Annotated in this window: 104 protein-coding genes, 3 tRNA genes, 1 pseudogene and 1 riboswitch (2 of these 109 cut by a window edge); of the genes and pseudogenes, 46 read left to right on the top strand and 62 right to left on the bottom strand. The window is 57.1% G+C overall.

Annotated features, from left to right (window positions below; genetic code table 11):
- From JMN36_RS05990 to JMN36_RS05980, 3 genes are all read left to right on the top strand, one after another.
- Positions 1-131: the 3' portion of a DUF6542 domain-containing protein gene (locus JMN36_RS05990; RefSeq protein ID WP_204088226.1), read on the top strand. 775 nt of this gene lie to the left of the window's left edge; 131 of the gene's 906 nt are visible here — the last part of the coding sequence; its start codon lies beyond the left edge, outside the window; it ends in the stop codon at positions 129-131.
- A 116-nt stretch (positions 132-247) separates the two neighbouring features.
- Complete coding sequence (gene xseA, locus JMN36_RS05985) at positions 248-1,522, top strand: exodeoxyribonuclease VII large subunit (RefSeq protein ID WP_204088225.1); 1,275 nt, start codon at positions 248-250, stop codon at positions 1,520-1,522.
- 71 nt (positions 1,523-1,593) lie between these two features.
- Positions 1,594-1,929, top strand: coding sequence for an exodeoxyribonuclease VII small subunit (locus tag JMN36_RS05980; RefSeq protein ID WP_204088224.1), 336 nt, complete (start codon positions 1,594-1,596; stop codon positions 1,927-1,929).
- On the opposite strand, the gene JMN36_RS05975 is transcribed toward JMN36_RS05980, so the two are convergent.
- Positions 1,857-2,474 (bottom strand): DUF4245 domain-containing protein, encoded by a 618-nt coding sequence (locus JMN36_RS05975; protein ID WP_204088223.1) that lies wholly within the window; start codon positions 2,472-2,474, stop codon positions 1,857-1,859. The two genes, JMN36_RS05980 and JMN36_RS05975, sit on opposite strands and share 73 nt — an antisense overlap.
- 293 nt (positions 2,475-2,767) lie before the next feature.
- Here JMN36_RS05975 and glpX point away from each other — a divergent pair, with 293 nt between their 5' ends.
- The 4 genes from glpX to JMN36_RS05955 all read left to right on the top strand — a co-directional run bounded on the left by glpX (position 2,768) and on the right by JMN36_RS05955 (position 8,218).
- The gene (glpX, locus tag JMN36_RS05970) at positions 2,768-3,772 is read left to right on the top strand and encodes a class II fructose-bisphosphatase (protein WP_012731237.1); all 1,005 of its coding nucleotides are present in this window, start codon (positions 2,768-2,770) and stop codon (positions 3,770-3,772) included.
- Positions 3,773-4,012: 240 nt separating this feature from the next.
- Complete coding sequence (locus JMN36_RS05965; protein WP_221924018.1) at positions 4,013-5,416, top strand: class II fumarate hydratase; 1,404 nt, start codon at positions 4,013-4,015, stop codon at positions 5,414-5,416.
- Between the two features lie 205 nt (positions 5,417-5,621).
- Positions 5,622-6,518 carry a TetR/AcrR family transcriptional regulator gene (locus JMN36_RS05960; RefSeq protein WP_236881623.1) on the top strand — a complete coding sequence of 299 codons (897 nt, stop codon included), beginning with the start codon at positions 5,622-5,624 and terminating at the stop codon, positions 6,516-6,518.
- 14 nt (positions 6,519-6,532) lie between these two features.
- On the top strand, positions 6,533-8,218 hold the full coding sequence (locus JMN36_RS05955; protein ID WP_204088221.1) for an MDR family MFS transporter: 1,686 nt from the start codon (positions 6,533-6,535) through the stop codon (positions 8,216-8,218).
- Positions 8,219-8,613: 395 nt separating this feature from the next.
- Here the strand turns inward: JMN36_RS05955 and JMN36_RS05950 are convergent, their stop codons facing one another.
- Positions 8,614-9,120, bottom strand: a complete 507-nt coding sequence (locus tag JMN36_RS05950; RefSeq protein WP_221924017.1) for a GNAT family N-acetyltransferase — start codon at positions 9,118-9,120, stop codon at positions 8,614-8,616.
- A 53-nt stretch (positions 9,121-9,173) separates the two neighbouring features.
- Positions 9,174-9,791, bottom strand: coding sequence for a LysR family transcriptional regulator substrate-binding protein (locus JMN36_RS05945; protein WP_221924016.1), 618 nt, complete (start codon positions 9,789-9,791; stop codon positions 9,174-9,176).
- A gap of 178 nt (positions 9,792-9,969) precedes the next feature.
- Here JMN36_RS05945 and JMN36_RS05940 point away from each other — a divergent pair, with 178 nt between their 5' ends.
- Positions 9,970-10,314 carry a DUF5997 family protein gene (locus JMN36_RS05940; RefSeq protein WP_236883021.1) on the top strand — a complete coding sequence of 115 codons (345 nt, stop codon included), beginning with the start codon at positions 9,970-9,972 and terminating at the stop codon, positions 10,312-10,314.
- 19 nt (positions 10,315-10,333) lie between these two features.
- Here the strand turns inward: JMN36_RS05940 and JMN36_RS05935 are convergent, their stop codons facing one another.
- The 4 genes from JMN36_RS05935 to glyA all read right to left on the bottom strand — a co-directional run bounded on the left by JMN36_RS05935 (position 10,334) and on the right by glyA (position 14,982).
- The gene (locus JMN36_RS05935; RefSeq protein ID WP_204088217.1) at positions 10,334-11,161 is read right to left on the bottom strand and encodes an enoyl-CoA hydratase/isomerase family protein; all 828 of its coding nucleotides are present in this window, start codon (positions 11,159-11,161) and stop codon (positions 10,334-10,336) included.
- A 65-nt stretch (positions 11,162-11,226) separates the two neighbouring features.
- Positions 11,227-12,402 carry an acyl-CoA dehydrogenase family protein gene (locus JMN36_RS05930; RefSeq protein WP_204088216.1) on the bottom strand — a complete coding sequence of 392 codons (1,176 nt, stop codon included), beginning with the start codon at positions 12,400-12,402 and terminating at the stop codon, positions 11,227-11,229.
- Between the two features lie 604 nt (positions 12,403-13,006).
- Complete coding sequence (locus JMN36_RS05925) at positions 13,007-13,633, bottom strand: isochorismatase family protein (RefSeq protein WP_204088215.1); 627 nt, start codon at positions 13,631-13,633, stop codon at positions 13,007-13,009.
- 2 nt (positions 13,634-13,635) lie between these two features.
- Positions 13,636-14,982, bottom strand: coding sequence for a serine hydroxymethyltransferase (glyA, locus tag JMN36_RS05920; RefSeq protein ID WP_204088214.1), 1,347 nt, complete (start codon positions 14,980-14,982; stop codon positions 13,636-13,638).
- 117 nt (positions 14,983-15,099) lie between these two features.
- Here glyA and coaA point away from each other — a divergent pair, with 117 nt between their 5' ends.
- Entirely contained in the window at positions 15,100-16,026 is a 927-nt protein-coding gene (gene coaA / locus JMN36_RS05915) for a type I pantothenate kinase (RefSeq protein ID WP_204088213.1), read from the top strand.
- 13 nt (positions 16,027-16,039) lie between these two features.
- Here the strand turns inward: coaA and uppS are convergent, their stop codons facing one another.
- From uppS to mca, 4 genes are all read right to left on the bottom strand, one after another.
- On the bottom strand, positions 16,040-16,897 hold the full coding sequence (gene uppS / locus JMN36_RS05910) for a polyprenyl diphosphate synthase (protein ID WP_204088652.1): 858 nt from the start codon (positions 16,895-16,897) through the stop codon (positions 16,040-16,042).
- A 132-nt stretch (positions 16,898-17,029) separates the two neighbouring features.
- Positions 17,030-18,142, bottom strand: coding sequence for a 3-deoxy-7-phosphoheptulonate synthase (locus JMN36_RS05905; protein ID WP_204088212.1), 1,113 nt, complete (start codon positions 18,140-18,142; stop codon positions 17,030-17,032).
- Positions 18,143-18,170: 28 nt separating this feature from the next.
- Positions 18,171-18,605, bottom strand: a complete 435-nt coding sequence (locus JMN36_RS05900; protein WP_204088211.1) for a hypothetical protein — start codon at positions 18,603-18,605, stop codon at positions 18,171-18,173.
- Positions 18,606-18,820: 215 nt separating this feature from the next.
- The gene (gene mca, locus JMN36_RS05895) at positions 18,821-19,759 is read right to left on the bottom strand and encodes a mycothiol conjugate amidase Mca (RefSeq protein WP_204088210.1); all 939 of its coding nucleotides are present in this window, start codon (positions 19,757-19,759) and stop codon (positions 18,821-18,823) included.
- 354 nt (positions 19,760-20,113) lie between these two features.
- Between mca and JMN36_RS05890 the strand changes: the two genes are divergently transcribed.
- Positions 20,114-20,569: a DUF4307 domain-containing protein gene (locus JMN36_RS05890; RefSeq protein ID WP_204088209.1), complete on the top strand. Its 456-nt coding sequence runs from the start codon at positions 20,114-20,116 to the stop codon at positions 20,567-20,569.
- 121 nt (positions 20,570-20,690) lie between these two features.
- Positions 20,691-21,197 carry a transcription elongation factor GreA gene (gene greA / locus JMN36_RS05885; RefSeq protein WP_012731220.1) on the top strand — a complete coding sequence of 169 codons (507 nt, stop codon included), beginning with the start codon at positions 20,691-20,693 and terminating at the stop codon, positions 21,195-21,197.
- A 217-nt stretch (positions 21,198-21,414) separates the two neighbouring features.
- Here greA and JMN36_RS05880 read toward each other — a convergent pair whose 3' ends face one another.
- Entirely contained in the window at positions 21,415-22,296 is an 882-nt protein-coding gene (locus JMN36_RS05880; protein ID WP_221924014.1) for a Bax inhibitor-1/YccA family protein, read from the bottom strand.
- 431 nt (positions 22,297-22,727) lie between these two features.
- Here JMN36_RS05880 and JMN36_RS05875 point away from each other — a divergent pair, with 431 nt between their 5' ends.
- The 3 genes from JMN36_RS05875 to JMN36_RS05865 all read left to right on the top strand — a co-directional run bounded on the left by JMN36_RS05875 (position 22,728) and on the right by JMN36_RS05865 (position 25,748).
- Complete coding sequence (locus JMN36_RS05875) at positions 22,728-23,375, top strand: hypothetical protein (protein WP_221924013.1); 648 nt, start codon at positions 22,728-22,730, stop codon at positions 23,373-23,375.
- 189 nt (positions 23,376-23,564) lie between these two features.
- Complete coding sequence (locus tag JMN36_RS05870) at positions 23,565-23,957, top strand: hypothetical protein (RefSeq protein WP_052722353.1); 393 nt, start codon at positions 23,565-23,567, stop codon at positions 23,955-23,957.
- A 1,308-nt stretch (positions 23,958-25,265) separates the two neighbouring features.
- On the top strand, positions 25,266-25,748 hold the full coding sequence (locus tag JMN36_RS05865; RefSeq protein WP_221924012.1) for a hypothetical protein: 483 nt from the start codon (positions 25,266-25,268) through the stop codon (positions 25,746-25,748).
- 372 nt (positions 25,749-26,120) lie between these two features.
- Here JMN36_RS05865 and JMN36_RS05860 read toward each other — a convergent pair whose 3' ends face one another.
- The 10 genes and pseudogenes from JMN36_RS05860 to JMN36_RS05820 all read right to left on the bottom strand — a co-directional run bounded on the left by JMN36_RS05860 (position 26,121) and on the right by JMN36_RS05820 (position 37,733).
- On the bottom strand, positions 26,121-26,279 hold the full coding sequence (locus JMN36_RS05860) for a PLDc N-terminal domain-containing protein (RefSeq protein WP_301731837.1): 159 nt from the start codon (positions 26,277-26,279) through the stop codon (positions 26,121-26,123).
- Positions 26,280-26,690: 411 nt separating this feature from the next.
- Positions 26,691-26,764, bottom strand: a tRNA-Leu gene (locus JMN36_RS05855).
- Positions 26,765-26,854: 90 nt separating this feature from the next.
- Positions 26,855-27,820, bottom strand: a complete 966-nt coding sequence (locus tag JMN36_RS10735) for a Ppx/GppA phosphatase family protein (protein ID WP_236881659.1) — start codon at positions 27,818-27,820, stop codon at positions 26,855-26,857.
- 210 nt (positions 27,821-28,030) lie between these two features.
- Positions 28,031-28,393, bottom strand: a pseudogene (locus JMN36_RS10730) (DUF501 domain-containing protein); the annotation flags it as partial.
- Positions 28,394-28,504: 111 nt separating this feature from the next.
- The gene (locus JMN36_RS05845) at positions 28,505-29,308 is read right to left on the bottom strand and encodes an FtsB family cell division protein (RefSeq protein ID WP_221924010.1); all 804 of its coding nucleotides are present in this window, start codon (positions 29,306-29,308) and stop codon (positions 28,505-28,507) included.
- Between the two features lie 11 nt (positions 29,309-29,319).
- Positions 29,320-30,603, bottom strand: coding sequence for a phosphopyruvate hydratase (gene eno, locus JMN36_RS05840; protein ID WP_012731209.1), 1,284 nt, complete (start codon positions 30,601-30,603; stop codon positions 29,320-29,322).
- Between the two features lie 365 nt (positions 30,604-30,968).
- Positions 30,969-31,739 (bottom strand): lytic transglycosylase domain-containing protein, encoded by a 771-nt coding sequence (locus JMN36_RS05835; RefSeq protein WP_221924009.1) that lies wholly within the window; start codon positions 31,737-31,739, stop codon positions 30,969-30,971.
- Between the two features lie 39 nt (positions 31,740-31,778).
- Positions 31,779-32,876 carry a MazG nucleotide pyrophosphohydrolase domain-containing protein gene (locus JMN36_RS05830; protein WP_236881622.1) on the bottom strand — a complete coding sequence of 366 codons (1,098 nt, stop codon included), beginning with the start codon at positions 32,874-32,876 and terminating at the stop codon, positions 31,779-31,781.
- Between the two features lie 9 nt (positions 32,877-32,885).
- Positions 32,886-36,791, bottom strand: a complete 3,906-nt coding sequence (gene mfd, locus JMN36_RS05825) for a transcription-repair coupling factor (RefSeq protein ID WP_412728564.1) — start codon at positions 36,789-36,791, stop codon at positions 32,886-32,888.
- A 96-nt stretch (positions 36,792-36,887) separates the two neighbouring features.
- Positions 36,888-37,733, bottom strand: coding sequence for a TetR/AcrR family transcriptional regulator (locus tag JMN36_RS05820; protein WP_204088201.1), 846 nt, complete (start codon positions 37,731-37,733; stop codon positions 36,888-36,890).
- 246 nt (positions 37,734-37,979) lie between these two features.
- On the opposite strand from JMN36_RS05820, the gene JMN36_RS05815 reads away from it, so the two are divergent.
- The 5 genes from JMN36_RS05815 to pth all read left to right on the top strand — a co-directional run bounded on the left by JMN36_RS05815 (position 37,980) and on the right by pth (position 42,438).
- Positions 37,980-38,054: transfer RNA gene (locus tag JMN36_RS05815), tRNA-Gln, on the top strand.
- Positions 38,055-38,095: 41 nt separating this feature from the next.
- The gene (glmU, locus tag JMN36_RS05810; RefSeq protein WP_204088200.1) at positions 38,096-39,622 is read left to right on the top strand and encodes a bifunctional UDP-N-acetylglucosamine diphosphorylase/glucosamine-1-phosphate N-acetyltransferase GlmU; all 1,527 of its coding nucleotides are present in this window, start codon (positions 38,096-38,098) and stop codon (positions 39,620-39,622) included.
- Positions 39,623-39,742: 120 nt separating this feature from the next.
- Positions 39,743-40,711, top strand: coding sequence for a ribose-phosphate diphosphokinase (locus JMN36_RS05805; protein WP_082089932.1), 969 nt, complete (start codon positions 39,743-39,745; stop codon positions 40,709-40,711).
- Positions 40,712-41,091: 380 nt separating this feature from the next.
- Entirely contained in the window at positions 41,092-41,748 is a 657-nt protein-coding gene (locus JMN36_RS05800) for a 50S ribosomal protein L25/general stress protein Ctc (protein ID WP_204088198.1), read from the top strand.
- Between the two features lie 21 nt (positions 41,749-41,769).
- The gene (gene pth, locus JMN36_RS05795; RefSeq protein ID WP_221924008.1) at positions 41,770-42,438 is read left to right on the top strand and encodes an aminoacyl-tRNA hydrolase; all 669 of its coding nucleotides are present in this window, start codon (positions 41,770-41,772) and stop codon (positions 42,436-42,438) included.
- Positions 42,439-42,450: 12 nt separating this feature from the next.
- Here pth and JMN36_RS10725 read toward each other — a convergent pair whose 3' ends face one another.
- Entirely contained in the window at positions 42,451-42,867 is a 417-nt protein-coding gene (locus JMN36_RS10725; RefSeq protein ID WP_236883006.1) for a hypothetical protein, read from the bottom strand.
- A gap of 425 nt (positions 42,868-43,292) precedes the next feature.
- Here JMN36_RS10725 and JMN36_RS05785 point away from each other — a divergent pair, with 425 nt between their 5' ends.
- Positions 43,293-44,966 (top strand): NAD-dependent malic enzyme, encoded by a 1,674-nt coding sequence (locus tag JMN36_RS05785; RefSeq protein ID WP_204088196.1) that lies wholly within the window; start codon positions 43,293-43,295, stop codon positions 44,964-44,966.
- A gap of 66 nt (positions 44,967-45,032) precedes the next feature.
- Here the strand turns inward: JMN36_RS05785 and JMN36_RS05780 are convergent, their stop codons facing one another.
- Complete coding sequence (locus JMN36_RS05780) at positions 45,033-46,202, bottom strand: NAD(P)H-dependent flavin oxidoreductase (RefSeq protein ID WP_221924007.1); 1,170 nt, start codon at positions 46,200-46,202, stop codon at positions 45,033-45,035.
- A 212-nt stretch (positions 46,203-46,414) separates the two neighbouring features.
- On the opposite strand from JMN36_RS05780, the gene JMN36_RS05775 reads away from it, so the two are divergent.
- Positions 46,415-48,064, top strand: coding sequence for a peptide chain release factor 3 (locus tag JMN36_RS05775; protein ID WP_221924006.1), 1,650 nt, complete (start codon positions 46,415-46,417; stop codon positions 48,062-48,064).
- 39 nt (positions 48,065-48,103) lie between these two features.
- On the opposite strand, the gene pip is transcribed toward JMN36_RS05775, so the two are convergent.
- Positions 48,104-49,174, bottom strand: a complete 1,071-nt coding sequence (gene pip, locus JMN36_RS05770) for a prolyl aminopeptidase (protein WP_204088193.1) — start codon at positions 49,172-49,174, stop codon at positions 48,104-48,106.
- 277 nt (positions 49,175-49,451) lie between these two features.
- On the opposite strand from pip, the gene JMN36_RS05765 reads away from it, so the two are divergent.
- From JMN36_RS05765 to JMN36_RS05755, 3 genes are all read left to right on the top strand, one after another.
- Entirely contained in the window at positions 49,452-51,896 is a 2,445-nt protein-coding gene (locus JMN36_RS05765) for an MMPL family transporter (RefSeq protein ID WP_204088192.1), read from the top strand.
- On the top strand, positions 51,896-52,540 hold the full coding sequence (locus JMN36_RS05760) for a TetR/AcrR family transcriptional regulator (protein WP_204088191.1): 645 nt from the start codon (positions 51,896-51,898) through the stop codon (positions 52,538-52,540). The genes JMN36_RS05765 and JMN36_RS05760 overlap by 1 nt, the downstream gene beginning before the upstream one ends.
- Before the next feature lie 123 nt (positions 52,541-52,663).
- A riboswitch (FMN riboswitch) is annotated at positions 52,664-52,835 on the top strand.
- A 46-nt stretch (positions 52,836-52,881) separates the two neighbouring features.
- Positions 52,882-53,616: a nicotinamide mononucleotide transporter family protein gene (locus JMN36_RS05755; protein WP_204088190.1), complete on the top strand. Its 735-nt coding sequence runs from the start codon at positions 52,882-52,884 to the stop codon at positions 53,614-53,616.
- Positions 53,617-53,664: 48 nt separating this feature from the next.
- Here the strand turns inward: JMN36_RS05755 and JMN36_RS05750 are convergent, their stop codons facing one another.
- The 10 genes from JMN36_RS05750 to JMN36_RS05705 form a co-directional block, all read right to left on the bottom strand.
- A complete protein-coding gene (locus JMN36_RS05750) occupies positions 53,665-54,834 on the bottom strand; it encodes an enoyl-CoA hydratase/isomerase family protein (RefSeq protein WP_204088189.1) in 1,170 nt (389 codons plus the stop codon).
- A gap of 128 nt (positions 54,835-54,962) precedes the next feature.
- A complete protein-coding gene (gene ppk2 / locus JMN36_RS05745) occupies positions 54,963-55,883 on the bottom strand; it encodes a polyphosphate kinase 2 (protein WP_204088188.1) in 921 nt (306 codons plus the stop codon).
- Positions 55,884-55,946: 63 nt separating this feature from the next.
- Positions 55,947-57,410: an L-serine ammonia-lyase gene (locus JMN36_RS05740; protein ID WP_221924005.1), complete on the bottom strand. Its 1,464-nt coding sequence runs from the start codon at positions 57,408-57,410 to the stop codon at positions 55,947-55,949.
- Positions 57,411-57,473: 63 nt separating this feature from the next.
- Positions 57,474-57,809 carry a putative quinol monooxygenase gene (locus JMN36_RS05735; RefSeq protein ID WP_221924004.1) on the bottom strand — a complete coding sequence of 112 codons (336 nt, stop codon included), beginning with the start codon at positions 57,807-57,809 and terminating at the stop codon, positions 57,474-57,476.
- Positions 57,810-57,914: 105 nt separating this feature from the next.
- On the bottom strand, positions 57,915-59,960 hold the full coding sequence (locus JMN36_RS05730) for an alpha/beta hydrolase (protein WP_204088185.1): 2,046 nt from the start codon (positions 59,958-59,960) through the stop codon (positions 57,915-57,917).
- A 72-nt stretch (positions 59,961-60,032) separates the two neighbouring features.
- Entirely contained in the window at positions 60,033-61,853 is a 1,821-nt protein-coding gene (locus JMN36_RS05725; RefSeq protein WP_204088184.1) for an ABC-F family ATP-binding cassette domain-containing protein, read from the bottom strand.
- 81 nt (positions 61,854-61,934) lie between these two features.
- On the bottom strand, positions 61,935-63,260 hold the full coding sequence (locus JMN36_RS05720) for a GHMP family kinase ATP-binding protein (protein WP_221924003.1): 1,326 nt from the start codon (positions 63,258-63,260) through the stop codon (positions 61,935-61,937).
- 30 nt (positions 63,261-63,290) lie between these two features.
- Positions 63,291-64,220, bottom strand: a complete 930-nt coding sequence (gene rsmA / locus JMN36_RS05715) for a 16S rRNA (adenine(1518)-N(6)/adenine(1519)-N(6))-dimethyltransferase RsmA (RefSeq protein ID WP_204088182.1) — start codon at positions 64,218-64,220, stop codon at positions 63,291-63,293.
- A 9-nt stretch (positions 64,221-64,229) separates the two neighbouring features.
- Positions 64,230-65,396, bottom strand: a complete 1,167-nt coding sequence (locus JMN36_RS10905; RefSeq protein WP_204088181.1) for a resuscitation-promoting factor — start codon at positions 65,394-65,396, stop codon at positions 64,230-64,232.
- A 249-nt stretch (positions 65,397-65,645) separates the two neighbouring features.
- Positions 65,646-66,497 (bottom strand): TatD family hydrolase, encoded by an 852-nt coding sequence (locus JMN36_RS05705; protein ID WP_204088180.1) that lies wholly within the window; start codon positions 66,495-66,497, stop codon positions 65,646-65,648.
- Positions 66,498-66,686: 189 nt separating this feature from the next.
- Here JMN36_RS05705 and JMN36_RS05700 point away from each other — a divergent pair, with 189 nt between their 5' ends.
- From JMN36_RS05700 to JMN36_RS05690, 3 genes are read left to right on the top strand one after another with little or no spacing between them, the layout of a single operon-like run.
- Positions 66,687-68,117, top strand: coding sequence for a C1 family peptidase (locus JMN36_RS05700; protein WP_204088179.1), 1,431 nt, complete (start codon positions 66,687-66,689; stop codon positions 68,115-68,117).
- Positions 68,118-68,174: 57 nt separating this feature from the next.
- A complete protein-coding gene (locus JMN36_RS05695) occupies positions 68,175-69,635 on the top strand; it encodes a C1 family peptidase (RefSeq protein WP_236881620.1) in 1,461 nt (486 codons plus the stop codon).
- 23 nt (positions 69,636-69,658) lie between these two features.
- Positions 69,659-70,258: a class I SAM-dependent DNA methyltransferase gene (locus JMN36_RS05690; protein WP_204582139.1), complete on the top strand. Its 600-nt coding sequence runs from the start codon at positions 69,659-69,661 to the stop codon at positions 70,256-70,258.
- Positions 70,259-70,282: 24 nt separating this feature from the next.
- Here the strand turns inward: JMN36_RS05690 and JMN36_RS05685 are convergent, their stop codons facing one another.
- Both JMN36_RS05685 and metG read right to left on the bottom strand, forming a co-directional pair.
- Positions 70,283-71,305, bottom strand: coding sequence for a quinone oxidoreductase family protein (locus JMN36_RS05685; protein ID WP_241865202.1), 1,023 nt, complete (start codon positions 71,303-71,305; stop codon positions 70,283-70,285).
- Positions 71,306-71,377: 72 nt separating this feature from the next.
- The gene (gene metG / locus JMN36_RS05680; RefSeq protein ID WP_204582140.1) at positions 71,378-73,216 is read right to left on the bottom strand and encodes a methionine--tRNA ligase; all 1,839 of its coding nucleotides are present in this window, start codon (positions 73,214-73,216) and stop codon (positions 71,378-71,380) included.
- Positions 73,217-73,357: 141 nt separating this feature from the next.
- Between metG and JMN36_RS05675 the strand changes: the two genes are divergently transcribed.
- Both JMN36_RS05675 and JMN36_RS05670 read left to right on the top strand, forming a co-directional pair.
- A complete protein-coding gene (locus JMN36_RS05675; RefSeq protein ID WP_221924002.1) occupies positions 73,358-74,641 on the top strand; it encodes an aminodeoxychorismate synthase component I in 1,284 nt (427 codons plus the stop codon).
- A gap of 132 nt (positions 74,642-74,773) precedes the next feature.
- The gene (locus JMN36_RS05670) at positions 74,774-75,193 is read left to right on the top strand and encodes an RrF2 family transcriptional regulator (RefSeq protein WP_221924001.1); all 420 of its coding nucleotides are present in this window, start codon (positions 74,774-74,776) and stop codon (positions 75,191-75,193) included.
- Between the two features lie 69 nt (positions 75,194-75,262).
- On the opposite strand, the gene JMN36_RS05665 is transcribed toward JMN36_RS05670, so the two are convergent.
- Together JMN36_RS05665 and rsmI are read right to left on the bottom strand one after the other, a co-directional pair.
- The gene (locus JMN36_RS05665) at positions 75,263-77,032 is read right to left on the bottom strand and encodes a BCCT family transporter (RefSeq protein ID WP_221924000.1); all 1,770 of its coding nucleotides are present in this window, start codon (positions 77,030-77,032) and stop codon (positions 75,263-75,265) included.
- Positions 77,033-77,124: 92 nt separating this feature from the next.
- Complete coding sequence (rsmI, locus tag JMN36_RS05660) at positions 77,125-77,994, bottom strand: 16S rRNA (cytidine(1402)-2'-O)-methyltransferase (RefSeq protein WP_221923999.1); 870 nt, start codon at positions 77,992-77,994, stop codon at positions 77,125-77,127.
- Between the two features lie 37 nt (positions 77,995-78,031).
- Here rsmI and JMN36_RS05655 point away from each other — a divergent pair, with 37 nt between their 5' ends.
- Positions 78,032-79,732 (top strand): dolichyl-phosphate-mannose--protein mannosyltransferase, encoded by a 1,701-nt coding sequence (locus tag JMN36_RS05655; RefSeq protein WP_236883005.1) that lies wholly within the window; start codon positions 78,032-78,034, stop codon positions 79,730-79,732.
- A gap of 80 nt (positions 79,733-79,812) precedes the next feature.
- On the opposite strand, the gene JMN36_RS05650 is transcribed toward JMN36_RS05655, so the two are convergent.
- The 3 genes from JMN36_RS05650 to JMN36_RS05640 all read right to left on the bottom strand — a co-directional run bounded on the left by JMN36_RS05650 (position 79,813) and on the right by JMN36_RS05640 (position 81,697).
- Positions 79,813-80,622, bottom strand: coding sequence for a zf-HC2 domain-containing protein (locus tag JMN36_RS05650; RefSeq protein WP_204088175.1), 810 nt, complete (start codon positions 80,620-80,622; stop codon positions 79,813-79,815).
- 86 nt (positions 80,623-80,708) lie between these two features.
- Positions 80,709-81,119, bottom strand: coding sequence for a DoxX family protein (locus tag JMN36_RS05645; RefSeq protein WP_204088174.1), 411 nt, complete (start codon positions 81,117-81,119; stop codon positions 80,709-80,711).
- 77 nt (positions 81,120-81,196) lie between these two features.
- Complete coding sequence (locus JMN36_RS05640; protein WP_204088173.1) at positions 81,197-81,697, bottom strand: DoxX family protein; 501 nt, start codon at positions 81,695-81,697, stop codon at positions 81,197-81,199.
- 113 nt (positions 81,698-81,810) lie between these two features.
- On the opposite strand from JMN36_RS05640, the gene JMN36_RS05635 reads away from it, so the two are divergent.
- Positions 81,811-82,917 (top strand): lipoate-protein ligase small subunit, encoded by a 1,107-nt coding sequence (locus JMN36_RS05635; RefSeq protein ID WP_204088172.1) that lies wholly within the window; start codon positions 81,811-81,813, stop codon positions 82,915-82,917.
- A gap of 29 nt (positions 82,918-82,946) precedes the next feature.
- Here JMN36_RS05635 and JMN36_RS05630 read toward each other — a convergent pair whose 3' ends face one another.
- The gene (locus JMN36_RS05630; protein WP_204088171.1) at positions 82,947-84,338 is read right to left on the bottom strand and encodes an FtsX-like permease family protein; all 1,392 of its coding nucleotides are present in this window, start codon (positions 84,336-84,338) and stop codon (positions 82,947-82,949) included.
- A complete protein-coding gene (locus JMN36_RS05625) occupies positions 84,339-85,067 on the bottom strand; it encodes an ABC transporter ATP-binding protein (RefSeq protein WP_204088170.1) in 729 nt (242 codons plus the stop codon). It lies immediately after the preceding gene.
- Positions 85,068-85,207: 140 nt separating this feature from the next.
- On the opposite strand from JMN36_RS05625, the gene JMN36_RS05620 reads away from it, so the two are divergent.
- The 5 genes from JMN36_RS05620 (at position 85,208) to JMN36_RS05600 (ending at position 90,934) form a co-directional block, all read left to right on the top strand.
- Positions 85,208-86,011 carry a sensor histidine kinase gene (locus JMN36_RS05620; RefSeq protein WP_236881615.1) on the top strand — a complete coding sequence of 268 codons (804 nt, stop codon included), beginning with the start codon at positions 85,208-85,210 and terminating at the stop codon, positions 86,009-86,011.
- Positions 86,008-86,682 carry a LuxR C-terminal-related transcriptional regulator gene (locus JMN36_RS05615; protein WP_204088168.1) on the top strand — a complete coding sequence of 225 codons (675 nt, stop codon included), beginning with the start codon at positions 86,008-86,010 and terminating at the stop codon, positions 86,680-86,682. Before JMN36_RS05620 ends, JMN36_RS05615 begins: the two co-directional genes overlap by 4 nt.
- Positions 86,683-86,830: 148 nt before the next feature.
- Positions 86,831-87,895 carry a Fe2+-enterobactin ABC transporter substrate-binding protein gene (gene fepB / locus JMN36_RS05610; RefSeq protein ID WP_204088167.1) on the top strand — a complete coding sequence of 355 codons (1,065 nt, stop codon included), beginning with the start codon at positions 86,831-86,833 and terminating at the stop codon, positions 87,893-87,895.
- A 70-nt stretch (positions 87,896-87,965) separates the two neighbouring features.
- Positions 87,966-89,213, top strand: a complete 1,248-nt coding sequence (locus JMN36_RS05605; RefSeq protein WP_221923998.1) for an alpha/beta hydrolase-fold protein — start codon at positions 87,966-87,968, stop codon at positions 89,211-89,213.
- Positions 89,214-89,512: 299 nt separating this feature from the next.
- A complete protein-coding gene (locus JMN36_RS05600) occupies positions 89,513-90,934 on the top strand; it encodes an MFS transporter (protein WP_204088165.1) in 1,422 nt (473 codons plus the stop codon).
- 119 nt (positions 90,935-91,053) lie between these two features.
- On the opposite strand, the gene JMN36_RS05595 is transcribed toward JMN36_RS05600, so the two are convergent.
- A complete protein-coding gene (locus tag JMN36_RS05595) occupies positions 91,054-91,581 on the bottom strand; it encodes a DUF805 domain-containing protein (RefSeq protein WP_204088164.1) in 528 nt (175 codons plus the stop codon).
- 346 nt (positions 91,582-91,927) lie between these two features.
- Between JMN36_RS05595 and JMN36_RS05590 the strand changes: the two genes are divergently transcribed.
- Together JMN36_RS05590 and JMN36_RS05585 are read left to right on the top strand one after the other, a co-directional pair.
- On the top strand, positions 91,928-92,467 hold the full coding sequence (locus JMN36_RS05590; protein WP_204088163.1) for a DJ-1/PfpI/YhbO family deglycase/protease: 540 nt from the start codon (positions 91,928-91,930) through the stop codon (positions 92,465-92,467).
- A gap of 95 nt (positions 92,468-92,562) precedes the next feature.
- Positions 92,563-92,635: transfer RNA gene (locus JMN36_RS05585), tRNA-Ala, on the top strand.
- A 124-nt stretch (positions 92,636-92,759) separates the two neighbouring features.
- Here the strand turns inward: JMN36_RS05585 and JMN36_RS05580 are convergent.
- The 5 genes from JMN36_RS05580 to JMN36_RS05560 form a co-directional block, all read right to left on the bottom strand.
- Positions 92,760-93,767, bottom strand: a complete 1,008-nt coding sequence (locus tag JMN36_RS05580) for an NAD-dependent epimerase/dehydratase family protein (protein WP_221923997.1) — start codon at positions 93,765-93,767, stop codon at positions 92,760-92,762.
- Positions 93,768-93,855: 88 nt separating this feature from the next.
- A complete protein-coding gene (locus JMN36_RS05575) occupies positions 93,856-95,508 on the bottom strand; it encodes a gephyrin-like molybdotransferase receptor GlpR (RefSeq protein WP_204088161.1) in 1,653 nt (550 codons plus the stop codon).
- Positions 95,509-95,690: 182 nt separating this feature from the next.
- Complete coding sequence (locus JMN36_RS05570) at positions 95,691-96,416, bottom strand: GNAT family N-acetyltransferase (protein ID WP_204088160.1); 726 nt, start codon at positions 96,414-96,416, stop codon at positions 95,691-95,693.
- A 15-nt stretch (positions 96,417-96,431) separates the two neighbouring features.
- Positions 96,432-97,766 (bottom strand): molybdotransferase-like divisome protein Glp, encoded by a 1,335-nt coding sequence (gene glp, locus JMN36_RS05565; protein ID WP_221923996.1) that lies wholly within the window; start codon positions 97,764-97,766, stop codon positions 96,432-96,434.
- A gap of 86 nt (positions 97,767-97,852) precedes the next feature.
- Entirely contained in the window at positions 97,853-98,776 is a 924-nt protein-coding gene (locus JMN36_RS05560) for a UTP--glucose-1-phosphate uridylyltransferase (protein WP_204088158.1), read from the bottom strand.
- A gap of 256 nt (positions 98,777-99,032) precedes the next feature.
- Between JMN36_RS05560 and JMN36_RS05555 the strand changes: the two genes are divergently transcribed.
- Positions 99,033-99,728: a 5-formyltetrahydrofolate cyclo-ligase gene (locus JMN36_RS05555; RefSeq protein ID WP_204088157.1), complete on the top strand. Its 696-nt coding sequence runs from the start codon at positions 99,033-99,035 to the stop codon at positions 99,726-99,728.
- A 346-nt stretch (positions 99,729-100,074) separates the two neighbouring features.
- On the top strand, positions 100,075-100,638 hold the full coding sequence (gene mscL / locus JMN36_RS05550; protein WP_204088156.1) for a large conductance mechanosensitive channel protein MscL: 564 nt from the start codon (positions 100,075-100,077) through the stop codon (positions 100,636-100,638).
- A 35-nt stretch (positions 100,639-100,673) separates the two neighbouring features.
- Here the strand turns inward: mscL and JMN36_RS05545 are convergent, their stop codons facing one another.
- The 5 genes from JMN36_RS05545 to JMN36_RS05525 all read right to left on the bottom strand — a co-directional run bounded on the left by JMN36_RS05545 (position 100,674) and on the right by JMN36_RS05525 (position 104,035).
- The gene (locus tag JMN36_RS05545; protein ID WP_204088155.1) at positions 100,674-101,018 is read right to left on the bottom strand and encodes a hypothetical protein; all 345 of its coding nucleotides are present in this window, start codon (positions 101,016-101,018) and stop codon (positions 100,674-100,676) included.
- A gap of 9 nt (positions 101,019-101,027) precedes the next feature.
- Positions 101,028-101,654 carry a MogA/MoaB family molybdenum cofactor biosynthesis protein gene (locus tag JMN36_RS05540; RefSeq protein ID WP_046205265.1) on the bottom strand — a complete coding sequence of 209 codons (627 nt, stop codon included), beginning with the start codon at positions 101,652-101,654 and terminating at the stop codon, positions 101,028-101,030.
- A 312-nt stretch (positions 101,655-101,966) separates the two neighbouring features.
- A complete protein-coding gene (locus JMN36_RS05535) occupies positions 101,967-103,379 on the bottom strand; it encodes a S1C family serine protease (RefSeq protein WP_221923995.1) in 1,413 nt (470 codons plus the stop codon).
- 135 nt (positions 103,380-103,514) lie between these two features.
- A complete protein-coding gene (gene rpmF / locus JMN36_RS05530; RefSeq protein ID WP_012731147.1) occupies positions 103,515-103,682 on the bottom strand; it encodes a 50S ribosomal protein L32 in 168 nt (55 codons plus the stop codon).
- A gap of 89 nt (positions 103,683-103,771) precedes the next feature.
- Complete coding sequence (locus JMN36_RS05525) at positions 103,772-104,035, bottom strand: type B 50S ribosomal protein L31 (protein WP_012731146.1); 264 nt, start codon at positions 104,033-104,035, stop codon at positions 103,772-103,774.
- Positions 104,036-104,610: 575 nt separating this feature from the next.
- Here JMN36_RS05525 and rpmB point away from each other — a divergent pair.
- From rpmB to JMN36_RS10990, 5 genes are all read left to right on the top strand, one after another.
- Positions 104,611-104,847, top strand: coding sequence for a 50S ribosomal protein L28 (rpmB, locus tag JMN36_RS05520; RefSeq protein ID WP_012731145.1), 237 nt, complete (start codon positions 104,611-104,613; stop codon positions 104,845-104,847).
- The gene (gene rpmG / locus JMN36_RS05515) at positions 104,847-105,011 is read left to right on the top strand and encodes a 50S ribosomal protein L33 (RefSeq protein ID WP_005279910.1); all 165 of its coding nucleotides are present in this window, start codon (positions 104,847-104,849) and stop codon (positions 105,009-105,011) included. The genes rpmB and rpmG overlap by 1 nt, the downstream gene beginning before the upstream one ends.
- 2 nt (positions 105,012-105,013) lie before the next feature.
- A complete protein-coding gene (gene rpsN, locus JMN36_RS05510; protein ID WP_221923994.1) occupies positions 105,014-105,319 on the top strand; it encodes a 30S ribosomal protein S14 in 306 nt (101 codons plus the stop codon).
- 11 nt (positions 105,320-105,330) lie between these two features.
- Positions 105,331-105,579 carry a 30S ribosomal protein S18 gene (gene rpsR, locus JMN36_RS05505; RefSeq protein ID WP_012731143.1) on the top strand — a complete coding sequence of 83 codons (249 nt, stop codon included), beginning with the start codon at positions 105,331-105,333 and terminating at the stop codon, positions 105,577-105,579.
- Between the two features lie 207 nt (positions 105,580-105,786).
- Complete coding sequence (locus JMN36_RS10990) at positions 105,787-106,749, top strand: AEC family transporter (RefSeq protein ID WP_204088153.1); 963 nt, start codon at positions 105,787-105,789, stop codon at positions 106,747-106,749.
- Between the two features lie 114 nt (positions 106,750-106,863).
- Here the strand turns inward: JMN36_RS10990 and JMN36_RS05495 are convergent, their stop codons facing one another.
- From JMN36_RS05495 to JMN36_RS05485, 3 genes are all read right to left on the bottom strand, one after another.
- The gene (locus tag JMN36_RS05495) at positions 106,864-107,784 is read right to left on the bottom strand and encodes an HpcH/HpaI aldolase/citrate lyase family protein (RefSeq protein ID WP_204088152.1); all 921 of its coding nucleotides are present in this window, start codon (positions 107,782-107,784) and stop codon (positions 106,864-106,866) included.
- 290 nt (positions 107,785-108,074) lie between these two features.
- On the bottom strand, positions 108,075-109,421 hold the full coding sequence (locus tag JMN36_RS05490) for a DUF6114 domain-containing protein (RefSeq protein ID WP_204088151.1): 1,347 nt from the start codon (positions 109,419-109,421) through the stop codon (positions 108,075-108,077).
- A 112-nt stretch (positions 109,422-109,533) separates the two neighbouring features.
- Positions 109,534-110,106: a DUF6230 family protein gene (locus JMN36_RS05485; RefSeq protein WP_204088150.1), complete on the bottom strand. Its 573-nt coding sequence runs from the start codon at positions 110,104-110,106 to the stop codon at positions 109,534-109,536.
- 658 nt (positions 110,107-110,764) lie between these two features.
- Here JMN36_RS05485 and JMN36_RS05480 point away from each other — a divergent pair.
- Positions 110,765-111,289: an RDD family protein gene (locus JMN36_RS05480; RefSeq protein WP_204088149.1), complete on the top strand. Its 525-nt coding sequence runs from the start codon at positions 110,765-110,767 to the stop codon at positions 111,287-111,289.
- Between the two features lie 57 nt (positions 111,290-111,346).
- Here the strand turns inward: JMN36_RS05480 and JMN36_RS05475 are convergent, their stop codons facing one another.
- The 4 genes from JMN36_RS05475 to JMN36_RS10890 all read right to left on the bottom strand — a co-directional run.
- Positions 111,347-112,561: an acetyl-CoA C-acetyltransferase gene (locus JMN36_RS05475; RefSeq protein WP_204088148.1), complete on the bottom strand. Its 1,215-nt coding sequence runs from the start codon at positions 112,559-112,561 to the stop codon at positions 111,347-111,349.
- Between the two features lie 183 nt (positions 112,562-112,744).
- On the bottom strand, positions 112,745-114,403 hold the full coding sequence (purH, locus tag JMN36_RS05470; RefSeq protein ID WP_204088147.1) for a bifunctional phosphoribosylaminoimidazolecarboxamide formyltransferase/IMP cyclohydrolase: 1,659 nt from the start codon (positions 114,401-114,403) through the stop codon (positions 112,745-112,747).
- Positions 114,400-115,089: a phosphoribosylglycinamide formyltransferase gene (gene purN / locus JMN36_RS05465; protein ID WP_204088146.1), complete on the bottom strand. Its 690-nt coding sequence runs from the start codon at positions 115,087-115,089 to the stop codon at positions 114,400-114,402. Before purN ends, purH begins: the two co-directional genes overlap by 4 nt.
- On the bottom strand, positions 115,076-115,343 hold the 3' portion of the coding sequence (locus JMN36_RS10890; RefSeq protein ID WP_221923993.1) for a cell division protein PerM. Its footprint extends 1,982 nt past the window's final position; only the last 268 of its 2,250 coding nucleotides appear in the window; its start codon lies off the right edge, out of view; it ends in the stop codon at positions 115,076-115,078. Before JMN36_RS10890 ends, purN begins: the two co-directional genes overlap by 14 nt.

The raw sequence follows: 115,343 nt of genomic DNA, 5'->3' as shown, positions 1-115,343 counted from the left end.
GCGATCGGTACCGGGATCAGTCTCCCACGTATCCGTCGAAGAAATTCACGCCGCGGACTTACCGTCCCGACGACGGCGCGTCCTCCCTGCCGCCGCGGACGACCCGGCCACGGCATTCACGTCGGGACTAAGGACGCCACATCAAGGCCAACAGCGCCCACGTCGAAGCCACAGAGAAAACCAGTGGCAATCAGCACTTTCGCATGAGCTGCCGGTTATGTCCTAGATAGCCATTAAAGTGGGGCATATGACTGCGAAACAGGATCCGACCACGTCGGGGTCACGCACCGCTCGAGGCGGACTTACCTCCCCCGAAGCCCCGTGGCCCGTCCGCATCCTTAACCGCAAAATCGGAGACTGGATTTCTAAGCTCGGTTCAGTGTGGGTCGAGGGTCAGCTCACTCAGATGAAGCAGACCCGGTACTGGACGTTCCTTACCCTCCGTGACGTCGAAGCGGAGATGTCGATTGAGCTGATCGCCAAGAATCACGTCATTACGTCTCTTCCCACACCGCTGTCGCATGGTGACCGGGTCATTGTTCTGGGGAAACCGAATTATTCCGTCAGCCGTGGCCAGCTGAAGCTATCCATTACCGACATCCGCCCAGTTGGGATTGGTGAACTACTCGCTCGCATCGAGCAACTCCGTAAACTCCTTGCTGCTGAAGGATTACTCGCACCGGAGCGGAAAAAACCACTCCCCGTTCTCCCCCAACGCATCGGACTCATTACCGGCCGAGGCTCCGCTGCAGAACGCGACGTGATCTCTATCGCGCAAGAGCGATGGCCTGCGGTGAAAATTCGGACACTCAATCCACCAGTCCAGGGCGCCAGCGCTGTCCCTGAAGTCAAAGAGGCGCTCACCATCCTTGATCGTGATCCCACCGTCGACGTTATCATCGTGGCGCGCGGCGGCGGTTCCGTCGAAGATCTTCTTCCATTTTCCGACGAAAGCCTCGTTCGCCATGTCAGCACGCTGAGAACACCAATCGTCAGCGCTATTGGGCACGAGACGGATAACCCTGTTCTCGACGACGTAGCCGACCTGCGGGCGGCGACTCCCACGGATGCGGCAAAACGAGTCGTGATCGATATGGCTACTGAGCTCGAGGGAATCCGTGATTGTCGACAGCGCGGGCAGCAAGCGCTCTTCCGGTGGTTGGACTACGAGCGCGATCGTCTGAATGATCTGCGCCAACGGCCCGTGATGGCCGACCCGATGACGCTGATAAACCGCCACGCAGAGGACGTGGCACGTGATGCGTCGTCCATTAGGCGAAATATCACGCTCTTGCTGGAGCGCGCGAACTCCGAGATCGCTCATCTGCGCGGGCAAGTCTCAGCATTGGGCCCGTCGGCAACACTTGCACGAGGATATTCCATCGTCCAAGTACAGCGTCCCGGTGAAGAGTCCGAAGTGGCGACCTCGATTGACCAAACCCCACCGGGGTCTCAGCTGCGAATCCGGCTCAACGACGGATCAATCGTTGCGGCCACGATGTCGACCTCCCCGGCTCAATGAGCCAACTCCACACATCACGATTATCCACACACCACGCTTAACCACACGTAACGCTTTCGAAGGAGCTATCTATGACACAGCCCGACCGCAACGATTCCGACTCATTCACCATCGGGTCCGGCGAATCCAACCCCCGCTTTAAACCCGTCGAAGAATTATCCTACGAAGAAGCACGTCAGGAACTCATTGAAGTCGTACGCATCCTCGAACTTGGCCAAATGAGCCTTGATGAGTCGCTCCTGTACTGGGAGCGGGGCGAGGCACTGGCCCGGACCTGCGAAGACTACCTCGAGGGAGCCCGCCACCGCGTGGAGAAAGCCTTAGAGGATAGTGATTACGCCGAGGGTGAAGACGACACCTCGGACGGGGCCGATTCTCCCGCAGACGGTTCTGGCTTTGCTTCCTGAATAGCCTTCGCCATCGTCGAAAATTCATCGGTGCTGCCGGTGCCCGATACAGCCCATCGCACGTCTTTCTTATCCACGACCCATGCCGTGCGGACGTCATCGTCGGAACCCTCAAACACATGCCACGTTGTTCCGTCGATGTCTTTCGTTCCTTTTTCTTCCCGGGCTTTACCATCGAGCCCCTGGGCTACGTCGTCGACGGATGCGCTCGTTTGAACAAACCGGATCCAGTCTTTGCCGTGGACCCACCCGACTGAGGAGCCAGAATGGCCGTTGAGGTTGATCCGAAGGGCTGAATTAGGAATCCACCCCTCGGGCGACGCAGGTATGCGAACGGGATAATCGGCGGATTGCGCCTCGCTCTGTAAGAACGTGGTGTAGTCAACGCGGGTGACCTTGCCTTCTTTGGGGTTGCCCGGCTGGTAATGGCACAGGCCTGTCCCTCCGATGACGACGAACATCACGATGAGCATGACTCCGAGCGAGATAATCATGTCACGGCCGTCTTGGAAAATCCTTGGCTTCTCCACCTTTTTCGTGCGCACGCGAACGATTATGGCTGTTCATCATGGGGGATCACAAAACCACCGGTCGATGTCGGCCACCAACCACCCACGACGACCACTCAGTATTAGTTTCATTCTTGGCCACACTGCCCGCATAGCCGTGGTCACACCAATCAACAGGAAGAACCTGTGGTCACCTCCGAAAAAGTACAAGATTCACCACATTTTGCCCCTATTTGGGAGTGAGATTAATCGGCTATTGGGCGCATAAGTGAAACAATGAAGATGATCAACCCCATCACTGAAGCCAAAACAGGAGGCATGTGCCACCCATGAGTGACCACAAACAAACACCACCGGACCGTAACCTTGCTATGGAACTGGTCCGCGTGACGGAAGCCGCCGCCCTTGCCTCGGGCAGGTGGGTCGGCCGCGGAAAGAAAAATGAAGGCGACGGAGCCGCTGTCGACGCCATGCGCCAGATGATCAACACCGTGGCAATGCGCGGTGTGGTCGTTATCGGCGAAGGTGAGAAAGATGAAGCCCCGATGCTCTTCAACGGTGAAGAGGTCGGAACAGGCGAAGGCCCCGATATCGACATCGCTGTCGACCCTGTTGATGGGACCACATTGATGGCTGAGGGCCGTCAGAACGCTATCTCGGTGCTCGCCGCAGCAGAGCGTGGAACCATGTACGACCCATCCGCCGTGTTTTACATGAAGAAAATCGCGGTCGGCGCGGAGGCCCGCGGCGTTGTTGACGTCAACGCCCCGGTCAAGGACAACATTCGCGCAGTGGCGCACGCCAAGGGCAAGAGGGCGTCTGACATTACCGTCGTCGTTTTGGATCGTCCCCGCCACGAGCACCTCATTCAGGAAATTCGCGACGCCGGAGCCAAGGTTCGTTTAATCCACGACGGTGACGTCGCCGGTGCTGTGGCAGCCGCCCAAGATCAGACCCAGAACAGCATCGACATCATGATGGGCGTCGGCGGAACCCCAGAAGGCATCATCACTGCGTGTGCCATGCGATGCATGGGCGGAGAGATTCAGGGCGTGCTGACCCCGCGTAATGATGAAGAGAAGCAGAAGGCTCTCGATGCTGGCCACGAACTGGGCAAGGTTCTTACGACCGAGGACCTCGTTCATTCACAGAACTGCTTCTTCGTTGCGACAGGTGTAACCAACGGCGATATGCTCCGTGGCGTCACGTATTCACCGCGCGGTGCGATCACGCGGTCGCTGGTCATGCGGTCGAAGTCCGGCACTGTCCGCATGATTGAGTCGCATCACCAGTTGACGAAGCTGGAAGAGTACGCTGTCGTCGATTACAGCTAGGACCCGTTTTCGGGTCGGTGTGATGCCCGGGGATATCTGTTGTTCTCCGGGCATTCACGCGTACACACAAACCACGCGCTTGCCGCATGCCTCGCTGATCTATGACCTACACCACTAGGTTGTATTTTTGGCAACATCAGTCACACATCAAGGCTCCCGATGGGCCATACTTGAGGTGGCACGAATTCTGCCACTTTGCACATATCCTCATAGCACATATGAAGGTGGGACTTACATAACATGAGCGATCAGGAATACCGCATCGAACACGACACCATGGGTGAAGTCAAGGTTCCGGCCACAGCACTGTGGCGCGCGCAAACCCAACGTGCGGTTCAGAATTTCCCAGTGTCGGGGCGTGGCCTCGAACACGCACAAATCCGCGCCATGGGCCTGCTCAAGGCAGCATGTGCGCAAGTCAATCTTGACCGTGGCCTACTTTCAGAGGACAAAGGCAAAGCCATCATCGCAGCGGCCACCGAAATTGCCGACGGCAAACACGACAAAGAATTTCCTATCGACGTCTTCCAGACCGGCTCCGGTACGTCGTCGAATATGAACACCAACGAGGTTATCGCCTCTATCTGTAAGAACAACGGCGTTGAGGTTCACCCTAACGACGATGTCAACATGGGCCAGTCTTCGAACGACACCTTCCCCACCGCGACGCACGTTGCCACCACGGAGGCTGCCGTTAAGGATCTCATCCCTTCATTGACGACGCTGCACAAGTCGCTGTCCGCCAAGGCGACCGAGTGGGAAGAGGTTGTGAAGTCCGGACGCACCCACCTGATGGACGCGGTACCGGTGACCTTGGGGCAGGAGTTCTCGGGCTACGCTCGGCAAATCGAGGCTGGTATCGAGCGCGTGAAGGCCACCCTGCCGCGCGTCGGTGAACTCCCCATCGGTGGTACGGCCGTCGGAACCGGGCTGAACACCACCGAAGATTTCGGCGACAAAGTCACCGCTGAGCTGGTGAAACTGACCGGTGTCGAGGAACTGCGTCCATGTGTTAACCACTTTGAGGCTCAGGCGAACCGCGATGGGCTCGTCGAGATGTCGGGTGCACTAAGGAGCATTGCTGTCTCCCTCAACAAGATCGCCAACGATATCCGGTGGATGGGCTCCGGCCCGCTGACCGGCCTGGGCGAGATTCACCTGCCTGACCTCCAGCCGGGCTCGTCGATTATGCCGGGCAAGGTCAACCCGGTCATGTGTGAGACCGCTACTCAGGTTGCGTGCCAGGTCATTGGTAACGACGCCGCGATTGCTGCCGGTGGCATGCAAGGCGCGTTCGAGCTGAATGTGTTCATCCCGATGATGGCGCGCAATGTTCTGGAGTCAATCCGCCTGCTGTCGAACACCGCGGTGATCTTCGCCGAAAAGATGGTGGACGGAATTGAGCCCAATGCTGAGCGCATGCGGACACTGGCTGAGTCGTCGCCGTCGATCGTTACTCCGCTCAACAGCGCGATCGGTTACGAGGCTGCCGCGAAGGTTGCCAAGACTGCGCTGAAGGAGGGCAAGACTATTCGCCAAACCGTTATTGACCTCGGGTTTGTCGACGGTGAGAAGCTCACGGAGGAAGAGCTGGATAAGCGCCTCGACGTGCTTGCGATGGCAAACACGGATCGCGATAAGTAAGCGAATGCATCGCTAGTCGCCTGCGTCGTCTAGTCGCCTACAAACACTGGGCCGCCCCTTGAGGGTGGCCCTTTTTTATGGCCTCCAGCGGTCCCACCATGACCCAAGTCACACTTGAAGGGCTTTTGATTTCTTTCACACAATGCAGACTTATACCGACCGCAACTTTGCACTCGGTGCATAATTGGGTCTAAGGTTGGCTCTCGTGGAAAGCAATCGTAACTACCTCGACACCGAGGGAATTCATGCGCCACGGGGTCTTCGGGAACGCAAGCGCTTAGAAACCCTGTGCGCTATCGAAGATCACGCCACCCGGCTTGTCCTCGACAAAGGCTATGACAACGTCACCATCGAGGACATCGTCGACGCCGCCAACATTTCGAAACGTACGTTCTTCAACTATGTCGACTCCAAGGAAACCGCCGTCCTCGGCCACCCTGTTGTCGACCTCCCTGAGGAAGAACGAAAAGAATTCCTTGCTGCCGACCCGCAACATGTGACCGTGGCCTTGGTGGACCTCATCCTCCAGACCAGTTTCGCGTCGCGCGGCCGCAGTGACGAGTTCTCAACGCTGCTGCTGAGCCGTCGGAAGCAAATCTTCCGCAACAACCCTAATATTGCAGCTCCGCAATTTGGACTGACTATCCAACGCTTCCACAACATCGTGGAACTGGTCGACGAATTCTTCACCCTCCACCCGGAGCGTCGATCGCTTCCACAAACTGCTTTTCCGGGCACAGAAAGCACAAGTGGCGTCTCTGAGGAAGCCGTCACCCTGGCAATGCTGTGCCAAGACGCCGTGCGGATCGGAACGCTCCGGTGGACCAGGCAACCCGATGGCACCAATGGGCATCGTCGCCTCCGCGATTGCTGCTTGGGCGCTTTCACCCTGTTCTACGACGTTTTAGGGGCTCCTCCCCCGGAATGTTTGGCCAGCACGCCACCGAAGGCGGCGTCGGAAAGAAAAAGCAGTGACGACATCAATCTGGACATCACTGACGACCGCTCAACCAACGTCGACAAACAAACCAACAGCAAACAGAACGTCGACAAGAAAAATAAAAACAACAACAACGACGACGAACGTAACGATGAGAAATGAGAGGATGATGCACAGTGAGTAAACACAATGGCACACACAGCGACGCCACCAGCGACAACGCTGTGAACACGTCCGGGCAGCACCTGTCCAGCCGTGTGATTACGCCGGAATCAGTGAAGGACATTCATTCGCCGGCAGATCAGACGTCACCAACCACTGAGGGAACATCCTCCGCGCCGAAGAATAAGAGCAACATCCCTGCGGTCATGGTGGCCATCATGTCCGCGATGCTGCTGGCAAGTCTGGACCAGATGCTGTTCTCGACGGCCCTTCCCACGATCGTCGGCGACCTTGGTGGCGTCGAGCACATGTCGTGGGTCATTACGTCCTACCTGCTGTGCCAGACGATTATGATGCCGATCTACGGCAAACTCGGTGATCAAATCGGCCGCAAACCGATCTTCGTCGGCGCGATCGCTATCTTCCTCATCGGGTCGATCATCGGTGGCCTCTCGCAGTCGATGGCACAGCTGATCATTGGCCGCGGTATCCAAGGCCTCGGCGGCGGCGGACTCATGATCCTCTCGCAGGCAATCATGGCCGATGTTGTTCCCCCTCGTGAACGCGGTAAGTACGCGGGCTGGATGGGCTCGGTTTTCGGTGTGTCCTCCGTGCTCGGCCCCGTGCTTGGTGGTTGGTTCACGGATGGCCCCGGATGGCGATGGGCTTTCTGGATTAACCTGCCGGTCGGCCTTCTCGCGGTTGCTATCGCTCTGTTCGCTCTCAAGCTACCCAAGCGCGGAAATGGGCTGAAGCTCGATTACTTCGGCATTATCTTCATGGCGACGTCCGCATCATGCCTGATCCTCTTCACGTCGTGGGGCGGAAACCAGTACTCCTGGAGCTCACCCACGATCATCGGCTTGGAGATCGGAACCGTCGTTGCGGCCGCAATCTTCGTCTTTATCGAATTGCGCGCTAAAGACCCGCTGATCCCGATGTCGCTGTTCAAGAACCGCAACTTCAACCTGGTCACCCTGGGCGGTCTGTGCGTCGGAATCGTGATGTTCGGCGTTATGAGCTACATGCCCACCTACTTCCAGATGGTCCACAACATGAACCCGACCACCTCTGGTTTCATGATGATCTCTATGATGGTCGGATTGATGGGAACGTCCATCGGACTGGGCAATGTTGTCACCCGAACCGGCAAATACCGGATCTATCCCCCGATCGGCATGCTCATCGTGGTTGCCTCCTGTGTGCTTCTGCACCGGATCACCGTTGATACATCGCTGTGGTACCTCGGATTGTGCCTCTTCATCATGGGCGTTGGCCTGGGCATGACCATGCAGATCCTGATCCTGGTGGTGCAGAACTCATTCCCGATCCAAAAGGTCGGCGTTGCCACAGGAAGCAACAACTTCTTCCGCCAGATCGGTTCGTCGCTCGGTTCTGCTCTGGTCGGCGGGATTTTCACCAACCGCATTAGCGAACTGGTCGCGGACCGTATGCCAGCTGCCATGACGCAACTTCCGCCGGAGGTGCAGCAGAAGTTCGCGCAACAGTCGAGCGGGCTCGACGCCGATAGCCTCACGCCTGAGCTCGTTGGCTCGCTGCCTGGTCCGCTCAAGGACATGTTCATGGGAGCTTACAACGACGCATTGACTCCGGTGTTCATCGTTGTGATCCCGTTCGCTGTTCTCGCGTTCATCTTGTTCGCTCTCGTCCGCGAAGAGAAACTGCGGAACTCGGTGTAAATACAGCGCTGCTGAAGAACGGCACCATCGCGCGTCGGCACAACCCGTATTGTGTCGGCGCGATTTTGGGTTATACGACAAAAATGTGTCCACATGCCGGAAAACTGCGGGGGAATATGCGGGGTGCCGTCGAAAACTGCGGGGTGATATGGCCAAAAAAATGGCCGAAAATGGACCATATACCCCCGCACTTTTATTCGAAACGGATATATGGTTGCCGGGCATATATTTTCATTTGTGCCTAGATCACAGGCCAGAAATCACCGGGCTCGGACACACCGCCTTCTGTCGTATTACCCGCGATTTTTTAGCCGACGGTATTATGCCGGCCCGGGTCGGTGTGCCGGCCCCAGGTTGTTGCGCCGGCCGGCCTTATGGTGCCCGCCCGGGTTGTTCTACAGCAGCTTTTCATAAATAGCGCACTGGCGGTATTGGTCCGACCACGGACCGTAATCCATCCAACCGTGCCGCTGGAGTGTGCCCACTTTCCTGAACCCCGCCTTCGCATGCAGCGCTTGGGACGCGGAGTTGTCCTCAAAAATCCATCCAGTGATGGTCCACGCGCCCCACTCCCTCGCCTTTGTGGCAGAGTGCTCCAGAAGCGCGGTACCCACTCCACGTCCCGACGCCGCCGGATCAATATAAATCGAGTCCTCCAAGAACCCGGTCAGGGACGGCCGACGATAAAACGGCATGAGGGCAACCCACCCGAGAATCTTCCCCTCATCTTCCGCGACGAAGCACAGCTCAGGGATCTTCTTGTCGACGAATTCGTCCCACGTGACCGGCGAGGCTTCATATGCACCGTTGCCCGTATCCAGCCCGGCCTGGTGGATACGTGCCACGTCTGGATAATCGTCGCGCGTCATAGGGCGGATAGTTCCTGTGAACGATGCTCTCATAACGCTCTATTGTTCCATCCCGTACAGACGTCCCGTGCACACGTCCCAGGGCCCTATCGCGACGACCGTGCCGTGCGCCCCCGCACAATCCCGACAAGATTCTGTATGTCGCGGTTGTCACGGGATTGCAACCACACCATGGCCAGCTGCGTCGGACGCCCATCGCTTAAGGCAACGTCTTTCACTCCGCGCTTGTTGATGACCCGCAACAACGGCCGGGGTGCGATAACAACACCGACGTTGGCGGCAACAACCTCAAGCGCGGCACGGACGTCGGGAATATCGACCCGGAAGTCAGGCGGCTGCGGTGCCCACATGATCTTCTCGTCCTCTAGATCATGTAAACTGACCTGCGGAAACAGAGCTATGGGGTTGTCCTTGGGGACTGCGACGCCGGACTGTTCCTCGTACAGCTCAATGAGGTGGATCGATTGACCACTCGCTTCAGCATCCTTAACGACGCCTTCCCGTCCGCGACTATCCATGCGGACGAAAGCCACATCAGCCTTCCCGTGCAGGACATAAGGAAGCGGATCGTCAGCGGCGGCCGACGCAATGCGCACACGACGATTCGCACCACGCGACGCACCACCGTGGCGTTCATCAAACCTGCGGAACCATTTGTCGGGAAGAAGGCCCGGAACGAAGACGACCTTGAGATATTCGGTCATGAACAGATCGTAACGTACGACGTCCTCGCCCGGCGCGGTACGCGACTCGAATCGAAGAGGGCCAACTCAGCACTGAGAGCGTCGGGATAAGAACTGATTATGCATTACTCTGGTGCGCATGAACGATACTCATTCGCATAGTGATCACGCGTCCGGGGCGCAGCCGTCAAGCACTCGTATGAAGCCTATGACGGCGTCGAAAAAGCTGAATATTTTTCTTCCTGCCGCGCCTGAGGAGTTCCAGAAGACGGCACTTACTCATGATGAATTCGTCGGCTTACAGAACAACCCGCCTCAGTGGTTGAAAGATTTGCGGGTGAATGGGCCTCATCCTCGGGCGGAAGTCGCGCGGAAGCTCGGCGTCACTGCAGCAGCATTGAAGCGCAATGACATGGATAAGCCGCTCACGACTGCCGAAATTAACGATCTTCTTAACGACCGCCCGGAGTGGCTAGAGGAAGAGCGGAAGTCATTGGCAGAGGAACGCGAGCGTCGTCACGCTGCCAACGAAAACCATAAGTAATGCGTGTAGGGTGACGCTACTAGCGCCCTTTGAACTGGGGTTTTCTCTTTTCGACGAATGATCGCACTGCCTCTTGATGGTCCTCGGTGAAGGCTAGGCGCGCTTGGGCATCCGCTTCCCTGGCGGCCGCAGCCATCACGGCCTGCTCGTCTCTCACCAGGCTCTTGATTTCGCAGAACGACTTCGTTGGGCCATTCGCCAACGCTAGAGCGAACTTGGTCGCGGCCTCGTCGGCGCGGTCGTCGTCGGTGACCTCGGTGACAAGCCCCAGATCATACGCGCGCTCGGCTGTGAGTTGCTGGTCGCGGCACAACAGGTCGAGAGCCTTGGCAGGCCCGACGATGGATGTGAGGGTGTGGGAGAGCCCGCAATCGGAGGCCAATCCGACACCGGCGAAGGAACCGGTAAAGGATGCTCTCCGCGAGGCAATGCGGAAGTCGCAATTCAAAGCTAAGGACCACCCCGCGCCGGCCGCTGGTCCAGAAATAGCCGCGACAACAGGGGCTTTGATGGCAAGCAAGGCCTCAACCATGGGGTTGTATTCGTCGACAACCTTGCCCATACCCTGCCCGGTGGACAAGTCCTGGAGATGCTCTTTGAGGTCTTGCCCGACGCAAAAAGACTTCCCCTCGGCGGTGATAAGCACGGCGCGGACGCTCGGGTCAGTGGCCGCGTCGAACTCTTCGCGGAGCCGCGTACGAAGTACCTTGTTGATGGCGTTATATCCTTCTGTCCGCCGGAGCGTGATCACACGCACAACGCCAGAGGCAGCCTCAGCTGCACTGGTTGGTTGTCCTGTCTCAACATCCAGGGTCTCGACGCCCACCACGTCTTGTTCGTCCGACATAACAGCCTTTCTGGTTGCCGTGGGGCATGCGGAGCCCGCTCACCGCACCGTGGTTTGGTCGTTCCTTACTTTCCAGCGCCCTTGGCAAGGCGACGGGCAATGATTTCCTTCATGATTTCGTTCGGGCCACCGTAGATGGGCTGCACACGCGTATCCAGGTAGTGCGTGGCAATCGGGTATTCCATCATGAAGCCATAGCCACCATGCATTTGCAGCGCGTTGTTCACCACTTCTACCTGCAGATCCGTGGTCCACCACTTAGCCATCGCCGCTGTTGTTTCATCCAGTTCGCCCTTGACTTTTGCCTCGATACAGGCGTCGACGAAGGACTGAGCAGCTTGGATCTTGGTAGCCATCTCGGCCAACATCCACCCGTAGGCCTGGTGGTCAACCAGTCGTTTGCCGAACGTCTTACGGTCCTGGCTGTGCTGGTAAACGAGGTCGAAAGCGCGGCGCGAGGTCGCTACAGAGCCAACAGCGATAGATAGCCGCTCTTGCGCCAAGTTGTGCCTCAGGTAACCGAAACCGGCGCCCTCTTCACCGAGGAGGTTCTCGGCGGGAACGGTGACGTTTTCAAACGACAACTCCGCGGTGTCCTGCGCCTTAAGGCCGACTTTCTTCAGCGGCCCCGTCTTGGTGTACCCCTCCATACCGTCCTCGACGATGAGGAGGGAAACACCGGTGCGGCCCTTTTCAGGGTCAGTAACGGCCACGATAATCGTGAAGTCTGCTTGGACGCCATTGGAGATGAATGTCTTGGCACCATTCACGACGTAGTTGCCGTCGGCGTCTTTCTTAGCGAGCGTCCGGATTCCCGCCAGGTCAGCGCCGGCCCCCGGCTCCGTCATAGCAATAGCGGCGATCTTCTCACCAGCACAAAGCGGACGTAGGAAGCGCTCTTTCTGCTCGTCATTGGCGAATCGCTCGAGGTACGGAACGACCAAGTCATTGATCGTCTGCACAGAGACAATGACCGAACCGCAATCGGACTGGGCCAGCTCTTCCGACAGGATGGCGTTAAATCGCCAGTCGTCCATGCCTCCACCGCCGAATTTTTCGTCGGCAGTAATTCCTAAAAGTCCCAGTTCACCGGCTTTTTTGTACATGTCGCGGTCGCAATAGCCCTGTTCATGCCACTGATCAACATGAGGGGTGATTTCCTTGGCGACGAAATCGCGGGCGGTTTCACGAAACATCTTGTGCTCGTCATCGAAAATCGTGCGAGGTAAGAAGTTCTTCATGGGATATGCGCTCCTTATCTATCCTTTTTGTGATTAGCAGCAGTTTTCGAGGTCTGACAGTGACCGCGACGTGAACACTACTTTAGGTGGTAGGTCATGATTTACATGCGATCGTAACCCATGTCACAGATTTACGAGGGCTATTTCTCAATCACGACATGGCGAGATAAGAAGGCCGGGGGTAAAAATTACCCCCGGATTAAATTGGCCAAAACCCCACTGACCAGGCGATTTCAATTATTGATACAAATAAGTTGCTTAAATCATTGACGGATTGCTTTAGGTAAGGCTAAATTGAAGGTCGTACCGCAGCGGGATGTTCGAGAACGCTCTACCACCCGGGGACATCAGGGGTTCCCTAGGTAGGCGGAGCATCTCAGAGTGGTGCACAGTGATGAAAATCGATACTGGTTGTGCTGGTTCGATCGGCAAGGGTCATTCCTCTTCTCCCCTTCCTGATCTGCCTTCCCTCAGCGCTCGTCACCTCCTCCAGGCGCCGAGGACACCAGCACTGTCGTCGCCAATATCGACCTCCGGAATAGAAACGGCACTGTGATGGCCTCGTCAACCATCACAGTGCCGTTTCACTTATCAGAATCAGAAGCTAGCGCACCGACGCACCTGCATGCTTCATATCTTCCACAGCCTTCGCGCTGGAATCAGGGGCGACACCTGCACACAACTCTGGCAGAAGAGTGACAGTGAATCCCTCCGCAATTCCATCGAGCACCGTCGCCTTCACGCAGAAATCTGTCGCGATCCCGCAGACGTCGATCGATTCGATCCCCTGCTTGCGCAACCAGGGTCCCAGTCTCTCTGGCTGCCCGCCACCCGAGGCCTCGTCGGTCCCTTCGAGATAACCCTCAAAACCGCTATAGGCAGCTTCGTACTCGCCCTTCAGGAACCAGTAGTCGACAGAGGAGACATCAAGGTTGGGGTGCGACTCAGCCCCCGGGGTTCCAACCTTGCAGTGGACCGGCCACGTCTCGACGAAATCGGGCTCCACACCGGGTGGCGCAAAGTGCGAACCGGGATCGATATGCCAGTCCTTAGTCCCCACAATGAAGTCATACTTGGCGGCCACGTCTGGGCGCTGGACATAATCGGAGATTCCCGCGGCCACGGTGTCGCCGCCCTCGCAGGCCAATGCACCACCAGGGCAGAAATCATTCTGAACGTCGACAATGACTAAGCATCGGTGGGTGCGTGAGGAACTATTCGTATCGCGCATGATTACATCAGTGTCCAATCTTCCAGGCCGTCATAAAGGGGGAACTTCGCCGCTAGGGCCTCAACCCGCTGACGTAGGTGATCTCGGACCTCGTCGGACTTCCCTTGATGGCCGCTGATCAGCGTCTCCGCGATAATGTCGGCAACTTCCCCAAATGCTTCTCGATCAAATCCGCGGGTCGCCAGGGCCGACGTCCCGATCCTCAGTCCAGAGGTGACCATGGGCGGACGCGGATCAAAGGGCACCGCATTGCGGTTCACCGTGATCCCCACATCATGGAGGGCATCCTCAGCTTCCTGGCCATTTAACGACGAATGACGCAGGTCAACGAGGACGAGGTGAACGTCGGTACCGCCGGTGAGGACGTCGACACCCGCCTCACCTGCATCGTCTTGAGTCAGGCGGTTAGCCAGAATACGGGCTCCGGCGATGGTTCGTCGCTGACGATCCCGGAATTCCTCTGACCCCGCGATTTTCATCGCGACAGCTTTCCCAGCAATCGCGTGCATCAAGGGCCCACCCTGCTGGCCTGGAAAAACAGCCGAGTTGATCTTCTTGAAGAGGTCGAGATCATTCGTCAGGATCATTCCCGACCGAGGACCACCCAAGGTCTTGTGAATCGTCGTAGAGACGACATCCGCGTACGGAACCGGCGACGGGTGCAGACCAGCAGCCACCAACCCCGCGAAGTGGGCCATATCCACCCACAATGTGGCGCCCACCTCATCGGCGATCTCCCGGAACGCGGCGAAATCCTCATAACGTGGGTAAGCGGACCACCCCGCAATAATGACGGAGGGCTTTTCCTCCAGAGCCTGCTGGCGAACCTTCTCCATGTCGATGGTCATGGTGGTGGGGTCCACTTCATAAGCGACCGCGTTATACAGCTTTCCGGAGAAGTTGAGCTTCATTCCGTGGGTCAAGTGTCCCCCGTGTGCCAGGGAAAGGCCCAGGATCGTGTCGCCCGGTTTCGCGATGGCCATCAGCACGGCCGCATTCGCCTGAGCACCGGAATGGGGCTGCACATTGGCGTACTTCGCGCCAAACACCTTCTTAGCCCGGTCTCTCGCGAGGTCCTCAATGATGTCCACATTTTCGCAGCCACCGTAGTACCTACGCCCCGGGTACCCCTCCGCATATTTGTTCGTCAGCACCGAACCTTGGGCTTGAAGGACCGCTCGGGGAACGAAATTCTCACTCGCAATCATCTCGAGCGTGTTCCGTTGGCGGCTCAATTCGCCGGCAATGGCGTCGGCAACCTCGGGGTCGAGCTGGGATAAAGGCTGGTTAAGTAGCTGATCAGGGGTGTTAGCGGTTGACGGGGTCGTGCGTGATGAAGAATTACTCATGAAGGCCCTTCCTCGCTGGGGATGGCGTGTGTGCAGAACTACCCCATAGCTTAATGGGAGTATCGATTATGTACCCCACTTATGAGATAGGTCATTCGGCGGGGCACAATGGAAGACATGTCACGTGCGACTGAATCCAGCCCCTATCTGGAATTCAACAGACACCAATGGAAACGCTTGCGCATGTCTCAACCTCAGGTGCTGACCGAGGCCGAGGTAAAAGAGCTCCGCGGTGTGGGTGAGAACATTGCGCTGGATGAAGTGACCGAGGTTTATTTGCCGTTATCGCGTCTCATCCATCTTCAGGTGGAGGCTCATCAACGGTTGGGGCAAGCGACGGCGACGTTCTTGGGGGAAGATGTTCCCCATATCCCTTTCATCATTGGTATTGCAGGGTCGGTCGCCGTCGGTAAATCGACGACCGCTCGTTTGTTACAGAGGTTGCTTCAGCGGTGGGATTCTCATCCTAAGGTTGATCTGGTCACGACGGATGGCTTTCTTTACCCCACTGCCGAGTTAACGCGACGAGGCATTTTGGATCGAAAGGGTTATCCCGAAAGTTTTAATCGGCGCGCATTATTGCGGTTTATTACCGACGTGAAAGCGGGCTCTCGTAACGTTCGCGTACCGGTGTATTCCCACGAGTTGTATGACATTGTTCCCGATACGTTTATTACTGTTGACCGGCCGGATATTTTAATTATTGAAGGCCTAAACGTTCTTCAAACAGGCCCGACGTTGATGGTGTCTGATTTCTTTGAATTCAGCGTCTATGTCGATGCCCATCCTCGTGACATTGAGCAATGGTATGTGGATCGCTTTTTGCAATTGCGACATATCTCATTTTCTGATCCCGACGCGCACTTCCACCATTTTGCCGAACTTGACGACGACACCGCCATCCGGGAAGCCCGTGAAATCTGGCAGCGAGTGAATTTGCCGAACTTGACGGAGAATGTCTTGCCGACGCGACCTCGTGCGTCTTTGGTGCTCATGAAGGGCGAAGATCACTCTGTGCAGCGCGTTCGCATGCGGAAAGTGTGATGATTGACGCGTGTTACCGGCCGAACCGGCGGTTCCGTCGCGAAAAGTCGCGTAATGCGCGGAGAAAATCGACCCGTCGAAAAGCTGGCCAATACGTGTCAGTAAACCAAATCTCCGAATAGGCCGATTGCCACAAAAGAAAACCTGACAACCGCTGTTCCCCAGAGGTACGGATGACAAGATCCGGATCAGGCTGGCCAGAAGTGTACAAGTGATCAGAGATTCCTTGTACCGTGATTGCTTCCGCTATGTCGTCAAGAGAGAACCGCTGGTCATCCCCCAGTTCGCTGGCCTTACATGAGGACGCCGAATCAACCTGATGGGCGCTTTCGTCGTCCTTCGCCGAGGATTCCCGAGATGCCTCATGCTTCTCTTTAACCCGGTCTTCCAGCAAGGACCTCACGGCGTCAACTATTTCTTGCCGCCCACCGTAACCAACAGCCATGTTGACGCACACTCCGGTATGGTCAGCGGTCGCTTTTTCATTCGCCGCAAGACGGTCGGTGAGAGCGTCGGGAAGGATATCGCGGTGACCCACCACACGAAGCCGCGCGTTCAACTTCGATTTAGCCAGTTCATCGGACACATCACCAATGATTCTGCACAAAAGCTCCAGCTCAGCCTTATCGCGGTGGAGATTCTCTGTGCTCAGCAAATAAATGGTGACAAGTTCAATCCCGCGTTCACCGGACCACTGGACAAGCTCACTGATTTTCTTCGCACCGACGCGGTGCCCGTGGCTCACGTCGATAAACCCAGCTTCCCGTGCCCACCGGCGGTTACCGTCGCACATGACGGCAATGTGGCGGGGTACGGGCTTCCCCTCAAGTGTCCTCACCAAGCTGGCCTCGTACAACGGGTAGGTCGCCATGAGGGCAACGCGTTTACATGCGGCACGAGCACGCTTCCCAGCTTGGCGCACTGATGACACCAGCCGATTTTCGGGCACGCGACCATCATCGCAGCGAGTGTTGGGCGGAATAGTCACGCTCATATGGTACGCCTATGCGCCGTGTCCCCTCGTGTGAACGGCACGGGCGAGTTCGTCGAGCGCGCTCACCGTGGCATCCCACCCCATGCAGGCGTCGGTTATCGATTGACCATATGTCAATGTCTCTTTGCCGTGCCGACGGATCATGTCCTCATCATGGGGCTGTTTACCTGGAACCAGGAAGGATTCCATCATCACACCGTTGATTCCCGGCTCACCCTCAGCGATCCGTTCAGCAATATCAGCGACGACGGCACGCTGGCGGATATGGTCTTTGCCAGAATTCCCGTGTGACGCGTCGATGGTCACCGCTGGGTGCAGACCGGCTGCCGTGAGCCGCTCAATGGCGGTGAGGACGCTCTCTGTTCCGTAATTCGGCCCGGATTCGCCGCCGCGGAGAATCACATGGCCGTCCGTATTTCCGGGAGAGCTCATCACTCCGACGTGGCCGTCGTCATCCGCCCCGACGAAACGATGGACCGCCGACGCTGCACGAATCGCATCAATGGCCTGCTGAATACTGCCATCAGTGGCGTTTTTGAATCCGATGGGCATGGGCAGCGATGACGCTAACTGCCGATGTACTTGGCTCTCGACGGTCCGCGCCCCGATGGCACCCCAGGAGACCGCGTCGTGGATGTAACTCGTTGCGAGCGGTTCCACAAACTCGGTGGCCGTCGGCAAGCCTAAAGAAAGAACGTCGCGGAATACTTCTCGCTCTAGAGCCAAACCCCGGGCGATATCCCCGCTTCCGTCGAGGTCGGGGTCGTTGACAAGCCCTTTCCATCCCACCGTTGTGCGAGGCTTTTCGCCATACACCCTCATAACGATGAAGAGGCGATCGGAATAACGCCGAGCCGGTTCAGCGAGCCGAGTGGCGTAGTCATATGCTGCATCACGGTCGTGAATAGAACACGGGCCGACGATAACGAGTAAGCGATGGTCCCGCCCATGAATGATGTTCGTGATAGTTCGCCGGCTCGACTCGACTAACCGACGGGCATCCGCGTCCAGCTCAATCTCGTGTCGGATTTCCCGAGGCGACGGTAAAGGGCGAACAGGTGAGACGTCGGTGGTCGCAGCATGATGCGATGCGACAGGCGAGGTTCCAGAAATAGGGCGCATAAGAAAAGTAAACGATCGTAGCTAGATTCTATTTATCCGTTGTGCCATCTGCTTTTTTCGACCGTGATTGTGTCGGCCGTGATTTATGCTTCAATCGAACTTCCGGAAAACGGGAATTCGCATTGACGTCTTGTATGCCCTTTTCAGCCATGCGACGATCGATTTCTTCGGCGTCAAAGACGTCGATGCCCTCTTTTTCAGCAAATGCGCGGCGACGGTTTAAATTTTTAATTCGCTTCGTCGCTGAACGGCCAAGAATAATAACGACGACTAAAAGCGCAATGAGTATAAGAAGACCCACCGGTGACGCTTTACCGAATTCAGGCCCCAGCGGACCGCCCTTCTCCTGCTGGGCGAGGATCCCTCCCGTAGTAACCGCCAGGTGAGTAGACATCGTAGAGAGTTTCGCCCCGCCGAGAGACACCAACTCTGCTGCTACGTCATATCCCATGATCACTGCCACTACTCCTGCTCCTTTTTCATGACCGTCCGACTAATTACGCGACGCTTCTGCCACAAACCGAAAGACGCGGTGGGTAAACGACACAGCGGATTAGCCTCGGGAATAGTGTACGTCGTTGCGCCCCACCTGTGACATCACCGTCGAAAAGCGATGTCATCGACGGTGGGCGCGCTATCGCGAGGCGGGCAAGCTATAGGGCACGCTACAACGACGGGCTAGTCGTCGTCACCCTGGGAATACTCTTGACGAGCAGCTTCGGACACCATCCCGGGAACATTCTCCGGCTGGTGATCAGGATCGATGCCAGCAAACAGATCGTTTTCCGGAAGCGACGTGTCAACGCGGCTGGCAGCCAACTCGAATTCCTCGGTCGGCCACACTCTTCTCTGGTCCTCGGGCGAAACCGCGAACCACCGGCTGTGCGGATCGATTTGCGTGGCATGAGCGCGGAGAGCGTCATCACGCTTGTGGAAGAAATCTGCCACATTCACCTGCGTGGTTACCCGCTCCATCAAATCCGGCCACTCATCGGCCTTGTCGACGCGGTCCTGGTACGGGCTAGGCAGTCCGCGATTAATAAAGTCGTTGTGAAGGGCGAGGAACCGGCTCTTCACGAATCCGTGGGTGTAGTACATTTTCGACACAACCCACGGCTCGCCTTTTTCTGGGTGGAAGCCCGGGTCCCCGGCGCGCAACCATGCGCGGACAGAGACCGCGTGGGTCTTGATGTGGTCGGGATGCGGGTATCCACCGTTCTCGTCGTACGTGATCATGACGTGCGGGCGGAATTCGCGAATGACCTCAACGACGTCTGCGGTGGCTTCCTCTGTATTAGCTAATGCGAATGAGCCCTCCGGCAGCGGTGGCAACGGGTCCCCTTCGGGTAGGCCGGAGTCGACATAACCTAACCAGCGCTGCTTAATTCCCAGAATTTCGGCAGCTTTGGCCATTTCTTTCTTACGCAATTCAATCATGTTCTCGCGGACCTCGGGGCGGTCCATGGCAGGGTTAAGGATCGAGCCACGCTCCCCACCCGTGCAGGTCAAGACCATAACTTCATTGCCTTCGTTGGCGTACCGGGCTAACGTCGCTGCGCCTTTACTAGATTCATCATCCGGGTGCGCGTGAATTGCTAAGAGTCGAAATCCGGTCATGACATATCCTCCGAGTTTGTTAATAAATTAATCGGCCATGATGAGCCGCTGGCGTACGAGCTTAACGCGCTCACACTATCGGGTATAACCAAGATATTTGGTACCAGCAAGAAATCCACATAAGGGTTGCAAACAACGTTGATATCCAAAGTTGATAACACGAAATGGTTGTCACCAGGACGGTGCGATCGCCCGCAACTACCCCATGGCCAAGCCGCAACAGCCATTTCTGTGACATATCACTTTTTACGTGGAATGTCCCCGGTTTTCAACTAGGTCCGGTTCCTGAGCGTCGCCAGGTTTCACATCCCCTGCGGCTCTATCATCGGTAACTCCTGTCGTACTATAGGAGACATGACCGACCAGGATTCCCAGTCGCCCACAAGCCAGACCATCGAAGAACAACGTTATGGCTCATCACGGTCGGCATCGATCTCCGGCAAAGTCATCATTATCGGCGTTGTCCTCGTGCTGGTCATCAGCGGTTTATACATGTGGAATCAGTGGCGCAACGAATCCTCTTCCGACGTCTCTATTTCGTCGGCAGGTTTTGACCGCCCCAACGATTCGCTCCTGAATTTTACTGTCGACGTCACACGTGACGACGCCTCCCGCGCAGCGTATTGCATCGTGACCGCGCTGGATTACGACAAAAACGAGGTCGGGCGTCGGGAATTTGTGATCCCGTCCGGTGGCGAGAAGACCGAGCGCTTCAAGGTGGCTATCCCCACGCGTGCTCGAGCGGTCGCCGGGAAAGAATATGGGTGCTCGACGGAGATTCCGGGCTATCTCGACAACTCGGATACATAAGCCGCCGTTGCTGGCTTTGAATCCACCATCTCAGTGGTACCATGCACTGCGTTATACGAATCGAAGCATTTTATCTTCATGGAATCTTCATAAACCGCAACGATTGAGAGGCTGAATAAACATGGCTGAGGATACAAACACCCGTTGGCTAACCCAAGAAGCCTACGACCGTCTAAAGAAGGAACTCGACGATCTTAAAGCTAACCGCCCCGTCATCGCTGCCGAGATCAACGAGCGCCGCGAAGAGGGAGACCTGAAAGAGAACGGCGGTTACCACGCAGCCCGCGAGCAGCAGGGCCAAGAGGAAGCCCGCATCGCTTACCTCGAAGAGCTACTCGATTCCGCAACGATCGGCGAAGCGCCCTCCCAGAGCGGTGTTGCCCTCGTCGGTTCCGTTGTCCACGTGTACTACGATGGCGACGAAGATGACACCGAAACCTTCCTCATCGGTACCCGCGGTGTTCACTCATCCAACACCGACCTGGAAACCTACTCCACCGATGCTCCGCTCGGCGCGGCTATCGTCGGAGCTAAAGAGGGAGAGACCCGCGAATACCAGACTCCCAATGGTTCGACGGTATCGGTCACGATCGTTAAGGCAGAGCCGTACGACGAGTCGAAGAAGTAATTCTTTACCGCGTCTTTAACAGCGACGCGAAAAGCCCTCCGTGAATGGTTACGGAGGGCTTTCTTATTGCTAGGGCAGCGTACGGATTCTCGACGTGTCTGCTTTCTCGAGATGCCTGGCGTCTCAATATCGCGATATCAAAAATGCCGGCCAACAAACGATGCTGGCCGGCTACTTCCTCACCACGGAGAACCGCGATGGCGTCAATGATCTTGCGCTAGTTCCTGTTCGCGTACGACAGCAGACGGAGGATTTCGGTGTAGAGCCAGACCAGCGTCACGGCCAACCCGAGAGCAACTCCCCACGCCATCTTCGACGGTGCACCTGCACGAACCAGTTGATCTGCGGTGTCAAAGTCCTGCAGGAAGCTCAGCGCAGCCAAGCCGATGCACAGAAGCGAGAAACCAATGGCTAGCGGGCCACCGTCGGTAAGAGGATTGTGACCGGTGAAGACCGCGAGAAGCATGTTGCCTAGTGCCAGAACGAGCACGCCGACGAGCGCGCCCAACATGATGCGGTTGAACTTCGGGGTGACGCGGATGGCGCCGGTCCGGTAAACGATCAGCATCCCGATAAACACGCCGATGGTGCCCAAAACTGCTTGACCGATGATGGTGCCGGCATTTGCGCCACTGACCATGACGTTCGCGAAAACGCTGGTCAGCCCACCAACGAAGAGGCCTTCGAAAGCGGCATAAAGAAGGGTAACGACGGGGGAGCCGAACTTTTTACCGAACGTCGACACCATGACCATGATGAGTCCGCCGATCGCGCCAACCATGGTCAGCAGGCTGGAGACCTGGGGGTTCGACAGGGACAGCATGTAGTTAATGACGGCGCCGACGATAATGACCCCGAGCGTAATGCTGGTCTTGACGATAACGTCGTCAATGGTCATTCCGCGCTCTGCAGTTGTGCCCTGGGCCTGCTGCTGCATGGTCTGTTGACCGAACTGCTGGGCACCAGCCATCGATGCACCCCGCTGGCCGAACTGCTGGGCGTCTTGGCCTTGGCCGAATACGTACTCGCCCTGACCGGAACGGGCTTCACGCTTCCGTTCCTCCGTCAGGGAGCTGAAGTATGGATTTGAACTACGCACGGGGGGTAAATCCTTTCATCGTGCACTTAACTCATTAAGCGTCATCGTGGTGACCACTATAGGTGATCACCATGTTTGCGTTAACTGTCTTCGTCACTACGCGGTATCTCAGAGCCGGGCTGAACTCAACTGATGAGGCTCGGCTGGCACCTGCGTTGTCGAAGACAGATACAACGGCTCGTCGTTAAGAGTAACGGACAAAGTAGAAGGTTTGTTCCCGCCCCCTCCACATGACAGGAAGTCTCGACCCGCTTAAACGAAGAAATCGATGTGACACCCATAACGGATCACAGCGAGAAAACGATGTATCGTACAGTGCTTTAGCCGTCGCACATCCGCTTACACAGCAAGCGATAACAAACGGTGGCATTTACAATACATCCGACGACAATTACGAAACCACACCAACAATTTAAGGAAACGAAAACACTATGCGCTTTTCCCGCTCCACCGTCGCACTCAGTTCCGCTGTCGTTGCCACGACGCTAGCTCTGACTGGCTGCTCTCACGACAACTCATCGTCGTCAACATCAACATCGCTCGTGACGTCGTCAGTGACGACGTCACCGTCGTCGTCCTCACCTTCTCCGTCACCATCCTCTGAGTCTCCCTCCTCTGAAGAGCCGAAGAGCACGGACAATCCCGACGATAAAGACAAGGCTGCCAAAGAGAACGATCGCAAAGACGACAACAAAGACAAGAAGGACAATAAAGACGGGGATAAGGATAAGGACAAAGAGAACAAGAAGCAGGCAGATAACAAGCCGAACAACAACAAACCGGCCGACAACAAGCCAAAAGACAATCCCGCCCCACCTACTGCACCAGTCCCGGCGCCTAATAACGACGGTGGCAACCAGCAAACTGAGGCGCAAAACCAGCAGCCTAGCAAAGAAGAAACACAGCCCAGCGAGACTTACCAGTTGCAACCGTGGGAAAACTTCACCGTAAAGCACCCGGTCGTGGAAAACTCACCGTGTGGTCCGGAACTTGATCGCGGTGCCACCGGACAAACAGAGCAAGGAAAGCCACTGCGGTGCTCAGACAGCACGAACCCCAAGTGGGTTCCCTGGCGATAACACCATCCGGGAGAACTGACCGGTAAAACGTCTGTAAAAACGTGAATCAGCCGGTATAAATTATCGCTCAGGGGGTGGTGTCCGACATGGGGTTAATATATGATATACATGTCGCCATCGAAATCGTTGAACCTGTATCAGCCGGGAAAACGTGCGGTGGCGTGCCCATCTCTCTGAAAGGACACCGTAATGAAGAATACAAAAGCTATCCTCGGAAGTCTGGCGCTCGCAGGTGCACTCACCGTCGGAGCCCCGGCTGCACAGGCGGCAGAAGCTCCCTCAACCCCCGCCGCAACTGCAACGGCCCAGGATGAATCCGCAGCCTCCGCCACGGATCAGCAAAAGGAATCCGCGACGGATGGCTCTGACAAGGATAGCGCTGAGCACAAGGCTTACGTTGCCAAGTGCACGCTCAGCACACTCGGTGGAGCGCTTACCGGCATCTTGACCGGCGCTACTGCTGGCACCATCTTCGGCCCCGGCGTCGGCAACATTGTTGGAGCAGTGATCGGTGGCCTCGGTGGAGGCATCACCGGTGGTCTAACAGGCTGCCTGCCCGCTGAGAACAGCGCAGCCAAGTAATATCTAGGTCCCGGCCAAATAAGACCGATTCCATACCGCCCCGATGTGGGCGGTTTTTTATTTTTGAAGACGTTTTCTTATCTTCGTTTTTGTGGCGTTAGAAAGGTACACACTTCTGGAGACAGGGATAAACAGCATTCCAACTACGATCCATTTGGTTAGCGGGTATCCATCTTTAATACACCCATCACCCAGGGAATGATGTATCAACTCTTTTTGCCAATACTCAGCCTTTGTGACTGGCGATTTCTGTTAGGAGCGGGGTTCGTCGCGATTCAACATTGCCGGTCCGAAGGTAGCTTCAGCCCCGCCGAAAATCGATACGCGCCACCTTGCATTACCGTCCGAAAATATGAGCCCGAGTTCGTTTGCCAACGGCCTATTAGCCACCGCAAGACACGCCGGGCCATGAACGGGGGGAAGAATTGCCGGACAGCCATACCCCCATTCGGCGGCCGAAATATTCCCTATACCCCAGTACTGTCGCCTCGAACACGAGCTAGCCTGCGCATTCACATCTAAAACAGTACAAGTGAAGCGCTGATACGACGGAAAAGACGTAAAGCTGACATTTTCCCAGCTAACGCCGTGACTTTCCCGGGCGAATATAGAGTTGCCAGGCTGATCCACTGCCCCCAACCCCTGGCATATAGCTGAAGAACTCGGTGAGTTTATCAACCTAATTCAGGTGTGGACAACGCAAAAAGGAACACCTAATCATGCACAAACAACGTCAAGGCATCGCCCTCGCCTTGCTGCTCACAGTGCTACCGCTTTCGGCTTGTACCGACAACGCCGGAAACGGCACAAAGTCATCTTCCGTAGCGACAGCGATATTAACCAGCACGACATCCTCCTCGTCCAGCAGCGCACCATCCCAACCAACACAACCCGAAACTACTGCTGCTAATCCGTCGGCTGAACCAACAGAGCAACCTGCCGTCGCACAAACTCAACCTCAATCTGATGGCGTCATTGGCTACACCGGGGCACCAGGGTTTGATCACCCACATCTTCTCAACAAGACAATTAGCAGCTGCGGAAATCCCCAACTACACGAAACCGGAACCACATTTTTCACCGACGGGACCTCAGGGTTGACGCAGCACTGTGCCACCCAAATGACATCTCGATCAAATCAATACCAGGTAACCCAACAAAGAATGGAAACCCCATCGACTCCAACCTCTAACCCCGATAGCGGCGACGGTTACGGACCCAATCAAACGCTTCCGCCATTGTGCGAGCGAATTCCCGACGCCGAACAGTGCCAATAACTTCTAAAAATCCTCAGAAAGGACCATCCCAATGACCGCTCCCAATTCCAACGAGAACAACCAAAACCCCCGAGTCGTCTATGTCAAAGAACCCAAGAAACCCTGGTACAAGCGGATCGGATGCATGGTTTCACTGGCAATCCTCGCAATTATTGTCATCATCATCCTGGCAATCAGCTTCGCTACTAAACAAGTACAAGACGACGCAGACACCGAACACGCCATCACGTACTCCATCACCGGAGATGCAACTGACGCCATCGCCACCTACAGCACCAGTGACACAGAACAAGCCCAAGACACCGGCATTGCTGCTGGATGGAGTAAAGACGTCAATGTCAAAGGCTATTTCGGCGCCACACTCACCGCGACGAATGGCGCTCAAAGCGATGGAACCATCACGTGCACTATCTCAGTGAAAGGCAAACAACTTGCCACGAATACAGCAACCGGTGCCGCTGCCACAGCGTCATGCAACGTATCCAGCCAAGACATAAAAGACGCCGATAAATAGGCTCATTTAATACGGTTTAATCCCACCCGGTCGATGGCGCTCTCAATGACGGGTGTGGGTTTACCCGCCGAATACCAGGGTGATAATTGGGCAACGGATACGCGCTAATCAATTCTAGGATGATCTCACCTCGGCGGGCCTGACCATCATTTTCCTATTTCAGATGCCGTCACAATGTAGTCACGACGGTTGCGCCCCCGTCCTCTTCTGAACTACGCAAACAGTAAAGAGGGTTTTGTGCCCCCAATGGGATTCGAATCCACGCGTTCAACCACCTTGCCCATTACAAGCAACCGGGTCCCGAGCCCCAGACCATGTCCTTTATCCGGAATCAACATAGAAAACGGGCGGAATAGCACTCGTACCGAGGTGCTAATTCTTCACGATCGATTCCACGTTCCGTCCCCATATGAACCACACAATCGGTCCCAGGATGGGGAAGCAGAATGTAACAACAATCCAGATTATTTTTCCGAAAACGGTATAGCGGCTCGATGACACGATTGAAACCAGAGCGCCAACAAAAATCACGAGCGGGATCGCAATGAGCGCTACCACCCCGATTAACAGCACCGCTGATCCCCAGTCGTCATTAGCGGCGGCCACGGCGGCTAAATAAAATCCGAAAATAATTAAGCCCCTTTTCCTAAGACACCCAAATCACTCGACCATAGCTAACCTAAACGGTCGGGTCCCAGACTATCCGAGGTTACGGAGCGACGACAGTGGGATGAGGATTATATGTCTAGTTCTTGCGCTTAACTAGATTGAGGCATTCTTCTGACCTAATGGAACCCGAGACACGCCTACTGACCTTCCCCCTGGTCAGGCTATGGCCGACCTATTTCAGATGTAGTCAAAATGTAGTCACGTCGACCAAAAAGCGTGATTCGACAAACAAAAACCACCCTCTGAACTGCGTATACAGCAAAGAGGGTGGTGTGCCCCCAGTGGGACTCGAACCCACACTGAATGGATTTTAAGTCCACTGCCTCTGCCAATTGGGCTATAGGGGCACTGCCATTGACAGCACACCGAACCACGCCGGTGAGCACAACAGCGAGCCTCATCTTACCGCGTTACCCCACAGACACAGAATCCCGTGGTCACGCCTCAAAAGACGCTCGTTGCCTGGCTAATCCTGCAATAATCCCGTCCAAAATATCCTTCTCACTCACGGTGATCTGTTCGATGCCAGCCTTAGCGCGGAAGAACTCCACGATCGCGTCAATAATTAGCGTTCCCCCACCGATAACATCGGCACGACCAGGCAAAATCTGAGGTCGGGCCTTCCTCTGCTCCACGGTTTCCACACGAACCTTCGCCGTCGTCGCGAGAATATCGTCCGCGTCAAGCGTCGAAAGGTGAATCTTTTCTGGCAAGTATTCAGGCAAGTCCTGAACCACTGCCGAGACCGTTGTAAAGGTACCCGCACAACCAACAACTGTCGCGACCTCAGCAAGAGGCAACTTTTCCGCAGCCTCACGCAGGTTCTTATCGACGACCTCCCGCGCTGCCGCGCACTCCGCCTCCGTCGGAGGATCCGTGTGCAAGAAACGCTCCGACAACCGGACGCTGCCCATCTGGGTCGACACGGCCCCCACAACGTCCCCGGCCTTGTCCCCCACGACGAACTCAGTTGAACCACCACCGACGTCAATAACAACGACGGGCCCCTCGGCCTCCACATCCATTGTCGCGCCGAGATAAGACAGTCGCGCTTCTTCCGTCCCCTCGATGACTTCCGCAACCGCCCCAGGCACAACGCGACCGAGCTCGGCCTTCGTCATAGCGAAGAAATCATCCCGGTTCGACGCATCCCGCGTTGCCGACGTCGCGACCATACGGACGGCGCTCACACCATGATCAAGCATCATGTCAACGTATCCGTGCAGCGCAACCCGCGTCCGCTCGATCGCAGCTGGTGACAACTGCCCAGAACTATCAACGCCCTCACCAAGACGAACAATCGTATTCTTCCGGGTAACCTCGCGCACAGCATTCCCAGACCGTGCATCGACGTCGGTAATGAGAAGGCGGATGGAATTGGTACCACAATCCACGGCGGCCAAAGAGAGCGTGCTGGGGGCCTCGTTCAGAGCGTTGTTCGATTCCGCAGAATGAGCCTCGAGAGTCGAATCGGTAGCCGTGGCCAGGCTAATCCCCAGTTCCTCAACCGTCGGCCATTGATCCGGAAGAACAGTTCCGCGCAGCTCAGGGTTGTGGGCCAGCGCCAAAGCGACGGTCTCAGTTCCCAGGCGAACGGTATCCGGCCCCTCCGCTAGAGCGTAAGCCATGAGAACGTGTAGGCACTTCACCCGATCGGGCATACCGCCGCCGGAAAAAGAGGTTCCCAAATCCTCAATGCTGTTGCGGACACTCAGGTAGTGTTCGTGCGCGGCCTGGTAATCGGCAGCCAGCGCTTCATCGGTTTCCAGCCGTTCAGTCATCCATTTCATGACTCCGGCGACTTCGAGTCGCGACGCCTCTGCCGTCAGACGCGGGTCGGTCAGGTAATACAGGGTCGGAAAAGGGGTACCATCGTCGAGCCGGGGGGCCGTCGTCACCACAGCCGGCTGACCATCTGGAGTGTGATACGCCACCTCGAGGGCACCGCGCGGACGCCGCCCTAGTTGGTCGGTCATGATGGCCATATCTTCGTCGGACACTCCGGAGAAACTCGTCATGTCCACTTATTTTAATTCTCCCCCAGGCCGGACCTAATCCCCAGGCCGAAACGAATTCCTCGGCCGGACCTAATTGCCGGGCTGAACCTGATTCCCGTTCGCCGGTGCCGGCGCTTGACGGTTCGGATCCGGATCATTCACCGTCGGCACGCCCAATGATGGTGCTTCATCCTCGTGCTGCTCTTTATCCGACGGCTTTTCGCGGACCGAGCTCCACAACTGCGTGTACCAGGGATCCTGCTGTTCGTCTTTCTTCGAATCCGATTCCTCCGGGGTGCCCGTCGTAATCGAAGGATCAATAATCCGCCAGGAGGTCTCCCCCCGCTCGACCATGCCTAGTCGCAGCCGAGCCTGCTCTTTGACGAAATCGTCGTCGTTATACAAATCCAGCTGTTTTTGCAGCTCAGCCTTCTCTTCTTCCTGGTGAGCTATATCAATATGAAGTTGTTGCAACTCACTACGTTGCTGAAAGTATGACTTCAGTGGCGGGGCAATAGTCATCGTCATCGCCACCACAAGACAGGCCAAAATAATCAGCCGCACCGCGGACTGTTGACTCGGAACAGTCAACACCCACTGTTTACGGCTCCCGCCGAAGCGGAATTCCCGCAATCGGCGTTGCGCACGACGCCGACGCGACTGGCGCATCGGCTTAGGCAACGTGCCCTTACGTTCCGACGCGGTATCCGACTCAACACCAGCGTCGAAATCGGACACAGTGACACCCTCATCAGGTTTGCCGGCCTGCTGGCCATTCATGCGATGGTCGGCAGCCGTTGACGCAGCAGTAGCGCTATCGACGTGATCGCGCTCTCCCCCTGCTGCGAGAGAATCCGATCCTGCCGGCGATCCTGATTCAGGTGAACGTGCCATAGGCTGTGATCTTAGCCGTTAAAGCGCGGGAAAGCTGAGCGCCCAGCGTAAACGGCAGCGTCGCCCAAGAATTCCTCGATACGCAGCAACTGGTTGTACTTCGCAACACGCTCAGAGCGAGCCGGAGCACCGCTCTTAATCTGGCCACAGCTGTAAGCAACCGAGAGGTCAGCGATGGTCGTGTCCTCGGTCTCACCGGAACGGTGGGACATCATGCAGCGGTAGTTGTTGTTCTGAGCCAGCTGCACAGCGTCGGCAGTCTCAGAGAGGGAACCGATCTGGTTAACCTTAACCAGCAGGGCGTTCGCAGCCTTCTTCTCGATGCCTTCCTTCAGGCGTGCCGGGTTGGTGACGAAGAAGTCGTCGCCGACGATCTGGACCTTGTCGCCGATCTCAGCGGTGAGCTTGGTGTAGCCCTCCCAGTCGTCTTCCTGCAGCGGGTCCTCGATGGACACGATCGGGTAGTTCTCGACGAGCTCCTCGTAGACCTTGACCATGTCCTCGGCGCTGTGCTCGCCGCCCTCGAAGTTGTAGACGCCCTTGTCCTTGTCGTAGAACTCAGAAGATGCAGCGTCCAGAGCGAAAGCGATGTCCTCGCCGAGCTTGTAGCCGGCCTTCTTCACAGCCTCAGCAATGAGGTCCAGAGCTTCCTTGGTGGAATCAACCGACGGAGCGAAGCCACCCTCGTCGCCAAGACCCGTGGACAGGCCCTTGGACTTAATGACGGACTTCAAGTTGTGGTAAACCTCCGCACCCATGCGGAGAGCCTCACGGAAGGAATCTGCACCAATCGGAGCAATCATGAATTCCTGAACATCGACGCCGGAGTCCGCGTGGGCACCACCGTTGACGATGTTCATCATCGGTACGGGGAGTACGTGAGCGTTTGGGCCGCCAAGGTAGCGGAACAGCTCAAGGTTGGCGGAGCTGGCAGCGGCCTTCGCCGTTGCCAAGGAGACACCGAGGATCGCGTTCGCGCCCAGGTTGGACTTGTTGTCCGACCCGTCAAGATCCAACATCACCTTGTCGACGAGGCGCTGGTCGTCAGCTTCAAGACCGGTCACTGCCGGAGCGATCTTTTCATTGACGTTCTCGACGGCCTGACGAACGCCCTTGCCCAGGTAGCGGTCGCCACCATCGCGGAGTTCGTGAGCCTCGTGAACACCGGTGGAAGCACCGGACGGAACGCCTGCACGGCCGAACGAAGCGTCGTCAAGAAGAACCTCAACCTCAACGGTCGGGTTGCCGCGTGAGTCTAGAATCTCGCGAGCTTGAACATCGATAATCTGAGCCACAATGGCCTCCTGTTTATTCGACTACAACCTATCTAATCAGGGCCCCGCGCAATCAACTGACGCCACCGGTAACGCTGTGACTAGCACAGCACATGGTGGCGAGGACGCAGCGCGACCTACGCCTTCTATTGTGGCACGATCCCGAAATAATGGCATCCATGATGAAGCTCACTCCATTATGACGGTTACCCTACAAACCGGGCACAAAACAACAATTATCCTGCATAAATGGATATTTATAAACGTAAACGGACATTTTGGTGGGCTGGACTGTGTCCAAGAACACGCCCGTAAACGGCTCTCAGGGTCGCACGAACAATGTATTCGACGTAGCGCGACCACCACGATCTGCGTAGCGCCAGGCCTTATGCCGGCTTCTGCTGGAGCGAATAATTGGCAGCAGCTCGCCGCACATCCTCCACATACTGCGCCGAATTATTGTACGAGCGCACAGCCGATTTCCAGCCGTCCGCCGTCGATAAGTCACGATCAAAATCGCACAAAAGATTCACTGCCGCGACTGCAGCATCATCAATATTGTCGGGATCCGCTTTCCCATCCGCATTGGCATCAACCCCATACTTCTCCCACGACTGCGGAATGAACTGCAAGGGGCCCATCGCCCGGTCCTTTTCTTTATCGCCGTCCAGTTCGCCATTGTCGGTATCGGGCAGGTTCTCCAACCCGGGAGAACCGTCCAGCTGAACGCCACGGATATGCGGCTTCACATCGCCATTGGAATCAATCGACACCGAATCAAAATGATGTCCGTTATAGGTGCCGTGGCGAGTTTCTACCCATCCCAAACCCGCGAGGGTCGTCCAATCCAGATGACACCCCGGTTTCGAATGACGGGCCACCACATTCGCATTCGCATAAGCGCTCAAGGCTTCAACAGAAATGCCGGTTTTCTTCGATATCGGCTCCGCCCAGGTCCGAAACTCTTCCGACGTGCGCGTGTGTTTGGACGTATCGACTGCCGGAGCCGCAACTCCATTCGGCGGCGGAACGTCCGACGGAATCGGCTTCCGCATCGACGAACTATCGGTATGGACGTGGGATACCAACCAACCAATAGCGACGATGACCAGCGCCAACACCGCGAAAACAGCAATGAGGGTACGTGCAGATTTCATAACCCAGAACACAGACTCCGATTCGGTGAGATGACGGCGTTACAACGACGAACCGGGGTCCCCGTGAGAAGCCGGAGCCGACCACGATTCGTTGGCAGCCGACTGCTCACGTCGTTTCCCTTCCTCCCACAAACGATTCTGCTCATCCAGGCCAACTGGACGCTCGGTCTCCTCGAACAGATAGGGAGCGCGCGTCCACATCTTATGAACAAACGACGCCGCGACGTGCCCAATATCGAAAGCGCCGCGTCGGTTAGCTATCTCCGCATGGAACAGAACCTGCAAGAAAATATCCGACAGCTCATCGCACAGCCGCTTTTCCGACGCCAGATCCCCGGCCTGCCACGTATCGATGGACTGAGCTAACTCCTCAACTTCCTCACGCAGATAGGCAAGCAGAGACTGGTGGCTTTGGCTCTGCTCCCACTCCCCTTGGCGCAACGCACGCGACATCACCGCAATGGCCTCTTCGATCTCATTGAGAACAGCCTCGGGGATCTCGCTCTGGCTCGGACTGGAAGCGCCACCCGATTCGGTGGTTTCGTCGACGCCACCAGTGTTTTCGTCGTCAGCGTTTTCGGTATCGGCACTATCACCAACGACAGCGGTCCCGTGAATCACGCCAGCGCCGGCACTCCCTGCGCCATCCTGGACTCCCCCATTGCGCTGCTCAGAGGGGTAATTGGACTCCCCAGCCGACGAATCCTCTGCATACGCTTCTTCCGACGCCTCCGCACCATCCGTCAACTGCGGAATTGCTTTCAACGCGAAGTCATAATCTGGATACTTCGGCGGATTCTCCGCATCCATCCCCTCAAGCTCGCCTGAAGCACCAGAGCTCAGCGCATTATTCTGCGAGCCCGACGCCAGAGCGCGGTCTGGCCGTCGTTGGAAATACAAGGAGGGCGCTACTAACAGCTGATCACCACTGTGGAGCCTCTCGCGCACCCATTCGTTATAGGGATCGGTGGTGATCAAAGTGTCGGTATCATCCACCACATGGCCGCCTAGATCGGCAATCACCCAACGGATGCGGACTGGGACTTCTTCGGTGTAGCACACGTCATTGCCCACCAGAGACACAGCGTCGACGGGCAGCATGCCGGGAAAACGGGGATCGAGGACAATGACAGACATGGCTATATATTAACGGACCTTACTTTTAGTGGAATTCTTTTGGTGACTCTTGCCCCCAGTAGTGTCCGGCTGCACACCAGAAGCAACCTCCCGGCGCGGCTTACCCAGCAGCGACGTCATCACGTCCGCACACCACTGCAACAATTCCTCATCTTTGACGGCTTGTGCCCGAATGCCCCGCCCTTTCTTGGGAGCTGGGACCACAACATTATGGGTTGTGGCACGGTATTGCGCGCCGGGGTACAGCCGGCCCAAACGCACTCGCCCTGAATCGGGCAGTTCAATCGGCGAAAACGAAATAGCGGCCTTGTTCGCGCCAGTTGCCACAACATCGGTCACGCCACATTCGCGGCAGACCATGCGTAACCGGGCGACGGCGAGCAGCCGGTCAATTTCCTGTGGCGGCTGGCCGTACCTGTCCACTAATTCCGCGCGGACATTCTGCAACGCCTCTTCATTCTTCGCTTGGGCAAGGTCCCGGTACGCGGCCAAACGTAGCCGTTCAGAGGCGATATAACTCGTGGGAATATGTGCATCGACGTTGATATCAATGCGCGTTTCCTTGTTTTCCTTATCGCTTCCATCGATCGGCTTGCCGTCGGCCATCGCCTTGAATGCCTCGACGGCTTCACCAACAAGGCGGACATAGAGGTCAAAGCCGACACCAGCGATGTGACCCGACTGCTCAGCGCCCAAAACATTGCCGGCACCGCGCATTTCAAGATCTTTCATGGCGACGGCCATCCCGGCGCCAAGATCATTGTTCTGCGCAATCGTCGATAAACGGTCGTAGGACGTTTCGGTCAATGTTTGCGACGGAGGGTACAAGAAATAGGCGTATCCGCGTTCGCGCGACCGGCCGACGCGGCCACGAAGCTGGTGCAACTGGGCCAAGCCCATGTGGTGAGCATTCTCGACGATCAGCGTGTTGGCATTCGAAATATCCAATCCTGTTTCGACGATCGTCGTGCAGACCAACACGTCGTACTCGCGGTCCCAGAACCCTTCGACGGTGTTCTCCAGCTGATCCTCATTCATCTGGCCGTGCGCTACGACCACGCGCGCTTCCGGAACAAGCTCACGAATATGCTGCGCGACCTGCTCAATCGAACGCACACGGTTGTGCACATAAAACACCTGGCCATCGCGCAACAATTCCCGACGAATAGCCGCCGCGATTTGCTTATCCTCTTGCACACCCACATAGGTCAACACGGGGTGGCGATCTTCCGGAGGGGTGAGGATCGTCGACATATCGCGAATTCCCGCCATCGACATCTCCAGCGTGCGGGGAATAGGCGTCGCGGACATCGTCAACATGTCAACGTGGGACCGCAGCGCCTTGATGTGCTCCTTGTGCTCCACACCGAAACGCTGCTCCTCGTCGACAATAACGAGCCCCAAGTTCTTCCACTGCACCCCAGTCTGCAGCAGACGGTGAGTACCAATTACGATGTCGACCTGCCCCTCAGCCAGCCCGGTCAGGACTTCGCGGGCCTGCTTCGGCGTGGTGAAGCGGGACAGCTGGCGGATCGTAATGGGGAAACCTTCCATCCGCTCGCTGAACGTCGCGAAATGCTGCTGCGCCAGCAACGTCGTGGGGACAAGGAGGACCACTTGTTTGCCATCCTGCACCGCCTTGAATGCGGCACGGACGGCGACCTCGGTTTTGCCGTATCCCACGTCGCCGACGATCACGCGGTCCATGGGGACGGGCTTCTCCATATCCTCTTTGACCGCTTCAATGGCGTTGTACTGGTCTTCCGTTTCCGTGAACGGGAAGTTATCCTCCATCTCCCGCTGCCACGGGGTGTCCGGCGAGAACGCGTACCCCGGCGCGGCCTGACGCTTGGCATAGAGTTGCACGAGGTCGGCGGCTATATCGCGAACTGCGGCGCGGGCTTTCTTCTTGGTGTTCTTCCAATCGGATCCGCCCATTTTCGATAGCGACGGGTTTTCACCGCCGACATACCGCGAGAGCAAATCCAGACTGTCCATGGGGACATAGAGGTGGTCGGCTGCACCGCCTCGCTTCGACGGGGCATATTCCAGAACCATGTATTCCCGATGGGTCGCATCAGCACCCTTGCCAACGGTGCGCTCCTGCATTTTCACGAATCGGCCGATGCCATGAGTCTCGTGGACGACGAGATCGCCCGGGTTGAGCGAGAGCGGGTCGACGCGGTTGCGCTTCCGCCGTGGCCGACGACGCCCATCGCCATAAGCAGCGATGCGGTTGCCGGTGAAATCGGTTTCAGCGACGACAAGCAAGGGGCGGGACGCAGCCGAGGATGTGGCCTCGTCACTGTCCGTCGGCTGGGCGTCGTCCGCTGGTTGGGCGTCATCGACATGCGGGATAACTAAGCCTCCGTGCAGCACTGCCCGAATGACCGTTGCTTTACCCGGCGCGGGCGGATTCTGGGGATCCGCGTCGGGCGTCACGCCGATCCCGGCTTCACGGAAACGACCGCTCATACGTTGCGCAGAGGCGGGTGTGAGTGCCGTAAACACGAGCCGGCCACCGTGCGCCACGTGGTCGTGAAGCTCCGCCATCGCTTTCTCCACGTCGCCCGGTTTCCCCTTGGGCTGAGGCCCGGTGGAGAAATCCAATTCGAGGGTGGACGATGCCTCCGCACTGCCCAAGAACCCCGGGGGAGCGCACGTCCACCAGGACAAGCCGTGGTGTTCCGCTGTCTTCTCCATGGCGCCCAGCGAGCGATACGCGCTCTGGTCAACGTTCAGATCATCATTGCCGTCCTCGGCTTCCGCCAGTGCGGCGGTGTCGATCGGCGACTCCGCCCCCATCGCGGCGGCCTCCCACCCGGCTTTGACAAACTCTTTACCTGTGGCAATCAAGTCGTCGGCCCGGCGCTGCACTTTCTCCGGCGACATCACGAGCACCGTCGTCGTCGCTGACGGGTCCGCAGCGGCCGCTTCCTCAGGAAGCGTCACCATCGGGCCGTCAAAAAGCACAGGAATGAGAGACTCCATCCCCTCAACGGCGACACCTTCGCTGATCTTCGTCAACGCGTCCGCCAGCGTGGCATTCGACGCGTGTGTGCGTGCCATTTTCTCAGCACTGGCGCGGACAGCGTCGTCAATAAGAAGTTCACGACACGGGTAAACGGGAACAACACCGGGATCAAAATTCTCAATTGTTCGCTGGTCACCCACCGAAAAGGCGCGCAAATCGGAGATCTCATCACCCCATAATTCGGCGCGCACCGGGAGCTCGGCCGTGGAGGGGAAAATATCCACCACACCACCGCGAACGGCGAATTCCCCTCTCTTGCCGACGAGATCCACGTGCTGATAGCCCATCTCGGCTAAACGAGTGGCGATCCCCGTGACATCGGTGTCCTCCGCGAGGATGATCGGTTCGCGCTCCCCCAAGCCCTTCATGATGGGCTGGATGAACGACCGCGCCGGGGCGACGACAACACGAATTGGCTGCTCACCGGGGATGTCATGGGGGTGTGCGAGGCGGCGAAGCACCTTGAGCCGCGCACCCACTGTTTCCGAACCGGGAGACAAACGCTCATGCGGGAGCGTCTCCCAGGCGGGGAACATGGCGACGGCATCGCCCATCATGTCGCGCAATTCTGCGGTGAGATCCTGGGCTTCGCGGCTGGTCGCGGTCACGATGACGACGACGGATTTTTCGGCGATCGCCCTGGCCACCCACGACCGTGCCTCGTCGATGGCTGAGATGTGCAGCCGCGGCTCCCCTACCGAGGCCAGGACTCCTTGGAGTTTCGGCGATTGCAGCGCCAACTGCACCACCCCGGCCAAGGGTGGCCATCCCATTCCTTCCGACGCGTCCTTCCCTTCGGGCTTGCGTGCTGGCACACGAGCAGCGTCGGACGCGGACGCATCGGATGAGGGCATGGGAGTCTGGGCAGAGGTGTGCGTCATGAGGCTGATTGTAATGGGGAGCCTTGCGGCGGAGTGTCGCGGATACTAGTCGTCGGTCTCGTCCGAAGCCTGCCCCTCTGAGATGGACGAACTGGACTACTCCGCGTCCCGCTGCTGTTGCCTGTACACCTCAGCCGGGTCAGCATCCTTACCTGCACCAAGCCTGACACCTTGCTGACCGGCTTCTCCCTCAACGTCCTCATGGAGAATCGGGTCCTTCTCCATTCCCGCAAGACCATTCCACATAAGGTTCACGATGTGGGCAGCAACTGCGTCCTTGGGAAACACGTGTGTGTTATCGCCGTCGCCATCGCTACCGCTTTCTGCGGCTCCATCTTTGTCACTGCCGACGCCCATCGAGTTGACGGTCCACCACTGCGCCACCATAGCGACGCACCCCATCATGCCCTGGGCATAGAGCTCCGCGAGTCGCTCGTCTAAACCATTCCGCTTGAAAGCGTCGGCAAGAATATGGGAGGCGCGATTCACCGAAAGACCGAGCAAAGTGGAATGGACACCGTCTTCAGCCGACGAGTGATCTTCCGCCGACTTCCCATGATGCGATGCCGCCTTCGACTGCGACGATCTCCCGACAGCCCCCACAACAGCTCCATCGCGAGCCAGGATCCGGAAACCTTCCTCATTTTTCTCCGCGAAATCCAGGACGGCGTAGACCGCCCGTTCAATTCGGATACGCGACCGCCCCTGAACGAGTGCTTCGTCGATAGTGCGGTCGAGGGCGACCATATCTTCGTCGATAACTGCCTGGTAGAGACCCTCTTTCCCACCAAAATGTTCATAAATGACGGGCTTGGACACGCCGGCGCGCGCAGCGAGCTCTTCGACGCTGGTACCTTCAATGCCTTTTTCAGCAAAGACAGGCCTACTCATAGCGATCAATTGGGAGCGACGTTCTGCTGCCGACATACGTTGACGTGTCATATCTTCAGGATATCTGGAACGTACACCCACGTTGTCGTAGTGCCGGAAAAATGTAGAACACGAGGAGTCGAAGCGCGGACCTGGAACGATGGCTGCACAATAATCGCAATTAAATCGCACCTGAGCGCGGGGCTGCGCGGAGGGGAACATGGGCTCGTCAGTGTGTTGTTCAGGGGAAATGGCACTTTGGGCAGCTCGTCGGGTAGAGTAAGGCGCCGCAGCGACGGACATTGTCCTCCTGTGCTTTCTCCCGTGGTGTAATAGGCAACACAGCTGGTTTTGGTCCAGCCGTTCTAGGTTCGAGTCCTGGCGGGAGAGCCACAACTATATGATCGGATCTATCACCCGAATACTCATAAACGATGGGAGAGTCCGTGAGTACTACCCCAGTTGCAGTCATTGTTTTGGCCGCAGGGGCTGGCACCCGAATGAAGTCAGATACCCCAAAAATGCTTCATCAGATTGGGGGGCGCTCACTACTCTCCCATTCTTTGTATGCCGCGAAGGGGCTGAACCCCGACCACCTCGTCGTGGTCGTCGGCCATCAGAAGGAGCTCGTTGAGCAGGCTGTTGAAGCCTGGCAAGAAGAAACTTCGACGACGTCTGGCGTCGCCTTGGCTCATCAGGAGCAACAGAACGGCACCGGCCACGCCGTCATGTGTGGCATGGACAGCGATGAATTGGCTGGTTTCACGGGGACGGTCGTCGTCACGAATGCCGACGTTCCTCTTTTGTCGTCGAGCACGCTCGATTCGCTGGTCAACGCTCACACTCATGCCCCGGCAGCAGCCGTGACCGTGCTCACCGTGGAGGCGCCGACACCGACGGGCTATGGGCGCATCATCCGCAATGCCGATGGCGAAGTGACCGCCATCGTCGAGGAAAAAGACGCTACCGAGGACCAGCGCCGAATCAAAGAAGTGAACACTGGCGTGTTCGCGTTCGATGCTGACGTCTTGCGCAACTCATTGGGCAAGTTGGACACCAACAACGCTCAAGGCGAGATGTACTTGACCGACGTGCTTGGCATTGCCAGGAACGAGGGGCTCATCGCCCGCGGGCACATGGCGCATGATCCCGCGGAATTGGCCGGTGTGAATGATCGCGTCCAGCTTGCCGCCGCCGGGCGGGTGCTCAACCGGCACATTTGTGAAAAGCACATGCGCAATGGGGCCACCATCATCGATCCCGAATCCACATGGATTGATGTCGATGTCACGATCGGACGTGATGTCACCATTCATCCGGGGACTCAGCTTCACGGCACAACGCACATTGAGGACAACGCAGAGATCGGGCCCGATACCACCCTCACCAATGTCACCGTTGGTGCAGGAACGCAGGTTGTTCGCTCGCACGGTTCCGATTCCACCATTGGCAGCAGCGCCCACGTCGGGCCGTTCTCCTACCTGCGCCCCGGAACTCACTTGGGCGACGAGGGAAAGATCGGGACCTACGTCGAGACCAAGAATGCCACCATCGGCCGTGGTACGAAGGTTCCGCACCTCACGTATGTGGGCGACGCCACCATCGGCGAGTACTCGAATATCGGATGCTCCTCGGTGTTCGCAAACTATGACGGTGTCAATAAGCACCACACGACCGTCGGGTCCCACGTCAGGACAGGATCTGATACCACCTTTGTTGCGCCTGTGACCGTAGGCGATGGTGCCTATTCCGGGGCTGGAACGGTGATTACCGACGACATTCCCGCTGGTGCGCTGGTTGTGCCCGGTGCTCGGCAGCGGGTTATCGAAGGGTGGGTGGCTAAGAAACGCCCGGGAACTGCAGCAGCGCGCGCGGCTGAGGCAGCCGGTACCCCCGAAAGCACAGGTAAAGCCCCCAACAATTCGGCACCATCCGACAACTCGCGGACCGATAGGACGTAGTATCACTTAGTGCCGGGGATAGTTGGTGAGTCCCACTATCCCACGCCTGCAGGGTTGATCAGATTTCCACTCTGACTGCCGATAAACGTGATCACCGTGGTCAACACAGAAAGGCATACCGTGAATTCACACTGGACGGAAAACCAGAAAAACCTCATGCTCTTCTCTGGGCGTGCCCACCCCGCTCTGGGAGAGCAAGTCGCCAAAGAACTAGGTATCGAGCTCACCCCCACCACCGCCCGCGACTTCGCCAATGGCGAGATCTTCGTTCGCTTCGAGGAATCCGTCCGCGGTTGCGATGCTTTCGTCTTGCAGTCCCACCCACAGCCGCTAAACAAGTGGCTGATGGAACAGCTCATCATGATCGACGCGCTTAAGCGCGGATCTGCAAAGCGCATCACAGCAATTCTCCCCTTCTACCCCTATGCCCGCCAGGATAAGAAGCACCGTGGCCGCGAGCCGATTTCTGCTCGCCTGGTTGCAGACCTTTTGAAGTCTGCCGGGGCCGACCGCATCGTGTCTGTTGACCTCCACACAGACCAGATCCAGGGATTCTTCGACGGCCCAGTTGATCACATGCACGCCATGCCGATCCTCACGGATTACGTGAAGTCCAACTACGACACCTCGAACATCGTTGTTGTCTCCCCCGACGCCGGTCGTGTGAAGGTAGCCGAGAAGTGGGCCCAGGAGTTGGGTAACGCACCTCTCGCCTTCGTCCATAAGACCCGCGATATTGACGTCGCGAACAAGATTACGTCCAACCGCGTTGTCGGTGACGTGTCCGGACGGACCTGTGTGCTGCTCGACGACATGATCGATACTGGTGGAACCATTGCAGGCGCTGTCAAGGTGCTGCGTGAGGCTGGGGCGAATGACGTCATTATCGCCACCACCCACGGTGTGTTCTCGGATCCCGCGCGCGAGCGGCTGTCCGAATGTGGCGCGCGCGAAGTGATTACCACCGATACGCTGCCGCAAAACACGGATCACTGGGACAACCTCACGGTCCTGTCGATTGCCCCGCTGCTGGCGAAGACCATTCACGAGATCTTCGAAAACGGATCCGTCACCAACCTCTTCGAGTAAGCGCCCACGTCGGCGCTTACTCGCGTCGGCGCTACTTGCCTCGCATTGTCGCTACCCGATGAGCGAGATTCTTGGCCGGACGAACGTTTGGTTCCTCCGGCCAATCTTGCTATCCTAGGTCGGTATGTCTCGGCGAGGGCGGCCCGTAACCGTGCACGCACAAGAACCGCGCTCAAGTACAGGGCCCCGTTATCGACGCGATGAAAATCTACAGCGGCATACACACGGCTCGGCAAAGCCAGCCCACTGGTATGCAATGGTTCCAACTGCGACACCATTCCGCTTTTTCTGCGTGATCCTCTCTCCGGGGCGACAGACGCGCAGATATTCCTACACCACGATCCTTTCTGCGCGTTCATCGCTGATGATTGGAGATTATTGTGGCAACAAACATTACCGACCTTGAAGCTCTGCCTCGTCACGAGTTCGGCAAAGGCGCTTCCCGTCGTCTGCGTCGCGCAGGCCGCATCCCTGCCGTGATTTACGGCAAAGAACTCGACGAGCCCATCCACATTTCGGTGGACTCCATCGAGTTCCACGCAGTTCTGCGTAACCACGGTGCCAACGCCATCGTCGACCTCAACGTTGACGGTGAAAAGCACCTGACCATGGTGAAGGCCGTCGACCAGAACGTCCTCACACTCGACGCCGACCACGCTGACCTCCTGGCTATTCGCCGCGGCGAAAAGGTTGAGGTTGAGGTTCCGGTTGTTACCGAGGGCGAAGTTGCTCCGGGCGCCATGCTCATGCAGGATGTCGACGTTATCGACGTCGAAGCCGACGTTCTGTCCATTCCGGAAGAAATCACCATTGATGTTGAGGGTCTGGAAGTTGGTACCCAGATCACCGCCGGCGACGTCCAGATGCCGGCCAACACCACCTTGATTTCTGATCCGGAGACATTGATCGTTAACGTGGTCGTTCCTGAGGTTGCCGACACCGACTCTGACAACGAGGAAGACACCGAGGCTGGAGAGACCGAGGGCGAGGCCACTGAGGCTGAGGGCGAGGCCGAAGAGGGCGAGTCCGAGGAGTAATTCAGGCCGTTTTCCGTGGGTATGTTTTCAACGTCTCAATCACGCGGCGGGAGTGCGCCGCGGCGTAGTCCGGGCAGGAGCCAGGGCTCCGGCTCACAGCCATTCCTGATTATCGGGCTGGGCAATCCCGGCTCTCAGTACGAGGGCACCCGCCACAATATTGGCCAGATGGCCCTCGACGAGGTGGCGTCCCGCGCACTCCCCGCCCCCGTGACCTTGTCGCGACACAAGAAAACGAACACGGATTCAGCACAGATGTCGCTGTCCGGCCCGAATGGTTCATCTGTTTCCCTTATTCTTGGCCGTCCGCGGTCATATATGAACCTCTCGGGTGGGCCGACGTCTGCTTTGGCTCGTTTCTTCCACATTCCTCCCCAGAACGTCATTGTTCTCCACGACGACCTCGACCTCGATTTCGGGGCAGTTTGTCTTAAGCGGGGTGGTGGCGAAGGCGGCCATAACGGTCTGCGGGATATCACCAAGGCCTTGGGGACGAAGGATTATCTCCGGGTGAGATTAGGAATTGGCCGTCCACCCGGGCGTATGTCTCCCGCGGACTTTGTCTTAAAAAAGTTTTCGACGCGGGAATCCGTCGATGTGGATCTGATGTGTTCTACCGCTGCGGACGCCGTGGAGCTGCTGGCAACCCACGGGTTGGAGTATGCCCAGAACACGATTCACGGACGCTAGGTCAGGCTGGTTTTACCTGCGATTCCTCAATTTCTGAAGCGTCCGCTTGAGGTTATCGTCGTCCAACTCCGCGGTGTCGACTTTACGCAACTGCGCAAAAACATACGGGCACCGCATACACCGTGGCGACGAATGACAGCACTTCTTCTTTGGCCCTTTTTCCAGGCACTTCGCTACTTCTTTGTGTAACGCAGTAGCCCCCATAGCCGACGGCGTTTCATTGAAAAGCACACCCTTCTTACGTGCTTCCAATCGGGCGTAATACTGCGCCTCGTAGGCCGCTTCCGCGTCACGAAATGGACACGGCTTCCTTTTCTCGTCGCACCCAGAGTCGCCATCACATGGGCGTCGGACAGTCACATCTGCTGAAGAGTATGAGTAAGCACTGACTGCACGCTGGCGTGACGTGCGCTTTTTTCGCTTACCCACAATGATGACCTCTTGAGACTAATTACCTACCTTCACATTTCAGCCGTATTCCCCCAGTTTGGGCTGGTTAGGCTGATTGCTGTGAAGTTTCCCTTGTGCTCTCAGCCCTAACCATAACACCGAGACGGTAGCCTCTGTAAGAATTGGGGGTGAACATTGATCCCCCTATTCTTATCGGCAATTGTTCTTAAAGGTTGGTTGCGCCCTTTAGGTCCGACGGCCCAAGACACGCTGTCCTCTCACACGCTTTTCCCCGGAAATTCTCAGCGGAATTCTCAGCAAAACGTCGATAGGATGAAACGAAAGGGCATGGCGTAAACCGAACTACTTTCACCTGTCCTTCTATCAATCCCCCTGGGCGTATCAATATCCCTGGGCAACCCATATTTCCAATCATCAAATAGTTGTTAGCGAGGAGACAGCTCTTGTCCATTCGTCCCAATGCGATCACCGATCCGCATATCAACCGCGGAACCGCATATACATATGAAGAGCGTAAGAAACTTGGACTCACCGGCCGCCTACCGTCGGGAGTGGAAAGCCTCGAATCTCAGGCACAGCGCTGCTACCAGCAATTAAGCCATTTTGAGAACAATCTCAACAAATACCATTACTTAGACGAACTGCACGGCCGTAACGAGACCGTCTATTTCAAACTCCTCGTTGACCACCTCAAAGAGCTTCTCCCCATCGTGTACGACCCCACCATCGGCGACGCGATTGAAAACTGGTCACAAGACTACCGCCGCTCACACGCTGTATATCTCTCCATCGATCGTGTCGACGAAATCCGCGAAAGCTTCGAAACCCTAGGACTTGGGCCCGACGACGTCGACCTCATCGTCTGCTCAGATGCGGAGGAAATCCTGGGCATCGGCGACTGGGGAGTCAACGGAACCGATATCGCCATCGGAAAACTGGCCATCTACACCGCCGCTGCGGGCGTCGACCCCTCGCGCGTGATCGCGGTCAACCTCGACGTCGGCACTGATAATGAAGACCTTCTCAATTCCCCCTTCTACCTGGGGAATCGCCACGCGCGCGTCCGTGGCGAGCGCTACGACAACCTCATTTCCGAGTACTTGCGCATCGCGAGCGATATGTTCCCGAACGCGCTCCTGCACTTTGAGGACTTCGGCCCGTCAAATGCGCGCCGCATTCTTCGCGACAATGCCGACAGCTACCGCATCTTTAACGATGACATGCAAGGCACAGGGGCTATTGTCACCGCCGCGGTCATGGCGGGGATGAAGGCAAACAACACCACGTTCGCTGACCAGCGTCTCGTCGTTTATGGTGCAGGAACAGCGGGCACAGGTATGGCAGACCAGATTCGCGCCGGAATGATTCGCGACGGGTTGAGCGAGGAAGAAGCGACACGGAGGATCTGGCTCATCGATGTCAACGGGTTGGTCACCGATGACATGGATAACCTCCCGGATTACCAGCAAACTTATGCGCGACCTGCGTCGGAGGTGAAAGACTGGGACAGCAAGGATGGGAAAATTGGGTTGGTCGATGTGGTCCGCCATGCCCAGCCCACCATTCTCATCGGCACCTCGACTGACCATGGTGCGTTTACCGAACCTGTGATCCAGGAGATGGCGAAACACTGCGACCGGCCCATCGTGCTGCCGTTGTCTAACCCGACCTCGCGTATTGAAGCGATGCCTGCCGACGTCGTGAAGTGGTCGGATGGGCGTGCTCTTGTTGCGGCGGGGATCCCCGTTGACGATTTCGAGTACAACGACGTCACCTACGAATTTGGTCAGGGCAATAATGCGTTGCTGTATCCGGGTCTCGGGTTGGGTGTCATCGTGTCACGAGCAGACCGAGTGACCGACGGAATGCTGCTGGCTGCGGCCTCGGCGGTTGCCAAGCAGGTGGACGCTTCCCAGCTCGGTGCGCCCATTCTGCCGCCGGTCGAGAATCTGCGGGCATCGTCGGCTCGGGTTGCGGAAGCGGTAATCCGTGAAGCGGTCGAGTCAGGTGTTGCGCAAAATGAGCCCGATAATGTTGTTGAGGCGGTTCGGCTCGCGATGTGGTGGCCGGAGTATCCAGACGAGCTTGCCACGGAACACGAGGATGACAAGAAATAGGCGACGAGGGATAGTCTGCGGAGTATAAAAAGGTGCGCACTCGGCGCGCCGTTTAATCCTTATCCTCTACCTGCTTTGAAGCAGAAGATCGACGACGCTGCCGGCGGTTCCTCCACTGGCGTATTCAACGCTCTGACCAGCCCATAATGACATGCAGTCTGTCTCCCTTTGTTTGGTCGCCGCCTTCCGAATCGGTGAGGTGAGCCCATTGACCGCGGGATAGACCGATGGCGCGTCGGGGTGGGCGTCGATAAATGCGTTCCGGCGCCCGCGTGCTGGCCGCCCGGAATATGCGCGGGTGATCACGGTGTCGTCGGCCGTCGCTGAAATGAGTGCCTGTTTGTAGGGCTCATTCGTTCCCGCTTCGTTGGTCGCAGCGAAGATGGTTCCGGCTGCAACGGCGTCCGCCCCACGGCGTAACGCCTCCCCTACGTGATCGGGAGTCGCGATGCCCCCTGCAGCGATGATGGCTGGGCGCGTCGACGCATCCGTGTTCGCGAATAGATCGGATACTGCCTGTACAAGGGACATCAATGACTCGGAGCCGGGCTCTTCATCGGGTGTTGTTGTCGCGCGGTGCCCACCGGCTTCCGGGCCCTGAACGACGATGGCGGCGACGCCCCGGTCTGCCGCGATCTGCGCTGCATGAGTGGTGGCGACAGTTGCCCACACTTCAATTCCGCGCGATTGGAATTCGTCGACCAGCGCCTCGGGTGGGAGACCAAACGTAAAGCTCAGGACATCGGGAACTGAAACGTTCTCGGCGTGATTATTACCGTCAGCGTGCCCCTCCCCTCGCTGCTCTCGTTGGTCGAGGCGTCGGCGTATGACCGCGAGCTTCCCCTCCCACTGGTCGTCAGTGGTCCAGTTCAACTCCGGTTCGACCACACCGAACCTTTCATAGTCCTTCGCCAACTCATCGCGGTATGCCGCAGCGCGATCGCGATCTTCTCCCGAGGGGCTGGGTTGTGGCACGAAAAGATTGAGGCCATAGAAGGGTTCCGCACCGCGTTGTCGCGCCCGCTGGGCAACGTCGTCAAGTTCTTTCTCTACAGCTTCTGGGGTTTTGTAGCCCGCTGCTAAGAAACCGAGCCCTCCGTGGGCAGCGACGGCATCAACCAGCTCCGGCGAGGAGGGTCCTCCCGCCATCGGAGCGGCGATAATGGTTCGGTAGGCTCTCGATTTCACTGCTGGTTGTACGTCTTCTGTCGGTTGTGTGTTCTGGGTCTCATTCATGGCGCTGAGACTATAGCGTCATGACCGGGTAGAAGGGTAAAACACTAAAAACACTGCCCCCACCGTGGTGCGGCTATCATAGAGCGGTTAGATTAACGACGGCCTACACTGACGCCATTGCGGCAGACCGACGAGACCGGCTACATAAACCGTGAGTTGAATCGGCGAAATAACACAGCCCGGAGACCAGCGAGAGGAAAAGGAACGCTCAGATGAGTACAGTCGCGGAGGAAAGCGCCCGACGCCGAACATTCGCAGTGATTGCACACCCCGACGCTGGTAAATCCACACTCACCGAGGCGCTAGCACTCCACGCCCATGTGATCGCCGAAGCCGGGGCTGTTCATGGCAAGGCCGGCCGCAAGTCCACCGTGTCGGACTGGATGGAGATGGAGAAGGATCGTGGTATTTCCATCGCCTCGTCAGCTCTCCAGTTCGAGTATCTTCCCGAAAATGCACCGGAGGGCACGGAGCCCTACGTCATTAATTTAGTTGATACCCCTGGTCACGCGGACTTTTCGGAGGATACCTACCGCGTCCTCACCGCTGTGGATGCCGCCGTCATGTTGATCGACGGTGCGAAGGGCCTGGAGCCGCAGACGCTCAAGCTGTTCCGGGTGTGTAAAGCGCGTGGCCTTCCCATCATTACGGTGATTAACAAGTGGGACCGCCCGGGCCGTGCTCCCCTCGAACTCATGGACGAGATTGTCGACGAAATTGGCCTGCAGCCGACACCGCTGTTTTGGCCCGTCGGAATGGCTGGGGACTTCCACGGCCTCGCCCGGCGCGACGCCGACGGTGACGTCACGGAATACATTCGCTTCTTGCGCACCGCGGGTGGGTCAACAATCGCCCCGGAGGAGCACTACTCCCCTGACGAAGCATCGTCGAAGGAAGGCGATGTATGGGACACCGCCGTGGAAGAGTGCGAGCTGCTCACCATGGACGGTGCGATTCATGACCAGGAGCTTTTCCTGGACTGCACCACCTCTCCTGTGGTGTTTGCGTCGGCAATGTTGAATTTTGGTGTCCACCAGATTTTGGACTTGCTCTGCCAGCTTGCTCCTGAGCCGGGGCCACGCAAGACAGATCCCAAGGTTCTCGAATCAGCAGGCAAAGCGTCGGGGGCCATTGATACAGAACGTGCACCACAAGATCCGTTTTCCGGCGTGATTTTCAAAGTTCAGGCGGGCATGGATACTCATCACCGCGACAAGCTGGCCTTTATGCGGGTGGTGTCGGGCGAGTTCGATCGCGGGATGCAGGTGACACATGCGCAATCTGGCCGTTCATTTTCGACGAAATACGCGTTGACTGTATTTGGGCGGACGAGATCGACGGTCGAAACCGCGTATCCCGGCGACATTGTGGGGCTCGTCAACGCGGGGTCGTTAGCTCCTGGCGACACGATTTATGAGGGCACGAAGGTGCAATTTGCCCCCATGCCCCAGTTCGCGCCGGAGGATTTCCGTACATTGCGTGCTCGGTCGCTCGGAAAATACAAGCAGTTCCGCAAAGCGTTGGAGCAGTTGTCGTCGGAGGGTGTGGTGCAGATTCTCCGCAACGATGCTCGTGGCGACGCTGCGCCGGTGATGGCTGCCGTCGGGCCCATGCAGTTTGAGGTCATGCAGGCTCGGATGGCGAACGAGTACAACGTCGAAACGGAAACGAGCCCTGTGCCGTATTCGGTGGCTCGGCGTACCGACCACGAGTCCGCGCCGGAGCTCAACCGCCAGCGCGGTGTGGAAGTGTTCACCCGTGATGATGGCGAGCTCATTGCCCTCTTCGGCGACAAGTGGAAGCTGCAGTTCATTGAGCGCGAGCACCCGGAGTTCACGCTCGAGCCGATGGTGGCTGACTAGTCGCGCTGGTTGCGGCCGTACTAATTCTGGCCGCCTCATTTACGACGCAAACGTTTCGGCAAACCTGTCCGTCGCCGACACCAATGTCGAGGTTGTTTCCTCCTCATACGACGCATGGCCGGACGTCGGTGACCACACGAATGTGGCTTCCGGCCAGGCTTGATGCAGCTGCCACGCTGTGATGGGCGGGCACACGACGTCGTAACGCCCTTGAGCAATCACGGCAGGAATATCGCGGATCTTATCGACGTCGCGCAACAGCTGCCCTTCTTCAAGGAACCCGTGGTTGACGAAGTAGTGGTTCTCGATGCGCGCGAAGGCTAAGGCAAACCGTTCATCTTCGTGCGTATCGGTGGGCTGATCGTGCAGGTAGGACGTCGATCCTTCCCACACACTCCACGCCCGGGCGGCGGCGACGGCTGTGTCGTGATCATCCGACCGAAGCAGTTCATGGTAGACGTCGATGAGGTTGACGTCGGGAAGATGTGTCATTCCAGCAGGGTTGAGCGGCTCGGGTTTTTTATCGTCGGGAATGACAGAGAGGAAGCGTTCCCACTTGTCGGGGAACATGTAGGCTGCGCCGCCGTTGTAGTACCAATCGAGCTCGGTCCGTCGCAACATAAAGATGCCTCGAAGGATGATCGCGAGGGTCCGTTCCGGGTGGGCCTGGGTGTAGGCGAGCGACAAGGTGGAGCCCCATGATCCGCCGAAAACGACCCACTTCTCGATACCTAAGGTTTCTCGGATCGCTTCGATATCACCGATCAATTCGGATGTGGTGTTCACCGAGAGTTCTGCATCGATGTTGGTATCAGGATCAGCCAGGTGTGGGGTTGATTTCCCACATCCACGCTGGTCGATGAGGATAACTCTGTACTTGTCGGGGTTGAAGAAACGGGCTTCCTTGGCTGAGGTTCCCCCGCCGGGGCCACCGTGGATAAAGACGGCAGGGATGCCTTCCGGATTTCCGTACTCGGCGTAGGCGATGTGCTGGGTGCTCGCTGGGGAGTCAGGGTCTACCGGCCGTTCGACGGTTCCCTCATTGAACGGGGCCGTCTCCGGGTAGAGGCCTTTATCTACTGTCGCGATCTGGACGTCGTGTGAATTCATGGTTCCCACCTAACCACATTGGCGGCTCACCGCGCGTCCGCCAATAATTCATCCACGTCACTACCCGTTTCCTGCAGCACACGCGCTATTTAACAAGCAGCACACATGCGTTTCACAGCCATTAAGTAACAATTCTGTTTCGAACGTGTCGAAAAGTTGCACACATCGTGCAATTTTTCTACGGTGGCTAAGTCCTCCTCCTACGCGTCAAAGTAATGCGGTCCGCGTAGTGCCCCTGTAGGAGAGATTTATCCCCTCTAAGAAAGGCTGGCTACCTATGGCGCGGTTTCTTTACCGTGTAGGCACTGCTGCCTACAAGCACAAATGGCGGTTTATCGCCGTGTGGCTGCTCATCCTCATCGGGATGGGCGCGGCATCAGCTGCTCTATCAACCACAACAAGCTCCACGTTCTCGATTCCTGGTATTGAGAGCGAAAAAACTCAAAACACCATGAAGGAGCGCTTCCCTGGAGCGGAAGATCAAACCACTGCTCCCACCGGCACGCTCGTCTTCCAAGCCGAAAATGGCAAGAAGCTTACTGATCCCGACGAACAAAAAGCAGTCAATGACACTCTGACTAAGCTCAAAGACGCAGGCATCCTGAAGTCGTCCGACTCGATGGTGGATCCTGCTACAGCTGCTGCTGGGATTACTCAGAAGATCACGGCAGTTGGCCAGCAACAACAATTGCCGGAAGAGCAGATTGCCAAGAACGTTGAGTCGGTCTCGCCTTTATCGAACGATCAAAAGACCGGCACCGTGGACGTCACCTTTGATGCCGACACTGTCTCCGACATTCCCTCGTCGGATATAGACAAGTTCAAAGATATTGTCGACGATTCACGGTCGTCTAACTTAGACATCCAATATGAAGGCCAGGCCTTCACAATGGAGGAACCGAACTCTGGCACGTCAGAACTTATCGGTATCGCTGTCGCCCTTGTTGTGTTGATTATTACCTTCGGTAGCTTGATTGCCGCTGGTATGCCGATCATCACGGCGTTGGTCGGTGTGCTCATCGGTAACTTGGGTGTGATGGCACTGACCGGCCTGGTCGATAGCGTGAATGACTCCACACCGATCCTCGCGTCCATGCTGGGTCTCGCTGTGGGCATTGACTACGCGCTCTTCATTACGTCGCGGTACAAGAACGAGCTATCGAACTCGACCTCGAACCGAGTTCACGCTGCTGGACGCGCTGTAGGTACTGCCGGTTCATCGGTGGTGTTCGCGGGTCTTACCGTTATCGTGGCGCTGTGTGCGCTCTCTGTCGTGAGGATTCCGTTCTTGACGACGATGGCGCTGACCGCTGCTGCCACGGTGGCCATCGCTGTGCTCGTTGCATTGACGCTGCTGCCCGCCGTCTTGGGTCTCTTCGGCAAAGCTTTCTTCAAGGGCAATGTGCCATTTATCGAGGCGCCCGATCCGGAACGTGAAAAGCCAACCATGGGCCTGCGCTGGGTTCGCATTATCCGTAAGCAGCCGTGGGCATTCTTGGGTGTCGGAGTCATCGCGCTTGTTTTGGTAGCACTCCCCATGACACGTATGGATCTTGCATTGCCAACGGACGCGACTTCCGACCCGAACGAGTCGCCCCGGCAGGCCTACGAAATGGTCGATGACGCCTTCGGCCCCGGCCGTAACGCACCTCTTCTTGCTGTCATCGACGCCAAGGATGTGCCAGAGGACCAACGCCAACCGGCGTTTGCCAAGGCCGTTCAGGAGTTCAACACCATTGACGGTGTGAAGAACGCCATGCTCAGCCAGGTGAATGACGCCGGCGATACTGCCCAGGTGTTGATTGTCCCCACCACAGGTACCGTGGATGACAAGACTAAGGACACGATGCAGGCAGTCCGCGATAAGGAAGATGCCTACTCTGACGAGACCGGCGCACACTATGGCGTAACAGGCGTTACAGCTATTGAAACGGATATCTCTGACCGTCTGAACAATGTGCTGGTTCCCTACATCGCGATCGTGCTAGTCCTGGCATTCTTCATTCTGATGCTGGTGTTCCGGTCAATCCCTGTTCCGCTCGTCGCAGCACTTGGATTCGGGCTGACGGTCTGCGCTACCTTCGGTTTAACCGTCGGATTCTTCCAAGAGGGCTGGTTGGGCATTATTTCTGACCCGCAACCCATCATTTCGTTCCTGCCGATCATCCTGATTGGTATCGTCTTTGGCCTGGCCATGGACTACGAAGTGTTCTTAGTATCCCGTATGCGCGAGGGTTGGCACCACGGAAAGACAGCCGGCAATGCGACGGCCAACGGGTTCAAGCACGGTGCCCGCGTCGTGACCGCTGCAGCCTTGATCATGATCTCCGTGTTCGCCGCGTTCATGCTGCAGGATATGCAGGTCATTAAGACCATGGGCTTCGCGCTGGCCGTCGCGGTCTTCATCGATGCCTTCCTGGTGCGCATGACGCTGATTCCGGCGACCATGTTCATCCTCGGCGAAAAGGCCTGGTGGATGCCGAAGTGGATGGCGAAGATTACGCCTCGGGTCGACGTCGAAGGTGAAGGAATTAAGGATATTTCTCCCGACGACGACGGGGCGGAGGGTTCCGAGAGCGGATCGCAGAGCGGATCTCAGTCCGCATCTGACGACGACGCCACCAGTAACCCGAATATCTCTGAACCGGTCGTCCCGGAACCCCGCGGTCACCACTCCGGTGGAGGACACTCAGCAGGTAGTTCGAAAGTAGATGCTGACTAATGACTGGCCTTCGTGAATCGAAGAAAGCGGCCACGAGACAAGCAATCGAGGACGCGACGCTCACGGTGATCACCCATCGAGGTATCGAGGGGTTAACCGTGGCGGCGGTTGCTGAGGAGGCCGGAGTGTCCGTGCGGACATTCCACAATTACTTCTCCTCAGTCAATGAAGCCCTGCAGTTTCAGTGCTCTAATCTGCTTGATTCGTTTGCGTCGATTATTGAACATGCACCCGCAGAATGGGACACGATCTCATGCTTCGAGCACGCGGCCGAAGAGCTCATTCGCACCATCTTCGATAAGGGATGGGCGGCAACGAACCCGGAAGCCATCGGGCTCTATCTGCTGAGATCCGACAATTCCGAGTTCGCTGATCAGTGCAAAGCGAATATTGAGACCATGCATGATGCCATCGCCGCTCGCGAATCGACCCGGCGCGGCACCTCGGTCTCTCCTCATTCCCTGCACGTGTGTTTGCTCTACGAGCTCTCTATTGCCGCAATCAACGCGGTCATCACAAGCTTCGGTTTACGACGCGGTAAGTCTCTGGCTGATCAGGGAATTGCCAAGGAGGAGTTTCTGACAACAATGAACGAATCCTTCGCAACAATCCGTGATCGTTTTATCGACGCACCTGTCGCGTAACCACTACCCCACCCCGCTGCCGGACTCTGCAGTTCACATTCGGCGGCGGGTGTGACCTCCTGGCGCTGTCACGACTCATTATTGGGTTGTGGCAGCGCCATTTGTGTGGGTGAGTAACATAGAGTTCGTTCTCAGGGCGGGGTGAAATTCCCCACCGGCGGTAAGCCCCTTCTGACAGAGACGAAGAGGCAAGCCCGCGAGCGCTCTCACGTGCAAAGATGTGCACATGAGGGGTCGAGCAGATCCGGTGCAATTCCGGAGCCGACGGTCACAGTCCGGATGGAAGAGAATGTATTTCTGTATGCCTCTGAGGATCACGTCGTCTTGCTACGGAGAACATCGTGAATCCTTTTTCTCACCTTCTCGACGCCACAGTCGTCATCGCCGGCTATCCCATTCTGTGGCGTGAAATCATCGGAAACCTCTTTGGACTCGCTTCCGCAATCGGAGGCATGAAACGAGTCGTGTGGGCATGGCCGGTGGGTATCGTCGGCAATATTCTGCTTTTCACCGTGTTTTTGGGTGGGGTGTTTGATACCCCGCAAAATCTCGACCTCTACGGCCAGGCTGGGCGTCAGGTGATGTTCCTCATCGTCAGCGCTTATGGCTGGTACCAGTGGCGGGCCGCCCGGCTACGAGGAATCCGGGAATGCCAGGACACCGACCCCTCGCGATCAATCGTCTCGGAACCGACCGAAGCGGCCGTGGAGCCTCACTGGGCAACGGCACGGCAACGACTCACCATGGTCGGTGTAGCGGTCGTCGGAACTATCCTCTGCGCCTGGCTCTTCAGCGCCCTGGGTTCCTGGGGACCGTGGTCTGATGCCTGGATTTTCGTCGGTTCTATGCTGGCCACCTACGGGATGGCGAAGGGGTGGACGGAATTCTGGCTCATCTGGATCGGTGTGGACCTCGTCGGAATTCCGCTTCTTCTCGCGGCGGGCTATTACCCTTCTGCCGTGCTGTACATCGTGTACGCGGGTTTCGTGATCTGGGGATTTGTCGTGTGGGCTCGGTTGCAGCAACGCACGAGCCCCGAGCAGGTGGACCGCCAGACACACTCAGTCACCGTGTAGCCGGAGTGGGTGGCGGCTGCGTTGGTGGTGGCCGCCTTACCCGCAGCGTTACTCGGATTGAGCCGCAGCCAAAGCCTCTTTAAAGGGCTCCGGGCTAACCTCGCTGGTGACATGGGGGTCAAAGCTCGCCCGATTGTCTTTATCCACCAGAACTGCTCGCACGCCCTCAGCAAAATTCTCCTGGTAGCGCAGGACCTTCCCTACCTCAAACTCATTCTTCAGGCCTTGCCGCAGATCTTCCGCCTTCTCATTCGCGCGGAATAAGAGCGTCGTTGCCACCAGCGAGGATGGGTTCGCAGAGCTCAGCAGGTTATCAATGACGGCGATAAGCTCCTTGTCATAGCCACCCTTATCGAGCTTCGCCTCAATATCGAACCAATCGCCCTCGCTAAAGATGTCGTTAATCTCCTCGATATGACGAGCTAAATACGACGGCCCCGCCTCCGCTGCCGGGCGCGCATAGGTGTCTAGGGCGGAATCGAGTCCGTGCTCATCAATCGCGTCCACGAAGTTCTCCACCTCGTGCGAGGAAATAATGTGCGTGGCCATCCCCGACCACAACATGTCGGCCTGCGTAAAGCGGTAGCCCGTCAACCCCATGAACAGCGCTAAACCATTCGACGTCGTCCCGTCGGGATCTCCATAAGGCTGGCGAAGGTGCTGCATGGCGTAGGACACTCCCACGTCCGTCGAGAAACCGATAGCCATTTCTGGCATCGAGGCCCACGTGCGTTCCGTAATCACCCGGTGGGAACCGTGCAAGGAAATCCCTAGGCCACCACCCATGACAATGCCGTTCATCACGGCCACGAATGGCTTCGGGAACTCTGCCAACAGAGCGTTCATCCGATATTCGTTCGTGAAGAACCCATCGGCAGCAGCACGCCCTTCTTCCGTGCCTTCAAGCTGAAGTTCACGGACGCGCCTCACGTCGCCGCCGGCACAGTACGCTTTGGGCGTCGACGATGTAATGACGACAACATCGACCGTCGGATCAGTCGACCACGCGGTCAATGCATTCTCTATCGCCGTGCACATGTCGGTGTTCAGCGAGTTCAGCGCCTTGGGCCGGTCCAGGACGATATGGCCCACAGAACCGTGGACAGAGAGGTGAACATAATCCGTCGGCGACGTCACCGACGCGGTACCCCCTGCACCGGCTGCGGTGTGCTGATTGTCACTACTATGTTGCTGGTCACTTTTCTGTGCGTCTGCCATGAACGCAGTCTTCCACTCCCCACCCGTTTATGACAGTGATTTCGCCAAAAAAGAGCGAAATCACCCTCATTTATGCCCCCGGATTGGAGAGCACCGCACTCCCCCAAGCGGTGACTCCCCAGCAGTGATTACTTCTTCTTATCCTTGTTCTTCTTGCCCTTCTTCTTAGCCTTCTTTTTCTCCTTGACCTTGTCTTTCTCTAAGTTCGAAGCCACATCAGGCACATAGCGGAAATCACTCCGCGGAGGACGCTCATAGTCGCGTCGCGCAGGGCGCTCGGGCATTTCAGGAATGTCCTGCTCAATGTGCTCATACGGAATCGACGAAAGCAGATGGTTGATCACGTTGATACGCGACCGCTTTTTATCCTCGCTCTCGACGGTGTACCACGGCGCGGTGGGAATATCCGTGTGGACGAACATCTCGTCCTTCGCCTTCGAGTAGTCCTCCCACCGGGTGATGGACTGCATATCCATCGGCGATAGTTTCCACCGACGCAATGGGTCGTCCCGGCGCGACTCGAATCGACGTAGCTGCTCTTCGTCGGACACCGAGAACCAATACTTACGCAGCATGATCCCGTCTTCGACGAGGAGGCGCTCGAAAATCGGTGCCTGGTGGAGGAAACGTCGGTACTCTTCCGACGTCGCGAACCCCATCACACGTTCCACACCAGCGCGGTTGTACCACGATCGGTCGAAGATGACGATCTCGCCCTTCGTCGGCAATTTTTCGACGTAGCGCTGGAAATACCACTGCCCTTGCTCACGCGAGTTCGGGGCTGGCAGGGCCTCAATGCGGCAGGTCCTGGGGTTGAGATACTGGGTGATCCGCTTGATGGCAGAGCCCTTACCTGCGGCATCGCGGCCCTCCATGATGATGACCAGGCGGGCGCCAGTGGATACCACCCACTGCTGCATTTCCACGAGTTCAGCTTGCAGACGCTTGAGCTCTTTTTCGTAGGCTTTCCGGTCGAGTTTCTTCGGTTTCTGCCGTGATTCCTCTGAGCCAGAATCCTGTGCATTCGTGGTCTGCGGCGAATCGCTCATCGTGGGGCCTCTCCTGGTTGATCACATACCCTACTTCGAATAGTACATACCGGCAGGTGAAACCTAACATTCAGGCACATTGACGGCGACGTGCAACGCAAGTCCACCGCCGGCGGTCTCCTTATAGCGATCCGACATATCCGCGCCGGTTTCCTTCATCGTGGTGATGACTTCATCCAGGCTCACCCGGTGGGTGCCGTCGCCACGCAAGGACATACGCGCCGCATTGATAGCTTTACCAGCAGAAATGGCGTTCCGTTCGATGCATGGGACCTGCACCAGCCCGCTAATCGGATCACAGGTGAGGCCTAGGGAATGTTCCATCGCGATTTCGGCGGCATTTTCCACTTGCTGGGGTGTTCCGCCCAAGACCTCGGCCAGCCCCGCAGCGGCCATCGATGCTGCTGAGCCCACTTCGCCCTGGCATCCCACTTCGGCCCCGGAAATTGAGGCCCTCTCCTTATATAAGGACCCCACTGCCGCAGCAGCTAAGAGGAACCGTCGCGCAGTATCCTGCGGGTCCTTGCGGCCGGCCGGGGTGAAGGTGAGCGCATAAAAACCGACCGCTGGAATAATCCCCGCCGCCCCATTCGTCGGGGCTGTCACAACGCGACCACCAGCAGCGTTTTCTTCGTTGACCGCGAGAGCAACCAAGTTCACCCAGTCAGTGGAAAACTCGGCAGTCTGATGCGGATCATCAATAATAAGGTCGCTGTACCACTTCTGGGCACGGCGTCGCACGCCCAGGCCACCGGGCAAAATACCCTCCTGGCTCACTCCACGTTTGGCACAGTCAGACATAGCTTGCGCGATGGCGTCAAGGTCGGCGTTGATCTGCGGATCGCTTCTCCTCGACTGCTCACACTTGCGTTGAACTTCCGCGACAGAACCTCCCAGCTGCTCGGCTTTCGCCACGAGCTCCTTACTCGAGGTGAATAACCAAGGTCCGGTCAAGGCGTCTTGGTCAGGAACTTCTTCCTTCGTTCGGATAAAGCCCCCACCAATGGAATAGAAGGTCTGCTTATAGCGCTGACCACGCACAATGGCAGAAAATGTGACCGCATTAGTATGAATGGTCCGCACAACCGTCGGCCGAAGGACGATATCTTCAAAACCGCACTGGACCTGCAGGGATTCGTCTCCCGCAAGATTAATCTTTCGTGTGTGCCGGATCTCCTCCAAGCGTGGCCCCATGAAGTCGGGGTCAACGGTCGCCGGATCTGCCCCGTCGAGTCCCAACAGGCACGCGCCTAAGGTTCCGTGCCCGGCCCCGGTCGCGGCGAGCGAGCCGTAGAGAATAACGGTGATGCTCTCCGGATCCTGAGTGACAGCGCCACCGACCAGCTCGACGTATTCATCGTCGGCAAGACCCGAATCGGCCGTGGCGGGGACGTCGTCGGCCGACGTCGTCGTTAAGCGCTCACGTAAGCTGCGTGCAAATTCGAGCCCAGCACGCATTGGTCCCACAGTGTGCGAACTCGATGGCCCCACACCAATGCGAAATAGTTCAAATGTGCTCACAGTCATATGGACGAGGATAACGCGCTACCTACGCCCCTGTAATGTCACACGTGCTGTTGAGTGAAAATATCACTCATCACCATCAATGGTGACCTCGGACATATCGTCCCAGCCGGAACGATCTTCCATGGTCGTGTTGATAATCTTCGGCCTGGACTGCAGGACTTTGTTCATCTCCTCAATGCCCTTGGCAAAGTGCTCGGACTCGGCGTGAACCTTGCCGGCCTCCGCATCCTTGTAGGCCTCGATCAGAATGTATTCGTTGGGGTCATCGGTGTTCCGGTACCACTGGAAGAACAGGCATCCCGGTTCCTGGCGGCATGCCTGGGTGAATTCATCCATTTTCTCGCGGAAGGACTCCACGAATTCTGGCTTCGGGCGGTACCTCACGTTAATAAGAATCATGGCATCCAGGGTAGCGATTCGGCTCCGGCTTCGCGGCGGGGGTGGAGGTCCCTGCAACGACGGTACTCGCGGCGGGGGTCGTCGTGCCGGCGGAGCACCCCTGCGCTAGTTGCCGTTCATCTTCTTTTGGTCGACGCCGACTTCCTTTTCAGGGCCTTGCCCTTCCATGGCCGTCGCCAATTGCTTTTTCAGACGTGGCATGTCGTCTTGGGTGAATTTCCCGTTCCCGGCAACGGCCGCCAACCCGTCGAGGAGCTGAAAGCCATAGTTGTGGCCGTGACCGTTGGGGACATTCGCGGCGACGGGGAGATCCAGCGTGACCTGCCAGAACGTGAGGATCGGCACCCATGTCATCGCTGGCGAACGATCCCCCTTGGGCGGTTCTTTCAACCAATCAGGTCGTTGGAAGAGGAGTTTCGGCGACCACCACACCACCGGATCCGATGGGTGCTGCAAATACAGTACGCGTGGACCCGGCCACAGCGGGCTATCTTCACGGGTTGCTGGTTCGTGTGACTCTTCCCAAGACCAAATTTTCTTCGGGCCGTTGGCGAAGCGCACGGTCAGCCCATCGGAATAGGTGGGCTCTACTTCCGGAGTTCCCAGGTCGCGTCGGGCTACAAATTGGCTCCACAAATTGTTGCTATTCTGCGGCCCCACCCACAGGACACCATTGACCGAGTTCACGATGTCGCGCAGGCCGGAAAAAGCACCCTCACCAGCGGAGGTTCCCAGGGATTCGCCGTAGACATAAATTCGCGGCCGATGATCTTTCGGCAGCGTATTCCACCAATCGACCACAGTGTTAATGAGGACCTTGCCGGCCTCTTTCACGCGCTCCCTGTCCGCGACGAACTGCAAACCACTGGGGAGGAACGAATACTGATCCGCAGCAATCGCGGTATTGCCATTAAACATCAATTCGATGGCCTGAGCGGCAGTCGGGTTCACCCAACCAGTTCCCGTCGTCGGGATAACAAAGAGAACCTCACGGTTGGCGGCATGTGTTCGCTCCAACTCACGGACGACGAGATTCGCGCGGGCTTGATCATCCGGCTCGTTCTTGAGCCCGCCGTAGACACGGATCGGCTCCTTTGCGGGCTGGCCGGTGAGCTCTTCCAGCTCATCTTTATGCAAGCCCAATCCCGTGAACCGCGTGCCAAATGCACCAAGCCCGTCCCAGGACGCCTCGGACTGTGGGCTGCCCGAGCGCTCCGGGACCGTCGGCTGGACCAGGTCAGAACGGATCTTGTTATTGCGCACCGAGAACACCCGTTCTGCCACGGACATCGTCGTTCCGGGGACGATTTTGTCGCCCACAAAAACCAGGACGACGACAACGACGAGCCACGCGGCGATGGTTCTCGTGGCATCTCCCCATCGCTGCGGGCCATGATCGGCCAACCACTCAACGAGGTTGATGAGCACGCGGACAACGCCCACCACAGCGGCCCACAGGCCCAGGCCTACCGGGATGACCAGCAAGAACTTTGCCGGCGTGTAGGCTTCCGCCCCCATCGTCCGGGCGATCTGGTTCTGCCACCGGACCGCAAACAGAGACATGATGATCGTCGCAACGGGGACGGCGATAAACAGCGCCACGTCAAGAGCGAAACGCCACCGGAAACGTAACGATCCGCCCATGAAAGTGGGTTTTCGTGCTTCGGCCTCTAAACGACGCATCGCTGTTTCGAGCCGACGGTCCGACCCCCACCGCCATCGGGGCAGGCGCAAGGACAGATCCTCCACCCGGGGCGCAATGAGGTCGTCGAGCCACAGATCCCAAATCCAGTGGATGACCACGCCGAGCGCGTAGGCCGTCACGGCCGACACGCCACAGACCACACCTTGGAAGAGCCATGTGCGCGGCAGGAGGGATGGGGTCATGGCCATCAAGAACGCGACTGTGCCCAGGACTACACCGACGGGGTCGGGGCGGAGCCACAGCCAGGCCAACATGAGCCGACGTCGAATCGGGGCATCGCGGTCCGAGTAGGAGTCCACCGCCGTGCTGAGGAAAACGGGGGCGTCGTCGGCACGGCGATAGAACTCCACGTCACGGTCGAAGTCTTTTCCGAAGTCGAAGGTGAGCTGCTGACCTGGCTTCGACACGTCCCGTGACGAGCGTTGTCCCTGGTTCGCCGTCGCCATCCGCTACCCTCCTGGTCTGTGCTGACCGCCGCCGGATGTCGTCCACTCCCTCAGTGAGAATCCGGGGCGAGCTTATTGTTGCTCGAGCTTTTCGCCGTACTCCATCCAGACCATTTCCAGTTCTTCCCTTTCTTCACGGGTCTGGGACAGATCTCTATCCAATTCAGTCAATTTCTCTGTGTCCGCGCCATTCGAACTGCTCGCGACATCAGCCATGTCCTGCTGGATTTTCTCTTCTCTCTTCTGAACTTTGGCGATCTTTCGTTCAAGAGAGTTCATTTCCTTAGAGATTTTATGTTTTTCAGCCGCCGAAAGGGAACCCTGCTTCCGTTGGCTCCCCGTAGCAATGGCCTCTGTTCCCGCGGCAAACCCAGTTCCCGACGCCGCATGATCGGCCATGGAACGTCGGCGATCAAGATATTCGTCGATACCCCCAGGTAGATGGGTCACGTCGCCATCGCCGAATAAGGCGAAAACGCTGTCGCAAATACGCTCAATAAGGTAGCGATCGTGCGAAATCACGATCAGCGTTCCCGGCCACCCGTCCAGCATCGACTCCAATTCCTGGAGAGTGTCGATGTCGAGATCGTTGGTGGGCTCGTCGAGAAGCAAAAGATTAGGTTCCGACATCAAAATCCGGGTGAGTTGTAGCCGACGACGCTCGCCACCCGACAAATCACGCACGGGCTGACGCTGCCGCTTGACCGGGAAACCTAGGCGCTCGGCGACTTGCGAGGCGGACATTTCTTTGTTGCCCAACACGACATACTCGGCCACCGCCTTGATCGCGTCGATGACGGTGAGATCCTCGGGAATGTCCTCGAGTTCCTGCCGCAACCAGCCCAAACGAAGCGTCTTGCCCTCGCGGCGCGTACCCGCAGCCATCGGGTAGTCGCCGGCGATCGTCCGCATCACCGTCGTTTTGCCTGAACCATTAACCCCGACGAGGCCGATGCGCTCCCCCGGCCCGATGCGCCATGTCAGGTCGTCCACCAACACGCGCCCATCAGGGGTGGCAATCGTCGCGTCCACGAGGTCCACCACGATTTTCCCCTGGCGCTGCTTGGAAAACGCCATCAGCTCCACCGTGTTGCGCGGCGCCGGGACGTCGGCGATGAGCGCTTCGGCGGCTTCCACCCGGTATCGGGGTTTCGACGTGCGGGCGGGCGCTCCGCGACGCAGCCACGCCAACTCTTTCCGCGCCAGGTTTTGGCGGCGCTGCTCGGCCGCGTCGGCTTGGCGTTGACGCTCGGCGCGGGCGAACATCCAGTCATTATATCCGCCTTCATAGGTGTCCACCGAACCGTCATGAACCTCCCACGTACGCGTCGCCACGGTGTCCAGGAACCAGCGGTCGTGGGTGACGATCACTTGAGCGCAATTCCGGTGTCGCAAATGATCGGCCAGCCACTGAACACCCTCGATATCGAGGTGGTTGGTGGGCTCGTCGAGAACTAGGACATCGACTTTTCGCACCAAGGCGGCTGCGAGCATGACCCGACGGAATTGGCCACCGGAAATGGAATCGGTCGGCTCGTCCAGCAGTTCCGACAGGTCAAGGCCGGCGATGATGGACCGTACCTCGGGGTCGGCGGCCCACTCGTAGGCGGCTTTCTCCCCCACGATGGTCTGGATGACCGAGGCTGAGGAGCTCTGTGCACGCTGGGCAACCGTAGCGATCTGGACAGAGCGCCCGTGGGTGACTCGGCCCGAATCGGGCTCGATGCTTCGAGTCAGAACACCGAGCAAGGTGGACTTTCCGCCGCCGTTGAGCCCCACGACACCGATCCTGTCGCCCTCATTCACCGCCACCGTCACGTCGTCGAGCACCGTCGTGATGCCGCGGGTCATGGTGACGGAATCCGTCGTGATGAGCGGGCGTACTGCTGCCATTAGTTCTGTGAACTCCTTACTCGTGTGGGCGTGGGACAGGCGACGCTGGTGGCGTGCGATCCGGGCAGCCACCGATGAGGGTTAGGGCGATTTTTTATCCTCATCAGAGACGAGATGCGCACCACTCTGGCTTCCCGGCCTGTGGCTGGGTGCAATTCTAGCTGTGCGGACAGCGCCACTCCCCGCCATTTCGGCCTGCACGTCGCGGGCGTGGTCCTCGTCGGCACACAGCATTGCGCAGGCTGGCCCTTGCTGAGCCACGATGGTGCCGAGCGCACCCGCCCGCGTGCCCGCTTGAATAACCCGACGGAGAGATGGGACGACACTGGTTGCTGCCGGGTACAGATCGTTGCCCATCGTCTTCGCAACGTCCATCGGGTCGCCCGACACGAGCGCGCGTTCGATGTCTTCTATATTGCCGACGCTGTACTGCGATCTCTTTCCCGACGCCATCTCCGCACGTTGTACGGCCAACCGCTCGACGACGCGGTGGCACAACCCTGCTCCGCTCTCGTCGGCGTCCTCGCCTTCGTCGTCACTGTGCTGGACGGATGGACCTCGGCGGCCGTGAGCTGACTGTTCCTCGCGGTATGGCGATGGTGGGGCCCATGGCATCGCCATCTCTGGCGACGTCACCACCGGCATCGTTATCACCCACCACAAGGGACCTCGCGCCAGAAGTGGCGTCCGCTGGGATGTGACGTCGGATCCTGGTTGCGCATCATGATCAAGGTTGATCAGGCTGGTCCCGCCCTCAAGGGCAAGTTCGATGGCGGCGTATTCGTCGGGGCACTCTTCCCGCGCAATGCGGCGCAGAACGTCACTGGACAAAGAGCCGACACTGCTGGTCTCGGTTCCCCCTGGTGCCGAGAATCCCATCGCGCGCACAATGAAGTGATAGCCAAAGAATCGGTCGGCGGCGACGATAGCTGCTGCCACGTCGGCTGCTTTACTTCCTAAGCCCGCCGACAACGGGATGCGCTTGGTCACGCTCACGTCGACTCGTGGCAGGGCCAGCGATGGCGACATCACAGAGCGGTAGGCGTCGGCGATCCGCTCAACGATCCTCCACACAACATTGTCCTGACCGGTCGGCAGCTGCCCCATCGGCACATTACCGCCGACGGAAAGATCGTGGACGACGCGGCCCGGCGTCAGTGGTGGTCTATCGACAGTTGATGCTTCTCTCAGACCACGACGGGAACCACTTTCCGCGTCCGTGACCGGCTGGATAGTGACGGAATTCTTTAAGGAAACCGACTGCGCAACTGATGTGAAACCCGACGAGTGAGCCTGGAGATACACCGACAGGACAGCCGGGGCTTGTCCCGTGACACCGTCCCAGCCGTCGATGTACTGGTCCCAGTCTGAATTGAACACAGATCTATCGCCGTTGCTGGATGTCATGGTTTCACCTCCTCAAGCACCCGTTATCGACTAGTGGGGTGTTTCTGTTCCCGCCGGCAACTGTGTCAGCGAGATAAATTCGTCGATGGACAATGTCTCCCCGCGGCGCTGCGGATCGATTCCGGCTTCCCGGAGAGCGTTCTCTGCGGCGGCCGCGTTTCCATAGTGCCCTTTCAGGGCAGCTCGCAGGGTCTTTCGACGTTGGGCGAACGCGGCATCAATGATCGGCCATAGTTGGGCTCGCGCGGCCGAATCAATTGGCCACGGCCGCGTGCCGCGAGTGAGTTTGACCAACCCAGAATCCACATTGGGTGCCGGCCAGAACACATTTTTCCCGATGGCACCCGCACGCTGAACCTGGCCATAAAAACGAGCCTTCACACTGGGAACACCGTAGACGCGGTTCCCCGGTTCGGCGGCAAGGCGGTCCGCGACCTCAGCCTGGACCATGACCAGAACGCGCGTGATCGTCGGGAAGATCTCCAGAACGTGCAGGAGAATCGGTACCGCCACGTTGTAGGGCAGGTTGGCGACGAATGCTGTCGGAGGATTCGCGCCCAAGTCCTCTACGGCTGAGCCGGTGAGTGCTAACGCATCGGAACAGATCACTCTGAGGTTTTCCGTTCGTGTCGGGGCGTACTCCGCTACGGTGCGCGGGAGCTGTTCAGCCAGCGTGGTATCGATCTCCACGGCCGTCACTTTTGAGACAACATCAAGAAGGCCAAGGGTTAAGGAGCCCAACCCCGGACCGACTTCAAGAACGTGATCGTCGGGCGACAAGTCAGCAGTAGCGACGATTCGCCGGACTGTATTGGGGTCGACGACGAAATTTTGTCCGCGCTTTTTAGTTGGAACAACCCCCACGGTCCTCGCGAGGTCTCTTATTTCTTTCGGCCCCAAAAGCTGGACGGCTGAAGAAACATGATCTGCGGTACGCGGAGGAGTGGGGGGTTGATTCACACCGTTAGGTTAGCGGATTCCGAGCTTCGACGTGCAGGCCGGCCATGCCCCCCAACCCTGGGCAGCCTGAACCTTGTTAGCGACGGCGATCTGCTGCTCGCGGGTAGCACCAGCAGCGGTAGGAGCGTATGCCCCACCACCGAATGCTTGCCAGGTCTGGTCGGTAAACTGCAGGCCGCCGGAGAAGCCGTTTCCGGTGCTGGTGTTCCACTTTCCACCAGACTCACACTGGGCGATGGAGTCCCATACCGATCCGCCAGCAACGGCGGGGGCCGATGCCGAGGAGGACTTGGTCGAGGCGACGGCTGCCTTCGTGCCACGCGAAATCACCTTTTCGGTGGCCTCAGAGAGGATCTTGGAGGCTTTCTCCCAGCGCTGAACTTCCTGGCCGTTACGGGACTTGACGGTGTAAGTCACTTCGCGCTCGCCAGCTTTACCTGGCTTAACGACGGTCTCCGAACCCTTCGGGCTGTTGGGGTCGTCAACATAGCGGACGGTCGGCTCTACAGCCTCTTTCACCGTCTGGTCTTCGGTCTTGTTGCGCTCAATGGTGATCTTGTCGCCACTGACCAGCTTCTTGCCGAGCTCTGGCGTGACTTTGTCGTCGGCACCCAGCTTGATTCCGCGGCGGTCGAGGAAGTCCTTCACCGTGACAGCGGGAACTTTCATGTCTCCGAGCTGGCCACCGTCGTCGAGGGTGATGTCCTTGAGCGGCACGACCTCGAGCTTCATACCACTTTCCGGGATCTTGGTGCTGCCCTGAGCAGACACGTAATCGTCCGGGTTGATGGTGCCGACCTGGTTAAGGAAGTCCTTCACCGTGAGGGCGGTGGACTGGATGGTCTTTTGGTCACCATCAACAGTCAGGGTGACGGGGCGAGCGGTGCGAACAGTGATCTCCTGCTTGTCCTTAACGGAGCTGTTCGCAGCGGGGGAAACGAAGTCGCCGTCTTTCAGGTCGACATCATGTGAGGCGAGAATGCTCTTGACATCCCCAGACATCGCGCTGACGTGGGAGGTTTCGCCGTTAACGTTCAGGATGAGGTTCTTCTGAGCGTTAACTGCAACAGCGCCACCGACAACCAAGGTGGCCAGCATGCCGCCGGTAGCGACACGCACTGGCGTGGAGGAGGTGTGGTTAATGCGGTGGATGCGAGATTTCTTCTGAGTGCTCACGTCTTTCTCTCCGGCTCAGAATGGTGGAGCCTGCCCAAAGTCACGATCTGATAACAACTTCGACAGAGTAGCAACTAGATGGGGGTGAAGCAACGGATCCGTAACCAAAAGTTGCCATCACTCGTGACACTTTCGTAACATTTGGCGGATTTTGTGGCTATGAGCTGGTCATATGCTGAACTTAGCCTTGGAACCAACATCCTCGATTTGTGATGGAGGACACAGAAAATCAGGCTCGATCACCCGAAATTAGTCCTCCGAGCTCGAGCGCTGCACCCCGAAAATCCTTGCCGCGGTCTGGCCTGTGTGGAGGGCAAACTCCTCAGGCGTCTCCCCTCTTACCTCAGCCAACCGACGGGCCGTGTAGCCGACATAGGCCGATTCGTTCTTCGCACCGCGGAATGGTTCCGGAGTCATATAAGGCGCGTCGGTCTCAACCGTGATCTGCCCCACGGGGGCGCGGCGGGCAGCTTCGCGAAGTTCGTCGTTACGTTTAAATGTCGAGTTCCCCGCGAAGGACAAAATGTATCCCCGGGCTAGCGCTTCCTCCGCGACGTCCAGTGGGGACGAGAAGCAGTGCAACATCACCGTAAGGTCATCGCTGTAATCGGCGAGAATGGCCAGCAAGTCCTCGTCGCCCTCACGATTGTGGATCATGAGCGGTTTATTAACCCGGCGCGCCAGGTCCGCGTGCCACCGCAGGGCCTCGCGCTGGGTGTCTTTGCCCGCACACTCGTCGAGCTTGCCCAACCAGTAATAATCCAGCCCGGTCTCCCCGACCGCCACACAGCGAGGATCCTGAGCCATTTCTTCAATGCGGGCACGCACATCGTCGGTCAGCTCACCAGCACGCGTCGGGTGGATGGCGCACGCTGCGACAACATCAGGATGGAGATGCGCAGCCTCGAGAGCTTTCTCAGCTTCGTCCAATCCGTCGCCGACAGTGCACACCCATTCCACGCCACTGCCGGCAGCTCGGGTCATCAGCTCCGAAATGCCGGCTGCATCATGGGCTCCGGTGGCCCATAAATGGGTATGAGCGTCCACAAGGTGTGGCAGGAATTCGGGGGGTTTCGGTTCAGGGCGACGCTTCTTGCTCATACCTTTAGGCTAACTAATCCAGTGGGCTGGACGTGAACAGTTGTGTCACCGTCCCCTACTATGTTCACACATCACACACAATGTCCGAGCACACCGTGTTCGTGGCCCATCTGTAACCCATGTGTGAAACGCTATGTCGAGCCACATTGCTGAACTGTATTGCTGAACCGCATTGCTAAGGAGACAAGCATGACCGAATCTTCGTCTACCTCACCATTGACTGCGCTGTCAGATACACGCCTATCTGAGCTTCGTGCCAATATTGCCGACGACACCACTCACCGCGTCGCAATGAACGCCGTGACCACCACCGATGTCGATCATGTTGCCCTGAACCGGGACGCCGTCGTCGCATTAGACGAATCGTCAGAAATAAAGCTCGATTCCTTAAAGGTCACCGATCAGAAACAATCTGGTCGGTGCTGGATGTTTGCGGCGTTAAATGTTTTCCGCCACGATATCGCGCGCTCCCTTAATCTTGAAGATTTTGAATTCTCGGAGTCTTATCTTCAATTTTTCGACAAGTTCGAAAAAGCCAATTACTTCCTTCGCTCCGTCGCAGGACTGTATGACGGTTCCATAACATCAGCGGATAGCCCGTCGCATACCGGCTCAGCACAAGAATTACGCGATCGCGCTATCGATACATTATTTACTTTCACCGTGAGCGACGGCGGCCAGTGGAGTTACGTCGTTAATTTGGTGAAGAAATATGGTGTTGTTCCCAAATATGTCATGCCGGAAACGCAATCGAGTTCCTCGACCTCTCACATGGATCGGGCATTAAACACCATTGTGCGCAAAGCCGCCCTTCAGCTGAGGGACGCGCTCGACACCGAGCGTGACACTCACACTGAGGGCTTTGACCCGAATGGCATCATTGCCTCCGCACTTCGCGACGTCCACCGTGTTCTATCCATTCACCTCGGTGTTCCTCCCACCGAATTCGTCTGGCAGTATCGCGACAAAGACAACACCTTCCACCGCGGCGGCACCTACACACCGCAACAATTCGCGCAGGAATTCTTGCCCGATGACCTGGACAATTACGTCAACATTGCGCACGATCCGCGCGCGGACGTGCCCGTCGGACACCGGTACACAACCCAGTTCCAAAACGACATGTGGGGCACGGAGGACTTCACCTATCTCAACGTGGATCTGGACACCATGAAGTCGCTGGCCATTGAGCGCCTCCGCAAAGATAAGCCGGTGTTTTTCTCTTGCGACGTCAACCGCCAGTTCCGTGCGGACCTCGGAGTGTGGGACGCCGATCTGATCCAGCTGGACCAGCTCTACGGCATCACCACCGAAACGACGAAGGCGGACCGCATGCTGACCGCCGAGTCCCGGTTGACTCACGCGATGGTCTTCACCGGCGTTGATTTCGACACCGACTCCGACACTCCCCGTCGGTGGCGTGTGGAAAACTCGTGGGGAACCAAGCACCATAAGGAGCACAAAGAAATCGCTGGTAAAGGCTACGGAACGATGGCCGACTCCTGGTTCAATGACAGCGTATTCCACATCGTGGTTCATCGCGACGAACTGCCTGACGAGCTTCGCGCACACCTCGACGACGAACCCACTGTCCTTCCTCTGTGGGATTCCATGGTCTAACCCACTGCACATCACGCAGGACTCCCGCACCAACCGCCAACTACGACAAGGACACCTATGACTTCCTCTGACAACCACACCACCCCGGCACCGCAGTATTCCTCGCGCAACACCGGCGTTCTGGCACCTCAAGCCGTCGCAAGTCTCTCTGAGGCAGTGATCGCCGACTCGTCAGCCCAGATCGCGATGAACGCGGTCACCACAATCGACGTCGATAAAGTCGCTCTGAACCGCCAGCGCGTCATATCCCTCGACCATTCCGTGTCGCATAAAACGGATACGTGGGCCGTCGCTAATCAAAAGAAATCTGGCCGGTGCTGGATTTTCTCGGGACTTAATTCCATGCGTGGCAACGTCATGTCAGAAACTGGGATTAAAGACTTCGAGCTTTCTCAAAACTATGTTTCTTTTTATGACAAGCTAGAGAAAGCCAATTATTTCCTCACCGCCATGCGCGAATTAGCCGATCGCCCTATCGAGGATCGGACTATTCAGCATCTTTTGCAGGCACCCATTGACGACGGGGGCCAATGGAATATGTTTGTCGCTTTGATCAACAAATATGGTGTTGTTCCGCAATATGCAATGCCGGAAACGCAATCGAGTTCTAATACGCGGCATATGAACCGCGACTTGGCGTCGGTTCTGCGCGCTGGGGCGACGCACATCCGCAATGCCGTCGCAGAGGACAACGAGCACAACACCGATAGCGACGCGGTCAAGGCCATTCATGAGGAGACCATGACCAGCATTTACCGCATTCTCACCATCCACCTCGGTGTGCCGCCCGAGAAATTTGTGTGGCAATACCGCACGAAGGACAACGAGTTCGTGCGGAAGGGCACGATGACGCCACAGGAGTTCGCCGCGACCTACCTCCCCGACGATCTCGACGATTATGTTTGTGTCGTCAACGATCCGCGCTCAACTAGCCCGTACGGTGACACATTTACCGTCGAATACCTGGGCAATGTTGTCGGCGCGAAGCCGGTCACCTACCTCAATGCGCCTATCGAGGTGCTGAAGAAAGCTGCTGTGGGTGCGCTGGTTGATGGCAACCCTGTGTGGTTTGGGTGCGACACGCTGGCACAATCGAACGCTGACCAGGGGTATTGGTCGCTCGATCTTTATGATTACGACGACCTCTACGGTGTGGATCTCTCGATGTCCAAGGAAGACCGGCTGTTGTCTGGCGATTCCATGATGACCCACGCCATGGTGTTCACCGGGGTTGACCTTGTCGACGATTCCAACGACGACTTCGACCCGACCTCTGTCACTTCGTCCGACGATCTGCCGGAGACCGTTCACCCCCGCAGGTGGCGCGTCGAAAATTCGTGGGGCCCGGATAAGGCCGACAAGGGCTTCTGGACGATGGATGATTCCTGGTTCTCCGAGAACGTGTACGAAATCGCGGTGCCGAAAGCGCGTCTGCCCAAGGAATACCAGGATGCATTGAGCAAGGAACCCCATGTCCTCCCTGCGTGGGATCCTATGGGCGCACTAGCTCGCGGATAATTGCCAAGGCTATTCTGAGTGTCATGCCTACGTGGAATGACATTCTTGCTGCCAACCCTGACCACTCCCATCGCTATGCGAAGCGGTGGGATGTTTTCGTTGCTCAAGGGAGGGATATCGACGGTGAGGCACGCCTCATTGACGCGTTGGCCCAGCGCGGCTCACGGATGCTCGACGCCGGCGCGGGCACTGGAAGAGTAGGAGCATACCTGCTCAAGAAAGGGCACTCCGTCACGGGCGTGGATGTCGACCCCTACTTGGTGTCGGTGGCACAGAACCGCCTGCCCGACGGCGAGTGGCATGTTGCAGATTTAGGCGACGACTCACCCGACCCCCAGGATTTTCCCGAGGGGCCATTCGACATTATTTATTCTGCCGGGAACGTGTTCCCATTCATCGCCCCTGACCACCGTGCAACAGCAGTCGCAAACCTATCGAGCCGACTTACCAACAACGGCCGCATGATCCTTGGCTTCGCCCTCGACCGGGGATACACTGCCCCACAATTCCTTGCCGACGCCCAGTCCGCCGGCCTAGCACCACAACATATGTTTTCATCGTGGAATGCTGATCCCTTCGACGAGAACAGCACCTTCCTTGTTGCCGTGCTGACGCGGGGGTGACTCGGCCTGATCGACGACGCTGATCTAAGGAATAAGCACCAACGATCCCGTTGTCTTCCGCGCCTGCAGCTGCTCATGAGCCTTGCGTGCCTCAGAGAGCGGGAACGTCCCTCCAATTCGGAACGTCACTGACCCATTGGCCACCATTCCAACAACCGCTTGAACTCGCGATTGCAGTTCACCCGGGCGCGAGGTCCAATCCTTAATGCTCGGCCGGGTCAGGAAAACCGAACCCGCCTCATTCAACAGCTGAGGGTCGATCGGCGGTACTGGCCCCGAGGCCGCACCAAACAAAACCATCGTGCCCGTCGGCCGTAGCGAATGAATTGATGTATCAAATGTCGTCTTCCCTACGCCGTCATACACGACATCCGCACCGCGTCCATCCGTCAACTCACGGATTTTCTCCGGCGAGTAGTCGTCATAATTAATGGTGTAGTCGGCGCCATTATCCCGGGAGAGCTGCGCTTTTTCCTCGGTAGAGGTGATGCTGATGACAGTGGCTCCCCGCGCTTTAGCCATCTGGGTGAGCAGCAAACCGACGCCCCCGGAACCCGCTGTAATGACGCATGTGTCGCCCTCACCCAGCGAATAGCATCCGTCAGACAGGTAATGAGCAGTAATCCCCTGTGTCATTAACGACGCGGCCGTCGGATCATTGATAGTGTCCTCAATAGCCACTGCTGCCGACGCGGGAACCGCCGCGTACTCCGCATACGAGCAGTTCGTGTTGTAGAAAGCAACGCGATCTCCCACGGATAATTCACCCGAGGAGGAAGCGTCGCCGTTATCCTCCCCCTTTGCGACGATGCGCCCAACACCCTCGACACCTGGTGTGTAGGGCAAGTCTGCGGGATAAATTCCCTCCCGAAAATAGGTGTCAATGTAGTTGACACCGGCTGCATCAATCTTCACCAGAACCTCGCCGGGGGCGGGCTGAGGAACGGGGACGTCGTCTTTATATTCCAATGCGCCCGCGCCTCCCGTGTGAGACACCCGAATCGCGTGCATGGTGTTAGGGATAGTTACTGTCTGAGAAGAGCTCATGAACCCCACCATAGGTGATGACGGCGCGTCCAGCAGGGAGAGAATCCCCGGCTACAGGAAGGGAATCCCGGCTTAATGGACGACAGGCGCCCACTCTGGGCCGGTTTCCGCCAACTCGGGGTCCAGTTTCGCGAAGATCGGCTTTGGCTTCCTCAGCGTCGTGCCGGCTTCGATGGGGATGCGCTTCCATGCTGCCTGCTGGTGGGAATACTCACCGGTGATCACATGGTAGGTTCGCCCTTCCTCAGGAAGGCCAACTCCCATGAGCTCAACCGGGGTGTCATCCGTCACTTCGTCGATTCGTGGCATGGCTGCCCATTCGCCGGTGCGGCCCAGGGTTTCATGAACCTTCTGGGCAGCATGTGGCAAGTAGGGCGTGAGCAGCACATTGCAATCGGACACGACCTGCAGCGCAGTGTGCAGCACGACGGCCAGGCGGTCCCGCTGGTCCTCATCCTTAGCTAATTTCCACGGCTCCTGGGCAGCAATGTAGGCATTAGCCTCACCGACCAGATGCATAGCCGCGTTGATCCCGGCGCGGAAACGAGAATGCTCTATATTCTCCGCAACGATGTCGAAGGTTTTCTCCGTGAGGTCGAGAAGGGCCTTATCGTCATCAGTGCGGTCAAGCCCGGAAATATCGGGAACTTCACCGAAATTCTTCGCCGCCATAGACACCGTGCGGTTGATCAAGTTACCCCACGAATTGGCTAACTCGTTATTGTTACGGCGGACGAATTCATCCCAAGTGAAGTCCGTATCGTTGTTTTCTGGACCGGCGACGGCAATGAAGTATCGCAACGGGTCGGGGCCAAATTCGCGGAGGAAATCTTGCACGTAGATCACCACGCCTTTGGACGACGAGAACTTCGATCCCGACATGGTGAGGTATTCGGACGAGACGACTTCTGTCGGCAATTGGAGGTCACCCAACTTGCCTTCGGTGCCCCCGCGTAATCCCAGGCCACGGTATCCCAGCATTTCAGCAGGCCAAATTTGGGAGTGGAAGGTGATATTGTCCTTGCCCATGAAGTAGTAGGACTTAGCCTCAGGGTTGGTCCACCATTTTTTCCACGCGTCGGGCTCACCGATACGATGGGCCCACTCGATGGAGGCAGACAAATACCCGACGACGGCGTCGAACCACACATAGAGTTTCTTGAATTTATTATCAGCCCATCCTTCGAGGGGAACGGGCACTCCCCAGTCAATGTCGCGGGTCATAGCGCGGGGTTTGATGTCCTTCAAAATGTTCAAAGAGAACTTGAGGACGTTTGGCCGCCAATCCTTGCGGGATTCGAGCCACTCCCCTAACGAATCCGCGAGTGCGGGCAAGTCAAGCAAAAAGTGCTCGGTTTCAACGAACCGTGGTTTTTCACCGTTGATCTTCGACACCGGATCGATCAGGTCGGCAGGATCCAACTGGTTGCCACAATTATCGCATTGGTCGCCACGAGCTCCGGAGGCACCGCAAATTGGGCAGGTGCCTTCGATGTAGCGGTCGGGAAGAGTGCGCCCTGTCGACGGGCTAATAGCACCCAGAGTCGTTTGCTTCACCATGTAGCCGTTGGAGTACAGCGTCATGAAGAGCTCTTGAACAATGGCGTAGTGATTGCGCGTCGTTGTTCTGGTAAAGAGGTCATAAGAAAGACCTAGTCCGGCCAGGTCTTCAACAATTTGCTTGTTATAGGTATCGGCAAGCTGCTGCACGCTGACGCCTTCTTTTTCCGCCTGAACCAACAGCGGAGTTCCGTGTTCGTCAGTGCCGGAGACCATGAGTACGTCACGCCCGCGCATTCGCTGGTAACGGGCGAAAACGTCGGAGGGAACACCGAAACCGGCGACGTGTCCGATGTGGCGGGGCCCATTAGCATAGGGCCAGGCGACAGACGTAAGTATGGGTGCAGACATACCGTCTAGGCTACAACGCGCTGCAAATTTTACCGACATGAAGGGCAGTCTTAGTGCCCGTCCTTAGTGCTCGTCGTGATCCGTCGACATCCCCACCGGCAGTTCCGTCTGACGCAGGCGCCGGCAGCTACAGTGATTTTTATGCTCCCCGGCCTATCAAACGTATCCGACGCATCTCATGATGATTCTGCTTCCATGACACGCCTTGGTTACAGCTCGCTGGCCCCTGTCGATGTAGGTATGTCACTTCTTACCGACGGCCATCTCCCCGCGATGGCTATCGGAGCCTGGGGTGGGCTCGACGCCGTCATCGCACCGGATGCTTTATGCACGTACTGCGACCCTGAGGACGCATTAAAGCCCCCACCTGCACTTTTCCGCTCTCCGGGCAACGCTTCTGCCAGCACCTCTGGCAACGACGATGGGTCGACAACACCGGCTTATCCCCACAACGGCGTTCGGTTTGGTTTCATCTCGTATCCCGACCCCACAGTGTATGCAGCAGGCGTCACCACCCACCACGTGATCTGGCGCCACAATGGGGAATGGTTCACCAACGGTGATCCCGAATGGGCCACAGATGTTCTCGTTACTGCGAATCAACGTCGCCACTTTCACTCGATTCCACAATGTTCTCCGGCAACGCACTGGAGCTCTGGCGACCGAGATGCTCACCGACATGGTGTTATGAACTGTCTGGATGCTATTCGCGCCGGGGAGGTCTACCAAGCATGCATCTCCGCCCAGTTTCGGACACCAATGACGTCGCGTGCCGACGCCGCCCGATGGTGGCTCTCGACCGTCCACCGCACCCGCCCCCAGTACGCCATGTACCTCGCAACGCATGACCGCGCCATTGCCTCGCTGAGCCCCGAACTGTTTCTGGAGCGCCGGGGCTCCACGGTGTGGTCGTCGCCAATTAAAGGAACGATTCCCCTTGACCGCGATCCCGGGGAACTAGCGCGGAGTAGGAAGGATGTTGCGGAGAACATCATGATTGTTGATCTCGTCCGCAATGACCTCAGCCGCGTGTGCAGGGACGTGACCGTGCCCTCGTTGCTGGAGGTCGTGCCGGCACCGGGGGTGTGGCACCTCGTGTCGACGGTGTCTGGACAAGTGGATGATGTGTCGCCGGCGCGGGATTCCCGCATTATTGATGCGTGTTTTCCGCCCGCGTCGGTGACGGGCACGCCGAAGTTACGGGCGCGGGAATATCTGGCCGAGTGGGAGCCGGTACCGCGCGGTATTCATTGCGGAACGGTGGGGTTGAACTGGGGAGATCTCGTGGCAAATGTGGCCATCCGCACCGCGGAATGGGTGAATGGCGAGCTGATTTTGGGCACCGGCGGCGGGATCACCATTGACTCCACTCCCGACGCTGAATGGGCCGAAATCATGGCCAAAACGTCGACTTTACGCTGGTAGCGGCGTAGTCAATCCCGCGTTGATCACAGAAACCACGCGGTCATTCACACACCAAATCACACGAACCACGCGTGAATCGTCGGGCCGGTTCCCGCATTTTTTGGCCCTGGCCCGTGGCGCTACGCTGAGACTGTGAATCTTACGAAGTTCTCTGATCTCGGTTTACGCGCCGTCATGCATATGGCGCGGTCAGGGAATGCGCGGACAACAGCCCGCGAGGTCGCCGAAGCGATTAACGCTCCGCGAACCCATGTTTCGAAGGTCATATCGCGGCTGACGGAATTCGGCATTATCGACGCCACTCGCGGCCGCGGCGGGGGAATCACTTTGGTCGACGGCGCCGAGAATTATTCCGTCGGGGCCATCGTCCGTTTCCTCGAGGGGCCCAGCCCAGTGATCGACTGCGAGCACCCCCACCCCTGCCCTTTTAACATCAACTGCCGGCTGCAGCACGAACTCGCCCAGGCACAAGAGGCGTTTTTCGCGTCATTAGATGCAGTGACAATAAAAGACATCACGCCCGTGAGGCCTCAAATTCCTCACCAGGCGTGATGTCTTTTCGTGTTCCTTGATTGACGACGGCTACTCGTCGGCCGTCACCACGGTTCAGCTAGTCAGCTGCTAGTCAGCTCTCGTCATCGCCGTCGACGGCCCGGCCGACGAATCGCCAGTAGCCTGTTCAGACCGCCGGTCCTTTCCGCGGATCTTGTCAGCGCGACGACGTTGGCGCGCAGCATGAGCCGCCTCCACTCGTCGCTCACGAGCAAGCTTCAACGCGAAGCGTCGATGCTCACGGTGATCCAAGTACACCGGGTCTTCCCTAAACCCTTTCACCAGCGCGAACATCAGCGCGATGATGATCAGGAGGAAGGGCGACGCCGCGATAATCGTGACCGACTGCAGGTTGTTCAACGCGTCCGATCCGCCGGAGACCAGCAGCACAATACCGATTGCCGCGGTGAGCACACCCCACAAGCATGTGACGCGAACGTCGGCAACGATACGGCCATTCTGGGACATCGAGCCCATCACCGTCGACGCTGAATCGGCAGAGGTAATGAAGAAGGTAGCCAGCAGAATCATCGCCAAGATGGAGAAGACCTGAGCCCCAGGCATGGACTTGAGCAGCGAGAACAGCTGGTGGGTGGAGTCACCGTCGCCCCAAATGGAGCGCCCAGTTTCCTCCAGGTGAACAGCCGTCCCACCGAAGATCGAGAACCACACCACCGTAATTGCGGACGGAACCAGCAGCACCACGCACACGAACTCGCGGATGGTGCGTCCGCGGGAAATGCGGGCAATGAACATTCCGACGAAGGGTGACCAGGAGACCCACCAGGCCCAGTAGAAGATCGTCCAGGTGCCCAGCCATTTACCTGCCGTACCGTTATCGGTGTCGGCAGTACGGGCAGCCATCTCGAAGAATTGCTGAACGTAGCTGCCAAATGCCGTCGGGATCATGTTCAGAATGACGACGGTCGGGCCCACGATCAGCACGAAGATCCCCAGAACGGCGGCCATGACCATGTTCGCGTTCGAGATGTACTGAATTCCCTTGCCGACGCCCGACACAGCGGATGCCAGGAAGAACAGGGACAGGATGACCACGACACCAACCAAGACCGGCGTTCCCGGGTTGTGGATGATGCCGGTTTCGTCCATACCTGAGCCGATCTGCAGCGCACCCAGCCCCAGCGATGCGGCGGTACCAAACACGGTGGCAAAGATGGCCAGGACGTCGATAGTTTTACCCATCCAGCCTTCGGCCCTCTTCGCGCCAATGAGCGGAATGAACGCAGAGGACAAGAGCTGTTTGCGGCCCATGCGGAATGTTCCGTAGGCGATGGCTAGTCCCACGATGGCGTAGATCGCCCAGGGGTGCAGCGTCCAGTGGAAGAGCGTCGACGCAAATGCCGAGTTCAGATCTTCAGGCTCGGAACCGGGCACACCTTCGCGAAAGAACGTGAGCGGCTCTGTCGTTCCGTAGAACATCAGGCCGATTCCCATGCCGGCGGCGAACATCATCGCAATCCAGGATGGCGTCGAGAATTCGGGTTCTTCATCATCGCGGCCCAACCGGATGGAGCCGAACCGCGAGAACGCGATGGACAAAATGTAGAAGACGAAGACCGTCCCGAACAGGACGAACATCCAACCAAGGTTATTGACGATCCAGCTCAGAGCGTCAGAGGCAAACTCCGCGAACCCGTTGGGTGCGATAAGTCCCCACAAGATGACGGCGAGCACGAGCGCTGCCGCGGGTCCTACGACTCTCCAGTCGGTGGGAGCGTTGTCGGTAGCGTCGGACATGCCGAGCTGCCCTTCCCCCGTCAGCACTTCGGGATCATAGTCACCAAGAATGACTTCAGGATCGATATTCTTATGGTCCATTCGTCCACTATGTAACAGGACTCTTTTTTATTCAATTGCTACTCAGTTTTCAGCAACTATTAAGCTCCGCCTATTCACTGCCTATTCAGTGCCTATCCACTCGCCTTTCTGGCATCGACGACGGCCTCATAAAGATCCTTTTTCCGCATCCCCCACTGGTCAGCGACGGCTTTGCACGCGTCCTTCAGACGAAGACCATCCACCCGCACACACGCTTCAACATCATCGATGAGCTCCTCCACGGGCGGATGAGCGGTCGCGTCACGGGCACCTTCCAGGACGACGGTGATCTCACCGCGGATCCCCTCCGCAGCCCACGCGGCAAGGTCCTCCAGCGTCCCGCGACGAACCTCCTCATAGAGCTTGGTGAGCTCACGGCACACAGCAGCACGACGATCGCCACCGAGAATCTCCACCGCCGCGGTCAAGGTCCCTTCAATGCGGTGAGGTGACTCGAAGAACACACAGGCGCGTCGTTCTGTGGCTAAGGACGATAACCACTCCCGACGAGCCCCAGCCTTGCGCGGCACGAAACCATCAAAACAGAACGTGCCGACGTGAAGACCCGACATCGCCAGCGCGGTGGTCACGGCTGAGGGGCCCGGAACACAGCCCACGTGAATGCCTTCGTCGTGGGCTCGTTCCACAACGGGGAACCCGGGGTCGGAAATGACGGGCATACCGGCGTCGGAAATGATGAGGACAGTTCTGCCACGCTGGGCTTCTTTAATGAGGGCATCGACGCGGCTGGATTCATTGTGGTCAAAATTCGACACAAGATGCCCGGAGATGTCGATGCCCAACGCATTGGCAAGGTTGTGTGCTCGGCGGGTGTCTTCTGCTGCGACAACATCCGCGGTGGCGAGGGCATGACGCAGCCGTGGCGACGCGTCGTCGATGTTGCCTAATGGCGTTCCCGCGACGACGATCCCGCCGCGATAGGACGAATTATCCTGACTCATATGTCTAGCTTCCCATACGGCTGGCATACTAATTTGCGTGACTGCCCGGAATTCTTCGCCGACACCTCTCATTTCGCCCTACCGGTGGGCCCAAATCGTGATGGGCATTGTGGCCTTTTTGACACGGTTTATCGGTTTGAGCTCGCCGACGGATAAAGGTGCCCCGGTTTTCGACGAAAAGCACTACGCGCCACAAGCGTGGCAAATGGTGAGATCGTGGAGTAATCCTTTCGTTGGCGGGATTGAAGATAATCCCGCGTACGGCTTAGTGGTGCACCCGCCCGTGGGCAAACAGATCGAAATGATTTCCGAGTGGCTCTTTGGCTACAACGCGTTTGGGTGGCGGGCAGCCTCCGCGACCTGCGGCGTCATCATCATCCTGCTGATTATGGGCATCGTAAAGCGCTTGGCGGACTCCACCATGATCGCCTGCATGGCGGGCATTATCGCCATTTGCGACGGCGTTCTGCTGGTCACGCAACGCACGGCCATGCTGGACGTTTTCCAGTGTTTATTTGTGGTGGCGGCGGCATATCTGTTGGTGCGCGATGCCCAACAGATGCAGGACCGGATGAAAAAAGTCCGTCATGAAGGCCGGATGACGGATTCCCCCTGGGGACCGCGCATGGGATATCGGTGGTGGCGATTCGCCGCCGGAATCAGCATTGGTTTGGCGACCGGAGTGAAATGGTCAGGCCTCTTTTACATTTTCTTCTTCGGATTGCTGTCGGTCATGGCAGATTTAGCCCGACGACGCCGCTTCGGTGTACAACGCCCTGTGGTGGGCACGCTACGTCGAGATACCTTCCCCGCGATTGCGTCGCTGGCTATTCTTCCTTTAGCGGTCTACATGTTGTCGTGGCGCGCATGGTTTGCCGATGAAAACAGTGTCTACAGGCATGCTAAAGAATCCGGGCTTATTGAAGATGGAAGCATACTGAAACACGTCCCCTCACCGTTGAGTAACTGGCTGTATTACCAACAGCAAGTACTCCAGTTCCATGCAACACTGACCAACTCCAATGGGCATTATCATCCATGGGAATCCAAGCCGTGGTCCTGGTTGGCCTCTACACGGCCCATGATCTACTACGACTCGGTTCATGACGACGGCACGCACTACGCGCAAATGCTCTTTGGCACGCCCATTATTTGGTGGATATCGGTTCCTGTCATCGCCTGGGCAACATGGTGCTGGATCGTGGGTAAAGATCGACGCTGGGCTGTGCCGGTTGTCGGCTATGCGGCCGGGTTCCTGCCGTGGCTCACCGACGTCGACCGACAGATGTATTTCTTCTATGCGACGAACATGATCCCGTTCCTTATCATGGCGATCGCTCTGTGCTTGGGGCAGCTGTATTCGTGGTCCATTGCGGATTCGCGCTTGAGGAACCGCGCTTTGGGCAAGCATCTTGGGGGCTACCTGTCACGGCGTCGGCAAGGGGTTTCTAGCCGACGTCGGTCTGGTGCACAGTCTGACGCCGCAGCAAACGCGGATTCGTCGCGTGTTCGACCGCGTGCGGTAGGGGCATCGGGAAGTGTGGCGATGCGCGCTGCCTCGTCCTCCCGCTGGGCACGTGTGAAATCGCTGTGGATCAATGACACCGGATCCATCCTGGCGTGCCTGTACCTGGGTGCGGTGGTCGCGATGTTTATTTACTTCCTGCCACTTATGGTGGCCATGCCCTTGTCTGGTTCGGAGTGGGAGGCCCATATGTGGCTTCCGAGCTGGAAATAAACCACTCCCCCGGCGCGGGCAAAGCTCCGGCACAGGAAAAGCCCCGGCGCGGGCAAGAGCCCTAACCGTTGTTACGTGGGCTACTGATCCCCTACGTGACGGTGGACGTCGTCATTGGCCTCGTCAATCAGACGGGCCGTTTCTCTGGCATCGGAAAACGTGGACTTAACCGGCCGGGCGCTAAATGATTTCAGGGAGCCGGTCACGTCGCCGGCACTGACTCCGAAGTGACTGAACCAACACCACACCATGACAAGAACGGTCACAATGAAGAGAACTAATCCCATCAATTGCTGAGGTGTGGCAAGCCCGAGGACAATGTCCCTGGAAGCGAAACCCGCGGTAAAGGCCCATAAGGCACCGAAGAGGGGAATCATTCCAGCGGTCATTCGTGGACGCCACGCACACCAAAAGAGCGAAAATCCGAGGGACAAACGCATGGCGGCGGCGTCGATAAATAAACGTGCGACATCCGGGTCATGGGAATCCCCCACTGCGCCATCGGAGTCGCCGCCCGAGGGAACCGTACTGCCGGTGAGCATCGTCGAGTGGCTCAACAAATATATGGCCCAACCGACATAAATGAGACCAAGAACAACAAGGACGATCCGGGATAATGATAGAGAAATGACCCGCCATGAACGACGGCGTGGCAGTTGATCTTCCGGTAAGGATTGGACGAGGGACTCGGAAAAATCGGGGATGGATTCGGAGTCATCAGCGGGAGCGACCCGCAAGGTGCGCCCTAGAGTTAATGCTTGTGTGTACCAGTTTTGGCAGTCTTGGCATTTCGCCAAGTGGGCGTCAATTACGTCGTCGTCCCAGGTTGCACGGGACCGTTCACCGTCTATGCGTGCTGACAGCGCTTGACGCACCTCATTGCACTCCATAATTCCCCTTTCATCATGCCGACCACACCGTCACCTCAGGGCCATCACCACAGAACGGCCGTTCCACGGCAGCCACCCCAGAATCGTCAGGATCGTCGCTGAAAGAAGTAATCGAGGCTAGCCCTACCAGCACCAAAAATGGCGATCACTATGAGGGTAACGACGAGGAGAGCAACGAATTCCACTCCACCATGTGCAACAAAGAAGCCTCGATGAAGATGGACAAACCAGAGTGCACCGACCATGTCCATGATGAGGACAACGGAGGCAGCGGGTGCCAGGATCCCCACAAAGATCATGGCGCCGCCGATCATTTCGACGAATGAGACCAGAGCAGCGATGAGCTCTGGCTGAGGGATCCCCAGCTGATCAAATTGTCCCCCGGTCGCGGATAAGCCGGTCATCATTGCTTTATCCCAGCCGTGAGCAATGAAGATCAAACCGACGACAATGCGCAGCAAGAGAAGTGCTGCGTCACGAACCTCCGGTTTATTCATAAACATGACCGTACCCGAGCTGGACCCCTAGCCGGAAAACATAGGTTTCCGCGCATCGCGAGGATAATGACCCCGTTTTATGCGACGGTGGGTTCTACGCCATCACGGGGCTGAGCGATCTCGCTGGACACAGGTGCCGCGGGTGCGTCGGAGGAGTTCTTCTTCCGCCCAAACAGGAGCTTATCGACGCTGACCACGCCGGGACCGGTCAAGAGAAGAAGAAGTGCGCACGCGCCCAAAACGAGGACGTATTCGTAGCCGCCATCGCTGCTCCACAGCCCGGCGTCCTTGTGCACGAACCAGAACGCACCAGCCATATCGATCACGAGGACAAGGCTGCTGAGGCGGGTGAGAAGACCCACGATGAGGAGAACGCCGGTGATCAGTTCACCCCAGCTTGCGAGGGTTGCTGCGATATCGGTGGCCGGGATGTTCATGGCTGCGAAGGAGTCACGGGTACTCCCCCAGCCTTTAGTGACGGCGTTTTGCCAGCCGTGCATGACAAAAAGAAAACCAAGGACGAGGCGGAAGATAAACAGGCCTGCGTCGCGGAAGAAAGGATCCAGTTTCGTTGACATATCAACTACATTAGCAAAAATAGCCAACCGCGCATAGATTGCACATCTTCATTATGGGTAGGCAAACTCAAGATCATTAAGTAGCTTTCGTTAGACCACCTATAATCGGGCGCATGTCAACAGATACTCAGCCCTCGTCATACGCTCAGCCCTCGTCGGCACGCCCTATTCACTTTGAGCTCAAAGTACCCGGCGGGAAACTCATTGTTATTGACACCACCGTCGACAACGACACCATCACATCATTACGACTCTCTGGTGATTTCTTCCTCGAACCGGATGAAGCCTATGACGAAATTGGGCCTGCATTGGTAGGAACAAAAACCTCCGCGTCTACTGAGGCACTTGAATCGCGACTTAATTCCGCATTAGCCCATTTCGACAATCTCGATCTCGAAGGATTAACCATTCACGATATAGCCGTCACCGTGAAACGAGCGGTCTCAGGCGGCAAAGATTTCACCGATTACGAATGGGAAATCCTTCGCCCCGGCGTGCTCCCCACTCCGGTCAACGTCGCCTTTGACGAACTGCTCTTAAACCAGGTCGCCGATGGGCGTCGGGGCCCCACCCTCCGTTTCTGGGAATGGGACGATAAAGCCGTCGTTTTTGGCTCCTACCAATCGTATTCAAATGAATTAAACCAAGAGGGAATCGACAAATACGGAATTACTCCTGTGCGTCGAATCTCTGGTGGCGGCGCCATGTTTATGGAGGGCGGAAACTGCATTACTTATTCGCTCTACGCGCCCATCGACCTCGTCCAGGGCTATTCGTACGTCGCTTCCTACGAATACCTCGACCAATGGGTATTAGCAGCATTAGCCAAGCATGGGGTCAACGCCTGGTACGTGCCCATTAACGACATCACTTCCGACGGCGGAAAAATCGGTGGAGCTGCACAGAAACGCCGCCGTGGAGCGATTTTGCATCACACCACGATGAGCTACAACATCGATGCCGACAAGATGATGGATGTCCTTCGTATCGGGAAGGTCAAGGTATCGTCGAAGGGGTTAGCATCGGCAAATAAGCGAGTTGATCCCTTGCGACGGCAAACCGGTGTCCCCCGCGAAACCATCATCGACACCATGGCCCAAGAATTCATAACGCGGTACGGGGCAACACCGGCGTCGCTGACCGACACAGATATGAAGGAAGCAGAGGAGATGGTCACCACCAAATTCGGTAATGACGCATGGACAAAGAGGATTCCGTAACGGCTAGGCCGTGATACCTGGGCCGTCGGCTAATCATTCCGGCGGACATGCTGAGTAATCTGCTTTTGCCGCAGTGGATCGACAACTACTACTGCGGCCACGGACAAAACCAAGCTCATCACGAAAGCACAGATAATCCACGTTAATTGCGGACCGGCCGAAAGATTCTCGACAAACCGCCCATATGAGATCCGACCCAAGTACAGACCAAACAGAAACGTGAAACCACTGGTCATGAGAAGCGGATAAAAGGTCTGCTTCATCGCCACCCTCTTATGCAGTGACGACGGCACGCCTACGAAATCGAGTGCGCGTGTAAGCTCCGCTTCTTCAAAAACAGTGGATGCCTGGTTCAGCATGGTCCCGCTGATCGAAACGAGTAAACCAACACCATAGGTGACGACAGCTCCGGTCACCGTGTCCCGGTTGATTGTAGGATCACCCAATTCATCCCCTGGGTTCCTCGGCATGACTGCGACGTACCCCAAGAGGAGTGCGAGGAAAGTAAGGGCATTTGTCCGCTTCCATGCGGTACGCCCGTCGGTCATGACTCTGCGCGTTGCCAAGAAATTGAGTCTCCCAGGAAGAACGCTTGATATACGAGCTGCGAGCTGGATGAGCCATGGGACCACGAGGTTAATACCGAGCACAATGACATACACGATCACGGCGACAACAGTCAGAGTCTGACTTAAGCTTTGGGAATTAGCCTTGATGTGGGATAAAGCGACGCGGGCAATCACAACGATCGCGACAAAAAGGATCAGGCGCCAGAACTTAAGCGCCGTAGGAACGTCCCTCTTCGAGACCCCTAATGGCGACACCATGACACGTTTGAGGCCGATTACAGCAGCTACCGCTGCCAGTACAAGGATAATTGCCCATAAAGCCGGGTAGCCCCACCACGGTAAGAGAATCTCCCAGAGTCCAATGCGGGTATTTTGGAAACTAACAAACGACCATGCCGGTGCCGCAATGACATAAAGCACAGTTCCAAGCACCAAACCGGCGAATGCCAACGCACTGGTTTCTACCAAGGTGAGCCGTGTGATGTCTCTGTTGGATAGCCCCAGCAACCTGAGTGCTGCTAAGCGCCGTTCTCGGCCGGAAGCCCCTAAAACAGCTGATTGCGCCACGAGTGACATCATTGCGGGAACAACAAACACACAGGCGAAAGCGGCGAGCCCAACATACGTTTGCCGTAACTCATCGCTCATCTCGTGGAGCGATGCCACCGAAGGATGACGATAGCGTTCGTAGAACATCCACGTCCCGCCGGCAACAGTCAAAGCCATCCACGTGCTCACGGTAAAGGCAAACACCGCTAACGCCGAGAGCCATTTATTTCCCGTCCCCGCACTATGGGATGCTTTTTGCAGTTGAACACCCAGGTGGGAGAGCGTCGATAAGGAAACAGCCATTTAGCTCACCGCCCCGGACAACATGCGATCGTCATGGATGATGCCATCGCGGATTTCAATCCGACGCTGACACCAATTCGCGACACTGTGATCGTGAGTCACCATCACTAAGGTGGACCCTGCCTGCTCGGTGATCGCAATTAGCTGCTGCATGACTTCATGGCCGGTCGATTGGTCGAGAGCACCCGTAGGCTCATCTGCAAATATGATTGCTGGTTTAGCCGCAATAGCTCGAGCGATAGCGACGCGTTGCGCCTGGCCACCGGACATTTTCCCTGGACGACGACGGATCAGCTTCCCCAGCCCCATGCGCCTCAACATGTCGTCGGCATCAGCATAGGCTCGCTTACGAGACACGCCCTGAAGAATTGCTGGAAGCGCCACGTTTTCCTGCGCTGTGAGCTCTGGGAGGAGCTGCCCGTCTTGGAACACAAATCCGAATTCACGCAAACGAACCGCTGACCGTTTCGCATCATTTAGCTTTGAGACGACGGTATCGCCGTACCGGATTTCACCGTCATCCGGAACAAGCACGCCGGACATGCAATGCAAGAGAGTGGACTTGCCCGAACCCGACGGCCCCATCACCGCGACGGATTCACCCTGGCCGATCTCCAAGGAGATACCCGTCAAAACTGGGGTCGAGGCGAACGATTTCGTGATGTCGTGGACAACCAGCGAAGACTGAGAGTAGCGTCGCTGGCTCTGTTGCGCGTTGTGATCTTTCATGGCACCTATTTCACAGTTTGTCCACCGAGTTCACCACAGCTCTAACGCCCGAATCGTGGTAGATCTAGCACTACCCCCATCGCTGGTGGAGAGGGCGCGGCCGCTACTCACACGGGGTTGAAGTTTCTATCATGGCACACATGGCATTATCAGCCTGGCAACGATTATCGCACCACTTACGGCCCCGGAACCGCTCTGCTGATTCGCGGTCGCATGAATGTGTGGCAGCTGAACGCATCAATGAGCTGACGGCGTCGCGCCGGGCCATTGCCGATGCCTACGAGGTTGAGCGCCGTCGCATAGAAAACGATCTTCACGACGGGGCTCAGCAGTATTTTGTGGCTGCTTCTCTTAAGCTCGGGGAAGCCGAACTTGAGTCGGAAAATGGGAGCGCGGAGCTACAGCGGCTCCTTGAGGAGACGCGCTCGCACCTTGACGATGGGCTTCATGCTCTTCGCCGGACTGTCCACGGTATTCATCCGCAAGTACTGCGCGACCAGGGCTTATATGCCGCGGTTCAGGAGATAGCCGAATCGTACGGTCCGAATATCGCCGTGCATTGTCCGCATCCACTCCCCGATCTTCAGCCCAGTGTGCTGGCGTCGGCCTATTTCTTCTGCGCCGAGTGCCTGACCAATGCTGCAAAGTATGCCCCCGGCGCGCCCGTGACCGTCCTTTTGGTCTCTGACCAGGATTTACGGATTTCTATTGTCGACGAGGGAGACGGCGGGGCTCGCCTGGGCCCAGGACTATCGGGAATGCGTGAGCGCTTGGCCGCCTTCGGAGGTTCCATGCAGCTGAACTCGCCGGTTGGTGGGCCGACGACGGTGATTGCGTCGATTCCCGTCATGCTCAACCGTGGGCAGAGCGGATATCCTGCGAGTGATTCCACGGCATCCACCACACCCATGACTTCCACGGCGTCTGGTGGGGATTCATTATGAAAATAGTCATTGCCGACGATTCCGCCTTGTTGCGCGAAGGCGTCGCAGGGTTAGTTGAAAAACGCGGATATGAGGTTATTGCGAAGCCGACGTCTGCCACAGAATTACTCGATGCTGTGACAAGCCTCGGTAATGATCACGGATTACCTGACCTCCTCATCACCGACGTGCGCATGCCTCCTGACATGCGTGAAGACGGTTTACGAGCCGCTCTTCAGCTGCGCGAGCGTTTTCCGTCGTTAAGCATCATGGTGCTCTCTCAATACGTGGCCCCTGCTTATGCTCGTGAGCTTTTCGCGCCGGGAACCTCCCACGGCGCGGGCACGGGGTATTTGCTGAAAGATCGGATCGGAAAAGTCAAAGACTTCCTGGAGTCCATTACCATCGTGGCTCAGGGCGGAGTGGTCATCGATCCGGATGTTGCGACAGCGTTGATGAAATCCGGCAGATCAGGGTTGCGGCTGCTCACCGCACGCGAACGTGAAGTGATGGAACTCATGGCACGTGGAAAGTCCAATGCCGAAATAGCCCAGGATTTGTTCCTTTCTGGTGCTGCGGTGGCGAAACATGTGTCCAATATTTTCTTAAAGCTCAATCTCGAACCGGGTGAAGATAACCGCCGCGTACGCGCAATTTTGGAGTATTTAACGGAAACGACGGGGCTGATCTGACGCGGCCAATCTGCCGTGATCGATCCGGCACGGTTAAGCGATAAACCTGCAGCACACTTCGGCTCTAGATTTGAGGCTATCTTTACTTTTGCACGTCCAGTAGTATGGGGAGCCTCATTTGTTTGTTTCTCTAGAAGGAGTCACCTCCGTGTCCCGTTCCAGGTCTCCCCACCGCTTGCGCTCACTGCGGGCGGTTTTGGCGTCAACACTCGCCGTATCACTCATCATGGGTACAGTCGCATGCTCGCGCAATGAGGATTCAACCCAATCGTCATCGGATACGGCCTCTTCTTCGTCTTCTGAATCAGGTCAGAGCTCATCCACGCAGGCCAACGAAACGTGGCCACGCACTGTGGCCACCGACCACGGAGAAGTCAAGATCCCGGACAAGCCGAAAAAGGTCGTCTCAGCTGCAGTAACGCTGACTGGCTCCTTGCTTGCCATTGGTGCACCGGTCGTTGCGTCGGCAGGCGGACAAAAGGGAACGCCTCTCACGGATGACAACGGTTTCTTCACTCAGTGGTCTCAGGTTGCGGACAAGGAGCATGTGAAGGTCCTGGATCTCAACCCCTCGGCGGAATCCATTCTTGCTGAAAAACCTGACTTGGTTGTGATGTCCTCCACGGGCCAGGACGCCACCCCTGACCTTTATGAACAGATTTCAGAAGCTGTCCCCACGGTGATGATCGACTATTCCGATAAGGACTGGCAGGATGTCGCCACGATGTTAGGGAAAGCGACTGGCCTCGAGAAGAAAACCTCTGATGTCATTAAGAAGTTTGATGACACCGTGGCTAAGGCTCGTGATGAGATCAAGAAGCCTGAGCAACCGGTCACGCCGTTGGTGTACACGCCGCAAAACAAGTCGGCACGTGTGTGGACAAAAGATTCTGCACAGGGCAAACTGCTGACTAAGCTAGGGTTCACCCTTGCCGACGTTCCAGAAAGCGCACGCGGAGCGAATTCGATGGGCCCGCGGTCTGACGTTTATGTTGTCTCCGCTGAGAATCTACCGACGGCGGCTACTGGAAAGACTGCGTTCCTCTTCGCCGCGGATGATAAAGCTGTGGATGCATATAAGAGCAATCCGGTTCTGGCTGATACCCCCGCCGTGAAGAACAAGTCCGTGTATTCCATGGGCACAGACACGTTCCGGATGGATTACTACAGCTCGCTGGCCATGATTGACCGTTTAGAGGACTTGTTCCATTAAGATTCCCCATCACGCATCGTTGAAATCAAACCCCGTTGTGTGCCCCGGGCCGACTGCCACTACTCGAACCTTGGTTTTCTGGTGGCAGGAGCCGCAAGCCCTTGACGCGCAAACATCACTGCCGCGCGGCGACGGCCATCGTCGTCGCTATGACACAGTCTTTTTCCACCTCTCCGGGGTTCATGATCACCACGATGCTGCCCTCCACCGAATGACGGATCACCACGATGGGTGGTGGTCATTCACGGTGACCGTACCGTCGGATCTCTGCGGCTCCTACTACATCATGCCTGCGGAAACGGTTCCCGACGAGGTGGTGGAGGATTCGCCTTCTCCTCATCACCACATCGACTTCCGGGCACGCTGGAAAGCCCTCATGACACTCATGGTGGTCGATCCGCACGCCCAGATACAGCCTCTACGATCACTACGATCGTCACATTCCTCAGCCGATACCGACCACTCCCCTCATGCGAAGTCATCCGGAATTGTTCGGCTCGATGACGCTTTGCCCGAGCCTGGGTGGGACGCCGTGAAGCCGTCCGAGACACTTGCTGACAACACGAAAGCCGGGTTTACCCCCTACACATGGCACTCGACGTCAGAGTTTTTCCAAGACAGACATGTGTGGGTAAGAACCCCCGTCGGCAATCAGAGTGATAACCAGCGACGTCGACCGTGGCTACTCATTCTTCTCGACGGTCAAGACTGGTACGAGGCACAGACTGGTTGTGACGCCGCACTCCGCGCGCTTGAGACCAGCGGTAGCATTCCCGAGGTCACTGCAGTAGCCGTCGAAACGACAGATTCCCCAGCTCGCGGACAGAACCGCCTCCGCGACCTTGGCTATAACGTCGCCTGGAGGAGTGTGCTCCAAAACGATCTCATCCCCGCCATCACCCGTGACTATGACATTGCCGATCCTTATGTCATTGTGGCTGGCCAGAGTCTTGGCGGGCTATGCGCTACCGACTGCGTCATTGAAAGCCCCGAAAGGTTCCATGCCGCTATCGGGTGTTCACCATCATTCTGGTTTCCGACGCGACAGGGGCCGCGGCTACCCGGCCCGCCTGGCGGACTCATCGCGGAGAAGCTCCAGCACCAAGCCACTCTGGCCGCACTCGCGCAGAATGATTCACGATTCTTTTTCGACGTGGGAACCGGCGAAGGGTTCATGGAGTCTCATACGCGTGTGGTCGTCGCGGAGCTAGAGCGAGCCCACATTCGTTGCCACTTTGATGTATCGACGCATGGGCATGATCCTGCAGCGTGGCGGGGTGCCCTGATGCGGGGGCTCTGCTTTATGGCGGCGCAGTAGCGTTCTGGAAAGAGCGTTGTGAAAAGCCGTACCAATTCCCACACTCTGCACGGACTTGATGCCCCATTTCCACACCTTAAATAGGGTGGTTTCGTTTTTATCCTTCAGAAAAACTTGGGTGCGGCGTCGAAAAACTAGGCTGGAGTTAGTGGGCCAGCAACAACGCCTCTCACTGGTTGACGCCGATGTTCAACCCCAGCATCCGCTGTTAGCTGACCATTTTTATGCGCAGCATGCCCACTTCACAGGACGTGTTGCAGATATTTCATTCATCTGCCTACTTTTGGAGGCGACTTATCATGGCTGATGAACTAACTGGCACCACATTCGAACAATCCACTACCGAACGCGGTCGTGAGCTCTTGGCCCGCATGGATCGCTTCCCTGCTTGGCCACTGCGCAAGCGTGATTTCTTCGTCATCGGTATTGCTTATTTCTTCGTTTTTTATGACATCAGCGATATCGGTTTTGCCATGCCGGCTATCGATGAGCAAATGAATTTGGGCCAGGACACGTCTTTGTTCGTGGCTCTTGCCGTTGGTCTCGTGGGCTACATAATCGGCTCACTACTCGCTGGCTGGCTCTCCGACGCAAAGGGACGGAAAGTCTCTTTCATCGGTTCCCTCGTTTTCTCGGGAGCGGGATCTCTCCTCTGCGGGTTCTCCTTCACGGTGTGGGATCTTTCGCTCTGGCGCTTCTTAACCGGCATGGGCGTAGGAGCAGCCCTCAACCTAGCTTCCACCTACGTCGGCGAAATTGCACCAGCTAACCAACGCGGCAAGCTTTCCGTCGCCACCTTTATGGTCGGCATTATTGGCCAAGCGATCACACCGTTCGTTGCCCTAGCATTGGTTCCGAACTTCCACACCGGATGGCGCTGGCTATTCTTCATCGGCGCACTTGTCGGCGTCTTCGGCGTTCTCTTCGCCCTGGCCCTTCCCGAGTCGCCCAGGTGGTTAATTTCCCAATGGCGCTGCGATGATGCTGAAAAGATCATCGAGAAGATGGAAACGAACTTCACCGACGAGCAGCTGCGTAAAGGGCAGAAGATTCGCGAGGAATTCCGGAAAGAAGTTGAAAAAGAAGAAGAGAGGCAAGATCGCTCTCTTGGGCTCACCGGGACAGACAGCGCACCGTCGCTCACTGAAGGAAAGTACCTGCGCACGGCCATTGTTATGGCTCTGATGTGGTTCCTGTGGTACATCGGCAACTACGGCTTCTTAGGCGATGCACCCGACCTTATTTCGTCGCACGGCGAGAACATTGCTGGGTCGATTCTGTACCTCGCCATCGGCGCCATCGGTTACCCGACCGGCGCGCTCATCATGATCTTTATCTCCGATAAATTCGAGCGCAAGTACCTCATCTTTGTTTGTACGCTGGTGTGGGCAGCCGGAATGCTGTGCATCGCGACGATGGCAAGCTCCTTCATGGTGACGCTTGGTTCATTCCTGGCGTCCATGGCATTGGGTTCCTACCTACAGATGGGCTACACCTTCACCGCAGAATCCTTCCCGACGACGCTACGTGCGCGCGGGTTCTCCATCGCGGATGGTTGTGGTCACCTTGGTGGCGCGGTTGGTTCGCTCCTGCTGCCCTTCGTTGTTAACAAGACGTCGTTCTTCGCCGGCTTTGCGATGATTGCGTTGACTGGTGTTGCTGCCGGACTGCTGGCATTGACAGGTCCGAAGTCGTCGTCGAGGTCGTTGGAAGACATTTGACGGCGATCTCATACGAATCATGGCGGGGTTGTATTTCCCCACCATGTCACGGTCCGATTCTTGGTTTCTTCATCACGTGACTTTCTTTTTAGTCACGTGTTTTCGTAGTTACGTGATTATCAGACGGCAGGTGAAAGATTTTCTCTGTCGTCCCACTTTTCTTTCATCTTCTCGGGCCTCGACGGAAGAATCGTCATGATGAAAATCACGAAAGCACCTATAACCGTAAAGACAATGAACCACCACGGCCCAGCAAAGCCAGCATCATGCAAGCGTCGCCATGTGAGCGAAAGGCTCGGCACCAAAATAATCAAGTTAAAGACAGCGCTGGCGAGCCCCACTGGATTGGTCACATCATCAGGATCCACACCAGCACTAATTGCGACTGCGGAAACCGCAGCGTAAATAAGGAACAAGACCAGCTGAACCCACCAGAATTCGGACCTCGATGAGCGTCCTTTAAACCGAAAGGCTCTGGTAACGAATCTCCTAACGGCTGCAGACAAACTTGCGCCGTAGAAAGGCTGCGACAATGGTGGCTCACCATCGTACTCAGGGGCATCATCGGGGCCGTGGTATCTACCTGGAGTAGTGGCTCCGTATTGTTCGGTGTCGTTCTGCGACGGGAATGGCTGCATATCAGTCATGTTCCCTACCCTAACAATTTTTCTTTTCATTTTTTAGCCCAAAATCAACGTTCTTAACTTTTTAACTAAGTTGGAACGCTGCCCTAACTCCACACATGACGTCCCTGTAGCACCGCAACGGACCATACAATCCGTTGCTCAGACCGTCTGTGCCGTCTGTGCCCGTCGGGTTGATGGAATACATCTCGCTCATACGTGTTGGATCTAACCGGGAGGGCGGAACAGAGCCACCATATGATCGTGCATCACGTCGGTGGAGTGCTCTCTTCTCCTAAACGAGAGTCCGTTCGCTCTCCAGACCAGATCAACACAATAAAGCTATTCGAGTTTCTGAGGAGATAACGTCATGGCAAAGAAAGCAGTCATCATCGCAACTGATTTTGGTGTCGAAGAGCCAGAAATTATCTCACCGCGGGATGCTTTAACATCGGCAGGCATTGATGTCACCATCGCCTCCAACTCGGGCAACGACATTCAAACCGTGACGGGCGACAAAGACTGGGCATCCACTGTCAAGGCCGACACAACTCTCGACAAAATCAGTGCCGACGATTACGACCTGGTCATTCTCCCAGGCGGGACGGTCAATGCTGACACCCTCCGCATCGATACGGAGGCGCAGCGCATCCTTAATGAATTCGCGTCGGCCCACAAGCCGGTCGGCGCCATTTGCCACGCACCGTGGGCGCTGATCGACGCCGGACTGACCGAAGGCAAGACCATGACGTCCTACCAGTCCATTCGCACGGACCTCAAGAACGCGGGTGCTCACTGGGTGGACGAAGAAGTCTTCCGTTGCCCCGGGAATGACTGGGCATTGATCACATCACGCAACCCGCATGACCTGCCGGCCTTCACCAAGGCACTCATCGACGAACTGGCTTAACGAGCTGCAGCGAGAATCGTCCCTGGCACTTGGCACCCAACGACCTGTTTGTTTTGGGGATCACGGGTCCTCGGAGTAAAGTGCTGGGGGTCCGCGGGGCATTGGCGCAGTTGGTAGCGCGACTCGTTCGCATCGAGTAGGTCAGGGGTTCGATTCCCCTATGCTCCACAAACACTGTTTTCCCTGGTCTCTGTTGGCCAGGGATTTTCGTATACCTGCAGGTGGGGGCGAACTTGCGAGATTAACTCAGTCTCGGTTCCGGGCGGGAGCACCGTACCCCAGATGAATTCTTCTAGCCTTCCGCCCGATTCTCTAGCGTGTATGTGGCGGCATCGATAACAGTGTCTTCAATGGACCGTGGATCCCACCCAAGCAGCCGTTGCGCTTTGCTGGTGTCATAGTGGTGCTCCATGCCGATCAACGTATTCATAACCGCCATAGCGGAAATGAACCGAGCACCAACCTTAATAACGAAATCGGGGATGGTCATCGTACTAATCTTGCGGCCCTGTTCCCCAAGACGATCTTTAAGTAACCTCGCCATCTGAGGCATTGTGATTTCGCCGGGCTGGGCGATAAAACGCTCCCCGTCAGCTCGATCGTCGAGCATGGTAAGAATATGCAGATCAGCCAGATCACGGACATCAACTGCCTGGTACGTGGCCTTCGGACTCGGTGCACCGCGCAATATCGACGTGAACAATAGCTCGGTGCTGGAGCTTCGCCCGTTCATGAAGGGCCCGAAAATTGCTCCTGGAAGGATCGTGACGAGCTTTGTTCCCGATTGCTTGCCAATGATGTCCCATGCGGTTCTCTCCGCCACAACCTTGGACCGCATGTAGTTAGTAACGAGCTTGTCATCGATATCAGTCCAGAAGGTTTCGTCGATGGTGCGGTGCGTATCCACACGGCCAGGGAAGACCGCTGCTACCGAGGAGGTCATGACGATTTTCTTGACTCCCGCATCGATAGCGGCATTAAAAACGTTGGTTACTCCAGCTTTTGCGGTTGGAATCAACTTTGGGTCATTGTGGTTCTCCCCGCCGAGAGGAGATGCCAGATGCAATACATAGTCGATCCCTGCGACGGCTTCCGCCCACCCCTCAGAGGAGCCGAGATCCGCGACGGCAAACGACAAATTGCTGGTATCGACGCCTTCAGCAGCAAGCATGTCAACGATGACGGTGCTCTTAGCCGAGGAACGAACGGTGGTTCGGACCGTATGACCCTGCTCTTCAACTTTGCGGATGGTCCAGCCGGCGAGGAAACCGGTGCCGCCGGTGACGAGTACGGTACTCACGAATGCTCCTTCGGCAGGTGCTAGTGACTCACGGGGCGCGAAGCCGAGAGCAAGCTAATGGGGTTTAATAACCAGCTGCTTAACCCCTCTACCCCACACGACGGATGTGCGTCACGCTGGCGCGCCCATCACCGTCTGTCTCGTAGCGATCGTACTGACGGTCGATGTACTCGCCGTCGTCCTGCATGTCATCCGGTTCCTCGACGCCGAAGTAATCGGCAGCGTCCACGTACTCCAGCTCAGCCAACTCCGGATCAGTGTCATTCGTCTCAATCACGGTGCCAGCCGGCCGACGTAACCGCGACGACACAGCCCGGTCGTCATGGTCATCCTCGGCGTTCCGGACACCCATCCGGGCACGCCGCATCCGGCGAAGACGGCGAGCCGCCAGGCGCTGCTCCTCAATAGCCTGCTTCCGCAAGAACGCTAGGTACACACCAGTAGCGACAGCACCGACAACAGCACCGGCCCACATAGCGCCACCGAACACAAAGCCAAGGACCAACAGCACAACCGTCACCGCAGCCAAACCGAAGAGCACACGCTTACGCTGGGTGAACCGCCGCCGCGCATTCCGCTCGGCGAGCTCCGGGTCGTACACGCCCCGGCCACGCCGGCGGTCCACATACGCCCGATCCTCATCCGTCACCGCAATGTCGTCATATTCAGAACGTGCGAGTTCCTCGAGCTCTTCGTCCGACAAAGCATCCAGCCCGTCGTCGAAAAGCATGGTGCTTGAGCGACGTTGAGCTTCACGACGCTCCTCGCGCTCATCGTCTGATTCGTCGGCAAAGTCATACGCGTGCTCAAATGCCGGGTCGCCATCGCGATAATCCACGACATCCTCCGGGCGATCATAGGCGTCGGGGAACTTCTCTCTGTCCTTCGCCACGGCGTCGTCGGACCCGAAGTCGTGGCCATACACGATTGAGGTACGGTCTTCACCGGTGAGCACATCATCAGCCGATTCTTCGTCCACGGAAACCGGTCGACTGCCCCGTCGAGAACCGCGTTCCTGAGACGAAGCCGCCTCAGCAGATTCCAGCTCGGGAACGCCCTGGACCGCTCCCGATGAATCCATAATGACGTCACCATCGACAACGCCCACCGGGACGCTCGATTTCTCGCCCGATGCCGTTTGATCATCCTTCGCCTCACCGGCCAATCCGGGGGCTTGGTCGTCGGTGTCGTCGACGAATTCTTCAAACTCGGCATCGTCAACCGGTTCTGTCACAACATCATCGACGTCATCAGCCACAACAGACGAGGCGCCGAACGATTGATCGGAATCCTCGGGCTCCAGCTCTCCGACCACGACATCTTCGTCGTCACGCGTATCCCCCTCGACATGGTCCCCGGCTTGTTCCTCGGCGTGAGCCTCCGAATGAACTTCCCGCACCGAAGCATCGTCAGCGTCGGACTCACCAGAGTGCACAGCGTCACCGGAGTACACAGCGTCGCGGTCATCGTACGCGCGGAAGTGGACATCGTCCTCGTCTAACAAGCGGTACTCGTCCTCGGCAGGATCGGGTTCCACATCAGGTGACGCAGACCGACGTCGCACATGCTTCGTTAACCGACCAGAGGACGCGACTGACCCAGACCCGCCACGGTACAGAACGCGCGTTTCCTTCAACGCCTTCGACGTACGACGCACTGGCCCCTGGTTTCGCAAAAGTAGTGGCGCCAGAACAGCAAGCCACAGCACCACAATAAGAACGATCAAGAGGGAACTCGACACGTCGGAATCTCCTTAACTGACGTCAGCCGCGGGGAATCGAACACGGACAACGATATTTCTCACTAAAGAGTAGCCCGTCACACCCGTAACATGCGTGTGCCACGCCCACAGATACGAATACCGAACGAATGCCGGAACATTCGCAATCCAACCAGAGATCCGACCCAACCAGGGATACGCCATCAGCTGTCACGCCTCCCCCGCCCGCTGCTCTCTAATCGTGACACCACTCCACCTGGGCACTCCTCCGATGTCAACGCATACAAGAAATGATCGCGCCAGTGCCCGTCAATATTGATACTGCGGACCAACTCCCCCTCATAATGAAAACCGACGTTCTCCAAAACGCTTATCGACGCGGCATTCTCGGGCAATACGGTCGCCTCGACCCGATGCACCCCCACGGACATCATCGCCGCATCGACGCCTAAAGCCACCGCCGCTGTCCCAACACCGCGCCCCCAGAATGGGCTCGCAATCCAATAGCCGATCCAGCACGTCGAGAGCGAACCATGCTGAATCCCGCCGATAGTAACCTGACCTGCAAATTTCCCGTCACACTCTACAGCGAACGGAACCGACGCGCCCCGCGTCGCAGACTCATACAGCGAATCCACCACCGCCAACCACGAGGGCACCGTGTGCACCTCATCCCACGAATCGGTCGTCGTCGGTTCCACAGCCCGCAGCGTTGCCTCATCATTGCGGCGGAGACGTGCCCATTCCGGCCCATCATCCTTCACGACCGGGCGAAGCCTCACCGCACCACCGGGCACGTGAAGTACCTGCGTTTCCTCCGGCCAGCCAGGATGCGCACTGCTTGGCTTCACGCCATAGCGTCGATACAGATCGCGATCTTTCACGGACCCCACACCGACGCGATCCAACAGACGAGTCAAAACCCCCATGACAGCCCCTGCTACTTACGCGCGATTCGACAAGAACAAAACATCAACAACATCACCCGGCGCAATCCCCACCACGTCTTCAGGCACGTGGATCAGGCAGTTAGCCTCAGCGAAGCTTCCCAACAGGTGCTGCGGGGCGCCAGCGGAGGCACCGAGGGGATCTACCAAATACTCGTCCGTACCACGATCGCGCATCAACTGACCACGGATAAAACCACGCCGTCCCGGCATCGAACTCACACCGTGCAATGCCCTGGCCTGGATAATCCGACGCCGGCCACCGCGTCGACCAGCTTCATATTGAATGAGGGGACGGATCATCGTCTCGAAGATAATCAATGAGCCGACGGGGTTTGACGGCAAGAGGAACGTCGGCACTTTGTTGGGGCCTAGAAGGCCAAATCCTTGGGTCGAACCTGGGTGCATTGCGACGCGGGTGTACTCGATGTCACCCAAATTACTGACGATATCGCGCATCCGCCGGGCCGCGGATCCCCCCACAGCACCTGCGATAACGATGATTTCGCTGCGGACAATCTGCCCCTCCATGATTTCCTGAAGGCGGCGTGGTTCACCAGCGATCACGCCGACCCTGTGGGCATCTGCCCCCGCCTCTTCCGCAGCGGCTGCCAGCGAATACGAATTCACGTCGAAAACCTGACCGCGACCGGGCGTCCGGTCTGAATCAATCAGCTCTTGACCAATCGACATCACAGCGACCCGCGGCCGCGGATACACGAGGACCTTCGACCGCCCCACCGCAGCTAAAAGGCCAATATGCGCTGGGCCAATAACGGTCCCCTCGCTGACAATAACGTCGCCCTCGAGGACGTCCGTGCCAGCACGATGAATAAAATCGCCCGACTTCACAGGAAACAGAGGCCGGATACGTCGGCCATGACGCTCCACCCATGCTTCCGGAATGATCGCGTCGGAGAGCGTCGGGACGGGCGCACCAGTTTCTACCCGGACTGCCTGATTAGGCTGCAACCGCAGCGGTCTGTGCGAACCCGCGCCCACATCGCCGACGACGGGCAGTTCGGCGAGTTTCCGATGCTCGCGGTCACCGCGACGATCGGGTTCATAATCCTCATCGGGCAACGGCTCAGGTGGGCGTTGATCGTCGGGACGATCATCCGCGGGGGCGCCTTTTGCGTCCCGCGGTACAAGGTCGACAGCGCGAACAGCGTAGCCATCGATGGCAGCTTGATTGAAACCTGGAACCTGCCGGTCACCACGGACTTCTTCAGCGCTACGCAACCCCAGCGAATCCGAAATAGCCACACGAACGGGCTCCGGAGTTACGGCAGCGTCCGCGATAATCGCAAGCTGCTCTTCCACTGAGCGCACGTTACGTCCTTTCGCCCGGGTAACACAGCAGCATATGCTGCCTACTGACTCTACCCCGGGAGAGACCGGGGCATATCACATTAAGGCTAGCTGTCCTGGGCCAACCTTTCCGTCATATACGCCCTCAGCGAGTCGCCATACTCGGGATCCTTCAGGCCGAAGTCAACACAGGCCTTGATGAACCCACCCGGGTTGCCCAAATCATGGCGAGGGCCACGGTGAACCACCACATGCACGGGGTGATCCGACTTGATGAGCAGCTCAATGGCATCTGTGAGCTGCAGTTCGCCGCCCTTACCGGGCTCGATCTTACCCAGCGCCTTGAAAATATCGCGATCCAACAGGTAACGGCCGGTTGCCGCCAAGGTCGAGGGCGCATCCGCCGGGTCAGGCTTTTCGACCATGCCGGATACGGCGTAGACATCATCATCGGGTTGACTACTGACCTCGAAAACCCCGTAGTCAGAGGTTGCTTCCTTATCGACGTCCACCGCGCAGAGCACAGATCCGCCGTATTTCGCGCGGACCTCGAGCATCTTGTTCATGACCCCATAAGGCATGACGAGGTCATCGGGAAGCATGACGGCCACGACGTCTTCGTCGGGATCAAGAACCTCTTCAGCCTGAGCGACGGCATGACCAAGCCCTAAGGGGCGCTCCTGAGTGACCGAAACGGCGTCGATCAGTTCGGTCGAGTGCTGCACTTTCTGCAGCCGATCCTCTTTGCCGCGCTTCTTGAGTGTCTCTTCCAGGAGATCGTCATGGTCGAAGTGCTTCATTAGCCCTGACTTACGCGGGGAGGTAACGATAGCCAAGCGTGACGCGCCGGCCTCGCGGGCTTCTTCCGCAATGAGCTCGATACCGGGCCGGTCAACAACCGGGAGAAGCTCTTTGGGTACGGTCTTCGTCGCCGGAAGGAAACGGGTACCCAAACCAGCGGCTGGCACGATGACTGTACGCAACGCAGCCTGACCATTTCCGCCATTATCATCTTTGTTCATAGGAGCCATGCTAACCGACAACCGACGCAGAATCCGCTTTCCGAGCTAGGAATTTTCCTACGGATTACTGACAAAACCGTAAAATGGTCGGTCTTGGTGCCAAAGTCCTTATGAAAATCCCTCGCGACATTGTGGTTGATGGGGTGGTTAATGGGATGCCTGGTGGCGTGGTGTTGGGTCCGCCGCGGGCTCGTGCTTTATGACGTCATGTTGGTGAAGTGCTGCGCGTGATTGAGCGACGTCACTGCTTTGTTACGCTGAATTCATGCAGCAGAGCGACGGCGCATCCGGGGGTTACGACGGTGCATTCGGGAGTCACTCGGCGGGTAATTCGATCGCTGACCATAAAAAGGGCTACCGACGTCGGATCCGACGTATGCGTCGAGAGTTGTCCGACGCGACGCTCAGGGCCTGGGACGAACAGCTCGTTGCTCAGCTCGTAACGGCTATTGATGACATCGCCACCACGTTGCAGCGCACAGACGACGAGCCACTGGTCATCGCAACGTACCTACCTGTCGCCAATGAGCCAGGTGCACACACGCCCGACGGCTTTATTCCGTCGCTACTTTCCGCGCTGGACGAGCGAATTCCCTGCAGAGCCGTCATTCCGCGTGTCGAAGACAAACGGCAACTCTCGTGGCACCCATGGTCACCGGATAGCCTTGTCACCACCTCGTTCGGTATTCGCGAGCCAGATAAGCGATCGACTCCAGCCCCTTTCGACAACGTCGACATCGCTATCGTTCCGGCACTCGCATATGACCTCGCTGGGTACCGACTTGGACAGGGTGGCGGATACTACGATCGCGCACTCGCCGCGCGACAATCGTCGTTCTTCCACGCCATCGGTCTAGTTCACCCCCACGAAATCCTGCCGACTGTCCCCCACGATGACTGGGACGTTCAGCTCACGACAGTGGTCACTGCCCTGGGACGACATCGCTTCCTCGGGAGCTAACCAACGCGCGCGCAAACAGCACAAACATCAGTGGGAACCCTGCCGATAGTCTCGCGTCGGTATGAGAATGCGATCCTTGTTCTCCGGTCATGATGCAGACTCCGCCCGTTATTCGCTAAAGTCGTGGCACACTCGCCGTCACCCCGAGCCCCACCCGCGGCCGTTAAAGGGTATTCGACTACGGTTGGTGTACTTCATCGCTGATATCTCTCGTCCCAACTGGCGCCGCACGCGACGCTTGCAGCAAATTTGTAGAACGCTTTTTATTGTTCTCACAGTGGCCATGATTATTCAGGTAATAATATGAACCTTTGCCGTGTGGGTGACCCATTTCTGAGGAGGAATAATGCTTAAAGGTTTCCGCGATTTTATTATGCGAGGCAATGTTATTGAGCTTGCTATCGCGGTTGTCATTGGTTCTGCCTTCACCGCAATTGTGACGGCTTTTACCAAATACATCATTAACCCGCTCATTGCGTGCTTTGGTGGCGCAAATACAGATGGCTGGGGATTCCGCCTCATCCGTGGAAATGAAAAAACTTTTCTTGATTTTGGATCGGTCCTCACGGCCGTCATTAATTTCCTTATTATTGCGGCCGTCGTGTACTTCATTCTTGTGGCGCCCATGAATAAGCTCGAAGAGATCAGGAAAAAGCATATGGGTGTCAAAGAGGAAGAAGTACCGGTTACCGAGAAAGATCTTCTTCTGGAAATCCGCGATCTCCTCGCGGCGCAGAACCAAGTGAGCACCCCCAGCCAAACGCTCGCAAGCACCGAACTTGCGGAGACTACCGCCGATTCAGCACACAGCCAGGCATCCTCGCAAGGAATTCAAACAAGCACGTCTCAGGTAGGCACCCCCTCGTCGACGACGAGCTCGACCACATCCGGGAAGCACGCCAAAGAGTAATTCCTGCGCGGGTTTATTCCGGCCCGGGACGTCGCTTAACCCCAGTGTGGTGGCCTATTTTCCTGCCACTCCCGACGTGACATCGCCCCCACATCACGGCCCTCGGATCCATACGCGGTAACCGAGCCGCCATTGAACTCACTATCACGCCCGGATCGCCCGTCACCAGCACCGACGTCACCATCACCAGGTGCGGCTCCGTCATTCTCATCATCCGTGGTCAGGTCCGCCATCCGATCGTCGTTAAGCCCCCGGCGCGGCTGATCCTCCATCGCGCGGACGGCGTCGACAACATTGGCCAATGCGGATTCGCCCGAGCGGTCATAATCAGTGTCCGACACACGTCGCGCATGCCGACGTTGACGTCGAGAATGATTCATGGGAAGCCCCTATTGGTTCCAGCGGTCCATATCGTTAATGACGTATCGCACAAGGGGTGTCAGCGTGGCCATGCCGTCCCGGATAGCAGCACGTGACGAGGCCAAATTCACGACGACGGTCGAGCCCGAAATGCCAGCAATCCCGCGAGACAAGCCAGCGTCGGTAGCCCCGCAGGCCAGCCCAGATGAGCGCAAAGCCTGAGCAATACCCGGAATACGCCGGTCCAACACCGCCTTGGTGGCCTCCGGGGTTTTATCTCTCGGCCCGACGCCCACGCCACCGATCGTCACGGCCAGATCAACACCACCGACGACGGCAGTTTCCAGTGCACCGCGGACCTTCGACTTTCGGCTAGCAACACGTACTACGGCGTCGACGCCGAAGTGGTCCTCCGCGAGCAACTCGGCAACCAAGGAGCCAATGCGATCGGACTTCTCCCCCGCGTTATCGTCGACAATAATGACTAAGGCTCGAGGAACTTGTTCACCCTGGTCATGGGCTCTTTCTGCAAATGACGCATGGGCAGCTTCCTCGGCCCGCTCAAGATCCATCAGCATTGCGTCATCGGGTTCGACGATAACCTCGCCGAGCCGATCAACTTTCGCGTGGTCAATACCGCGCAGTGATTCTGGCATTTCCCGGGCATCCGATGAGCTCCGAGCCAACTCCGCTGGATCGATGGAATCAAAGGGCTCATTGTCACTCATTGGATTGTCTCCTTTTCTACGGGATAAAGACTTCTACGGGGAAAACGTCGCCGGTTACCGGGTTAGAGGATTGAACTGATCACCTCGTTATTAACTTTAAGTTCCGACGGTGAAGCGCGGGTCAATAAAACTATTTTCCTTACACTTCACCAGCTACCCGGCACCTAGTCAATAGAAGCCCCATATGGGGAGTGCCCAGCCATCATCCAGACCAGACGCGATAGTGGCTGAGCAGTGCTTTTATTCCCCTGATGTCTCTTGTGAACTCAGGGTCATGGTGATTTCTCGTGCGTCTTTCCCGTCCTGATTAGTCACTTCCATTTTGACCGTATCGCCCACCTTATGCGAACGAATCGCCGCAATCAGAGATAACCCTGAATCAATGGTTCGGCCGTCAACTTTAGTAACGACGTCACCACGTTTCAGACCCGCTTTGGCAGCGTCGCTATCGCTGGGCACATCAACGATGACAGCCCCATGCGCTGTGGATTCCTTAGCAACTTGAACACCAATAACAGGGTGCTGAACTTTACCGTTCTTAATAAGTTGCTCAGCAATGTCACGCGCCTGGTTAATGGGGATAGCGAAGCCCAAACCAATTGAACCAGACCCCTGAGACATAGAGCTCGAGCCCAGCGACGCGATCACCGATGGGATACCGATAAGGTTTCCATCCATATCGACCAAGGCACCACCGGAGTTACCGGGGTTAATAGCAGCGTCTGTCTGAATGGCGTCGATAAGAGTGGATTGGTCAGATGACTCTGAGGACGCCTGCACAGGGCGATTTTGAGCGGAAATAATGCCGCTGGTCACCGTGGCATCCAGGCCCAAGGGAGAACCAACAGCAACGACTTCCTCCCCGACCTCAAGTTTGGACGAATCCCCCAAGGAAATCGGGGTCAACCCCGACGCCCCTTGTGCCTTAATGACCGCAATATCAGTTTCGGGGTCACGCGCAACAATGTTCGCCGGATAGGTCGTTCCGTCATTTAACGTTACGGAAATCTTTCCACCATTAGCTGCACCAGCAATAACGTGGTTATTCGTTATGATCGTTCCGTCTTCGCTAATGATTGAGCCAGAGCCCGTATCCCCCGAATTGCCGGCTTCGACAGTAATAGAAACCACTGAAGGCAAGACTTTCTGAGCAACAGATTGCACAGAGCCATTAGTGTCGACGTTCTTCGTCTTAGCCGGCGACGCTTTCAACGCGGATACTGCCGACGAGTTGTCAGACGATGAGCCGGAGTCCCGGTTGCTCACTACCGCGCCTGTCACCGCTCCCGACGCGACCGCAGCGGCGAGAATTAAAGCCGCCACCGCTGGCGTACTAAAACGCTTAGTCTTGTGCGGCAACTGGCGAGGAGCTTGCATCACTCCGGTGGGCTGCCCAAAACCTGCAGACTGGTTGGGATCTACGAATTGGTTCGAGCCCGTAGGCTGACCAGGCATCCCGAACTGGTCAGAGCCGGTGGCATGAGCTGAGGGGGTTGACGAGAACCCGGTTTGGGTGCTCTCAAAAGAAGATTCTCGATCGCTTCGTGGAGCGTGAATCTCGTGTTCACGATCATGATGAACGGAGTTGTTGCTGGATGAATCGTCGGAGGATGGATCGATCTCCCATGCGGATCGCTGATTTTCGTCGCTCATGGTTTATCACTCTTGCTCACTATGCACGTCGCGCGCTTTGAGTCACCTGAAATTTGGCTGTGAACCGTCAGCGCCCCTAATAAAAATCCCGTGATGGAACCGAAGCTCCAATCACGGGACATGAGGTTGTTACTACTAGTCAGTCTCAACCAGGCCGAGCTGAGCGGCCTTGACCAACCGGCGCGGCAACCGCGTGGTGTTGCCGTTAACCCGAACCTCCTGCAGAGGCGCGTTGTTGGCCTTCCACTGGGACCGACGGGTGTGAGTGTTGGCGCGAGACATACGTCGCTTCGGTACTGCCATGGTTTCCTCCTAAGCCTTGCTCACACACATCGCGAGCCAGGCATGATCACTGTGAGAATAGTGAAAATGAATGGTGACGGATTGACGTCTTACTTCTTCGCGCGACGCAGGCGGTTGCCGTAACGACGCTGGAACTTCTCGACACGACCAGCGGTGTCCATCACACGCTGTGCACCCGTCCAGAAGGGGTGAGACTCGCTGGTGACGTCGACGACGATCAGCGGGTATTCGTTGCCATCTTCCCATTCCACAGTCCGATCTGACGTCGCAGTGGACCGAGTCAAGAACTGGTGGCCGGTGCTGGCATCCTTGAAGACAACCGGGTGGTAATCCGGATGAATATTCTTCTTCATCGTTATCCTTTAACAGAACATGGACAATGCTAGTCTGGCGTGCTGCTTGTGCTGACTTGCTCCATAACGGCATCGTCCGACCACCTCGACGGCGGACGGCGGCCTATCGCAACATGCGTCGCGAATGAAGCTGGCTCAGCACCTTGCACCGGTCGCGCACTGAGTCCTCGTGCCTACCCATAAAATTGATAGATAACCGCGCCTGGATATCAGCCGGCCCATGGAGTTGTTCTGCCATCAACGACGAGCGTTGACAGGCGTAAACGACCCGTGGAGGGGAAGAGGGTAACAGTGCGACACGCCTCCGGCGCACATGCATCGGCCCATCATACAGATTTCGGCCTTAACTATGAAATTGGCGCTAACCAGCCCGTAAAGGTCCAAAGATTTGGGAATCCTTGCCGAGGGCGGTAAGGTGTCAAGACGCTGTTGTCGAAAAGCAAACGTCATCGCCCACTAGCTAGGCATCTTAGCGCTTTAACCTGCATTTTTAGTGTCGAAGAAAATGTATTTCCCCCGTCGAAGGAAAACGGTTGGTGCTTTGCAGATCCCACGGTGGGCGGAAGGAGAAGCCCATGTCGGCATATTGCCAAGTCACGGGACGGAAACCGAGCTTCGGTAAATCCGTCTCGCACTCGCACCGCCGCACGAACCGTCGCTGGAACCCGAATATCCAGCGTCGTTCGTTCTACTTGCCCTCTGAAGGACGCACGATCACACTGAACGTGTCCACCAAGGGCCTGAAAACCATCGACCGCTACGGAATTGAATCCGTCGTGGCGAAGCTCCGCGCACGTGGGGAGAAGATTTAATGGCACGAAATGACATTCGCCCAATCATCAAGCTGAAGTCCACTGCGGGCACCGGCTACACGTACGTCACCCGCAAGAACAAGCGCAATAACCCGGATCGAATCACCTTGAAGAAGTTCGATCCGATCGCGCGCAAGCATGTTGAATTCCGCGAGGAGCGCTAAGAATGGCTAAGAAATCTAAGATTGCGAAGAACGAGCAGCGCAAAGAAATCGTTGCACGCTACGCTCAGCGTCGTCAGGAACTCAAGGCCATCATCAAGAACCCGGCCACCCCTGACGAAGACCGCATGGAGGCTCAGTACGAGCTGAACCGCCAGCCCCGCGACGCTTCCCCGGTGAGGGTTCGTAACCGTGACTCTGCTGATGGTCGCCCCCGTGGCTACCTGCGCAAGTTCGGCCTGTCCCGTGTTCGCTTTCGTGAAATGGCACACCGCGGTGAGCTCCCAGGCGTCCGCAAGTCCAGCTGGTGAGGAGTAGCAGTATGAAGCGCAACAACTCTAAAAAGGTCCGGGTTGAACCAACCCGCCGCCCCAAGAAGAACCCCTTGAAAGCTCGCGGCATCGAGGCCGTCGACTACAAGGACATCGAAACCCTGCGTACGTTCATCTCTGAGCGTGGCAAGATCCGGTCGCGTCGCGTTACCGGCCTGACACCGCAGCAGCAGCGTCAGGTGGCAACTGCCGTCAAGAACGCACGCGAAATGGCTCTCCTCCCGTTCACCAGCCGCTAAGTCGCCCCTGAACACCTGATCTTGGGTATTTTCCCGGGATCACAGCTACAGGTAAGAATCTAGTGGTGCTTCGATGGACCCAGCGGTCCGTCGGAGGCCAACGGCGTGAACATTTGGAAGCGATAACAGCAGGTTTCGACATTCACCGCTCCCGGTACCTACCGAGGAGCGGTTTTCGCTTATCCACCAGGGAGTGAGGCTCCGCACGTGCCCCAAGTACTATCCGGCTTCGCAACCATCGCCATCGTCATCGCAATAGGATTCTTCGTTGGCAAAGGCAATCTCCTGGGCAAGCACGCGCAATTCACGCTCCAAATGTACGTGTACTTCCTCGCGACTCCGGCACTCCTCCTGGACAAGCTATACACCACCGATCCACTCGACGTGCTCGGCCCACAACTAGCTGTCGCCAGTGGCTCTGCTCTGACAATTGGACTGATCTACTTTCTTTGGGCCCGAACCGCCTTACACCGTCCCATTCACGAATCAGCCGTCGGTGGCCTAGCCAGCTCCTACTGCAACGCCTCTAATTTGGGAATACCCGTCGCCGCCCACGTTATCGGCGATAGTACTGTGGTCGTACCAACACTCCTTTTCCAAATAGCGTTCTACGGACCAGTCGTCCTCGCCATTCTCGACGTCGTTACAGCCAAGGAAGCACACGCGAATGGCCGGGCCGGGCGCATAAACACGCGAAGCTTGTTCATCACCCCATTCAAGAATCCAATGCTGGTCGGTGCATTGACGGGTATCGTTGTTTCGATCCTCCACGCCCATGCCGGGGTCTCTGTACCCCACCCCATAATCGAACCTATTCACCTCATTGGGCAGTCAGCTGTTCCGGTGGCCCTTGTAGCATTTGGCATGTCACTTGCCGGGCAAAAAGTACTCGATCCCTCAACTTCCCCCCGACTCGAGGTCGGTGTGGCTTCGGCCGCAAAAATCATCGGCCAGCCTCTGGCGACTGCCCTTATCGCGCACTTTATTTTCGGAATGACAGGCCACGCCCTCTTCGCCGCCTGCGTCGTCGCAACACTACCCACAGCACAGAATGTGTACACCTACGCCACCCGATATGGGCGAGGTTTAACCCTTGCACGAGATGCGGGTGTGATCACCACAGCAGCGTCATGTGTCATGATTATGATACTTGCAGTTATTTTTGCCTAGCATAGCCGCAAGCAGGAAACATGATGGAAAGTGAATGTCACGGTACAAGCCATGCCACACAGTGCCAACAGCTATCGGCATAGGAGCGCAATGGTGTTAAGTCGGGCCATTGTTTTACATTCCTAAAGCATCCGCCCGTGTAACAAGTAATTCTGCTTGTCTGAAGAGCGGAGCATCAACCATCTTTCCATCGATGTTGAGCGCACCCGGGTGACCAACTGACTCACGTACGATACGTCGAGCCAGTTCTACTTGTTTTGTACTCGGCCGGTAAGCCTCACGGATAACAGGAACCTGGGCAGGGTGAATACATGCAGTTCCTGCGAAACCAATACGAGCAGCGTCAAGAGCCTCATCACGGAGCCCATCCGCATCATGTATATCGGCGAATACAGCGTCAAGAGCGATAATTCCAGCCTCTGCCGCATGTATTAAAGTCTGGGTACGGAGGTAGTTCACCGTAGTGCGGTACGGCCCCTCAGCTGAACCGCGACTGGAATCCCATCCTCGTTCGTCTTGTTGTAACCGGCTATAGATGCCTCCTAATGATGCAGTGAAGTCTTCGGCTCCCCACAATAGTGCGACAACAAATTCCTGATGCGCAATATCGCGCGCATTCATAATTCCAGAGGGAGATTCCAGCATCGCAATGATGTCGTAATCGTGGAGCTCATCAGGTAATGGTTCATCGCATTTCGGAACCATCACCGTGTTATACGAGGTCTTTGCGACCATTTCGATATCACCGCGGAATAGATCCGAATCGACAGAATGGATACGGACGATAGTTGTCGCAGGATCTAAATTGCTGTTCACGATGTTATCTCGAGCTTTTTCAAACGAGTCCCTGCCTGCACCATCCTCTAAGTCGAGAATGACGACGTCTGAGCGCTCCGCTGCTTTCGTAAATCGTTCAGGTCGGTCTGCGGGGGCAAATAGAATAGCTGGCCCAGCTGGTGTCCAACGACGCTGTTCCGTGTGGTGATCTCCGCCGGAAAACTGCGATATCAGAGCGGTCTTTTTACTTTGCGTCATAGCCCAATATGTTAATGACCTATCTCATTGGATAGCTAGTGTTAAGCCCGTCCCCCCGGCACAACTCGCGGCGATTTTTGCCCTCTCGGGGCCACTTAGCGATGTAGACGTATCGCCACCGAGAATAGACACCGTGCCTGACAGAAGCTTCTTTCCCGCTTCTAAAAAATTCGGGTAGCCCACATCGGCACTCTTCTAGACTGACAACAAGCACCTAAATCGTTGCTACTCGTTTATTGTCAGTCAGCTGACCATTGGCAAACGATGACTACTCAGTTCCGATATCATGCTCATTCCGACGCAATCGTTGCATCGGATTGGATGAGACTATCCGCCCTCACTACATAAGTATTCATATAATCGTCTTCCATCACCATCTGGGAGGAGATGGCGTCGGGAACATTCATCGACACACCTGCGCCAATCGCGTCATTGAGTTCCTGCGGTGTCTTTGACGCATCCAACGTCAACGGGACGGTCTTTAAGCCAGCAACCTTCGGAGTCAAAGTCACCGAAGAGACAATGATCTGAAAATGCCCTGTCAGGGTTGTGATTTTACCGGGACCTGTCGAGTTTAGAACGTCCCCTCCACCATCGGTACCTAAGAACTGAACAGCGAGGTTATCGAGAATCGCCTTGTCCGCGTCAATACGAATTGCTCTCTTCAATTCACCGCTCGTTGTGGGAATCTGTACGAGCGAAAATGACACATTTCCCACTAGCGTGGTCTTGTCTGTCGTGATTCGATACGTACTTCCGGGGACGACGAGTTCATCTACACGCTGTGGCGGAGCATTCTCAAACAACGGGCGTCCACCCCCGATGGCACGTGACGCATCATCAGCAGCTTTTTGAGCCGCATCCTGAGCCTGTTTAGCAGTATTTTCCGCCTGCTTCTGCAACGGTGCTAATAAATCAGGAACAGGTATCGGGTTGCCCGGAGAATTCTGACTAGACGGTTGGCTACCCGGCAACCAGGGGAAAGGGAGAGGTAAATTCGGGTGGGAGGGGTCAGGATGAGGAGTCGGTGAAGGTGTCGCCGATGTCGTGGATGGATCTGCCGAGGCAATAGGGGAATTGTGGCCCACCAGTGATACTCCGGCGGTGATAGCAAGGGCACTGACCGCTGCCGTTGCAGACTCGGCAGCTGTCCTCTTTTTTCGGTTTTTCTTCGATGCATTCTTGTCACGAGAAAATGGGGTCCATGACAAAGCCCAAGCACCACCGATAAGAGCAAGGATCGTACCCAACAAGAATCCGCCGATATTCGACGTTGGCAATGCGATGATGCCCATCAGCATCGCCGCGACGCCCCACAGAATCCTCCCGTCAGCACGGAACCACGCTAGGAGTCCACAAACGATCAGTAAGACTCCTAAAAGTAGAGTGGATACCCCCGATAACGAGCTAACGGTGACAAGCATGTCTCCGACCTTCAGCGTGAGGTACGCAGGAACCATGAGCACGATGCCAGAGAGAATCATGCATAGGCCACCACCGAAGGGACGGGATCGTCTCCACAACGTAAACTTCCACGTATTCTCAGTCTCAGTAGATTCAGACTGAGTCATTTCCTCAGCTTCTCCCGACGAGGGCAAGTCCGTCTCAGGCTGATTCGGCGATTCCGACAGATTCACATCCTCACCAGTTACGGGATCTAGTACTGCAGTTTCTTCTCTGGAGACGGTGTCATCGGGCGTAGATCTGTAGGGAACCGCAGAATAGTCACTACCTCGTGGCTCTACTCGATCAGCACCCACCTTGATCCCCTTTCTTGACGTTAATCTGAGACCCCGACACCTTAAGCTGGTCAGCTGCTACGGACGTAGCCAAAATCTGCTGCTTATCCACCACCATCTGTGAAGCCGCTAATCCCCATGAACCCGATTTCGCGCGATTATCCACTTGGTTCGCATCGATACCAATTTGAGGATGGGACATTGCAATATCACCGGTCAGTTTGGTAGCACCCATGAGCAAGTTGTCAGCCGAAAAATTATCCCCTGGGACTTTCATAACGAAGTTTGCTTTTCCATACCCAGGGATATTCCCTACTGGAACGGACATACAGAGGTCGCGAACCTTGGCCTTACCAAAGCGAAGCTTAGATACTCCTTCGTCGCCTTTATTAACTTTTTCAGGGCCAACGTACAAGCTACTGCTGTCGCCAACCATGTGATTGACTCTCATATCAAAGACAGTCCCCGACATGGCTAGGTTTGCCGCAATACCTCCCTGTGCCATTGCAACGCCCATTCCTCCACTAACCAACAAACCTGCAGCAATAATAGCCGCGAAGCGGCCACGCCTTATATGTCCCACAGTCTGTCCTCTTTCCTTGTCTAGCCCGCTATTTGAGCAAAAAGGGGGCTGCAGCCTCGGGCGCAGCTCCCACATTTCCTTTTGGATACAAAATTATATTAGGTTAGACAAGTTTTGTACACAAATACATTGATGAGTGCACCCCCGAATTCCTACTCGAAAACTCTCAACGCTGCAGGCGCACGATAAGAACAAAGCGCCCCATCACTGTTCCCTACCCCCAGCCGCCGTTCACGGTGATGCGTTCCATATCCACCTCACGATCCTTAATAGACTGCCCAATGAAGATGCGATCAGAATCTCATTCTCTGTCGTCCCGTTGCAGATGGCCAGATATAACCACCGAGCCACGCGGTGGAGTCCCCCCACAGCATTCCAACAACGAACTCCTGGTGCACAATGTCACGTGCATTCATGATTCCCGACGGGGACTCCCGAATCGGCAGAGTACACACAGCCAATCGTCGTCGCTGGATCCAGATCACGGTTCACGATGTTGGCGTGGGCTTCAACGAACGAATCACGCCCCGCATCTACTGTTCAGCTACACTTACCGTTGAGATTTATAGTTGGCACGTGTGATTGAGAGTCCCTCCACAGACAGAATTGCCCATGCTCCCGATTCAGAATCGCCATACACGACGAGATGAGTACGACTATGCCTTCCCACGAGTCGACAGTTTCCGAACCGCGTGAGACCGCTAAGCACCGCACAGTCCGGCGGATTGCAGTTAAACGTGGCTTCGGCTACTTTTTCGACGGATGGTTCTTCGCAATCGTGATTCTCCCTGTGCAGTGGGGAATCAACCAGGTGCTAGCGGATAACACGGCTCGATACTGGATAACCGCAGCCGCAGCGAGCATTCTATTTTTCCTATACAGATTCCTCATGGACGCTCGTGCAGGAGGAACGCTTGGAAAGGCTGTCGTCGGCCTCAGAGTCACCACTGAAACCGGTGGCCACCTCCGCTATACCCGCGCATTAAAACGCAACTTCTACTGGCTAATATTCGGGCCAGCTCTTGCGCCGGGGAGCAACCATCCCCAGCTCCACATCGGTACCGTGGGGGTAGATCCGGAAGCATTTCTTTGGATATGGGTTATTGCATTGGCAGTGTCCATTTACCGCGATCGAAACAGCCGATCATTTCTTGATCGCTGGGCAGGCGCTTGTTTTAACTAGCGCAAAACGCCTGACCACCCGTGTGCTCTACGTTCACACGCTTCACGCCCACGGTGCTTAGGCCCACAGTGTCAAGGCATCACCTTGACCACCGCCACCACACAAGCTCACACCAGCGCGCCCACCACCTCGCCGATCTAGCTCATGGGCCATATGGACAACCAAACGCGCTCCCGACGCACCCACCGGATGTCCCAGAGCAATACCACCACCATTGACATTGACGCGTTCCATGCCCACCCCAAGATCCTTAATAGACTGGACAACCACTGCAGCAAATGCTTCATTAATCTCAATGACGTCGAGGTCGTCGATTGACCACCCCGAACGATCAAGCGCAGCTTTCAACGCCCGCGACGGCTGAGAATGCAACTGCGTCGTATCCGGCCCCGCCGTTTGACCATACTGCCCAATAACAGCCAGAACACGGAGTCCCCTCTTCTCAGCCTCCTCACGAGTGGTTAACACGACGGCGGCAGCCCCATCAGAAATTTGCGATGAACTCGCCGCCGTAATCGTGCCACCCTCAAGAAAAGCAGGACGAAGCCGCGATAATCCTTCCGCCGTCGTACCAGGCCTAATGCCCTCATCGGCCCGAACGACCACGGAATCACCCTTACGCTGCGGGACCTCTATTGGAACAATCTCATTATCAAACAGGCCCGCGTCCCGCGCTTTCTCAGCACGCTGGTGGGACAGGGCAGCAATGTGGTCCTGCTCTTCACGAGTAATCCCACGATCCTGATTCCCCCGGTCAGTCTCCTCCCCCATCGTCCTCCCGCTCACCGCGTCGTGAAGGCCATCACGGTTAATCGCGTCAACCAGCCGTAAATCACCATAGCTCTTCCCCTGCCGCACCCCCGCAGCAATATGGGGGGCGTTGGTCATAGACTCCATACCTCCGGCGACGACGACCGATGCATCGCCCACACGGATCATTCGTGTGGCATGAATAATCGCATCCAAACCCGATAGACACACCTTGTTCACGATCTCGGCCGGAACATTCAGCGGGATACCAGACTTTACGGCTACCTGACGGGCTGGATTCTGTCCTGCACCTGCCAGAATAACCTGGCCCATCACGACATAATCCACGTCCTCGCTCACGACGCCGGAATCATCCAGTGCCGACGCCACCGCCGCAGCTCCGAGATCTACCGACGTTTTCGACGCTAATGACCCCAGTAATTTCCCCTGTGGAGTTCGCTTCGCACCCACAATGACGACATCGTCTGGACGGGGTTGACATGCGGCGTGAGAATCAGACATTTTTCCTCCCGGATGGCTATGCAATACCGATCACATTTACAGTAGCGATAAATGAGACCGGAGTGTGCAAAGACACCGAGAAAAGAAGATTTCTCTCAGCTCATTAGTGTAGGTCGGCATGGGTGGGAGCCGACGGCCTCCCCACCACACGACCAACTCCCATGAACCAGCCAGACGAAGCAACTAGTGGAAGAAGTGACGCTCCTTAGTCAGGTACATGGTGACTCCCGCTGTGCGGGCAGCCTCAATAACTTCCTCGTCACGGATGGACCCACCTGGCTGAACAACTGCGCGGACACCAGCGTCGGCAAGCACCTCAAAGCCGTCGGCAAATGGGAAGAAAGCATCTGATGCAGCCACAGCGCCACGGGCGCGACCTTCACCGGCCCGTTGAACTGACAGCCGAGCAGAATCGACACGGTTGACCTGCCCCATACCAACGCCCACTGTCGCACCATCTTTAGCCAGCAAAATAGCGTTGGACTTAACAGCGCGTACAGAGCGCCACGCGAAGGCAAGATCGTCGAACGTCTCGTCATCGGCTGGGTCACCAGCGACCAGCTCCCACGATGACGGATCATCACCGGGAGCATCCAGAACATCCCGCTCCTGAACAAGCACGCCACCGGACACTTCCTTGAGCTGCAATCCTTGACGCTCCGGCTTCGGCGCAACCAGGATGCGAAGATTCTTCTTCGTCTTTAAAAGCTCGAGGGCATCGTCGTCAAATGATGGCGCAATGATGGCCTCGGTAAAGATCTTCTTCACCGTTTGAGCCATCTCTAACGTCACCGGCTTGTTCGCAGCAATGATTCCGCCGTATGCCGACACGGGGTCGCAGGCGTGGGCTTTGCGGTGAGCGTCGGCAACCGACTCGCGGGAAATCGCGATGCCGCACGGATTGGCATGCTTAATGACGGCGACACAGGTCTCACCCGGATGGTCCCACACGGCACGCCAGGCAGCGTCGCCATCGGTGTAGTTGTTATACGACATCTCTTTGCCGTGGAGCTGCTCGGCCTGAGCCAACCCCGGATGACCATGCTCATCCACATACAATGCCGCAGCTTGATGCGGGTTTTCGCCATAACGGAGAGGGTGCGACAGCGTGTAAGTGCTACCCACGAACTCGCCGAACGTGGTCGTGTCCGAACCGGCATTACCTGAACCGGCATCTTCGTTCGACGACGCCTGGGTTAACGCGGATTGCTTCGACATCCACGTCGCCACCGCAACGTCATAGGCCGCAGTGTGCTGAAAAGCGCGGGACGCAAGATCCACACGCTGCGCAAAACTAAAACCGCCATCGTGAACAGCCTTGGCGGCCGCAGCGTAGTCATCTGGGTTCACAACAACCGCGACAGACTCGTGGTTCTTCGCAGCGGCACGAACCATCGACGGCCCGCCGATATCGATCTTTTCCACACATTCGTCACGATCCGCACCCGACGCGACCGTTTCGGAGAAGGGGTACAAATTCACCACAACAAGCTGAAAACCCTCAATCCCCATGTCGTCGAGCTGCTTAACATGGTCCGGGTTTCGTGTGTCAGCCAAAATCCCCGCATGAACTTTGGGGTGCAGAGTTTTGACTCGCCCGTCGAGGCACTCAGGGAAACCGGTGAGCTTTTCGACGAGCGTCACGGGTATTCCCGCATCGGCGATATGAGCAGCGGTGGACCCCGTCGACACGATTTCAACGCCATCAGCGTGGAGGGCGCTAGCTAAATCTGTGAGCCCAGTTTTGTCATAGACGCTGATCAGTGCGCGTTTTACGGGGATCTGGGAATCGGATGTGGAGGTTGGAGCGGGAGAAGCAGTTGCGGATTGGGAGTCGGTCATGGAAGGAAAGATGCCTTTCGTCCGTCTGAAATGTAACCGCGCCGCGCGATCGCATCCAATGTTGAGACGAGCAACCGTCGTTCAACAGTTTTGATGCGGCGGTGGACAGTATCGGGCGTGTCACCATCGTGAATGGGAACAGCCTCCTGATCCAGGATAGGCCCTGTGTCCACACCGGAATCGACCAGGTGAATAGTGCTACCGGTAATTTTCGCCCCATAGGCGACGGCATCGGCCACGGCGTGCGCTCCGGGGAAAGCGGGGAGCAGCGCGGGATGGGTGTTAATCATGCGGCCCCGGAACCTGGCTAAAAACTCATCGCCGACGATGCGCATGAAGCCCGCGCTCACGACGATGTCGGGGTCGTAGTGCTGAACTGCCTGCGCTAATTCACTGTTCCATTGCCGACGACGTTCTGCGTAGGGGTCCTGGTGGTCGGTGTCAGGGTGGCCTTCAGGTGTTGTTGGGGTGTTCTTGCGAGGGGGCGTAACGGTGGCAACCGGGATGTCTTCGTGGCGAGCACGATCGATTGCTAGGCACGGTTTATCCGTGACCAAGGCCTGGATGCTCAACGAGGGCGTTTCTCGGCGCGCATCGAGAAGCGCCTGAAACAATGTTCCCTCCCCCGAGGCCATTACGACAAGCCGAAGAGGGCGACCGGGAAAGACGGGATCAACGCTGATCATCGGTCACACCACCTTGGGGTGAGGCATCGTGCGAGGTGCTGCCTTGAGACGTGTTACCGGAAGATGGCTCTGAGCCGTTGTTCGATTCCGTGGTGTGGTTGTCGGCTGACTCGGTGTGCTTGGATTCGGCAGAATCTGTTTCGGGTTGGACAGCTTTGGAAGCTAACGCGGTTGTGTCACCAGTCTTTTTAGCGTCGTCCGCTTCTGGCTCAGGAGCATCATCGTGGTTGGACTCCCCGTTGGCTTTTCCGTCG

This window comes from Corynebacterium pseudokroppenstedtii (assembly GCF_019754945.1).
GTDB lineage: Bacteria > Actinomycetota > Actinomycetes > Mycobacteriales > Mycobacteriaceae > Corynebacterium > Corynebacterium pseudokroppenstedtii.
Note: the sequence above shows the minus strand (reverse complement) of the source record. Positions and strands in the feature narration are given on the sequence as shown.

What these genes read in the sequence shown, in the direction of transcription:
- xseA (WP_204088225.1), top strand. Translation starts at nt 248, where the DNA reads ATGACTGCGAAACAGGATCCGACCACGTCGGGGTCACGCACCGCTCGA.
- JMN36_RS05980 (WP_204088224.1), top strand. Translation starts at nt 1,594, where the DNA reads ATGACACAGCCCGACCGCAACGATTCCGACTCATTCACCATCGGGTCC.
- glpX (WP_012731237.1), top strand. Translation starts at nt 2,768, where the DNA reads ATGAGTGACCACAAACAAACACCACCGGACCGTAACCTTGCTATGGAA.
- JMN36_RS05965 (WP_221924018.1), top strand. Translation starts at nt 4,013, where the DNA reads ATGAGCGATCAGGAATACCGCATCGAACACGACACCATGGGTGAAGTC.
- JMN36_RS05950 (WP_221924017.1), bottom strand. Translation starts at nt 9,120, where the DNA reads ATGAGAGCATCGTTCACAGGAACTATCCGCCCTATGACGCGCGACGAT.
- JMN36_RS05945 (WP_221924016.1), bottom strand. Translation starts at nt 9,791, where the DNA reads ATGACCGAATATCTCAAGGTCGTCTTCGTTCCGGGCCTTCTTCCCGAC.
- JMN36_RS05940 (WP_236883021.1), top strand. Translation starts at nt 9,970, where the DNA reads ATGAAGCCTATGACGGCGTCGAAAAAGCTGAATATTTTTCTTCCTGCC.
- JMN36_RS05935 (WP_204088217.1), bottom strand. Translation starts at nt 11,161, where the DNA reads ATGTCGGACGAACAAGACGTGGTGGGCGTCGAGACCCTGGATGTTGAG.
- JMN36_RS05930 (WP_204088216.1), bottom strand. Translation starts at nt 12,402, where the DNA reads ATGAAGAACTTCTTACCTCGCACGATTTTCGATGACGAGCACAAGATG.
- JMN36_RS05925 (WP_204088215.1), bottom strand. Translation starts at nt 13,633, where the DNA reads ATGCGCGATACGAATAGTTCCTCACGCACCCACCGATGCTTAGTCATT.
- glyA (WP_204088214.1), bottom strand. Translation starts at nt 14,982, where the DNA reads ATGAGTAATTCTTCATCACGCACGACCCCGTCAACCGCTAACACCCCT.
- coaA (WP_204088213.1), top strand. Translation starts at nt 15,100, where the DNA reads ATGTCACGTGCGACTGAATCCAGCCCCTATCTGGAATTCAACAGACAC.
- uppS (WP_204088652.1), bottom strand. Translation starts at nt 16,897, where the DNA reads ATGGCGACCTACCCGTTGTACGAGGCCAGCTTGGTGAGGACACTTGAG.
- JMN36_RS05905 (WP_204088212.1), bottom strand. Translation starts at nt 18,142, where the DNA reads ATGCGCCCTATTTCTGGAACCTCGCCTGTCGCATCGCATCATGCTGCG.
- mca (WP_204088210.1), bottom strand. Translation starts at nt 19,759, where the DNA reads ATGACCGGATTTCGACTCTTAGCAATTCACGCGCACCCGGATGATGAA.
- JMN36_RS05890 (WP_204088209.1), top strand. Translation starts at nt 20,114, where the DNA reads ATGACCGACCAGGATTCCCAGTCGCCCACAAGCCAGACCATCGAAGAA.
- greA (WP_012731220.1), top strand. Translation starts at nt 20,691, where the DNA reads ATGGCTGAGGATACAAACACCCGTTGGCTAACCCAAGAAGCCTACGAC.
- JMN36_RS05875 (WP_221924013.1), top strand. Translation starts at nt 22,728, where the DNA reads ATGCGCTTTTCCCGCTCCACCGTCGCACTCAGTTCCGCTGTCGTTGCC.
- JMN36_RS05870 (WP_052722353.1), top strand. Translation starts at nt 23,565, where the DNA reads ATGAAGAATACAAAAGCTATCCTCGGAAGTCTGGCGCTCGCAGGTGCA.
- JMN36_RS05865 (WP_221924012.1), top strand. Translation starts at nt 25,266, where the DNA reads ATGACCGCTCCCAATTCCAACGAGAACAACCAAAACCCCCGAGTCGTC.
- JMN36_RS05845 (WP_221924010.1), bottom strand. Translation starts at nt 29,308, where the DNA reads ATGGCACGTTCACCTGAATCAGGATCGCCGGCAGGATCGGATTCTCTC.
- JMN36_RS05835 (WP_221924009.1), bottom strand. Translation starts at nt 31,739, where the DNA reads ATGAAATCTGCACGTACCCTCATTGCTGTTTTCGCGGTGTTGGCGCTG.
- JMN36_RS05830 (WP_236881622.1), bottom strand. Translation starts at nt 32,876, where the DNA reads ATGTCTGTCATTGTCCTCGATCCCCGTTTTCCCGGCATGCTGCCCGTC.
- mfd (WP_412728564.1), bottom strand. Translation starts at nt 36,791, where the DNA reads ATGACGCACACCTCTGCCCAGACTCCCATGCCCTCATCCGATGCGTCC.
- JMN36_RS05820 (WP_204088201.1), bottom strand. Translation starts at nt 37,733, where the DNA reads ATGACACGTCAACGTATGTCGGCAGCAGAACGTCGCTCCCAATTGATC.
- glmU (WP_204088200.1), top strand. Translation starts at nt 38,096, where the DNA reads ATGGGAGAGTCCGTGAGTACTACCCCAGTTGCAGTCATTGTTTTGGCC.
- pth (WP_221924008.1), top strand. Translation starts at nt 41,770, where the DNA reads ATGTTTTCAACGTCTCAATCACGCGGCGGGAGTGCGCCGCGGCGTAGT.
- JMN36_RS05780 (WP_221924007.1), bottom strand. Translation starts at nt 46,202, where the DNA reads ATGAATGAGACCCAGAACACACAACCGACAGAAGACGTACAACCAGCA.
- JMN36_RS05775 (WP_221924006.1), top strand. Translation starts at nt 46,415, where the DNA reads ATGAGTACAGTCGCGGAGGAAAGCGCCCGACGCCGAACATTCGCAGTG.
- pip (WP_204088193.1), bottom strand. Translation starts at nt 49,174, where the DNA reads ATGAATTCACACGACGTCCAGATCGCGACAGTAGATAAAGGCCTCTAC.
- JMN36_RS05765 (WP_204088192.1), top strand. Translation starts at nt 49,452, where the DNA reads ATGGCGCGGTTTCTTTACCGTGTAGGCACTGCTGCCTACAAGCACAAA.
- JMN36_RS05760 (WP_204088191.1), top strand. Translation starts at nt 51,896, where the DNA reads ATGACTGGCCTTCGTGAATCGAAGAAAGCGGCCACGAGACAAGCAATC.
- JMN36_RS05750 (WP_204088189.1), bottom strand. Translation starts at nt 54,834, where the DNA reads ATGGCAGACGCACAGAAAAGTGACCAGCAACATAGTAGTGACAATCAG.
- ppk2 (WP_204088188.1), bottom strand. Translation starts at nt 55,883, where the DNA reads ATGAGCGATTCGCCGCAGACCACGAATGCACAGGATTCTGGCTCAGAG.
- JMN36_RS05740 (WP_221924005.1), bottom strand. Translation starts at nt 57,410, where the DNA reads ATGACTGTGAGCACATTTGAACTATTTCGCATTGGTGTGGGGCCATCG.
- JMN36_RS05735 (WP_221924004.1), bottom strand. Translation starts at nt 57,809, where the DNA reads ATGATTCTTATTAACGTGAGGTACCGCCCGAAGCCAGAATTCGTGGAG.
- JMN36_RS05730 (WP_204088185.1), bottom strand. Translation starts at nt 59,960, where the DNA reads ATGGCGACGGCGAACCAGGGACAACGCTCGTCACGGGACGTGTCGAAG.
- JMN36_RS05725 (WP_204088184.1), bottom strand. Translation starts at nt 61,853, where the DNA reads ATGGCAGCAGTACGCCCGCTCATCACGACGGATTCCGTCACCATGACC.
- JMN36_RS05720 (WP_221924003.1), bottom strand. Translation starts at nt 63,260, where the DNA reads ATGACATCCAGCAACGGCGATAGATCTGTGTTCAATTCAGACTGGGAC.
- JMN36_RS05705 (WP_204088180.1), bottom strand. Translation starts at nt 66,497, where the DNA reads ATGAGCAAGAAGCGTCGCCCTGAACCGAAACCCCCCGAATTCCTGCCA.
- JMN36_RS05700 (WP_204088179.1), top strand. Translation starts at nt 66,687, where the DNA reads ATGACCGAATCTTCGTCTACCTCACCATTGACTGCGCTGTCAGATACA.
- JMN36_RS05695 (WP_236881620.1), top strand. Translation starts at nt 68,175, where the DNA reads ATGACTTCCTCTGACAACCACACCACCCCGGCACCGCAGTATTCCTCG.
- JMN36_RS05690 (WP_204582139.1), top strand. Translation starts at nt 69,659, where the DNA reads ATGCCTACGTGGAATGACATTCTTGCTGCCAACCCTGACCACTCCCAT.
- JMN36_RS05685 (WP_241865202.1), bottom strand. Translation starts at nt 71,305, where the DNA reads ATGAGCTCTTCTCAGACAGTAACTATCCCTAACACCATGCACGCGATT.
- metG (WP_204582140.1), bottom strand. Translation starts at nt 73,216, where the DNA reads ATGTCTGCACCCATACTTACGTCTGTCGCCTGGCCCTATGCTAATGGG.
- JMN36_RS05675 (WP_221924002.1), top strand. Translation starts at nt 73,358, where the DNA reads ATGCTCCCCGGCCTATCAAACGTATCCGACGCATCTCATGATGATTCT.
- JMN36_RS05665 (WP_221924000.1), bottom strand. Translation starts at nt 77,032, where the DNA reads ATGGACCATAAGAATATCGATCCTGAAGTCATTCTTGGTGACTATGAT.
- rsmI (WP_221923999.1), bottom strand. Translation starts at nt 77,994, where the DNA reads ATGAGTCAGGATAATTCGTCCTATCGCGGCGGGATCGTCGTCGCGGGA.
- JMN36_RS05650 (WP_204088175.1), bottom strand. Translation starts at nt 80,622, where the DNA reads ATGGAGTGCAATGAGGTGCGTCAAGCGCTGTCAGCACGCATAGACGGT.
- JMN36_RS05645 (WP_204088174.1), bottom strand. Translation starts at nt 81,119, where the DNA reads ATGAATAAACCGGAGGTTCGTGACGCAGCACTTCTCTTGCTGCGCATT.
- JMN36_RS05640 (WP_204088173.1), bottom strand. Translation starts at nt 81,697, where the DNA reads ATGTCAACGAAACTGGATCCTTTCTTCCGCGACGCAGGCCTGTTTATC.
- JMN36_RS05635 (WP_204088172.1), top strand. Translation starts at nt 81,811, where the DNA reads ATGTCAACAGATACTCAGCCCTCGTCATACGCTCAGCCCTCGTCGGCA.
- JMN36_RS05630 (WP_204088171.1), bottom strand. Translation starts at nt 84,338, where the DNA reads ATGGCTGTTTCCTTATCGACGCTCTCCCACCTGGGTGTTCAACTGCAA.
- JMN36_RS05625 (WP_204088170.1), bottom strand. Translation starts at nt 85,067, where the DNA reads ATGAAAGATCACAACGCGCAACAGAGCCAGCGACGCTACTCTCAGTCT.
- JMN36_RS05620 (WP_236881615.1), top strand. Translation starts at nt 85,208, where the DNA reads ATGGCATTATCAGCCTGGCAACGATTATCGCACCACTTACGGCCCCGG.
- JMN36_RS05615 (WP_204088168.1), top strand. Translation starts at nt 86,008, where the DNA reads ATGAAAATAGTCATTGCCGACGATTCCGCCTTGTTGCGCGAAGGCGTC.
- JMN36_RS05600 (WP_204088165.1), top strand. Translation starts at nt 89,513, where the DNA reads ATGGCTGATGAACTAACTGGCACCACATTCGAACAATCCACTACCGAA.
- JMN36_RS05595 (WP_204088164.1), bottom strand. Translation starts at nt 91,581, where the DNA reads ATGACTGATATGCAGCCATTCCCGTCGCAGAACGACACCGAACAATAC.
- JMN36_RS05590 (WP_204088163.1), top strand. Translation starts at nt 91,928, where the DNA reads ATGGCAAAGAAAGCAGTCATCATCGCAACTGATTTTGGTGTCGAAGAG.
- JMN36_RS05570 (WP_204088160.1), bottom strand. Translation starts at nt 96,416, where the DNA reads ATGGGGGTTTTGACTCGTCTGTTGGATCGCGTCGGTGTGGGGTCCGTG.
- JMN36_RS05560 (WP_204088158.1), bottom strand. Translation starts at nt 98,776, where the DNA reads ATGGCTCCTATGAACAAAGATGATAATGGCGGAAATGGTCAGGCTGCG.
- JMN36_RS05555 (WP_204088157.1), top strand. Translation starts at nt 99,033, where the DNA reads ATGCAGCAGAGCGACGGCGCATCCGGGGGTTACGACGGTGCATTCGGG.
- mscL (WP_204088156.1), top strand. Translation starts at nt 100,075, where the DNA reads ATGCTTAAAGGTTTCCGCGATTTTATTATGCGAGGCAATGTTATTGAG.
- JMN36_RS05545 (WP_204088155.1), bottom strand. Translation starts at nt 101,018, where the DNA reads ATGAATCATTCTCGACGTCAACGTCGGCATGCGCGACGTGTGTCGGAC.
- JMN36_RS05540 (WP_046205265.1), bottom strand. Translation starts at nt 101,654, where the DNA reads ATGCCAGAATCACTGCGCGGTATTGACCACGCGAAAGTTGATCGGCTC.
- JMN36_RS05535 (WP_221923995.1), bottom strand. Translation starts at nt 103,379, where the DNA reads ATGAGCGACGAAAATCAGCGATCCGCATGGGAGATCGATCCATCCTCC.
- rpmF (WP_012731147.1), bottom strand. Translation starts at nt 103,682, where the DNA reads ATGGCAGTACCGAAGCGACGTATGTCTCGCGCCAACACTCACACCCGT.
- JMN36_RS05525 (WP_012731146.1), bottom strand. Translation starts at nt 104,035, where the DNA reads ATGAAGAAGAATATTCATCCGGATTACCACCCGGTTGTCTTCAAGGAT.
- rpmB (WP_012731145.1), top strand. Translation starts at nt 104,611, where the DNA reads ATGTCGGCATATTGCCAAGTCACGGGACGGAAACCGAGCTTCGGTAAA.
- rpmG (WP_005279910.1), top strand. Translation starts at nt 104,847, where the DNA reads ATGGCACGAAATGACATTCGCCCAATCATCAAGCTGAAGTCCACTGCG.
- rpsN (WP_221923994.1), top strand. Translation starts at nt 105,014, where the DNA reads ATGGCTAAGAAATCTAAGATTGCGAAGAACGAGCAGCGCAAAGAAATC.
- rpsR (WP_012731143.1), top strand. Translation starts at nt 105,331, where the DNA reads ATGAAGCGCAACAACTCTAAAAAGGTCCGGGTTGAACCAACCCGCCGC.
- JMN36_RS05495 (WP_204088152.1), bottom strand. Translation starts at nt 107,784, where the DNA reads ATGACGCAAAGTAAAAAGACCGCTCTGATATCGCAGTTTTCCGGCGGA.
- JMN36_RS05480 (WP_204088149.1), top strand. Translation starts at nt 110,765, where the DNA reads ATGCCTTCCCACGAGTCGACAGTTTCCGAACCGCGTGAGACCGCTAAG.
- JMN36_RS05475 (WP_204088148.1), bottom strand. Translation starts at nt 112,561, where the DNA reads ATGTCTGATTCTCACGCCGCATGTCAACCCCGTCCAGACGATGTCGTC.
- purH (WP_204088147.1), bottom strand. Translation starts at nt 114,403, where the DNA reads ATGACCGACTCCCAATCCGCAACTGCTTCTCCCGCTCCAACCTCCACA.
- purN (WP_204088146.1), bottom strand. Translation starts at nt 115,089, where the DNA reads ATGATCAGCGTTGATCCCGTCTTTCCCGGTCGCCCTCTTCGGCTTGTC.